Here is a 112,361-nt window from a genome sequence, read left to right as displayed (position 1 = left end):
TCGGGCAAGTACAATGGGTGACGAAATCGAGCTGGTCCTCCGGCACGCGCTTGCGGTTGAGTTCGGTGAAATAGCTGAACATGCCGCCGCCGAGCCGGATGTCCGGAAAGGCGCGCCGCGCGGCCGCGTAAACGTTCTCGAGCGGCGGACAGTCCGGCCACGTGCTGCCCGGCGGTGTCGACTGCCGGTCGACCGAAGGCGACACGGCAATGGCCGAGAGTTTTAGCCCGGCCTCGCGCACCAGGCCGGCGACACCTGACATCTCGGCGTCGAGATCGCCAGCGCAGGCAACGACGCATTCGAGGGTCGTTTCGGCTGCGTAGGCAGTTGCCAGTCGGGCGAAAGCGCGCAAGGCGTCGAGCCCGTGGCCACGCGTCGGATCGTAGTGGAAGATCAGCTGTTGCGGGCCGAGCGCCGACAGCATCGAGAGCTTCGCAAGTGCGCTCTCGACATCCTCGGGATAGATGACCACGCCGATATCGGGCAGCCTTGGCCCGGCTTCGCCGAGTTCGACGCGGACCGGTTCGCTGACCATGGCGGCAGCCGGCGCGTTGCCTTTCCCTGTGATGCGCAGGCTGATCGTTTGGCGCAAGGGCTGGCCGGCAGGCAGCACATAGGGCCATGGCAACGCGAGCGGCCGCACATAGGTCTTGTAGGAGGCGTCTGACCAGTTGCGCTGGTCTTCCATCTCGAATGTATCGCCTTCCATTAGGCATTCGGCGGTGACACCAGGCCGAACCTGATGGGTGATGGCGCGGATATCCTTGAAAGGCTGCCACGGGTCGATCAGTTCGGGCAGTTTCGTCGCCACCACGATGCCGTCCGTATGCTCGACAGTGACTGGACTGCCGGCCAGCCCTGCGATCGGATGCAGGATGCAGAAGCCGCAGCGGTTGGTCTCGAAATCGCTTTCGGGGAGGGCGCCGACGTCGAAGACCAGACGGCCATCGGCGAAGCCTTTGATGGTTGCGTGGAAGCCGAGCCGGCTTCCATCGGGTCCGATGCAGCTTGCCGAATAGCTGATCGCGAAGCTCTCCGCGTCCTGATCGATGACGAGGCCCGTCAGCACCGGCTCATAGGTGCCCCAGTCGCGGTCACGTACGATATAGGCGATGGCGCGCAGCACTTCGGTGCCGCGATGGCGGATGGTGCGCAGATTGCCGTTGACGAAGTCGGCGCTGAGCGCGCCCGCGCTCAGCCTGACTGGCTCGGCCTCGAGAGCACGCGTGCCGTAGAGCAGGAAAGTGTCGGCGGTCATTTCAGCAAGGCGTCGAGTTGCACCGGTTGCCGGCTCGCGGCACCAGCATAGGCGGCCTCGACGAGCGCGAACGTCTTAAGATTGTCCGCTCCCGAGGTCGCCGGTTCGATCCCCTTTGCCAGGCAGTCTACCCAGTGCTGCTGGATGGCGACAACGCTTTCCTGGATGTTGTGCCAGGGCCGCGACGCCCATGGCAGCAGCGGCGGCGAGACGTCGGTGACGACCGTGCCGTTCTTGCCGGTGACGGTGAGCCGGTATCCCTGCGCCAGCCGGATCGTTCCGTCGCTGCCGTCGATCTCGATCAGCGTCTCGGGAAACGGCTCGGTGGCAAGCTTCGTCGCATAGCTGCAGTCGACCACGGAGGTCGCGCCGCTCTTGTGGTCCAGAAGCATCGTCGCCACATCCTCGCCCGCGATACTAGGATTGATGCGGGCGGTTCGCGACGTGATGGTCGAGACGTCGCCGAGCAGGAAGCGGGCGATGTCGAGGACATGGATACCGAGGTCCTCGATGATGAAGCGCTTTCCCGTCGCCAGATAGGGCTGGCCGGAAAACACGTCATAGCCGGAGCGGAAGGAGATGCGCCCGAAGAAAGACGTGCCGATCTCGCCGCTGTCGAGCACGGCGCGCACCGCCTGGATCGGCGACTGCCAGCGAAAATTCTCATGCACCATCAGCGGCACGCCGGCTTCCGCGCATGCCCCGACCATTGCCTTGGCGTCGGCGAGCGTCGGCGCGAACGGCTTTTGGCAGATCACCGGAACGCGATGAGCGGCCGCCATTTCGACAAGCGGACGATGGCTGGGCGCGGTGGTGGCGATGTCGACGAAGTCCAGGCTTTCGCCGGCAAAAAGTTCCGCCGCATCGGTATAGCGCTTCGCTATGCCGAACTGGTCGCCGACGATCTTGAGCCGTTCCGGGTCACGGTCGCAGATAGCAACGATCGAAGCGCCCGCAATGCCGCGCCAGGCGTGCATCTGGTTGACGGCAAAGAAGCCGCAGCCGATCAGCGCTCCACGCAACTCCGCCATGCTCAACCCGCCTTCGCCATCTGCATCAAGGTGACGCGCTGTTGAAGCCGGCGTTGTGCCTGGTCGACGACAACGGCGACGATGATGACGAGACCCTTGATCACCATTTGCCAGAACGAACTCACACCCATCATCACCAACCCGTCCGAAAGAATGCCGATGACGAAGGCGCCGACGATGGTGCCGCCGATCGTGCCGCGCCCGCCCGACATCGAGGTACCGCCGAGCACCGCCGCCGCAATGGCGTTGAGCTCGAAACTTTCGCCTGTTGCCGGATGCGAGGCCATCAGCTCGGACGAGATGATCAGGCCGACGATCGCCGCGCAGAAACCGGAGAACATATAGACGAACATCTTCACCATGTTGACACGGACGCCCGAAATCCGCGACGCCCGTTCATTGCCGCCGACGGCGAAGATATGGCGGCCGAGCGGTGTGTATTTGGCGAGATAGGCGGCTCCCAGTGCAACGACGATCAGGATCCAGATCGCCACCGGCAGGCCAAGCAGCCGGCCTGCACCGAGGAAACCGAAACCGGTGGTGCCAAGCTCCGGCTTGCCGACGAGGTTGGGAAAGGTGCGGCCATCCGACGACAGCAGCGCCAGGCCGCGCGCGACATAGAGCACGCCAAGCGTGGCGATGAACGGCGCGACGTTCAGCCGGGTGATCAGCAAGCCGTTGACGGCGCCGATCAATATGCCGACGGCAAGCGTGATCAGCGCGATCTCGAAGACGTTGAAATAGATGGTGTAGCCGATCTGCAGGTCGATGCCATTGAGCACGAGATAGCCGGCCACCATGCCGCACAGGCCGACGATCGAGCCGACCGAAAGGTCGATGCCGCCGGTGATGATGACGAAGGTCATGCCCATCGCCAGGAACGCGTTCAGCGCCACGTGCTTCGACATCAGGATCAGATTGGCGGTCGACAGGAAATTCGGCGCCGCGATCGAGAAGAAGATCAGCACGGCGATAAGCGCGATGAAGGTCCTGAGCTTCATCAGCGTCAACAGCACGGAGCCGCTGGAAGCGGAATGAGCGGCCGCCTTGGCTGGGATGTCAGTCATGGGCGGTGCTCTCCGTGTGTGGGACCGGTCCGTGGCCAAGCGCCGAAGCAGCGACGAGTGCCGCCTCCGTCGCCTCGGCACGGTCGAACATGCCGGTCAGTTTTCCGTTGCTCATCACCGCGATGCGGTCGGACAGCGCCATCACCTCATCGAGGTCGGAGGTGGCGAACAAAATCCCCAATCCGTCGCGGGACAGTTTGCGCATGGTGCGGAAGACGTCTGCCTTGGCGCCGACATCGATGCCTCGGCTGGGTTCGTCCATTAGCAGCACCTTGGGTTCGGTGAGCAGCGCCTTGCCGATCACCACCTTCTGCTGGTTGCCGCCCGACAGCGAAGACACTTCCTGCGCCGGGTCGGCGACCTTGATCGCCAGTTCCCGCACCATCTGCGTCACCGCCTGCCTTTCGTCGGCGCCACGGATATGGAACAGGCGGGCAAATCGCGACAGGCTGGCTAGCGTCAGATTGCTGGCGACCGAGAGGATCGACACCAGCCCTTCGCGCTGGCGATCCTCGGGGATCAATGCCAGGCCACGCCGGATGCGCCGCGTCGTGTCGCGCTCCTTGACCTTTTTACCGCCAATGAAGATCGCGCCTGTCGAATGGCCGTGGCGGCCCATGATGCAGTCGAACAATTCGCTGCGACCGGCGCCCATCAGGCCGTAGATGCCGAGGATCTCGCCGGCGCGCAGCGACAGCGAGACATGGTCGACGGCAAGCCCGCCGATAGCGCGCGGCAGGCAGATGTCCTCGGCTCGAAAGATCTCCTCGCCCGGAAGATGGCCGTCAGCCTTGGCGAAATCCTTGGCGTCGGAACCGATCATCTGGCGAACGATCCATTGCGTGTCGACGTTCTTCATCTCCTCCTGGCCGGTGATGCGGCCGTCGCGCAGCACGGTGATGTAGTCGCCGATGCGGATCAGCTCTTCCAGCCGGTGCGAGATGTAGACGATGGCCACGCCGCGCGCCTTGAGGTCGGCGATCACCTTGAACAGGATCTCGACCTCCGCAGCGCTCAGCGCCGAGGTCGGCTCGTCCATGATCAGGATTCGCGCATCGAGCGAAACCGCCTTGGCGATCTCGACCAACTGCTGCTGGCCGATGCGCAAATCCTCGACCAGCATGTCGGGCCGTATGCCGGCTTGCAGGCGTTCCAGAAATTCAGCCGCACGGCGCTCCTGTTCCTTGCGGTCGATCTTGCCGAAGCGGTTGGTGATCTCCCGGGTGGCGAAAATATTCTCGGCGACGCTCATGTTGCCGAACAGGTTCAGCTCCTGGAACACCATGCCGATGCCGCGGTTCACCGCATCGCCGGATGACGAGAAGGAGACCTCTTCGCCCTCCAGCAGGATGCGGCCGGCTGTCGGCCGTTCGACACCGGCGATAATCTTCATCAGCGTCGACTTGCCGGCACCGTTTTCGCCGACCAGCACGTTGACCGCGCCCTTGCGCACCTCGAAATTGGCGCGCTTGACCGCAACGGTGCCGGAATAGACCTTGGAGACGTCTTCGAGCTTCAGGATGATTTCGCGCTCTGCTGTCGCGCTCATGGCTTCGGCCCGATCTCTGCCTCCGCCGGCGTCACCAGCGGCAGGTCCTGGCCGCTCCCCAGCGTATAGGCGCCCAGCACTTTGGTACTGCGGCCTTCCAGCGCTTCGCGCGGCAGCTTGGAGAGCACCGTCTTGTCGGTGTAGCTGTTGAACGCCTTGCCGAACTGGGCGAAGTCGATCTGGTTGGTGAAGTCGTTGAACTGGATGAAGTCCAGGCTGTCGCGCAGCGCGGTACCGCGCACCGCCGGTCCGATCTGCACTCGTGCATCGGCTTTGCCGTCGCCGTCGACATCGACGTCGACGGTTGCCGCCCGCGACTGCGTGTTGGCCGCGACGATCTTGCCTTCCAGCCGAACCGCGAAAGTCCAAGGCGAATTCGCCTGCTTGTTCGGATTGCCGTATTTGGCGCCGGCAGCCGATGGATCGGTTGTCGCCAGGGTGTGAACCTGCGCAAACGGTCCGGCTTTCTGCTGGAGATAGGGCACGACCTTTGCCGCCCATGTCTCTTCGACCATCTTGTCTGGATTGAAGGCGGGAGCGTTGTCTCCGGCTTCCGATTTCGTAGGCAGGATCTTGCAGGCGGTCAGGCTGATGCTGACCATCACGGTAAGGATCGGCCAGTTCGGCTTGGTGTTCAGCATGGCGGCCTGTCGTTCAGCATCGTGGGCGACCCACGGAAAATGGCGGCGAGGGGCGAAAACCGATTTTCGCCCCTCGCTATTGAAATCACGCTGGCTCAGTTCGTCAGCGCGAAGGTCTCCAGCTTGGCGGCATTGTCGCCATTGATCAGAACGCAGTCCATCAACTGCTTTTCCTTGGCCGGCGACTTCTTGTTCTTGATGAAGTCGTTGGCCTGCTCGACCGCCATCTGCGCCTGCGCGAAGGCCGGCTGCAGCACGGTTGCCTTGATACCGCCCGACGTGATGGAGTCCCGTACGTCGTTCGATCCGTCGAAGCCGACGACGATGACGTCCTTGCGGTTCGCCGCGGCAAGTGCCGCATAGGCGCCCATCGCCATCGTGTCGTTGCCGGAGATCACACCCTTGATGTCGGGGTTGGCCTGCAGGATCGATTCCATCTTGGAATAGGCTTCCGTCTGGCTCCAGTTGGCCGACTGCTGGGCAACCATCTTCAGGTCCGGATAGTCGTCGATGACGTCGTGATAGCCCTTGGAACGAATGCCGGCATTGGTGTCGGATTCCTTGCCGACCAGCTCGACGAAATTGCCCTTCTCGCCCATCAGCTTGACGAATTCCTGCGCGCCGAGCTGGGCGCCCTGGTAGTTGTTGGAGACGATCTGCGCCACGGCGACGCCGGTGGCGTTGATCTCGCGGTCGATCAGGAAGGACGGGATGCCTGCGTCCTTGGCCTTCTGCACGGCGGCGACAGTGGCGTCGGCGCCGGCATTGTCGAGGATGATCGCCTTGGCGCCGCGGCCGATCGCGGTGTCGATCAACTCGGACTGCTTGTTGGCGTCATCGTCATGGACGAGCACCAGCGCCTCATAGCCGAGTTCCTTGGCCTTGGCTTCGGCACCGACGGCTTCCGCCTTGAAGAACGGATTGTCGTGTGAGGGCGTGATAATGGCGATGAGATCCGCCGCGTAGGCGGGCACGGCCGTGCCAAGCGCCAGCATGCCGGCGAAAGCCGCAAGCGTCATTCTGCGTGTGAGTTTCATGAAGTCCTCCCGTTTGAAAATTGCCTTGATCGGCCAATGGCTTCGTCTGCATCCGAACTCGTCAGGCAGCGCGGGCCGCGGATCGCTTGGGTCAAAAAACCGTTGCCGGCTTACCCCAGGCGGATCGTTGCTCCCCAGCCATCCTCCACTCGCCAGGCTTCGAACTCCCTGCGAAACCCTGTCGATCCGAGCCATGAACAGCTAAGCCAACTGGTATGATGAGTCAACCACTAATTCAGGTGACATGTACCTGATGAGCTACCAAAACCGAGGGTCGGCAATGACAGGCCGGGCCCTCGAGGTGCTGCGTCAAGCACCTGTCTTCTCTCAGGTGATCCGCTGAATGCTGGCGGCGATCTCTTCCGGTTCGAACACCCGCTTCCAGTCGTCACGCATCAGCACCGGCTTGCCGAACTCGATCGCCTTGTTGCAGGCGTCCGAGAAAACGCCCTTGGTCTCGCCGAAGATGACGGCGCCGAGCACGTTCATATGGCCGAGCAGGAAGTCGAGCGCCGCCTGCTTGTCGACACCGCGCGCCACGACTTCGTCGACGGCTTCCTTCATCACCACCAACAACGAGGCGCACACCGTCTCCGAAAGGCCAGGCTCGAGCAGCGCCATCTGTTCGACGCTGACGCGGTGCGAACGCATCACCGGCGCCCATATGATCTTCGCGATCGCCTCGCCCTTGGCGTAGTCCTCTTCCGGCCCCTGCATCAGGGCGCTGACCATATGCTGCTTGGCCTTCACGCCGCCGAAATAGTCCTTCTTCGCGGCCATGTCCGTCTCGTCATTGAAGATCGGCGGATGGCAGGGGTGGGTGACGAAATAGGTGAGGTCCGGCCGCTTCGGCAGATGGCCGGCGAAGGGTGCTGCCGCGTCTAGCACCACCACCATCGTGCCTGATACCAGCTTGCTCTCGATGCTGGCCGCTACCTTGCCGATATGCGTGTCGGGAACGGCCAGGATCACCACATCGGCGTCCTTGAGCGCCTCGTCGGCACTGACCGTATCGAAACCCAGTCCGGTCTTCAGCCGTTCGCGGCCGGCATCGCTGACCTCGACATGGCGTATCGTGTAGGGCGACCCGCGAAAGTTGGTCGACAGGCGGTAGCCCATTTTTCCGCCAGCCCCGAACAGCGCAATCGTTGTCATCTGGTCACCACTCCTGTTCTTCGCCGACGGCATCGCCCGTCGTCAACTGATCAACTGGTATAATCACGCTACCAGATTTTGGCAATCTGATAATGACCATGCGATGCGTGCGCCGCGTCATCGGCTGCCGACGGCAAGCTCCAGCACGAGAACCATGGATGGCGCGCTCTGGATACGATTTCTAGATCACCAGAAGAAGCCCGCGCTTGCCCGCTGAGTGCGCATGGGCGCTGCTCTGCCATCCCTAGAAATAGGAGGCATCTGTTGGGGGTTGGAGGTGGGGCCGGGCGCTACTTCAAAAGGTCGACCAGCATGTCGAAAGCCGCATCGATATCGCCGCGAACCGCCGCCTGAACTGCCTGCTCGTCCCGGTCGCGCAGGGCCGCAAACATCTGTTGATGGTATGTGTTCGCGGTCGAGTAGGACCCATGCAGCATATTGAAATAGGGGCTGATCTGCAGCCATAGGTCCTTGATGATCTTGAGCAGGGTTTCGGATCCTGCTGCTCGGTAGATTGCGAAGTGGAAGGTGTAATTCGCCCTCAGATAGGCCTTTACGTCGTCCGCGCCATTCGCGCGTTCCAGCGAGTCCAGATCGCGCGCGAAAATCGCAAGATCCGCATCACTCCGGTTCTGTGAGGCCCAGCCGGCGGCGATGGCCTCTATCTCAAAACGTACATTGCGCAAATCGGTGAGCCGCTCGCGGCTGAGCGCCGGAATACCAATGGAGCGCCCGGATACCACGGTCAGCGCGTTGGCTGCCGTCAGGCGCCGCAGCGCTTCCCTGACCGGCATCGGGCTGACGCCAAAGGCGTCGGCGAGGCTCTGAACCGTGACCATCTCGCCCGGTACGATGCTGCCGTCGAGGATCAGTTCGGTGACCTGATTATAGACCCGGTCCTGCAGAGTTTCCTTGGACAGTGGAATGATCTCGACACCAGGCTTCCTGAACGCCGATCCAGCCATCTCCGGTCAACCTTCCCGCCCAACGGCGACACTATTGCTTGTGTCGGAATGCAAGGTTCGTGGTGCCACGTCAAGCGGCTGACATAGCCGTTTTGATATAAACGATTTCATCATTGATATTTGATCAAATCATGTTACGGTCGCTGGCATCGAATGGCAAAGGTTACGTTTTGTGCCCTTGGGAGGCATTCGGTCGTTCTGTTTGGGAGGAGTTTCACATGGGTATCGGATCGAAAGTCCGGCGGCTCGCGCTGCTGGCTGGGATGGCTGCATGCGCCTTCGGCCTGTCCGCCGCGCAGGCAGCCGAGAAGCACAAGATCTTTCTCAGCATGAGTTACATCGGCAATGATTGGCAAGCGGAGGCGGCCAACATGGTCAAGGCCATGGCCGCCCACAAGAGCCTGGCCGACAAGGTCGACCTGCAGGTCCAGGTCGCTGGCCCCAACGCGCAACGCCAGATTCAGCAGATCAACGCAATGGTGCAAAGCGGCGCCGAGGCCATCGTCGTATATCCGATCTCGCCGACCGCGCTCAACCAGGTCGTCAAGAATGCCTGCGACAAGGGCGTGAAGGTCTTTGCCTACGACGCCGAGATCACCGAGCCTTGTGCCTACAACGTCCACATCGACCAGCTGGAAGCCGGCAGGGTGACCGCCGAATGGCTGGTCAAGAAGCTCAACGGCAAGGGCAACATCATCGCCATCACGGGTGTCCCGGGAACATCCGTCGACGATCAGCGGACAAAAGCCGCCAAGGAAGTCTTCGCCAAATATCCTGATATCAAGATCGTCGGCGAGGCTGTCGGCATGTGGAGCCAGGCGGTCGCCCGCACCGAACTTTCGAAAATCCTGGCCACCCGCAATTGGGACGACATCAACGGGCTGTGGATGCAGGTCGGCTGCTTCACCGCCAACTCGATGCAGCTCGAGGCCGGCAAGAAGACAAGCGAACTCCTGCCTTGCGCCGGCGAAGGTTCCAATGGCGGCCGCATCCAGATGCTGCCGGAGGGCACCGAAGTCGAAGGTGCGGCCGCCCCTTACGCGCCGGCCGGCGCACAACGCATTTCCTACGCCTCGCCGCCTTATTCGGGTGCGCTGGCGCTGAAGCTTGCCGTCGAGGCGATCGAAGGCAAGGACGTGCCGAAGACCACCATCCTGCCGCTGCCGCTCGTCACCAATGAGACGATCAAGCTGTGCGACGAAGGCACATGGGCGGAGATGAAGGCCGGCTGCAACGCCTTCAAGCCGTCGCTGGTCTCCAATCCGGGCTGGTTTGCCTCGATCTTCTCGGACCAGACACCCGAGGTCGGCCTTAATGCTGCCCTCGTCGGACAACCGGAGAACTAAGCCTCCCAAGGCGCGTGTGACGATGCACGGACTGTTGTCCGTGCATCGTCAATCCATGCCAAGCCCGGCGATCGAGGACAATGACAGAACATTCCGAGCTCCCCGCCATCGAGATCGACGGTATCAGCAAGGCGTTCGGCCCGACCGTCGCGCTGGACGGCGTGTCGTTTGCGATCGCGCCCGGCAGCGTCCATGCCCTGCTCGGTGAAAACGGAGCGGGCAAGTCGACACTGGTGAAGCTGCTGTCCGGACTGGTCCGGCCGAGCCAAGGCCATGTCCGTGTCTTCGGCAAGGAGATCGCTTGCGGCGCACCGCGCGCAGCACATGCGCTCGGTATGCAGACAGCATTCCAGGAGATGACCCTGGTGCGTGACCTCTCCGTCCTCGACAACATGATGCTGCCTTACGCCCCCGTCGGCATCTCCGGCCTGATCCGCCGCGGTGCCGCCCGCAAGGCCGTCCGCCGCCATATCGAAGATCTCGGTTTTTCCGTCGATCTCGATGCCGAGGTGAGTGAGCTCGAGCTTTCGGTGCGCCAGAAGATCGAGATCGCGCGTGCCGTCTACCGCAAGCCGCGCATCCTTTTGCTCGACGAACCGACCTCGACGCTCGCCGGCCGCGACGTCGACTGGCTGGGCGACATCATCGCCAGGCTGAAGGCGGCCGGCACCACCATCGTTTTCATCACCCATCGCATGCGCGAGGTCCGTGCCTTCTGCGAGACGTTGACGATCCTGAGAAACGGCCGCCACGTCGTCACCGCGCCGGTTGCCGATGTCTCGGATGGCGACGTCATCGAAAAGATCATCGGCCGCAGCATCGAGCAGACCTTCCCGCCCAAGCCGGACAGCGCCCAGGCCTTCGGCCCGCCGGTTCTGGGCGTGCGCGATCTCAAGGTCGGGCGCAAGCTCGACGGCGCTGGCTTCGATCTGCGCAAGGGCGAAATCCTCGGCGTCGCGGGGTTGCAGGGCATGGGCCAGCAGGACCTATTCCTGGCCTGCTTCGGCATGGCCGAAATCACCCGCGGCCACATCCTCGTCGACGGCCGCAAGGTCTGGCTCGGTTCGCCGGCCGATGCTTTGCGCCCCAACATGGCCATCGGCCTGGTGCCGGAAGACCGCAAATCCGAAGGCCTGTTCCTGAAACTGTCGGGCAGCCAGAACGCCACTCTGCCCGTGATATCGCGCTTCACACGGCTAGGTCTTGTCGACGGGCAAGCCGAGACCCGCTCCGTCGAGGCGGCATTCGCCACTGTCGAGGTCGACCGCCGCGCGCTTTGGACGCGGGCCGGTGCGTTTTCCGGGGGCAACCAGCAGAAAATCGCCATCGCCAAATGGCTGGTGGCGCAGAGCCGCATCCTGCTGTTGTTCGATCCCACCCGAGGCATCGACGTCGGCACCAAGCACGAGCTTTATGTGATGATGCGAAACTACGTGGCTTCGGGCGGTTCGATCCTGCTGCACTCGACCGAGATTCCCGAACTCGTCCATCAATGCGACCGGGTCCTGGTTCTCTACGATGGGCGCATCGCCGCCGAACTCGAAGGCGACGCCATCACCGAACCGGCCATCATGCGCCCGGCGCTCGGGCATGCCGGGGAAGCCGCCGCATGAGCAGCGCAGCAGCCTCATCCCCCGCTACCGGCGGCGTCGGACTGCGCCGTGCGCTGATGCGCAATCGCGGCGCGCTGATCGCCGCGGCCGTCCTGGCGATCCTGCTCTTCGTTGTCGACTGGATCAGCGCCGGGCCGCTGACATATTTCGACGTGTCGTTCCTGTCGAGCGGCGGCGCCACCTCGGCGCTCGCGGCGATCGGCCAGACCATCGTCATCCTGTCGGGCGGCTTCGACCTGTCCGCCGGCGCGGTGATATCGCTGGTCAATGCCGTGCTGGCATCGAGCATGGACCCGATGGCGCCGGGCGCCAGCATCATCCTGTGGACCGCCGTCGGCATCGGCGTCGGCATGGCGGTGGGCGCCTTCAACGGCTTCTTCATTGCGGTGCTGCGCATGCAGCCGATCGTGGTGACGCTGTCGACCATGTTCATCCTGCAAGGCGTGACGCTGCTGGTGATGGACAAGCCCGGTGGCTTCGTGTCGCCCGATCTCGGTACCTTCTATCTCGGCGACGCGATCGCCGGCTGGCTGCCGATGCCGCTGGTGGTGATCGGCGTCGTCCTGCTCGCCTGGTTCTGGCTGAAGGGAACCCGCTTCGGCACAGCACTTTATGCGGTTGGCAGCGATCCGGACTCGGCCGCTTCCGTCGGCATCAATGTCGTGCTGGTGCGCTTTGCCGTCTATGTCATCGCCGGCGGCTGCTATGGCCTTGCCGGCGTGTTCATCAGCGCCCAGACCGGCAGCGGCGATCCGCTGGTCGGCAATCCGCTGCTCTTGTCGATGTTCGCGGCGGTCGTCGTCGGCGGCACGCGCCTCGGTGGCGGGCAGGGCGGCCCGGTGGGCTCTGTCTTCGGCGCCTACATCCTGATGATCGTGGTGAACATCCTGCTGGTGCTCAACGTATCGGCCTATTATTCGACCATTGCCGAAGGCACCATTCTGGTGCTGGCAGCACTTGCCGGCTCGATCTCCCATGCATCGGTGCTTGCCGTGCAATTGCGCGCCGCGCGCGCCCGGCTTGCCGCTTGGCGCGCCGGCATATTGCCCTCGCAACTCGAGCGCGTGGACCGGCGTCTCAAGATCGCCGAGCCAGCCCATGCCCAGCGCAATCCGGCATCGCCGCGCCCTGCCTTCCATCTACGCAACGCGGAAACGTTGCGCTATGCGCTGCCCGCCTATGTCTGCCTGTTGCTCATCGTGGTCGTCACGCAGGTCTGGCTCGGCCGCGCCATCCTCAATCCGGGTTACTGGAATTCGCTGCTGGTGCTGTCGTCCTTCCTCGCCGTCCTAGCGCTCGGGCAGGGAACCGTCATCCTGACCGGCGGCCTCGATCTCTCCGTGCCGTGGACGATCGGCATCTCCGGCATCATCCTGGCCGGCATGGTCAACGGCTCCGACGCGGCCCTTGTCTACGCCTTGCCGGTCGTTCTGGTGATGGCTTGCGCCATCGGCTTCGCCAATGGTTTCGGCATCGTCTATCTCGGCATATCGCCGATCGTCATGACGCTTGCCACCAACGGCATTCTGCAAGGCTGTGCGCTGCTCTATTCGCAGGGAACGCCGGCCGGGTTTTCCTCGCCGATGCTGCGCTGGGTCATGACGGCCAAGCTCGCCGGCCTGCTGACCCCAATCGTCCTGCTGATGGTCGTCTTTGTCGTCGCAGCGGTACTGCTGCTTGGCCGCACCCCGTTCGGACGACGCGTCTACGGCATCGGCAATGGGCTGCGCGCGGCGCGCTTGTCGGGCATCGGCGTCGAGCGCACGCTGATCCTGGTCTATATGCTTTCGGCCGTCTGCGCGGCTGTTGTCGGCGTCATGCTGACCGGCTTTTCGGGTCAGGCAAGCCTCGGCATGGGCGACGACTATCTGTTGCCGTCGATCGCCGTGGTGGTGGTCGGCGGCGCGCTGATCACCGGTGGGCGCGGCCACTATCTCGGCATGCTCGGCGGCGTGTTGTTGCTGACCGCGCTGCAGATGCTGCTCGCCGGCACCACGCTTCCCTATGCCACGAGGGCAATTCTTTACGGACTGGTCGTTCTGGGCGCCGTCATGGCGCTGCGCGAACGGCGGCTGCAATGAGAAGGACAGGACGATGAGCACAAGAGCCCCGGCATCTGCGGACGAATTTCTGACTGGGCTGAAAGGCCAGCGCGTGCTGGTGACGGCAGGCGCCGGCGGCATCGGTTTTGCCATAGCCGACACGCTGTCACGCCTCGGTGCCCGCATCGTCGTCTGCGACGTTTCCGACGAGGCGCTGGCCGCTGCTCCCGGCAAGATCGATCTGGTCGCCGCTGTGAAGGCGGATGTTTCGCGCGACGATGACGTCGACCGGCTGTTCGAGGCGGTCGAGAAAGAACTCGGCGGGCTCGACGCGCTGATCAACAATGCCGGCATTGCCGGGCCGACCGGCGGTGTCGACGAAATCGACCCGGCCGACTGGCGGCGCTGCATCGACATCTGCCTGACTGGCCAGTTCCTGTGCGCCCGGCGCGCCGTGCCGCTGATCAAGGCGGCGGGCGGCGGCTCGATCGTCTCGATGTCGTCGGCCGCCGGCCGCCATGGCTACGCCTTCCGCACACCCTATTCGGCGGCCAAGTTCGGTGTCATCGGTTTCACGCAGAGTCTCGCCAAGGAGCTCGGGCCGCACGCTATCAGGGTCAACGCCATCCTGCCCGGCATCATCGAAGGGCCGCGCATCGAAGGTGTTATCTCGGCGCGCGCCAAGCAGGTCGGTATCAGCCACGAGGAAATGACCGGACGCTATCTGCAGAATATCTCGCTGCGCCGCATGACTAGCCCCTATGATGTCGCATCGATGGTCGCCTTCCTGCTCTCCGATGCGGGGATCAATATTTCCGGCCAGTCGCTCGGCGTCGACGGCAATGTCGAAACACTTTGAGGAGCCGATCCATGGCCAATGTCGCAATTGTCGGAAGCGGGTTCATCGGGCGGGCCTGGGCAATCAGCTTTGCCCGTGCCGGCCATGACGTGCGGATGTGGGATCAGTCGCCCGCTGCGACCGGCGGCGCCCGCGACTACATTGCCGGCGTGCTCGGTGACCTTGCCGCAAACGACCTGCTGCGCGGTCAGTCCGTCGACACTGTGCTTGGCCGGATCACCATTGTCGCGGAGCTGGCAAAGGCGCTGGCGGGTGCGGTCCATATCCAGGAGAACACACCTGAAAACCTCGAGGTGAAGCGGGAGGTATTCTCGCTGATCGACACGCTTGCCGATCCGCGGACAGTCATCGCCAGTTCCACCTCGGCGCTGTTGCCGTCGAAATTCACCGACCATCTGCAAGGACGGCATCGCTGTCTGGTCGTGCATCCGATCAATCCGCCCTATCTCATTCCGGCGGCCGAAATCGTGCCGGCGCCATGGACGTCCGCCGAGACGGTCGAGAGAACCTGCGCCTTCCTCATCGACGCCGGTCATGCGCCCCTGGTGATGAAGCGCGAGCTCGACGGCTTCATCATGAACCGCCTGCAAGGCGCATTGCTTGAGGAGGCTTTCCGGCTTGTCGCCGACGGCTACGCCAGCGTCGAGGATGTCGATATCGGTATCCGTGACGGACTGGCGCTGCGCTGGTCGTTCATGGGTCCGTTCGAGACCATCGATCTCAATGCACCTGGCGGCGTGCGCGACTATGTCGAGCGTTATCAGTCGATCTATTCGAACATTTTCCCGCAGATGCTGCGGCGCGTCGACTGGGCGGGCGAGGTGATGAAAACCGTCGAAGCCGACCGCCGCGAGCGCCTGCCACGCGAAAACCTCGGCGAACGGCAGGTATGGCGCGATCGTCGGCTGATGGCGCTGGCGGCACACAAGAAAAAATCGGACCAGGAGTACGGACAATGATCGAAACGAGCCGCAAGCCAAGTGCTGCGCAGACCAGGGGCAAGGTCATCATCACCTGCGCGGTGACGGGCGCCATCCACACGCCGACCATGTCGCCCTATCTGCCGATCACGCCTGACCAGATCGCTTCTGAGGCGATCGCGGCTGCCGAAGCCGGTGCCGCAATCCTGCATCTGCATGCGCGAGATCCGGAAACCGGCAAGCCCGACCAGACGCCGGAGGCCTTCGCTCGCTTCCTGCCGCGCGTCAAGCAAGGCACCAACGCCGCCATCAACATCACCACCGGTGGCAGCCCGTACATGAAGGTCGAGGAGCGCGTGCGCCCGGCCGCCAAGTTCAAACCGGAAGTCGCCTCGCTCAACATGGGCTCGATCAATTTCGGGCTCTATCACCTCGCCGACAAATACGAGACCTTCAAGTTCGACTGGGAAAAGCCGCATCTGGAAGCGACCCGCGACCTCGTCTTTCGCAACTCGTTCAAGGACATCGAGTACATTCTGGCGACCTGCTACGACAACGGCACGCGCTTCGAGTTCGAGTGCTACGACATCGCCCATCTCTACAACCTCTCGCACTTCGCCGACCGCGGGCTGGTGAAGCCGCCTTTCTTCGTGCAGTCGGTGTTCGGGCTGCTTGGCGGCATCGGCACGCACCCGGAAGACGTCGCCCATATGAAGCGCACCGCCGACCGGCTGTTCGGCGACCAGTTCCGCTGGTCGGTCCTCGGCGCCGGCGCCAGCCAGCTGCGCATCGCCGCGCAATCGGCCGCACTTGGCGGCAACATCCGCGTCGGGCTGGAGGACAGTCTCTGGGCGGGCAAGGGCAAGCTTGCCAAATCGAACGCCGAACAGGTCTTGCTGGCACGCAAGATCATCGAGGGGCTCGGCATGGAGGTGGCGACGCCCGACGAGGCGCGCGAAATCCTGTCATTGAAGGGCGGCGACAAGGTCGCTTTCTAAATCGTTGCGTGGCGCCAATTCCGAGGAGGACGGCATGAAGATCGAAGTCGTGGTGGACGTGAAGACCACACTGGGCGAAGGACCGCTGTGGGACGTCGAACAGGAACGACTCTACTGGATCGACAGCTTCGACGGGCGCGTGTTTCGGGCGACCGCCGACGGACGCGAGATCCGGTCATGGGACGTGCCGATGAAGATCGGCTCAATGGCGCTACGCAAGGACGGTAGCGGCGCCGTGGTGTCGCTGCAGCGCGGTTTCCATCTGCTCGATTTCGCCTCCGGCGATGTGACGCTGATCCACGATCCCGAGCCGGACAGGCCAATGAACCGGCTCAACGACGGCAAGGTCGACCGGCGCGGCCGCTTCTTCGCCGGCTCGATGGACACGATGGAAGAGGGGCCGTCCGGCGGTCTCTACAGGCTGGATCCGGATTTCTCCGTCACCCGGATCGATTCCGGCATCATCTGTTCCAACGGTCCATGCTGGAGCCCCGACGACCGCACCTTCTATTTCGCCGACACCTGGACCGGCGAGATATGGGCCTACGACTACGACATCGCCACCGGTGCCGCCACCAACAGGCGTACCTTCGTGCGCGTCGACACCAGCCGGGGCGGTGCGGCGGACGGCTCGACCGTCGATGCCGAGGGCTATCTGTGGAATGCGCTGGTCTATGACGGAAGACTGGTGCGCTATGCGCCCGATGGCAGCATCGATCGCATCATCGACATGCCGGTCAAGAAGATCACCAGCGTCATGTTCGGCGGACCGAAGCTAGATATCCTTTACGTCACCTCGATGGCCAAGCCGCCGTTGCCGCGTTTTCCCGGCGACGGCGTTTTGCGCGGCAGCCTGTTCGCCATCACGGGCCTTGGCGTCAAAGGCGTTGCGGAGCCCCGCTTCGGCAGCTGACGCCAGACAAGCGAAGCGCCCGTAGCATACGCGGATCAGGCCTTCGCGCAGGCATCCCAATGAGCGGTCAACGGATCATTGGCCAAACAGGTCCGGGCGAGCCACGTTGAGCCGTTGCACCGTGCGCAGCACTTCGCGCAGATGCGCCGCCATACGCGCGCCTGCCTGCTTTGCCTCGCCGGTCTCCACGGCCTCGAAGATCGCCACATGCTGAGCGAGCAGCGTTTCGAGGTGACCCGGCTCGGGCAGGCTCAGATAGCGCACACGGTCCATCTGCAGCTTGACCACTTGGATCACCCGCCAGCTCTTGGGCAGGCCGGCCTCTTCGCAAAGGCTACGATGGAAGCCCTCGTCGAGCTCAAGAAACAGCTCGCGGTCGCCCTCGGCCACTGCCTTGGCCTGCTGGGCAAGATTCACCCTGCCTGCCGCGATGAAGGCGCTCGAACCGTGTCCGGCCAGCTTCTGCACGACGGAGACCTCGAGTGCCTCGCGAATGAACTGCGCTTCCTCGACGTCACTTAGCCGGATCGGCGCGACGAAGCTGCCGCGTTGCGGCAGGATGTCGATCAGCCCTTCATCGGCAAGCCGGATCAGCGCCTCGCGCACGGGTGTCCGGCTGACACCGAGCTGCTGGGCTAGGTCCTGTTCGCTGAGCGCTTCCGACGGCAACATCGCCAGCGTCGTGATGGCGCGGCGCAGGCGCTCGTAGATCTGCGGTGAGATCGGCATGCGATTGTTGACCGGCTCCAGCACCCGCGAGGGNGCGCAGGCGCTCGTAGATCTGCGGTGAGATCGGCATGCGATTGTTGACCGGCTCCAGCACCCGCGAGGGTTCGCGCTGACCGGCGGTTTTCAGCCTGGCAGCACTGCCTGAAAATCTGGTCGCCCCCGAAAGCTTGGTCCCCATGACGAATCCGTTGCTGTGAATGGCGCTGCACTGCTCCGGTCATGACACCGCGCACGTCCCAACTCAAGCGGCAAGCAGGATTGAAGCTGTGTTGACATACTACCATGGTAGTGTGTATGACGCCAGCAGGCTAGGGGAGAGGAGCCGGCATGAAGATCACGGACATCAAGGCGACCACCATCACCGTTCCGCTGGAAGCAGCATTGCGGCACAGCAACGGTACGCATTGGGGACGCTTTGTCCGCACCGTGGTCGAGGTCGAGACCGACGAAGGCATTGTTGGGCTCGGCGAGATGGGCGGTGGTGGCGCCGGCGCCGAACTCGCTTTCGCCGGCCTGAAATCCTACCTGGTCGGCCATGACCCTTTCGATCTCAACCGGATGCGCTACGCCATCTGCAATCCGACGGCGTCGCTCTACAACAACCGCACGCAGCTGCACGCAGCGCTGGAATTCGCCTGTCTCGACATCATCGGCAAGAAGCTCGGCGTGCCGGTCTACCAATTGCTTGGCGGGCGCGTGCGCGACCGGATCGGCTTCGCCTCCTATCTGTTCTTCCGTTATGCCGACCGCCGCAGCGGCAAGGGCGAAGTCCGCACCATCGATCAATTGCTCGAGCATGCCCGCGCGCTCAAGGCCGAACATGGTTTTCACGCCCACAAGCTCAAGGCCGGCGTGTTTCACCCCGACTATGAGTTGGAATGTTTCAGGGCGCTCGCCGCCGAATTTCCTGCCGATACGCTGCGCTACGATCCGAACGCAGCCCTGTCGGTCGAAGAGGCGCTGCGTTTCGGCCAAGCCATCTCCGATCTCAGGAACGACTATTTCGAGGACCCGACCTGGGGCCTGGCCGGCATGCGCCGCTTGCGCGAGAAGCTCTCCATCCCGCTGGCCACCAACACCATCGTCATCGATTTCGAACAGCTCGCCACCAATGTGCGCGACCCTGCGGTTGACGTGATCCTGCTCGACACCACCTTCTGGGGCGGCATCCGCGCCTGCGTGCGCGCGGCGCAGATCTGCGACACGTTCGGTCTCGGTATTGCGGTGCATTCCTCTGGCGAACTCGGCATCCAGCTCGCCACCATGCTGCATCTTGGCGCAGTGCTGCCCAACCTCGTCTTCACCGCCGACGCGCATTATCACCACCTTGCCGACGACATCATCGTCGGCGGCAAGATGCTCTACGAGAATGGTGCGATCGCGGTGCCGGAGGCACCGGGCCTCGGCGTCGAACTCGATCGTGACAAACTCGCCACCTATGCCGAACTCTATCGCTCGCTGGGCGGCTATGCCTACGACCGCGATCCCGGCCGTCCGGGCTGGTATCCGCTGCTGCCCAACACTAATTTCGCCGACCATTTGAACGATGCCGTGCCTGATCTCGGGCTGGGCTGACATTTTCCGTTCGAAAGGATCGTCGGGAGGACGCTATGACTTTCAACCGGAGGAGAACAACAATGAGCAAGACCACAGCCTTATTCATTGCAGCCATGCTCGGCTGCACCAGCTTTGCAGCGCTGGACGCGCGCGCCTATGAAGGCGTCGCCAAGGGCGACACTTCGGCCAAGAAGATCGCCTTCAGCAATTCCTACGCCGGCAATTCCTTCCGCCAGGTGATGATCAAGAGCTTCGAGGAAATGGGCGCCAAGGCCGTGGCCGACAAGCAGATCGCCGCAACAGCCGTCGTCAGCTCGAACAATTCGGTGACCGAACAGGCGAGCCAGATCGAGAACCTGATCCTGCAGGGCTACGATGCGATCATCGTCCTTGCCGGCTCCGACACCGCACTCAATGGCGCCATCAAGGATGCCTGCAATGCCGGTATCACGGTCGTCGCCTTCGCCAGCGGCGTCACCGAGCCTTGCGCCTATGTCGTCGACTACAACCTCGATTCCTATGCCAAGGCCGAACTGGATTTCATCTCCAGCAAGCTCGGCGACAAGCCGGCCAACATCCTCGAGATCCGCGGTATGGCCGGCGACGGTTTCGACAAGCGCCTGCATGAGGGCGTCGAGAAAGCGATGAAGGCGCACGCCAGCTACAAGGCTGTCGGCGAGGTCTATGGTCAGTGGACGGCCACCGTGGCACAAAAGGAAGTGTCGGGCATCCTGCCGTCGTTGCCTCAGGTCGATGCGGTGCTGACGCAGGGCGGCGACGGCTATGGCGCGGCGCAGGCATTCAAGGCCGCCAGCCGGCCGCTGCCGATCATCATCATGGGCAACCGCCAGGACGAATTGGCGCTGTGGAAGCAGGAGCATGATGCCGGCGGCTACGAAACCTTCTCGCTGGGCGCCACGCCCAGCGTCTCGCAGGTCGCGTTCTGGGTCGCGCAGCAGATCCTGGCCGGCAAGCAGGTGCCGAAATTCGTCGAGGTGCCGCTCCTGCAGATCAATCAGCCTGACCTCGACGCCTGGCTGAAGACGGTTCCCGCAGGCGGCGTGGTCAATGCCGAATACCCGCAGGAGCTGGTGGCCAAGATCATCGACGCCAACGTGAAGAAGGAGCCACTGCCGGGCGTTCCCGCGCCGAAATGAGCAGCATGGCCGAATGATGAACGATCCCACGTCGCCCAAAAGGGACGCAGCAGAGACGGTCAATGCCGACGGCCTCCTCATCGAGGTGCGCGATGTCCGCAAGCACTATGATGCCGTGCATGCCCTGGGCGGCGTGGATTTTCATCTCAAACCCGGCGAGGTCGTTGGCCTTGTCGGTCACAACGGCGCCGGCAAGTCGACGCTGATGAACGTGCTGGCCGGCACCATCGAGCGCAGCAGCGGCAGCTTTCGCCTCGGCGGACGTGAGATCGGTGCCTGGAGTGCGGCCAGTGCCCAGCAGGCCGGTCTGCGCTGTATCTTCCAGGAACTGTCGCTCTGCGCCAATTTGACGTCGGCGGAAAACACCCGCATCGTGCACAGGTCCTTGCGTGGGTTGGGCTGGCGGCGGCGCGCGCGCCAGGTGATTGGTCCGGTGCTGGACGAGATCTTCCCTGGCCACGGCATCGATCTCGACAGGAAGGTCGCCGACCTGCCGATCGGCGAGCGACAGATGGTCGAGATCGCCCGCGCCTTCACGCAGACCAGCATCAAATTGCGCGCCGTCATTCTCGATGAGCCGACCTCGGCGCTCGGCCATGAGGCGACGGAACAACTGCTCGCCCACATTCGTCGTGCCGCAGGGCGTGGCATCGCCTGCATCCTGATCACCCATCGCCTCAACGAGATCCTCGCCGTCTGCGACCGCACCGTCGTCATGGTCGACGGCAAGGTCGTCGCCGAGCGGCCGACCGCCGGCCTGTCACGCGCCGCGCTGGTCGAGTTGATGGGAAGCATCGAACGGCCGCGTGAGCGCACGGCCGGCAAGGTGGCCTCGGTGCAAGCTCCGGTTATCCGGCATGCGGGTCGCGACACCACAGATCTGACCATCGACGTCGGCAAGGGTGAGGTCATCGGCTTCGCCGGGCTCGACGGCCACGGCCAGCGCGAGCGGCTGCGCGCGATGTTTTATGCCTCGCGCCGGCAACGCGAGGCCTTGCCGGGTGCCTATGTCGCCGGCGACCGCGGCTCGGAAGGCGTGTTTTCGCTGTGGTCTATCGCCGACAATCTGACCATCCGCAGCCTGAATGCACTGACGCGGGGCGGCATGATTTCAGGCGCCGCCGCCCGCAAGCTGGCCGAGACCTGGTCGAACAGGCTCAACGTCAAGGCGCCTTCGATCGACACGCCGATCCTGTCGCTGTCCGGCGGCAACCAGCAGAAGGTGCTGTTCGCCCGCGCGCTGTCGTCGGACGCCGAGGTGATCTTCCTCGACGATCCGATGCGCGGCGTCGATGTCGGCACCAAGCAGGAGGTCTACCGGCTGATCCGCGCGGAAGCCGAGAACGGACGCGCCTTCGTCTGGTACACAACCGAACTCGAAGAGCTGACCAATTGCGAGCGCATCTATGTCTTCCGCGAGGGCCGCGCCGTGACCAGGTTGGAAGGCGAGGCCATCGAGACCGGCCGTATCCTGCAGGCGTCGTTCGGAGGCGACCATGTCTGACGCGCCTGCCCGAGTTCCGGCCCGTTCTCCTTCCAATCCGCGCTCGGCCTTGCTCAATGCGATGCAGGTCGGCCTGCCGGCAATCGCGCTGCTGGTCATGCTGGCCATCATCTTCAGCATCCGCCCGGCGGCGATGAGCTATTTCGGCTTCCATCTGCTGTTCAAGCTCTCGGTGCCGCTGGTCTTTGCCGCACTGGCGCAGATGATGGTGATCATGCTGGGCGACATCGACCTGTCGAACGGCGCCTTTGTCGGGCTGATCACCTGCATCACGGCGCTCTATCTCGGGGATGCGCCGGCAATTGCGGCGCTGTGCTACCTGGTCCTGATCGCCGCCTATGCCGGTTTAGGCCTGCTTATTCATGCTCGGCAATTGCCCTCGATCATCGTGACGCTGGGCATGTCCTTCATCTGGCTAGGCATCGCCGTCATCCTGTTGCCGGCACCGGGTGGCTCGGCACCCGCATGGCTTGCCGCCTTCATGAGCTGGCAGCCGCCTTTGATGCCGCTGTCGATCTGGCTGGCGGCACTGGCGGCGCTTGCCGGCCATCTCGTCATCTCACGCTCCTCCTATGGCGTGGTGTTGCGCGGCGCAGGCGGCAATCCGCGCGCCGTCCAGCGCGCCGGCTGGTCCGTTGTCGGCATCCGCGTCGCTGTCTATGCCGCCGCCGGCCTGCTCGCCTGTCTGGCCGGGCTGACGCTGACCGGCCTCACCACATCGGGCGACGCCAATGTCGCGCCGGCCTATACGCTGCTCGGCGTCGGCGCGGTGATCCTCGGCGGTGGCGCTTTCACCGGTGGCGTCGTCTCGCCGGTCGGCACGGTGGTCGGCGCTCTGACGCTGTCGCTCGCGGGCTCGCTTTTGTCTTTCCTGCAGGTGCCGCCGACATGGCAGATTGGTGCCCAGGGCGTTATCCTGTTTCTCGTGCTGGCCGGGCGCGTGCTTTTGTCGGAGCGGGCGCGATGACCCGAAGATTGAGCCTCGCGCCGTGGACCTACGGCTTCATCGTGGCGCTCGCAATGTGGGTGGTGACATCAGCCTATTCCGGTATCGACAGCGCCGGCGCCACGCTCTCGGGGGCGCTCGCCTTCGGTGCCTTCAGCGTTGTGGTGGGAACCGGGCAGATGTTCGTCGTCGCCTCCGGGCCGGGCAATATCGACCTGTCCGTGCCATCCGTGCTGACGCTGGCCGCCTATGTATCGATAACGGTCATGCAAGGGTCCGACGGCATGCTGCTGCCTGGCCTGCTTGCAGCACTTGCCGTCGGCGCCGTCGCGGGTGCCGCTAACTTCCTTGCCATCGTCGCGCTCAGGCTGCCGCCGATCATCGCAACGCTCGCCTGGAGCTTCGTCTTCCAGTCGCTTGCCTTTAATCTCGGCGGCCAGGCGACACTGAAGCCGCCGGCCGGCCTTTCCCGGTTTACCTTGATGAACCTTGGCGGTGTCCAATTCATGCCGATCGCGGTGATGGTGCTGACGCTGGTCGCCATGGTCGTCCTCAAACGCACGGTCTGGGGCCGGCAATTGCTGGCCACCGGCCAGAGCGAACCGGCGGCGCGGCTCGCCGGCATCAACGTCGCCCGGGTGCGGTTGATTGCCTATATGCTGTGCGGCACGGCGGCAGCGCTCGCCGGCTTCCTGCTTGCCGGCTTCAGCGGCGGGGCAGCACTCAACATGGGTGACGCCTATCTGATGGAATCGATCGCCGTGGTGGTGCTTGGCGGCACCAGCGTCGCCGGTGGACAGGCCAACGCGGTAGGCATATGGGGGGCTGCGCTGTTCTTCAACCTGATGTCCACCATGCTCAACACCTTTGGCATCCAGGCAGGCGTGCGCTTCCTTTTGACCGGCGTGCTGATCATCCTGATCGTCGCTCTCGTGCCGAGGCCTCGCGTCAGATGACACCCGCCACCGATACGCTCGCCGGGCTGTTCGAAACAAAGGCAGTTTCCTTCGTCGACCTGACGCATCCGATGAAGCCCGGCATGCCGGTGTGGCCGACGCACCCGCATTACTGCCAGGAGATGGTGGAATCCTATGACCGCGGCGACGTCGCCTGCAACCATGCGTTGGCTATGAGCGAGCACACCGGCACGCATTTCGACGCGCCGGTCCATTTCATCCGCGGCGGTGCTGCCATCTCGGACATTCCGGTCGAGCGTTTCTTCGGCCGCATGGTGACGATCGATGCGCGGGACTGCGCGCCCCGGCAGGCGGTCGAGCCGGATTCTATCTTCGCTTTCGAGGCCGAACAGGGCTGCGTACGGCAGGGCGACGCCGTGTTCTTCCGTTTCGGCTGGGACCGGTTCTGGGACGATCCGGCCGCGTTTCTCGCCGACTGGCCCGGCCTGTCGCGGCAAGCAAGCGAATTGCTGGTCGAGCGCGGTGCGCGCATCGTCGGTTCGGACTGCCTGTCGATCGATTGTTTCGGCAGCGAGGATTTCCCGGCGCACAATACGTTGCTTTCAGCCGGCATCCTGATCGGCGAGAATTTCGCACGGCTTGGTGACTTGCCGCCTCGGTGCTTCCTGATCAGCTTGCCGCTGGCGATCGAAGGCGGCACCGGATCACCGCTGCGCGCCATCGCGCTGGTCGAGGGCTAAACCGGCTCAAGAGAAATCCAGCTGGACCTTGAGCGTGCGCTGAGGTTCCTTCTCGATCAGGTCGAAGGCGGCGCGCGCCTCCGTCGCCGCGAAGACCTGTGTGATCATGCCTTGCGGATCGAGCCGCTTGTCGGCCAGCCATTCGACGACGCGCGGCAACAGCCGGCGGTTCAGGCGCGAGCCGACGATGGTCAGTTCCTTGCGCACCACTTCCTGCTGGCTGAGGTTGGATGGGGCGTCCGAAAAGCCGAGCAGGCCGATGCGGCCCGCCGGGCTGGCCAGCCGGCAAGCCTCGTCAAGAAGTGCGGGAATGCCGGCGCCGTCAATGACCAGCGTCGGGCCAAGACCGTCATTTTCACCGCGCACCGCGGCCGGCACGGGATCGCGCACGGAGTGAATCACCCTGTCGGCGCCGAAGCGGAGCGCTCGCTCCAGGCGGGCTTCGTCGATATCGGCAACGATGCAGCGTGCGCCCTTGAGCTTGGCGACCTGCAGGACAGTGACGCCGACCGTGCCGGCGCCATAGATCAGCGCCGTGTCCTCGGGTCCGCAACCGGTACGATCAAGCACATTGGCGGCGATGGAAAACGGCTCGGCCAGTGCCGCCAGCCCAAACGGCATATCCCTTGGAACCGGTATGACATTTGCCGCCGGCACCGCCACGAAGGCGCGAAAACCGCCGTCGCGGTGAACGCCCATCACTTCGAGGTTGGCGCAGACATTGGAGCGGCCGACCCGGCAGGGATAGCAGTGGCCGCACGACACCACGGGATCGACCACCACGCGGTCTCCCACCGCTATGCCGGTCACATTGCGTCCGAGCGCTGTTACGGTGCCGGCGAATTCATGGCCGATGATGCGCGGATAGACGGCGAACGGATTGGAGCCGTTCAATATGTGAATGTCGGAGCCGCAGATGCCGGCACGGCTGACATGAACGACGACTTCGCCAGTGCCGGGCTCTGGCATGGCGCCCTGCCGGACTTCCAGCGACTGCGGTGCGCGAACGAGAACTTCAAGCATGGCCTCACCACTTGTATACTAGTCGACAAGTGGCTCAATCTCGCTGTGCCGTCAAGACGCAAGCGCTCATGGCGGCGGTAAGACGGCCTCTTACCTGACACGTTCCTTCACGAAATCGGGACGGGCGTCCGCTGAAACGCAAATGTGCCTGGCGACGGCAGTTCGGACTCCCAATGCGCTGTCCTGCCGATCTCCTCTCGAAGGGGTCGGCAGTCAAAATTTGTTGACTTCCATCAAAGAGGAAATGACTACCGCTTGCCTGCTTGTCGGACCATAAGACAGGCCGTGTGATCGGGCCTCGGCTGGCTTGCCGCACGGAAGGCGACCTTGCCTTTGAACGCGGACGCGCCACCTGGAATAGAGCAGCCGCTTGCATGACGGAATTGGCAATAGAATTGGAACAGCCTCAATTTGCCACCGAGCGCGACCCGAGGCTGAGATTGATCATCCCAATCATCGTCGCCATCGCCTTTCTGATGGAGCAGCTCGATTCCACCATCATCACCACCGCGATCCCCGCCATCGCACGCAGTCTCGACACGACGCCCGTCAGGCTGAACCTGGCGATCACCACCTACATTCTGACGCTGGCCGTATTCATTCCCGTCAGCGGCTGGTTCGCCGACAGGTTCGGTGCGCGAAAAGTGTTCGCGCTGGCGCTTTTCACCTTCACCCTCGGCTCGGCGCTGTGCGGCATGGCCAACAGTTTCGGCATGCTGCTGGCGATGCGCGCCCTGCAGGGGCTGGGCGGCGCCATGATGACGCCGGTCGGGCGGCTGATCCTGCTGCGCAGCTTCCCACGCAGCGGGCTGATCACCGCCATGACCTACACGACCTTGCCCGCCATCATGGGGCCTGTGATCGGGCCGCTGCTCGGCGGCCTGTTGACCACTTATGCCTCATGGCGCTGGATATTCTATGTCAACGTGCCATTCGGTTGCCTCGGCATTCTGGCNTTGACCACTTATGCCTCATGGCGCTGGATATTCTATGTCAACGTGCCATTCGGTTGCCTCGGCATTCTGGCGGCGCTGCGCTTCGTCGACGATTTCCGCGAGGAAGCGGTGCAACGCTTCGACTTTGCCGGGTTCCTGATGGTCGGATGCGGAGTCGCGCTGCTGCAGTTCGGACTGGAAAGCATCGGTAGGCCAATCATCTCCGTTTCGGCGACAGCGTTGGTGTTGGCCGCGGCGATCCTGCTGCTGCTCGCCTTCGGGCGCTATGCGCGCCGCGTCGTTGCACCGGCAGTCGATCTGACACTGTTTCGATTTCGCTCGTTCTGGGTCGGTACGCTCGCAGGCGGCCTGTGCCGCGTTGGCCTCAATGGCGTGCCTTTCCTGTTGCCGCTGATGCTGCAGGTCGGCTTTGGCATGAGCCCGGTCACCTCGGGCTCGCTGACATTCGTCGGCAGCTTCGGCGCCTTGCTCATTCGGCCGCTGCTGTCGCCGCTGTTGCGGCGCTTCGGTTTCAATGTCGTGCTGATCGGCAGCGCGGTGGTTGGTTCCGCCGCTGTCGGGGGCTTCGCCTTGATCGAAGCCGATACGCCGCACTGGATGATCGGCCTTTACGCCTTTGTCTTCGGGGTCATCCGGTCGGCGCAGTTCATGACCTCCAACACGCTTTCCTACGCCGACCTGCCGGCCGACAAGCTCAGCCGCGCCACCAGTCTCGGCGGCGTCCTGCAGCAACTCAGCGTTTCCCTGGGCGTTTCGATCGCCGCCATGGTGCTGGGCCTTGTCGCAGGAGAAACCCACATCGTGACAGCGGAACGCTTCCACCAGGTGTTCCTGCTGACCGCGGTCATCCCGTTGCTGTCCGTCCCCGGCTTCCTGTACCTGCGTGCCGAGGACGGCGTGCAGGTCAGCGGTCATGTTCGATCGGGTAATTCTCGCAAATGATGCCAGATGCATTCTGCGTTCAAAAAGGATTGCCTCGCCGGATCGGTCGATTATCATGAACGGCGATACCGTATGGCTGAGGGCAGCCCCACAGCGCTCTTGGCGGCGGATAGTGGGAAATGATCGCGCTGGCGAAACGGGAAAACGCGATGGTGTGGGTTAAGAAGCCTTCGGCTGACGAGAAGCTGGCCATGGCTGCCACTTGCGAGCGTTTCATCGCCGAGGTTCTGAAGCCTCGGTTCATCCACGGCCAGCCGAATCGGCTCGACCATCCGCTAGACATTTTCGGCAAGTGGCGAGGAAGCAAATACGGTTTCTCAGCGCGCTACCGTTCGGATGACGGTGAAGAATTCAACGCTCCCTTCGCCCGGCTCGATCATGTGGAGGAGCATCTCGCCGAGACCCGGTTCGACCTCATGTGGCACAGGCACACCGGAGCATGTGGGCGGCTGCATGCGACCGTTACGTTGGACGAAGCCCTGCGTCTCATCTCGGCTGACTCGAGGCTCCAGCCGCCACTATGAACCGCAAGAACAGCCGACCCCGTTTCGATGTCGATGCCCTGCGCGATCTTGTCGGCACCAAGGTGTACTCGCGCGGCGAGGCCTACTGGCGTGACGGGCTGGTGCAACTGCTGACCGTTGGGCCCAAGCGCGTGCTGGCGCAGGTTGCCGGCACGGAGGACTACCGTGTTGAACTGACGGGGCGTGGCGAGTCGGTCGACGGTTCGTGTTCCTGCCGCGCCTTCGGCGACTGGGGCTATTGCAAGCATTTGGTGGCGACGGCGCTGGCGGCAAACGCGATGGGCAGCGACACGGAAGCGCAAAGCATCGATGTGTTCACGCGTATACGCGAACATCTGGAAGGCAAGAACAAGGCGGCGCTTGTCGATATGATCATGGATGTCGTCGAGCGCGATCCTATCCTGTTGCGTAGGCTGGAAATGGCCACGCTGACTACGCAAGACGGCGACGAGGCGGCCATCGAGGCGCGTCTCGGCAAGATGATCGACGGCGCAACCGCCACGAATGGCTTCATAGATTACCGCGAGGCGCCCGACTGGGCCCAAGGTGTGGACGAGGCGCTCGATGTGATCGCCTCGGTCTCGAGCAAGCATGCGGGCATCGTTATACGGCTCGCTATGCGAGCCATCGATCGGATCGAGGCTGCCATCGAGGTCGTGGACGATTCCGATGGCCATTGCGCCCCACTTCTCGACCGGGCATGCGAAATTCACTGCAACGCTGTCTCGGAGGCGCCTTGCGAACCCTTGTCCCTGGCGCGTGACCTGTTCGCGCGCGAGATGAATGGTGGCTACGACACCTTCGGTGGCGCGGCTGAGCGCTATGGCGATATCCTCGGCGAGGAAGGATTGGCCGAATACCGTCGCCTGGCCAACGAAGCCTGGAATGAACTGCCCGCAACCGCCGGCAAGAATCGGATAGGTCACGGACTGTCCGGCGACCATTTCAGGCTGCAGGAAATCCTCGACTTCTTTGCTGACCGCGATGGCGACCTCGAGGCACGCATCGCCCTTCGCGCCAAGCATCTGTCCTCACAGCAAGCCTATCTGCAAGTCGCCAAATTCTGCCTCTCGCACGGTCGCGCCGAAGAGGCTTTGCGCAGGGCCGAGGACGGCCTGTGGGTGTTCGAGGATGATCGACCCGACGAGCGGCTCATTTCCTTTGTAGTCGACCTGCTGACCACGGCCGGTCGCGATGCGGACGCCGAAGCGCATCTGTGGCGCGCATTCGAGAAGGCACCGAGCTTCGGACTGTATCAACGGCTGTGCAAGACGGGCACGGCGACGCGCGATCGAGTAATCGAGCGCCTCCAGTCCAGGCTAGCGCGCGAGAAGCCGTCCGCCTGGCATTATCCGGCCGATCTGCTCATCAGCATCTTGATTGAGGAGAAGCAGTTTGATCTGGCGTGGGCGAACACGCGCGCACATGGCGCTTCCGAAGGACTGAAGGAAAAGCTCGCGCAGGTCAGTGAAGCCACGCATCCGCGCGAGGCACTGAAGATCTATGCGGAACGCGTAAACCAACTGGCCCAGTTTGGCGGTAACGGCGCCTATGCAGAAGCGTCAACCCTGATCGGCCGTATGGCCGGCCTGCGCGGCGCGTCCGAACATGCCGCGTATCTGGCGGATGTGAAAGACCGCTTCGGCCGCAAGCGCAATTTCATGAAACTGTTGGCCTGACATGCGGCGCGCGGCGATTGACGAGCAAAATCGCTACATGCTGGAACGCCAGCAGCAGTTCCGCGCGGCGGCGGATGTCGTCACCGATGCTTGGACGCGTTTTCGAGAGGTGGGGGCGGTGGCCGTTATCGGCTCTGTCGCGAAGCCGCTTTGGAAAGAGGTGCCGCGCTTCAGCGAATTCCGGCGCGCTCGGATCGAGGTCTGGCATGAATGTAGCGATCTCGACCTGGCGCTTTGGCTTGACTCGCAGGCTCGTCTAGGCGAACTGCGTCGCGCCGCCGCTCTTGCCCTGCGTGAGGCGTTTGAGAAGGGAACAGGGATCAGCGTTGCCGATCACCAGCTAGACGTTTTTCTGATCGAACCCGGCAGCGACAGATATCTGGGCCGGCTCTGCAAGTTCAGTCAGTGTCCGAAGGGAAAGCTCGACTGCCTGGTTCCCGGGTGTGGCGAGATCGCCTTCAACAAGTGCGTTGCCGACTTCACGCCGCATGCTGATCTGCTCGCCCCAGCTCAAGGCGCGATGCTCTACAAGCGTGGTGTCGGGCGGATGCGCTCCGCGCTTGACCTGCCGCAGACTGGCTGAAAGCCCGCAGGGCTGGGCGAGCCGCGCCTTCAGTGCTTCAGACGATCGTCTCATATGCGCGAATCGGGACGTTGCCTTGCGGAGGCGGGTGGCGTCTTGCGGAGGAAGTCTGCTTGGCGCGGGCAGTGTGTATACGGGCATACCTATATCCGCATGGGTTTTTCAATTAGGCTCGATGCTGTGTGAAAACGGGGAGCATCGATTGCGAGGATTTGCGGAAAGCGTGATGCAGGGGCCGCGGACCGTGGCCGAACAGGTCGCCAATGTCCTGCGCGAAGCGATTGCCAGTGGAACCATCAGGGCGGGCACGCCGCTGCGCCAGGATGAATTGGCCGAGCAGTTTGGCTTCAGCCGCATGCCAATTCGTGACGCCCTTCGCCAATTGGAAGCCGAAGGTATTGTTTCCATTCATCCCACAAAAGGCGCGCAGGTCGCCCGGATGGACGGCGCCGAGATCAGTGAAATCTACGCGCTACGCGAGCTGCTCGAAAGCGAGGCGCTCCGGCTTTCGGTACCCAGCCTCTCCGGCGCGAAGTTCGACGAGGCCGAACAGGTGCTCGACCAGATCGACGCGGAGCGCAATGTCGGCCGATGGGGTGCGCTGAACCGTGCCTTTCATCTGGCTCTCTACGATGCCTGTGGCAACCATCGATTGCTCGGCCTGATCGAGGCGCACCACAATGCCGCCGATCGCTACGTCCGCATCCTGCTGTCGAACCTGGACTATCGCAGCCGCTCGCAGACGGAGCATCGCGAGCTGCTGGCCGCCTGCCGGCGGCGCGACGGCGACAGGGCCATAAGCATTCTGAGGCAGCATCTTCGCGAAGGAAGCGAGACGCTGGTCCGCGCGATCAGGGAAGATGGCCTGTCGCGAGAATCCTGACGGCGTGGCTCATGGGCATGCGATGGGCTTCAGCCCTGCGCCGGCCTGCGTTCGACGATGTAGACGTGGTCGGCCGCCAGCACCACTTCGCCGCGCTGGTTGATCACCTCGCAGCGTTCGATCACCCGTCCCGCCCCCGGCCTCTTCGGGTCGTCTTCCCTGGCCGTAATTGTCGTGCGCGTCCGGATCGTGTCGCCGATGAACACCGGCTTGATGAAGCGCAGCCGGTCATAGCCATAGGAAAAGGCAACAGGATTGATGACGGTTGCCGTCAGCCCGATGCCGACCGAGAACACCAGCGTGCCGTGCGCGATGCGCTGGCCGAATGGCGTCGTCTTCATGAACTCGGCGTCCATGTGGTGCGGGAAGAAATCGCCGGTGTGGCCGGCATGGACGATGAAGTCGGTCTCGGTGATGGTGCGGCCGCTGGTCAGGCGCGACGCGCCAATCTCATAGTCTTCGAAATACTGAATCCGTTCCATCAGGGTCTTTCCGCAATCGGCGTCGCCGGTGCCGCACTCGACTGATACGCCGCCTCGACCAGCGCCATCGTGCTCCACGCGTCCTCGACCGGGCTGATCAGCGTAGCATCTTCTCCGGTGGCAAAACGCTGGACATTGGCCATGCGGCCGACGAAGGCGTCGGGAAACCACTCGCCGGCCAAGGGCACTGCGATCCAGTCCGTCCCGCCTTTCGGATAGATTTCCAGCACATCCGGCTCACCTGTGGGATAATCGAGGTTGAGACCCAACTTGAGATAGGCTGCTCCCTCGGTGCCGCAGATGCGGAACTCGCAGGCTTGGTGCCGGCGGCCGAACTTGTGGTCGTGGTTGATCGACAGCGCGCAGCGCATGGTGTTGCCATAGTCGAGAATGGCGCTGGTGCGCGTCTGCGCCACGGCATGATTGGGATGGCCGAGCGTCTTAGCGTGCACGCCCTTGGGGTCGCCGAGCAATTGCCTGATCAGGTCGAGATAGTGGATCGAATGCATGGCGATCTCGACGCGCGGCGCCTTGAGCAGGAATTCCCAAAGCTGCCACGGTGTCGCCAGCGCCAGCCAGGCATCGAAGTCGACGATCTCGCCGAGCCAGCCCTTGCCGACGGCATCTTTGAGCGCCAGCATCATCGGCGCGAAGCGCAATTGGAAGTTCACCGCTGCGTGCAGCTTCCGGGCGCGGCAGATCTCGAGGATCGCGGTCGCCTCGGCAAGATTGCTGCCCATCGGCTTCTGGATCAGCGCCACCGCGCCATCAGGCAAGGACTTCAGCACATCGGCATGACGCGACGGCGGGGTGGCAAGGTCGAAGATCGCGCCCTCGACGGCAGCAGCTTCTTCGACCGACCCAAAGGCCGTCACGCCCCATTGGCTGGCCAGCTTTTCGGCCCTGGTATGATCAGGATCATAAAGCCCGGCAACCGGAAAGCCGGCCTTCCGGTAGGCCGGGAAATGCGCGTCGCCGACGATCGATCCGGCGCCGAAGGTGACGATCTGCCGGGGCTTGGAGGGTTTTGGCCAGGATTGAACGAGCAAGGCAGGGTCGAAACCGCCTTCAGTCATGATGGAAGACCTCATCCATCTCGGCCCACCACTCGCCCTCTTTGCGCGTCGCCAGCGGCTCCTGGCACGGCATGCAGACCGCCCACCATTCCTGCGTCTTCGGATCGGCCGCCATCTTCGCCATGTCGGCCTCGTAGTCGCTGCCGTGGTATTCGAAGGTGCTGAACAGCACGTTCTCCGGCCGCTTCAGGTAGATCGAGTAGTTCTTGATGTTGCAGGCGGAGATCATGGCCAGCACGTCGGGCCAGACGGCGGCATGGAGGCGGACATACTCCTCGACCTTTTCCGGCTTCAGCCCCAGAACCATTCCCATCCGCTGCATATCATTCTCCTATTTCGTGATCGCCGTGGTGAATTCGGCGATGCTCATGGCCTTGACCGCGTCCCAGTCCCAATCGATGCCGATGCCGGGTTCGTCGGGCGCCAGCGCCTGGCCATCCTCGATGCGGAGGCGCTTGCCGGTCAACTGGTCGAGTTGCGGAATGTACTCGACATATCGGCCGTTCTGAACAGCGCAGGTCAGGCTGACATGCAGCTCCATCAGGAAATGCGGGCAGACCGGAATGTCGAAGGCCTCCGCCGCGTGCGCGATCTTGAGCCAGGGCGTGATGCCGCCGATGCGGCCGACATCGACCTGCACGATCGAGCAGGCGCCTTTCTGCATGTACTCGCGAAAATGGCGAATGGAGTAGAGCGACTCGCCGATGGCAATCGGCGTCGGCGTCGAGTTCGACAACCGCACATGCCCGTCAATGTCGTCGGCCGGCAGTGGCTCCTCGATCCAGGCGAGGTCGAGGTCGCGTAATCTTGCCGCGCGCCGGATCGCCTCGTCGACCGAAAAGCCCTGATTGGCGTCGGTCATGATCTCGTAGCCGTCGCCGACCGCCTTGCGCACCGCCGACAGGCGCGCCAGATCTTCCGAGCCGTGCGGCCTGCCGATCTTCACCTTCGAGCCGCGAAAGCCCTTGGCCTTGGCGGCCAGCGCATCGTCGACCAGCGCCTGCGTCTCGATGTGCAGCCAGCCGCCTTCGGTCGTGTACAGCGGGCAGCGGTCCTTGGCGCCGCCGGCCAGCTTCCACAAAGGCAGGTTCTGCTTCTTTGCCCGTAGGTCCCACAGTGCTGTATCGATGGCCGCGATGGCGATGGCGGTGATGGCGCCGATGGTCGTGGCATGCGTGGCGAATTCGAGATCGTGCCAGATTGCCTCGATCATGTCGGGGTCGCGGCCGATCAGGCGCGGCACCAGATGGTCGGACAAAAGCCGCATCACCGACGAGCCGCCGGTGCCGATCGTGTAGCTGTAGCCGGTGCCGACCGCACCGTCGGAATCGGTGATGGTGACGATAGGCGTTTCCTGGCTGACGAAGCTCTGGATGGCGTCGGTGCGCTTGACCTTGGGCACAAGGTCCACCATCCGAAGGTCGACTTTCTCAATTTTGGCCATGCCGATCAGCTCCGCAATGTCTTTCCGGTCTCGGTGGCAAACAGGTGCGCCTGCGACATGTCGAGGCTCATGGCGACCCGCTCGCCCGGCCGCAGTGGCCTCGGGTTCAGCATGCGCGACACCCAGTCCGTACCGTTGAATTCGACGAACACCAGTGTCTCGTTGCCGAGCGGTTCGGTGACCGTGATCGGCAGTTCGATCTGGTGGACATCGGCCGCACCACCGGAGCTGATGCCATGGCCGGTCGGATAGATGTCGTCCGGCCGCAGCCCGAACACGACCTTGTCGCCGGTGGCGACGTTGGTCTTGAACTGGGCGGGCAGCGGCAGCTTTTCGCCGCTGGCGAAAACCATCTGGCCATCATCGATCGTGGCTTCATGCAGGTTCATCGGCGGCGAGCCGATGAAGCCTGCGACGAAGCGCGTCGCCGGCTGCCGGAACACCTCGTCGGGCGTGCCGACTTGTTCGATATGGCCGTCGCGCATGATGACGATGCGGTCGGCAAGCGTCATCGCCTCGACCTGATCATGGGTGACGTAGATCACCGTCGATTGCACCTTGGCATGAAGCTTCTTGATCTCGGTGCGCATCTGCGTGCGTAATTTGGCGTCGAGATTGGAAAGCGGCTCGTCGAACAGGAAGACGTCAGGATCGCGCACGATGGCGCGGCCCATGGCGACGCGCTGGCGCTGACCGCCGGAGAGTTGCGAGGGGCGTCGGTCCAGCAGTGTGTCGAGGCCAAGAATGGCCGAGGCCTCGGCGACACGGCGGTCCATGTCTTCCTTGGCGGCACCGGCGATCTTCAGCGAGAAGCCGAGATTCTCGCGCACCGTCATGTGCGGATAGAGCGCATAGGACTGGAACACCATCGAGATGTTGCGCGAGCGCGGCGGCAGGTCGTTGACGACGCGCCCGCCGATCTCGATCGAGCCGGCACTGATCTCTTCCAGCCCGGCGATCATGCGCAGCGTCGTCGACTTGCCGCAGCCGGACGGGCCGACCAGCGCGATGAATTCGCGGTCGGCGATGTCGAGATCGATGCCGTGCACGATCCCGATGTTGCCGTAGCGCTTGGTCAGCTTGGTGAGGGTAACGGTTGCCATGGTATCAGCCTTTCACCGCGCCGGAGGTCAGGCCGCCGACAAGGTGTTTCTGGACGACGTAGGTGAGGGTGAGCGCCGGAATGATCATCACCACGGCCAGCGCGCACATGCCACGCCAATCGATGGTGAACTCGGCCGTGTAATCGAGCAGGCCGACCGGCAGCGTCTTGGCGCTCACCGAGCGGGTCAGCTGCGAGGCCAGCGCGAACTCGTTCCAGCAGGTCAGGAAGGCGAAGATGGCGGCCGAAGCGATGCCCGGTCCGGCAAGCGGGAACTCGACCTGCCAGAACGCCTGCCAGCGCGTGCAGCCATCGATCTGCGCCGCCTCCGCGAGGTCCTTGGGCACCTGGCGGAAGAAGCCGTCGATCAGCCAGATGGTGAACGGCACGTTGAGCGCGACATAGGCAAGGATCAGCCCGAAATGCGTGTCGATGATGCCAAGCCGCACATAGAGGAAGAACAGCGGTAGCGAGAGCGCAATGCCCGGCACGGTGCGCGTCAGCATCAGGCTGAGGAAGACGCTGGATTTGCCGCGGAAGCGGTAGCGCGCGAAGGCATAGCCGCCGGCCATGCCGATGGCCACCGCAATGACTGTCGAGGTCACCGAGATGATCAGCGAGTTGCGGAAATATTCGATGACAGGGATGCCGCCCTTGCCGATGCCTGAGAACATGGCGACATAAGCGTCGAACGAGATCTCCTGAGGGATCCACACCGGTGGCTTGGCCATGATCTCGACCGCCGGCCGCAGCGACGAGATGACGATCCACAGGCCCGGCAGGCAGATGGTCAGCATCGCCAGGAACAGGCCGATGCGATAGACGACGCCCAGCAGCCGGCGCTTCAGGCGGGCGGAAGAATTCTCGTCCATCACCACTCCGCACCGATCTGCGTGCGCGCCGCGGCGAGCTTGTTGAAGAAGTAGACAGTGAAGGCGATCGACAGCAGGATCGAGAAATAGGCCATGGCGTTGGCCATGCCCATGCGCCCGTCGCTGTAGGCGGTGCGGGCCACCAGGGTCCATAGCAGTTCGGTGCGGCCCGCCGGTCCGCCATCGGTCATGATCTTGACGATGTCATAGGCGCGCGCGACGTCGAGCGAGCGAATGGTCATGGCGATGTACGCGAAAGGCATGACGAACGGCCACGTCACATAGCGGAATGTCTGCCACGGCGTGCAGCCGTCGACCCGCGCCGCCTCGATCGGCTCCTTGGGCATGGCGAGCAGGCCGGCGAGGATCAGGATGGCGAAGATCGCCGTCGACGACCAGATCTCGGCGATCGAGATGGCGATGAAGGCGAGATGGCCCTCGATCAGCCACGGTATGGCGTCTTGCGTGATGCCGAGCGACTGCAGCGCATTGTTCACCAGGCCGATATTGTCGTTGAACATAAACTTGAACTGAAAGCCGACCAGGATCGGCGAAAACATCATCGGAAACATCATCAGCGTGCGCAGGATGCGCTGGCCGCGTGTCGCTTTCTCGACCAGCATGGCAAGCCCAAGGCCAAGCAGCATTTCGAGATTGAGCGCGATGGTCAGCAGCAGCACCGTGCGACCGAACGCCCACCAGAAATCAGTGTTGGACAGGATCGAAAGATAGTTCCGGATGCCGATGAAGACGTAGAACGTTTCGGGCCGCGTCAGGCGGAACGGCGTGAAGCTGGAGTAAAGGGACAACAGCAACGGCACAACGACAACCGCCGCCAGCACGATCATGGCCGGAAGCAGCAGCAGGAATGGCGCGGATGGCTTGAAGCCCTTCATCAGAATCCTTGAGGTGTTTGCATTTGGACGGCCGTGAGTGGGCCGGGGGCGATGGGTTAGCGTAAATCGCTGGCCGCGAAACACGATCGCCTCCCCCATTTCCGATGGGGGAGGCAGCCTTGGGAGCCCGTTTCTAGAGCTTGCCGGCGTCCTGGAGGATTTGCGTCGCCTTGGCGGCCGCATCGTCCAGTGCCTGCTTGGAGGTCTTGTCACCGAGGATCGCCGCCTGCAATTCGGGATAGACGGCGTTCGAGATCTCGATCCATTCAGGCGTCTGCGGCACGGCAAACGCGTGCTTGGCCTCTTCCTGGAAGGCGGTAAGAACCTCCTTCTTGTAAGGATCGTTTTCGGCCTGCTTCAAATCCCAGTCCCACACCGCGGTGCGGGTCGGCAGCGGGCCTGCGGCGGCCTCGAGCTTCTGGCTGTCTTCGTTGGTCAGCCACCACACCAGGGAAGCCGCGGCCTCCTTGTTGGGGCAATTCTCGGTCACCGAGAAGCCATGGAAACCCGACCAGCCGGTGCGTTTGCCGGACGAGCCCTTCGGCGCGACTTTCACGCCGACATTGCCGGCGACCTTCGACGACTTCGGATCGTTGAAGAAGCCAGCCCAGCCCGGCCAGTCCAGGTTGATGGCGACGGTGCCGGACGCAAAGCCCTGGCCGAGATCGTCCCAGAGATAGTTGGTGGTTCCGGCCGGTACGGCCTTGGCCTTGTAGAGGTTGACGAACCAGTCGAGCGCCCGGATGCCGGCCTCGGAATTGAAGACCAGCTTGCCGTCCTTGTCGAGATACTCGCCGCCTTCAGCGACAACCATCTCGTAGAAGCGGCCGTTGATCGCCTCTTCCTTGCCGGCGAACTGCGTGCCGTAGAAATTGGGTGGGTTGGCGAAGAACTGGGCCTGGTCGGTCACTTCCTTCCAGGTGTCCGGCGGCACCAAATCATAGCCGTACTTCGCCTTGAACTTGGTCTTGTTGTCGGCGTTCTCGTACAGGCTCTTCTGGTAGTAGAGCGCCGAAACGTCGAACTGCGCACGCGGCAGCATCTCCAGCTTGCCGTCGATGGTTGCGGACGTGATCGTCGACGGCACGAAAGCGTCGATCTCTTCCTTGGGCAGCAATTTGCTGAGGTCGGTGTAAAGGCCCGTATATTGCGGCGCAAAGGACGAATGGTTCCAGCCGACGCACCAGTTGGTGCTGCCCGAGGCGATGTCGGACTTGAGCTCCTTGTCGATGTCGAAGCCGTTCTTCTTGGTCAGGATGTTGACCTTGGCGCCGGTCGCCTTCTCCCATTCGGGAATGCGCTCGTAGAGCTTTTCATATTGCTGGCCGCCGATCAGCTTCACGTCGACGGTCACGCCTTCGAACTTGCCGGGCAGGTCGCCGGCAAGGGCAGCGCCCGCACCTGACGCGAGCAACAATGCACCGGCGCACACGCCGGACAGCAGTCTGTTCATCGTTATCCTCCCTTGGTGCCGCCTCCGCGGCGACCGCAACTCGTCTGATGACAAGAAGTGCTACATTCATATACAAACAAAACATTCATAGACACGTCAAGGCGAAATTTGTTTCCGCCGCGCACGTTCCTGCATATATGAAGGGTGAAATTCACTGGAGGATGAGCCCATGGACGACAGCGAAGACGAGCGCTATCGCGCGCCGGCGCTCGACAAGGGGCTCGATATCCTTGAACTGCTGGCGGGCGTCGACGGCGGCCTGACCCAGGCAGAAATCGCCAAGAAACTCGACCGCAGCCCCAACGAATTCTACCGTATGCTCGACCGGCTGGTGCGGCGCGGCTATGTCACCAGGCTCGACGGCGACCGCTATTCGCTGACGCTCAAGCTGTTCGGTCTGGCACAGTTGCACGCGCCGGTTCGGCGGCTGGTCTCCTATGCGACGCCGCTGATGCGTGAGCTTGCCGAGACATCGCAGCAGGCCAACCAACTCGTTGTTTTTGATCGCGGTTCTGCCGTCGTCATCGGCCAGCAAGAAGCACCGAACTACTGGGGCATATCGATCCGGGTCGGCTCCCATATCAGTCTGTTCGACACCGGCTCGGGACATGTGCTGCTCGCTTTCCGCTCACCGGAAGAGCGCCAGATGATGATTTCCGAACACGTCCGCAGCACCGACAAGACGGCGCAATCGACCGAGTTCTTCACCCGTCTCGACCAGATCCGCGACCGTGGCTACGAGATGATGGCCTCGATGCAGACAGCCGGCGTCTTCAACCTGTCCGCCCCGGTGCGCAGTTCCGACGGCAAGGCGATCGCCGCGCTGTCGATTCCCTACATCACGGTGGTCAACGCGCCTTCCGCGCCCGACATCACCAGGACGATCGAACTGTTGCTGGCAACGTGTGAAAAGCTGTCGCACCTTGCTGGATCAGCAGTAGGCTCATCGGTGTGAATTCTTATTTGAATGAAGAATTCCCCCGTGAGATGATTTGAAAAGCCAGAGGGAGGAGCCTCACCATGATCATCGATACCCATCTGCATCTCATCGATCGCTCGGCCCTGCGCTATCCCTGGCTCGCCGGCGTGCCGGCGCTCAACCGCGATTTCTCCTATGAGGACTACGCCGTGGAGGCGCAGCGTGTCGGCGTCGAGCGCGTGCTGCATATGGAGGTCGATGTCGATGCGGCCGACATCGAGGCTGAAACCGCTCGGGTCGAAGGCCTGTCACGGCAGCCCAGCAGCATGCTGGCCGGGGTGATCGCGTCCTGCCGTCCTGAGGAAGGGGACTTCGCGGCCTATCTCGAACGGCAGCGGGCAAACCCGTTCGTAAAAGGCTTTCGCCGCGTCCTCCACGTCGTGCCCGACGAGCTCTCGGAAGGTGCGGTGTTTCGCGCCAGCATAAAGCGGCTTGGCGGCACCGGCCTGACCTTCGATCTCGTCGTGCTGCCGCACCAGATCCCCAGGGCGATCGTGCTTGCCGACCTGGCACCCGATGTGACGTTCGTCCTCGACCATTGCGGCGTCCCCGACATCAAAGGCAAGAGCGAACATCCATGGCGCGAGCATATGAGCGACATCGCCCGGCGCCCGAATGTCATGGCCAAAATCTCCGGTGTCGTCGCCTATGCCGATNCTCGCCGATCTGGCGCCGGATGTGCAGTTCGTGCTCGACCATTGCGGCGTGCCCGACATCAAGGCCAGTGCGGAACATCCGTGGCGCGAGCATATGACCGAGATCGCGCGGCGTCCCAATGTCATCGGCAAGATCTCCGGTGTCGTCGCCTATGCCGATGCCGGCAGCTGGACGGTTGAGACGTTGCGGCCGTACGTCGAGCACACCATCAATTCATTCGGCTGGGACCGTGTCGTCTGGGGCAGCGACTGGCCGGTCTGCACGCTAGGCGGCGGTCTGTCGACCTGGGTGGCGGCGACCCATGCATTGCTCTCGGGCTGCAGCATCTCCGAGCGCGACAGGCTGTTGTCCGGCAATGCCCGCAAGCTGTGGCGGCTCGACTGACTGGTCCTTTCAGATGGTTGTCGAGACGTGCCGTTCGCGGCCATAGAGCGAAACCAGCAGCACGATGACGAAGCCGAGCGCGGCCTGCACCGCTGCGGGCTGGAAGCCGAGGCCGATCAGCAGCGTGTTGATCTCGGTCAGCACCAGCACGCCGGCGATCGTGCCGAGATAGCTTCCCCGGCCGCCGACAAGTGCTGCACCTCCTACGACAACGGCTGCGATGGTCTGGAACAGATAGGGCTGGCCGACATCGCCATAGGCCGAACCGGTGAAGCCGAGCAGCAGCACTCCTGCCACGGCGGCGAAGAAAGCGCTTGCCGCATAGGTGATGACCCACATGCGAACCGGGTCAATCAGCGCCAGCGGCGCCGCGCCCGGATTGCTGCCCAGCGCGTAAAGCCGGCGGCCATAGGGCGTTCGCTCCAGCACCAGGACGACGAGTGCCGCCAGCACGACAAGGCTCGGCACCAGCCACGGCACCGGCAGCGGTCCGGCCGATCCGCCGATCGAGACGAAGCTGGATACCGCTTGCGGTGCGGAGCCTGACGGGAAACCCGCCGTCCACAACAGCACCAGCCCTTGCACGACCATGCCGATGCCGAGCGTGACGATGAGCGGCTGGATGTCGAGGCTGCGCGAGATCAGCCCGTTCAGCCCGCCGATGATGATCGCCAGTACGCCGACGAGGCCGCAGACCAGGACAAAATGCCAGCCATCGCCATAAAGCTGCGCCGCCACGACATTGGCAAAGCCAATGACGAAAGGGATCGACAGGTCGATGCCGCCCATGATGACGACCAGCGTCTGCCCGATCGAGGCCACGGCGAGCAGCGAGGCGAGCACCAGCATGGCGCGTATGGCAAACGGCGCGGAGTAGCCAGGAATGAGGATCGTGCCGGCGAGATGCAGAAGGGCGGCGACGCAGAAGGCGCCGACGACGCGAGCGTTGGTTGTGGCGAAGAGGTTTTGGCGCAAAACCATGTCAGCGTCTCCCCATAGCAAGACGTTCCTGCAGCGCTGTCAGCATCACGGCCAGCACCAGGATCGCGCCGTAGGCGATCTGCAGCACGAAGGTCGAGACGTTGAACGTCGTCAGCACGCTTTGCAGCAGGAAGATGTCGATGGCGCCGATGGCGGCACCCGCCACCCCACCACGGCCGCCTGCAAGGCTGACGCCGCCGAGCGCTACCGCGGCGATGGCGATCAGTGTGTAAGTTGGCCCGATGTTCGGATCGGCGGAGCCGATCAGCGCGGTCAGCATCAATCCGGCGCAGCCGCCAAGGATGCCGGTCATGATATAGGCGATGAAGCGCACGCGCGTGACATCGACGCCGGCGGTGTAGGCGGCACGGTCGTCGCTGCCCACCGCCATAAGCTGGTCGTAGTAAGGGGTGCGCCGCACCAGCCACCAGACGATGAACATCGCCGCCAGCGGCAGCATCGACAGCGGACCGGACAGTGCCTTGAGCCAGGCCGGTGCGGGACCGATCGGCGCCGGCAGGATTGTTAACGTCACGCCGGTGAGGATCAGATAGGTGCCGAGCGTCGCGACGATCGGCTGAATGCGCACGATTGTCGCCAGAAAGCCGTTCGCAGCACCCACCAGCGCCCCGACGAGCAATGCAGCCGGAACGAGCACCGGGGGCGATGAGATGCCGGTGCCGAGGAACAGCACCTGGATCGTCAGAGCGTTGACGAAGCCCATCAATGGCCCGACCGAGATGTCGATTCCGCCACGCCCGGCGAGGATGACAGGCGTGGACGCAATGGCCGCACCGATCAAGGGCGCCGCCAATCCGACCAGCGCGCCCCAGGAACCCGGCTGGAACCGCCCGGGGCTGAGGATAAGATTGATCGCAAGCAGCACGACCAGCAGCACCACCGCGAAGCCGAAATTTCGCCCAAGGGACAGGAGGCGCGCAACAGGGTTCATGCCGCACGTCCGAACATGGCTGATATCACGCTGTCGGTGGTGAGCGCGTCGCCAGAGATCTCGGCCGCGACTTCATTCTCACGGAACACCAGCACGCGCTGGCACAGGAGAAGAATCTCCTCGATTTCACTGGATAGGATGACGAGCCCCATGCCGTCGGACGCCAGCCCGCGAAACACGTCGTAGAGCACATGCCGCGTCGCCACGTCGACGCCACGCGTCGGATCGTTGAGGAGCAGGATCGCGGGCTCCAGCGCCAAGGCACGCGCCAACAGCACCTTCTGCTGGTTGCCGCCCGAAAGAGTGGTGATCGGCGCATCGGGCCGGGGCGCCACTATCGAGAGTTTTTCGCGATAGAAGTCGTAGCGCGCCTTGCGTGCCGACGGGCTGATTAGCCCGAGCCGCGTGTCGCGCGACAAGGTCGAGACGGCGAAATTGTCGAGCACCGACTGTGTCGGGAAAATGCCGTTGGCGCGTCGGTCGCGCGGCAAATAGGCGATGCCGCTGGCGACAGCCTTGCGAAACCCGGTAATCTTTCGGGAGGCATCCGATGAACCGAGTTCGATCGAGCCGCCATGGGGCGGTTCCAGGCCGGCAAGCATCTTGAGAAACAGCTCCTGGCCATGACCATCGAGACCGGCAAGCCCGACGATCTCACCCGGAGCGATTGCCTGCGTGATCGGGCTGGCGCCGGGCGCGATGACAAGGTCCCGAACGGCAAGACCACCAAAATCGAGGGCGGCGCGATCAGCCATGCTGCAGCTCCGCCGCCGTGCGTGGCGCCATCGCCTTGAGAAGTTCAGCCGGCGTCGAAGCGCCGCGCTCCTCGGTGCGCACGACGCTGCCGCCGCGCAGGATCGAGATGCGATCCGACAGCGACATCACCTCGTCCATGCGGTGGGTGATGAACAGGATCAGGCAGCCTTCGCCGGCCTGCGCGCGCATCAGGGAAAAGACGGATTCGCGATCGGCGAAGTCGAGCGCGGCGGTGACCTCGTCGAGGATCAGGATCTTTGGGTTGCGCACGATCGCGCGGGCGAGAACGACCAATTGCTGCGCGGCAAGCGGCAGCAGGCCGGCTGGCTTGTCGAGGGGGACGTCGGTAACCGCGAAGCGCTTCAGCGCGGCTTTCGCCCGGTCACGGCGCTCGTTGCGGGGAACAGCGCGCCGGACCAGCCCGTCGAGGCCGAGCAGGATGTTATCGATGACGCTGCAGTCCGGCGCGATCAGCACCTCCTGGAACACCGTGGCAAAACCTTGCGCCTGGAAGGCCGAGGGCTTGGCACCCGAAAACGGCTTGCCGTGCAGCAGGATCGCGCCATTGTCCGGCTGGACGATGCCGGACAGCAGCTTGACCATCGTGCTCTTGCCCGAACCGTTCTCGCCCAGGATGGTGTGGATGGTTCCCGCCCGAAACGCGATCGATGCGTCCGCGAGCGCGATCGTCTCGCCATAGCGTTTGGATATGGTTTTGATTTCAAGCATGTCGCGTTTCGATGCTGGCAGGCCGGCTCCCTGAAAGGAGCCGGCCTGCTGAGAGACTAGCAGGCGTCACTTTGCACAGGCATCGGGCACCTTCGAATAATCCCAGCCCTTGGTCGGCGCCGGGTTCGAGAAATAGGCGTCGAGCCATTCCTCCGGCATCGGATCTTTCGGCGGGATCGGGAAGATCGACACGGCATCCGTCGTCATGCAGTCCTTGTACCAGGCACCGAGATCGGCGGTGTGGACAGGCGGGATCGGGATCAGCAGCGTGTTCAGCTTCGGCTTCTGGCCGTCGAGCATGCGCTCGCCGACGCGGAACAGTGTTTGCGCGGTCCAGTGCGGCAGCACCGCATGGCCTTCGAAGCGGTACTTGTCGGGGTTGGCCTTCCAGTAGCCCAGCGCGTCCCCGGTGATCGAGCCGGTGATCAATGGCGCCGGCCGGCCGGCTTCCGCGAAGGCTTCGGCGACGACGCGGCTTTCGCTGCCTGTCGTCCACACCGCATCGATCGGCGCCGGGTTGGTGGCGATCGCCTGCAGCACCACGGTCTTGGTGACGTTGGCTGTCCAGTTGCCGTTGACGTTGCGCGAGATCTTCAGCTTCGGATTTTCCGCCAGCGCCTTGTCCGCGCCCTGGCGTTCCTGGACCACGATCGGGTGGCCGGCGATGCCTTCGACCAGAAGGATGCTGGCGCCGTCCGGCTGCGCCTTGCCGATCGCCGTCATCATGTCATAGCCCCAGCGCGCATAGTTGGAATCGACATTGATGGCGTTCGGGCTGGTCACCGAGCCGGCGGCGGTGATGAACGGAATGCCGGCCTTGGCGGCAGCGTCGATGGCATCGTCGAGCGCCGTCGCCGAGCCCGGCACCGACGTGATGATAGAGCATTTCTTGTCGATGAAGGCGCGGATCTGGTTGATCTGCTGGCTGGCATCATTGTTGGAATCCGACACCTCGAAGCTGGAGACGGTGCCGTCGGCGATCAGCCCGTCGACAAGACGCTTCAACTCCTTGGTCACCGTGACCCGCCACGGGTTGCCCTGGTAGGATTCCGAGTGGCACCATTTCCACGGCTTTGGCGGCGCGTTGAAATTCTCCCAGGCCGAAGGCAATACCTTCTGGGGCGCTCCGTCATACTGCGCCTTGAGTTCGGTCGGCAGTCCACCGATGACGCCTTGCACATCCTGTGCAAAGGCGGCCGTTGCAAGCGAGGCAAGCGCCGTTGCGGCCAGCAGGCCGCGGATCATTCCTGTCATTCTTGTTCTCCTCCGTTCGGTTTGGTTCAGGCTCCTCCACCGGCAGCGCCGGACACCTGCACCGGGGAACTCTCCCGAAACAGGCGATTGAGATCGGCAACGACCTGTCGGGCTTGATGCCGGAAGGTCATGCCGGAAAGGATGCGTTCGGACGCGGCCTGCTGGAACGCCATGTAGCCGTCATGGCGCGGCCGCACCCATGCACCCGCCAGTGTCGCGCGCGTGTCCCGGTAGAAATTGCCGGTCGCTTCATTGACGGCCTGATCTTCCCAGGCCGCTGCATGGCCGGGCTGGCCGCCGGCGGCGGCATAGGCGCCGCGCTGGACATCGCCGCTCGAGACCCAATAGGCAAAGTTGATCGCGGCATCCCTGGCTTTGGAAAAGGCTGATACGGCTATGCCGGTGCCGCCGAGCGCCGAACCGATCGGGCCGCCGGAACCGATGACCGGAACATCGGCAAAGGCCAGCCGGTTCGCCCGAAAGCCAGTCGTCGCATAGGAAACATAGCCATAGATCAGTGGCGCGCAGACGAACCTGGAACCGGCCTCCGCCATGCGCTCCGAGACGGCAATCGGATCCATCTCCAAGCAAGCCGGATCAACGAGCGCTGCAATCTCGCGCATTGCTTCAAACACTTCGCTACCGGCGTCAACATCGATGAGATCGTGGGATGGATCGGTGGTGCAAGGACGGCCGAGATTGCCTGCGAATGTGTAAAACACCATCAACACGTGAGGCGGCCGCAGCGGCAGCAGCACACGGCCTTGCCGGGCGAGATCGAGCACCTCGCTCCAGCGCGCCGGTGGCGCCTCGATCGCATCCGGCCGCCATGCCTGGACCTGGGTTGCCGCATCGATCGGGAAAGCCCATTGCCGTCCTTGCCAGTTGTAGCTCGGATAGGACTGGCCGACGCTGCCCGAGGCAAGGGCCGTGCGTTCCGCCTCGCGTCCGGCGACATCCAGCGGCTCCAGGCAGCCTTCGGCCGTGATCTGGCCGACATGCGGATGGTCGATGACGATGAGATCATAGGCGCGCGCCAGTTCCTCGACCGGGAAGGATTCGAAATCCTGCAGCGAGCGCTTGTCCCATTCGATGGCAATACCGGTCTTCTGCTGCCACAGCGCCGAGCAGGCGACCATCGGATCGTAGCCACGCGGATGGCTCCAGGTCATGCCTTTGAGCTTGGGCACGCTCACAGGCCGAACTCCGCGCGGATGGCGGCACTGTGCTCGCCGATGCGCGGCGCCGCCCGATCGACCTTGGCCCTGATGCCATCGACCCGGAGCGGCGAACTCGTCGTGAGGATCGAGACGTCATCCTCGCGCGTCACCGTCTGCAGCATATCGAGCGATTGAAACCCCTCGCTTGCCAGCATCTCGGGCCAGGTCAGTACCTTGGCGCACCAGATGTCGGCCGGCTCGAGGATATCAAGCCATTCGTCGATGGTTTTGGTGGCGATCCGCTGCGCGATGATCGCCTTGATGTCGTCGCGCGCGGTGAACCACGATGCAGGCTTGTCGCGATAGGGTGCCAACTCGCTGAGCGACAAGAGGTCGGCCAGCTTGGGGATCGGCGTCATAGCGATGGCGAGATAGCCGTCCTTGGCCGGGTAGACACCGTAAGGCGCCGACAGATAGGCATGCGCGCTGCGGAAGCTGGAGCGCCTGGGCAGCCGGCGGCCGTCATTGAGATGCGTCGTCAGCACCTCGAACTGGAAATCGACCAGCGCTTCCAGCAGGCTGGTTTCGATATGGCTGCCCTGACCGGTGATGCCGCGCCGCACCAGTGCGGCCAGAATGCCCTGCGCACAGGCGGCACCAGCCAGCATGTCGCCGATGGCGAGGCCGAACGGCACCGGTCCCTGATCCTCGTCGCCGTTCAGCCACATCACGCCGGAACGCGCCTGCGCCAAGAGATCCTGGCCGGGCCGTTTGACCCATGGCCCATCCTCGCCATAGCCGCTGATCGAAGCATAGACCAGCCGCGGGTTGATCTTGCGGACCGCTTCATAGTCCAGGCCGAGCCGTTCGATGACGCCCGGCCGGAAATTCTGGATCAGCACGTCAGCCCTGGCCAGGAGGCCGCGCAACGCTTCGAGATCGGCCTCGTTCTTGAGGTCGATGGCAAGACTTTCCTTGGCCCGGTTGATGGCGTGGAAGATGGTGGAATCGCCGCCGATCTCGGTGTCGCTGAGATAGAGCCGGCGCGACAGGTCGCCGCCATCCGGACGCTCGATCTTGATCACGCGGGCGCCGAGATCGAGCAGCCTGAGTGAGCAGTACGGGCCCGACAGGAACTGGCTCATGTCGACGACGACGAGACCGGCGAGCGGCAATTCGGCTGCTGCCGGCATGCTATTTCTCCGTCTTGCCGACGAAGTCGGCCGGGTTGCGGTACTTCACCGTCTGCAGATGCTCGCAATAGAGAACGAGCTCGCCTTCGCCCTTGAAAACCTCATAGCTGGCGCGGATCAGCCCCATCTCCTTGTAGCGGGGCTTCTTGTCGAGGTTGGAGCGGATCGAATAGATCGTGTCGCCAATGAAGACAGGCTTTATGAAACGGAGCTTGTCGTAGCCATAGGAAAAGGCGTTGACGCAATTGGTGGCGACCAGGCCGAGGCCAGCCGAGAAGACAAAGGCGCCGGCGATCAGCCGCTTGCCGAAAACGCCTTCGCTCTCGGCAAATATCTGGTCCTGCACATAGGGGTGGATGTCGAGCACCAGCGTGTTGAACAAATGGCTATCGCCTTCGGCCATGGTCCGTCGCAACGAGCGGATCTTCTGCCCGACCGGCCAATCCTCATAGAACCAGTTTTCGGCGTTCCACACCGGCAGCGCGGCGTGATCCCCAGGCATGTTCTTGGGATGCGTCGAGGCGACACCGACGGTGGGCGCGAAATCGTTCATGGCCGGCACCGCCAGCCTTGTATGGGGCACGTCACAGCTGCCGGAAAACGCATCAAGGCGTCGAAATGCAAGACGTCTCCTCCCGTCAATCTTCTTTTGTAAATAGTATTTTCACATATGGGGTTGCGTTGCAAGCGTGAACAGGCGAAATTTTGGCTGCTCCCGCGCGCCGAAGCGCAGGCGGGCAGGGGAGGAAATCATGCGCAAGGATTGTCTGGTCTTTGTCGGCAGCCTGAACCGCGAGGCGCCGTATTTTCAGGGCGCTCGGGGCGTCGGTCTCGGCGTCTACAGCTTTGACGAGACGACGCTGGAAACACGAAAACTGGCCGAGACCAACGATGTCGACAATCCGACATTCCTGTCGGTGACGCCAGACGGCTCGCACATCTATGCCAATTCGGAAGTCTTCACCTGGCGCGAGGGCACCGTCTCCGCCTACAGCTTCGATCGAGCTTCTGGTACGCTCATTTATCTGAACAAGCAGCCGTCGCTCGGCAGCATCACCGCCCACAACACCATCACCCGCGACGGGACGAGGCTGCTGGTCGCCAACTATGGCATGGGCGAGGGCGGTCCGGATTGTGCCGTGGCGGTTTATGGTTTCGAAAAGGACGGCGCGCTGTCGGCGCCGCTGGCCAGCGTATCGCATTCCGGCACCGGCCCGAATGCGGCGCGGCAGGAACGCTCGCATGCCCACAGCGTCACCGAAACCATTGCCGGTGGTGGCATGGCTATCGTCGCCGACCTCGGCATCGACCGGCTGGTGTCCTACCGCATCGGGCGAGATGGCGAGCTCAGCAAGCTCGCTGAATCCGCTCTGCCGCCGGGCGCCGGTCCGCGCCATCTTGCGTTGCATCCGAACGGACGCTTCGTCTTTGTCATGAACGAGCTGGATTCGACAATTGTCTCGATGGCGCTGGACGAGGCATCAGGCAAGCTGTCCATCATCGACGCAAAGCCGGCGGTGCCGGCCGAGGCGCGCGACAGCAACCATTGCGCCGATATCCAGATTTCGCCGGATGGCCGTTTTGTCTACGGCTCCAACCGTGGCCACGACAGCGTCGTCATCATGGCGGTCGATCAGCAGACAGGTTCGCTGGCCCTCGTCGGCTATGTCCCTTGCGGCGGTGCGACGCCGCGCAACCTGGCGCTGACGCCTTCAGGCGGCCATCTGTTCTCGGCTAACCAGAATGCCGACCGCATCTCGATTTTCGCTCGCGACGCCGAGACCGGCATGCTCAGCGACACCGGGCGCGCCATCGNGCCATCGAGATCGGCACGCCGATGTGCATCAAGATCGTGCGCTGAACGCCCACAACTGTGAAGCCCTGGACAAAATCGCCCTGGGCTCAAGCCTGTTGTATTGCCGAGAGCTTCCAGTTCGAGCCATTCTCACGCACGAATGTCCACAGCTCGGTCGTCTCTGTCGGATGATCATCGTCGCCCGCGACGACCTTGCCGCTGGCCCGTTCGCGCGTCACGTCACGAGACTCGTAGCGCAATGCGGCCGTGGCGTAGTCGCGGTCATCCTCACGCCAGCTTTCAGCGACGTCGGCCTGCAGCAACGTGACGTCCGTTACCTCGTTCCTGAGACCTTTCTGGGCATTGTCGGCCAGCTCTTCCGACAGATAGGACACCATTTCGGGGGTAACAGCCCGGCGCAGAGCGGCATGGTCTTCGCGCCCGAATGCTTCCTGGACATCGGTCAACAGCTGCTGGAATGCGTCGAGGTCGGTCTGAGCCAGCGTGATCTCATCAGAACCGATGGCCGGAGAGCTTCCGCCCGAAACACCGCCAAAGCCAGGAATTGTGAAGGAGCCTGCAGTCTGCTGCCCTGCCGTTGCGCGGTTCTCAAATCTCGAAGCCTGGGCATTGCCGACACCGGCGAGCGCTGGCGCAGGACCACGCGCCGATTGCGAGCGGAAGAAGCGGATAGCCAGCATGATCGTGCCACCGATGAGCAGGGCCTGAAGCAGGAAACCGAACATGCCGGCCAGGCCGCCGAAGCCTTGGCCGACGAGCAGGCCGATCAGGCCGCCGAGCAGCAGGCCGCGCATCATCGTTCCACCGAAACCGCTCATGAAGCCGGGCCTCTGCGGGCCGGCCTGCGGCTGCTGGGCCGCGTTGTTCGCACCGGTGTTGGGCGTCATCGAACGCTCGACTGGAGCGGTCGGGGCCGGTGCGGTCCTGGTCGGCGGTGCCGATTGGAACGTGCGCATGCCACGACTGCCGAAACTGCCGCCGCGGCGCGCCTCGGCATGGTCTATCGCAACCATCGAAAACGCCAGGAACAGTCCTGCAAAGAGGGCTGCAAATCGGCTTGTACGGGAAGTCATCGGAGATGAACCTTTGTCTCTGCGGTTTCGGAAGTTTTCAGCCGCCGCCGGGTGCCGGCGTCATGCGGTCAATCGAACAACTCTTCGAAAAATGATTTCTTCCGCTTCGGATAGCGGTGGCCGTGGGAGCGGGAATAATCGTCGTCGCGGCCCTGGCCGTGTTGCGGCTGGGAGAATGCTGCCGGCTGTGGCTGCGGCGCGGGCGCCGCTTCCCTGCCGGAACGCTCGATGATTTTGTCGAGTTCTCCCCGATCAAGCCAGACGCCGCGGCACTGCGGACAGTAGTCGATTTCGATACCCTGGCGTTCGCTCATCACGAGCGCAACGCGGCAGGAGGGGCAAGTCATGCCAAGAAGAGAAGATGTCATACGGGGCTCCAAACCGAAAAAGATTGAGCCCGCTTGACCGAAAACATGGAAACGGGCCCGTTAAAGCGGTCCGACATCACGATCGCCAAAAGCGATAGTCAGAGGGGCCCGGCCCGCGTGAGACAGTTAGGAATGCAACTCGGCGCCTTCAAGAGCGATATCGCCCCCAGGAACGATTTGTTTGTCAACTCCGCTCAAATCATCACCACGATTTTGCCGAACTGCTCGTTTGATTCCAGATACCGATGCGCTTCGACGATCTGGTCGAACGCAAAGGTCCGGTCGATGATCGGTCTTAGTGCCCCACTCTGCAGGCCTTCGACGATGAACGCCTTGGCGGCCTCCAGCTTTACCGGGTTACCGGTGATCTGGTGCACGAGGTAGCCGCGCAGTGTCAGCGTCTTGCTCAGCACCGCTGGCAGCGGGAATGGCGTCGGCGCGTGGCTCAGTCCGCCATATTCGATGAGGATGCCGCTATGCGACATGGCCGCCGTCAGCGGCTCGAAGATCGGGCCGCCGACCGCATCAAACACGACGCGCACGCCTCGCGGCCCGGCGATCTGGTTCAATCGCGCCGCCAGATCCTCCTCCGTCGAGGCCACGACGTCGGCCGCGCCGGCCTCGAGCAGCGCCCGCATCTTCGCCGATGTCCGCGTCACCGCGATCGCGGTCGCGCCGACCTTGTTGGCGATCTGGATCGCCGCAAGCCCGACACTGCTCGATGCTGCTGTGATGACGACGGCGTCTCCGCTGTGCAGCCCGGCGATGTCGATCAGCGCGCCATAAGCGGTGAGATATTGCATCCAGACCGCCGCTGCCGTTTGCCAGTCAAGCGACTGCGGATGCTTGACGACAAGTCGGGCGGGGTAGGTGGCAAGATCGCCATAGGCCGGCCAGCGGATCATCGATTGCGGCGGGATGACACTGACGCTGTCACCTGGCGCGAAATCCTTCACGCCGTCGCCAATAGTCTCGACGACACCCGCCGCTTCAAGACCAAGCCCCGAGGGGAGCGTCGGCGTCTCGATATAGGCGCCCGCGCGCAGCAGCGCTTCGGCGCGATTGAGGCCGAGTGCCTTGACCCGGATTTGAACTTCGCCCGGCCCCGGTGGGGAAAGCGCGACATCCTCGATGCGCAGAACCTCCGGGCCACCATGCTGGTGAAAGCGAACTACGCGTGTCATTCGGGATACTCCAAATCATCTGAACCGAATGAGCTATGCAGCTAGGCTTGCCGGGGATAAATGGCTGTAAGGGAAGAACAGTAGAAACCAGGAGTTTTGAATATGGATCGGCTTGAGAGCATGTCCGTGTTCGTCAGGGCCGTCGACCTCGGCTCGTTCGCAGCCGCCGCAGTCGCACTCGATCTGTCCGGACCAATGGTTGGCAAGCATGTGCGGTTCCTCGAGGAGCGGCTGGGCGTGCGGCTGCTCAACCGGACCACGCGGCGGCAGAGCCTGACCGACTTCGGGCGCGCCTACTATGAACGCTGCCGGGTGGTGCTGGCCGAGGCCGAAGCCGCCGATGCGCTCGCCGCCGACCAGTTCTCCGAACCACGTGGAAAACTGCGGGTCACCATGCCGGCGCATTTCGGCCGCCATTGCGTTGCACCCGTGCTGCTGCGGCTGGCGCGGCAATATCCGATGCTGGAGCTCGACCTGTCGCTCACCGACCGCTTCGCCGATCTTGCCGAAGACGGATACGATCTCGCCATTCGGACCGGTGCTCTGGGCGACAAGGCGGGGTTGATCGCACGCCGCGTCGCGCGCCAGGACATGGTCGTCTGCGCCGCACCCTCCTATCTCAGAATTCATGACGAGCCGCAGCGTATCGAGGATCTCGCTGATCATCAGGCGATTGTCTACCGCCGGCTCGGCCAGGTCGTTCAGCCGTGGCTGTTTGCGCGCGAGGGGCAATCCGTACAGGAGATTACGCCAACCGGGCGGCTGCGGCTCGACGATCTCGATGCCATCGCCGATGCGGCTGTTGAGAGCATGGGGCTTGCCTGGCTGCCCTGGTGGCTGGTGCGCGAGCGCATTGAAGCCGGTGCGCTGGTGGCGCTGTTGCCGGACCAGCCGCGATATCTCTACGACTGCTACGCCCTTTGGCTGCAGACACCGCATCTGCCGCTGAAGGTGCGGCTGGCCGTCGATGCGCTGGCTGCCGCCTTGCCGAGATCGATGGCCTGATTGCCAATCGCAGCCGCTTTCAGTTGAGGTCGCGCGGATACTCCTTGACCTCGCTGCGATCGACGACCACTTCATCTCCGTCATGGGCAGTGATGTGGGTCTCGATCCGCCAGACATCGCGCAGCGCGCGCACGGTCGCCTTCACCGAAAGGCGCGCCTGCCAGTCGCCGCGGCCATAGGACTTTTCCCAGGTGCAGGTGCCGACCGCCGAGTTCGGATCGTCGGGGTGGATGGTGAACCGGTCGACATGCCTCGCCGCAACGGTCATCTGCGTATGTGGATGCCGCACCGTGCCGCCATCATTGACGACCTGATAGACGGTCTCGCCGGTGACCTGGTCCGCCGACACCGAGCGCTGAAAGCCGTCGCCCTTGGCCAGAACCTCCTGCTCCATCGGCTTGGCGCTTTCAGGTCCCAGGAAGGCCCCTAGCGTGTCGTCCAGCTTCTGCGGTGGGCGTACCGGCAGGATCAGCCGGCTGTCGCCGCAATGGATCGACAGCGTCGCCTGTTCGGCGGTCGGGAAGACGATCGGCCAATGCGATGTCGCCAGTGCCAGCCGGATACGCTCGCCAACCTCGAAACGCTGCCCGCAGCAGCGCAGCTTGATGCGCACCGTTTCCGCCTGGCCCGGCACCATGGGTGCGATGTCCAGATCATCGTTGCGATGGCTCAGGTTGAGGATGCCGTAGCTGATGCGCGAGGCAGCACCTTCAGGGAACACTTGCGACAGCGTGGCGGACAGAAGGGCGACGGGCTTGTCAGAGGAGAGCCTGACCTCGAATTCGGGGAAACCAAGGATCTCGATGGCTTCGGTCAACGGCGCGGTCTCGAAGATCAGGGCATTGCCTTCCTCCGTGCGCTGGTCGACCGGCAAAGTCGGCATGACGCCATAACCGCACCAGGCGCCGGACGACAGGCCGGCCGTCTGCGGCGACGAAATCTCCAGGATCGTATCTTCGCCCCTGGCCTCGCTCAGCACATGCGGCGCAAGGTTCAGCACCTTTTCGCCAACGCCTGGTCCCGGCCACGCCGGCTCCGCCACCCAGCGGCCGGGCCGCTCGTCATAGATCGCCGCCGGCCGTGCGGGGTCCTGAATCCAGGCGCGCAGCATCGGCTCGTCGGCAATGCCGGTGTCGATGCCCTTGAGATATTGATCCCACCAGCGCAGGCACTCCTGCAGGAAGCCGATACGCGGGCCGGGCATGGCGAAGTGCGGATATTTGTGGCCCCAGGGTCCGATCAGGCCCTTGCGAGGACCGCTCAGTTTTTCCAGCATCCGGAAGATCGGATTGGGATAGCCGTCGGCCCAGCCGCCGACGGCATAGACCGGGATTTCGACATCGGAATAGTCCTCGCAGATCGAGCCGTGCTTGTAGAAATCGTCGCGGCGCTGGTGTTCGAACCAGTCCTGCATCCAGATGCCGTTGCCGTTCAGCCGTTGCTCCCAAAGATCGCGCCAGCGATCGCCGACAATGAACGGGTCGGGCGGGGTCATGGCGATGGCCCAGGCGGTGGTTCCCCACATCAGATTGTCGCACATCATGGCGCCGCCGAGATAATGCACGTCATCATTGTAGCGATCATCCGTGGAGCACAGCGAGACAACCGCTTTCAGTGCTGGCGGTCGCCGCGCGGCGACCTGAAGCCCGTTGAAGCCGCCCCAGCTGATGCCGATCATGCCGACACTACCCGAGCACCAGGATTGCCGGGCCAGCCATTCGATGACCGCCAGACAGTCATCCTGCTCCTGCTTCAGATACTCACCCTTGCACAATCCCTCGCTGTCGCCTGAGCCGCGCATGTCGACCCGCACGCCGGCATAGCCGTGACCGGCAAAATAGGGATGCGTCAGCGCATCGCGCTCCACCGTTCCGTCGCGCTTGCGGTAGGGCAAATATTCGAGGATCGCCGGCACCGGATCGGCCTCCGCGTCTTCCGGCAGCCAGACACGCGCCGCCAGCTTGACGCCGTCAGGCATCGGAATCCACAAATTCTCGATCTCGCGGATTTTGCGCGGGAAATCGGTGACGACGCGGATATCTTGCATGGCGGCTCCTCTCGACGCCCCGGCCGACAACTTGCGCCGGTGGCGATCCTTATGTGTTCAGCGGGAAATGGCAGGTCAGGCGGCCGTTTCCGACCGCGACCGGGATGGGGACATCCACCGCGCAGCAGCGCTGGGCCTGCGGACAGCGTGTGTGAAATTCGCAGCCTGAAGGGCGCGCCAGCAGGGAGGGAACGTCGGCCGGCAGCGTGATGCGCTGGTGCACCCGATCTGGGTCCGGCTCGGGATTGGCGGACAGAAGGGCCGCCGTATAGGGATGATGCGGCGCGCGGAAGATCGCTTCGGTTTCACCCTGCTCGACGAAGCGCCCGAGATACATCACCGCCATGCGGTCGGCGATCTGGCGCACGACATGCAGATTGTGGGTGATGATCAGCATCGACAGGCCCATTCGGTCGCGCAGGTCGTTGAGCAGGTTCAGCACCTCTCCCTGCACGGAGACGTCGAGGCCGGCGGTCGGCTCGTCGGCGACGACCAGCACCGGGTCCAGAGCGATCGCCCGCGCCACACCGACGCGGCGCGCTTGGCCGCCGGAAAGCTGGTGCGGGTAGCGGTCGGCGAAATCGCGCGGCAGCCCGACCAGCGCAAGAAGCCGTGTGACTTCGGCGTTGAGATCGCGATCGGACAAGCCGTGAATGACGAAAGGCTCAGACAGCAGCGAGCGCACGCTGAGCCGTGGTGACAGCGATCCCACAGGATCCTGGAACATCATCGGCATGCGCCGCCGCACCGGTTTCATGGCGGTGTTAGACAGGCCTTGCAGTTCCTGCCCTTCAAACAGGATCGTGCCCGCCTTCACCGGCTGAAGACCGTTGAGCGTGCGCGCCAGCGTCGTCTTGCCCGAGCCGGATTCGCCGACCAGCGCGAAGGTGCTGCCTCGTTGAAGCGTGAAGCTGACGCCGGAGACCGCTTCGATCTCGGTGGCCCGCCCCGCGAGCCTGGCGGACAGGCCGCCAGCGCGGAACGCGACGCGCAAATCATTGACGCTGAGCAGGTCTTCGGAGCTCATGCGTTCATCGCTCCCAAGGGAATGTCCGCATGCCAGCAGTGGGCGATGTGAGACCCACCGAGGACTGCGCTGGGAGGCGTCGTCAGGCATTGGGCGTCGGCGCGATCGCAGCGCGGCTGGAAGACGCAGCCGCTCGGCCGGCGGCGCAAATCCGGCAAGGTCCCGGCAATGGTCGGCAGGCGAGCAACCCGCTGCGACAGCCGGGCGGGATCGCAAGCCAAAAGCTTCTGCGTGTAGGGATGACGCGCATCGTGGAATATCTCGCGGGTCGTGCCGCTCTCCACTACTTCGCCGGCATACATCACGATCATCTCGTCGCAGAGTTCGGCAATCACGCCCAGATGATGCGAGATGAACAGCACCGAGCAGCCGATGTCGCGCTGCAGATCCTTGAGCAGTTCGATGGTGGCCACCTCCAGCGTCGCATCGAGTGCCGTCGTCGGCTCGTCGGCGATCAGCAGCGCCGGCTCCATCATCAGCGCCATCGCAATGGCGATGCGCTGCTTCATGCCGCCGGAGAACTCGTGTGGAAACTGCGTCAGCCGGCTTCCCGGATCGGGAATGCGAACCTTGCGCAGCATGGCGACGGAGCGTGCATCCTTGTCCCGCTTCGACAGACCCGAGCGATACTGAATGTCGCGCATCTGCCGCCCCACCGACAGCACCGGGTTGAGCGCGCCCATCGGATCCTGGAACACAGTGGCGATCCTGAGGCCACGCAGGCCGCGCATCGCGGTCGGGTCGAGCCGGGCAAGGTCCTTGTCGCCCTCGAAGATGATCTCGCCCGATGTGATTTCACCATTGTCGGCGAGCAGGCCGAGAATGGCGTTGATGAGCGTCGATTTCCCGCAGCCGGATTCGCCGACCACGCCGACGCTGCGGTTGGCCGGCACGCAAAAACTCACCTGCTTCAGCGCCTCCAGTCGCCCGGCCTCGGTGTGGAAGGCGACGCTCAGATCCTTGACCTCGAGAACCGTCATGAGCGTCCCTTCAGCCTGGGATCGAAGAGGTCGCGTAGCGTCTCGCCGAAGAAGGTGAAGCCGAGCGTGGTCAGCACGATCGGCAGGCCGCCGGCAATCACGATCCAGTAGGAATCGCGGATGTTGGCGAAGCCGTCATTGAGGATCGCACCCCAGCTCGGCGTCGGCGGCCGCACGCCGAGCCCGAGGAAGCTCATGCCCGCCTCGATCGCCACCACCACGGGAATGTCCATCGAGATCAGGATCAGGATCGGGCCGATGATGTTGGGCAGGATATGGACACGCAGGATGCGGCCGGCGCTTGCCCCCATCGAGCGCGCCGCCATGACGTGTTCGGCCGATTTGAGCACCAGCGTCTGGGTTCGGATGATGCGCGCATAACCCGGCACATTGACCAGCATCACCACCAGCACCACCGCGTAGAGCGAGGGGCCGAACAGGGTGACCAGCGTCAGCGCCAGCATAACGGTGGGAAAGCTCTTCACGGCGTCGAAGATCAGCAGCAGCACATTGTCGAGCCAGCGCGGCCCATAGCCTGCGATCAGCCCTAGCACGACGCCGACAACCAGCGACACCGCTGTCGCGCCCAGCGCGATCAAAAGCGCGACGCGTCCGCCATAGAGCACCCGGGTGAGAAGATCGCGGCCGAGATGGTCGGTGCCGAGCAGATGCAGGAGGCTCGGCGAAGCGAAGCGTTCGGCCGGCGATATCTTGCTCGGCGCATAGCTGGTCAGGAGGCTGGCGAAGACCGCCGACAGCACCACGACCGTCACCAGCGTCAGGCCGATCGCGCCGAGCGGCTCGCGCATGATGCGGCGCAAGGTGCGCCATATCATGCCGAGACGGAAGCTGCGGGATGGCAGCTCAGTTGAAACTTGATCTGACACGGGGATCCAAGATACCGACGAGGATGTCGGCTGCTACGTTGACGAGAACGAAGAAGACCGTGGTGACCAGCACGGCTCCGGAGACGATGGGATAGTTGCGCACCGAGATCGCCTCATAGACCAGCTTGCCGATGCCGGGACGGGCAAAGACGATTTCGGCGAAGACGGAAGACGACAGCATGTGGCCGATGCCGACGCCGAGCAAGGTGATCGTCGGCAGCACGGCGATGCGGAGGGCGTAGGTGTAGACGATCCTGTGCTCGGTCAGGCCGAAGGCGCGCGCCGTGCGGATATGGCTGGCTTCCAGCGTCTCCAGCATCGAGGCGCGCACCATGCGCGAGATATAGCCGATCCAGCCAAGGCCAACCGCCAGCGACGGCAAGATGAGGTGCTGGAGCCGGCTGGCGAGGTCGCCCGGTTCGCCGGCGCCGATCGCCGGCAGCCATTGCAGGGCGACCGCAAACACCAGCAGCGAATAGATGGCGACGACGAAGGACGGCACGGCGATCATCGCCACCGACAGCACCCCGATCACCTGATCGACAAAGCCGCCGCGCCGCACCGCCGCGATGCAGCCAAGCGGAATGCCGAGCGCCACCGACCACGTGATGCCGCCGACCACCAGCGCCAGCGTGAACGGAAGCTGTTCCATCACCACGTCCAGAACTGGCCGATCTGACAGCACCTCTGTGCCGAGATCGCCGCGCAGGACCGATCCGTAGAAATGTAGGAACTGCCGCCACACCGGCTGATCGAGGCCCATGCGTACGCGCAGCGCCTCCATCATCTCCGGCGTCGCGCGCGGCCCCAGCGCAACGGAGGCCGGGTCGCCGGGAATGAGGTAAACCATGGCGAACATCATCATCATGGCCACGCTGATGATGATGGCGCCAAGCCACAGACGCTTGAGGGCGTAGCGGATCATTTCCAGTACCTGTCGGACGGTCTTTGGCGGGGACGAGCCCCGCCCGCCGATATCATGCGGGTTTGAAGTCGGTGAACACGGGTTCGCCGTTCGGCTTCAGGCCGGCCACAAGCGTATCTCGATTCATGATGCCGGTGACCTCATGCGTCAGGAAAACGTAGTTGCCGTTCTCCTCCATCAGGTCCTGCAGCTTCTTGTAGATGACATCGCGTTTTGCCGGGTCGAGCTCGACCATGCCTTCGGCATTGAGCTTGTCGAATTCCTCGCTGGAAAACCGCTCCCAGTTCCAGACACCGATCTGGTCGCGGGTAAACCAGGCAGTGGCCCAGCTCGGATCCGGCTGCATGGAGAAGCGGCTGATGATCATCTGCAGCTTTTTGTAGTAGTCGCCTTCCTTGGCGCCCAGCGTCCAGAAGGTGCCGCTGTCGTTCTGCTTGATCTCCACAGTGAGGCCGACATCCTGCAGGTTCGACTGCACGACCTGCGCCGCGGTCAGGCGCTCGGTCTTGTTGAGGATGTCGAGCGTGATCGTCGCGCCGGCCAGTCCTTCCTTGGCGATCATGTCGCGGGCGCGGTCCGGATCGAAATCGAACAGGTTCTTCTCGCGATGGCCGGGCAGGCCGGGCGCGATGATGCCGGTGGCGGTGGCGGCGGCGCCGAAATAGGCGGCATCGACCACCGCCTTGCGGTCCACGGCGTACTGAACCGCGCGGCGCATGTTCGGATTGTTGAAAGGCGCGACATCCTGGTTCATGCCAAGCCAGACAAAGGCCAGCGACGGCTTCTCGACCACGGTCGTCTTTGGCGGCGGTGTCTGCTTCAGGCGCGAGATCGAGGAGACCGCGGTCCAGGTGTAATCCAGGTCGCCGGCCTCATAGCCGAGTTCGGCGGTCTTCTCATCCTCGATCGGATGGATGTGGATCTCCGCGAAGGCACCTTGCTCGTACTTCCAGTCGGGATTGCGCACCAGCACCGTGCGCTGCTTGGGCAGCCATTCCTTCAGGATGTAGGGCCCCGACTGGGCCACCGGCTTGACACCCATCTTGCCACCGAGCTCGGTGATGGCGCGCTTCGACAGGATGGTGCCGGAAGGCGTCGGCAAGGTCGACGTCCACAGCGGCGCGAAGGCCTGCTTCAGGTGGATCAGCCCCGACAGCTTGTCCTTGACTTCGACCTCTTTGAGCGTCGCCCAGTCGCCGGAGTAGGGGCTCTTGTTGGCGGGATCGGCGATGCGTTCGATCGAAAACTTGACGTCTTCGGCCGTCATCTGGCCGTAGCCATCGGTGAAGCCGATATTGTCGCGCAGCTGGAAGGCGACGGTCAGCGGATCGAGCTGCTTGATCGTCTCCGCCGCCATCGGCCGCCAGCCCCAGCTGTCGCCCGGCGTGGTGACGACGAGGCCGGCGAAGATGACGCTGGTGATGTCGCCTTCGGGTGCCGCCAGCCGGAAGCAAGGGTCGAGCGTCTGGATGTCGGCGTAGGAGCGCACCTTGAGGATCGGCCCGTCGCTCGACCAGGAAACTTTTGGATTGACCATTGAGGCGAGGCCGAAAGCGCCGGCTCCGGCGAGCAGGCTGCGGCGCGAAACCCTGGTGTCGGCTAGAATGGACATGCTCTACCCCTCTGCTGTTTTCGTTGTCTTGTTTCCGGCCGTTGGCCATTCTCCAAGCCGGGCCGAATGTGTCTGTCAGCTAAAACTGCTAATAATAGACATGTATGTCTAGCGAAAATTTTGCCGGCATGTCCGAATCTTGAATACGGACGATCTTGCGGGAAATATCGACATCTGTTCCGACCGCGCCAGCGCGTCGGCTTGGGCCCTACGCGGGCTAAATGTGATCGCCCACACGGCGCGGCTTGGCCCGCCATTCGGTGGGGCCTGGATCAAGAGCTGTAGCGGACATGCGCCTCTCCGCGGCCGATCACTTCCAGATTTCGGCCGCCAGGCGCACGAAATTGCCGCCCAGGACGTTGCGCACGGTCTGCTCGGACTGGCCGCGGCGCAGAAGCACATCGGTCAGTTCGCTCATCTGGCCGGGAGCCGCGTAGGTCGTCGCCCCTTCCGGATACTCGCTCCTGGGCCAGAATTGCGGGTTGTCGGAAATGATACGGTCGATGCCTTTGATGTCGACGGGGAAGGCGTAGTCCAGCCCGATGCCGACATGATCTGGGCCAGCCAGATCGACAAGATATTCGATGTGGTCGGCCAACCTGTCCGAGTCCGTGCGTCCCTCTCCCAGGAAACGATTGAGCCCGACGATCGCGACGATGCCGCCGGTGCGCGCGCAGGCCTTTATCTGCTCGTCGGTGATGTTGCGGCCATGGCCGCACAAGGCCTTGGCGTTGGAGTGCGAGAAGATCACCGGCCGGTTGGAATATTCCATCACCTCCATCGAGGTGCGATAGCCGGTGTGGGTGACGTCGACGAACATGCCGAGACGGTTCATCTCGTCGATGACCTGGCGGCCGAACGCCGTCAGGCTGGTCTCGACATCGTGGCAACCGCCGCCGGCGAGGTTGTTCCTGTTGTAGGCAAACAAGATCTGGCGCACACCCAGATGGTGATAGAACTCCACCATTTCGATGCGGCCGTCGAGCGCGTTCATGCCCTCGACGTCGAAGGTGATTGCCAGTTTGCCCTCAAGCTTTGCCTTGCGGATTTCCTCTACCGAGGAGACCAGCGTGTAGTGCTCGGGATTGGCAAGGATCCAGTGGCGGAAATTTGCGAGCGTCCGCACTGTCTGCTCCCAGGGCAACAGGTCGAAGCCGACATCAATCGACAGATAGTCGATGCCGGCGTCGCGCCAGATCTGCAGATTGTTCAGGTCCGCAGCCGGGTCCGGCATGAAGCCGGAATGCGCGTCCCATATGATTTCACTGTCGAAAATGGCCTTGGCGGCAGTCGAAACGCTCACTTTTTTCTCACTCTCTTGGCAACGCCAACACGACGGAAGGCCGGATCAAGCGGCGTTCCGGACGTGTGATCCAGATGCAGTACGCATCAAGTATCAGGCCACAGACACATGTGTCTATACAGCTCCGAACGGGCCTGTATGGTCGCCGTCGCTGCATGTCGCTCCGATCGGACCATCGGCAAAAGGGAGAACAAAGATGAGTTCAAACGGAAGCCATGGCGGGAGCGATAGCAGGCACATCGCGGTAATCGGCGGCGGCATCATCGGCTGCAGCGCGGCTTTCCATCTGCTGCGGTCCGGCGTGCGCCGGGTGACGGTCATCGATGCGGGTCAGCCGGGTGCCGCGACCACCAGCGCCGGCGCGGGATTTGTCTCGCATTGGTCCGCCGGCATGATTCCGCTTGGCGAAGAGGGTCTTCAGCTGCAGCAATATGGCCTCGATTTCTATCGCCGGCTGCACGAGGTCGGCGTCGAGATCGGCTATCGGCCGAACGGCACCTTGATCATGGCGCTGACCGAGGACGGGCGCGAGCGTTTTGTCCGCCCGGTGCTGGACTCTTCCTATGCCCCGACGGAAATGCAGGATCTGAACGCCGCGCAGATCGGCCAGAAGATGCAAGGTCTCATCGATCCGGCGCGGGTCCATTCGGCGGCCTACAATCCGCATGGCATCCAGCTCGACACCAAGCTGGCAATGGGTGTGCTGACCGGCCAGATCAGCGAGCTGGGCGGCGTATTCCGCAGCAACACACGCGTGACGGCCGTCCATGATGCCGACGACCGGGTGGCGATCGAGACCGATCAGGGCAGCCTTGAGGCTGACGGCGTGATCGTTGCCGCTGGCGCATGGGACAACCAGATCATATCGGGCCTCGGCTGGAAGTTGCCGCTGCTGCGGGTCGTCGCGACACGCATCGTCACCGATGATCGCGGGCTGCCGTCGACCATCCCCACCGTCCAGTGCCGCGAATTGCGGCTGTGGCTGCGCGAGACATTCGGGGCCGTCATGTGGGGAACCGGCCGGCACTACAAACCCCTGTACAAAACAAATGACAGCGAAATCGAACCCGGCCAACCGCACAATCTCGAACTGATGCAGGAGACATTCGAGCAGGAGCTTGCCGAGCTGCAGACGGTGTTCCCGCCGCTGCGCGGTTCGACGATCGCGAGTTGGGCGCAAGGTGTGCCGTGCTACACGCCCGACAACGGTCTTATCGTCGGCAAGGTCCCCGGCAGCGACAATATCGTGGTCGTCGGCGGCGATAATGAGAGCGGCGTCACCCATGGGCCGGGTCTTGGCCGGCTCTCCTGCGAACTGGTCCTCGGGCAGACCCCATTCGTTTCCGCGGAGCGGTTCCGTGTCGATCGCTACGCCTCCGATGCCTTCAAGTCGGAAGCAGAGATCGAGGCCGCCATGCCGGCCTGGGGCGCGCGTCATGAGGCGTCGCGATTTGGCCGCGAGGCTTGATGTCAGCAGTCGTCGACGCTGCCGAGCAGCGCCTGCGCCACCGCCCTGACCACCGGGCCGGCATTCTTCCTCGTGACGATGTGGAAGGAGCCGGCGTGACGACGCGAGGTCTTCGTCAGCCGGACGAGCTGGCCGCGGCGCAGATGCTCGTCGGCAAACCCGGCCCAGGCGAGCGCGGCGCCGCGCCCGGCGATGGTTTCGTGGATCATCGATATGTAGCCCGTGAACCGAGGTCCATCGAGTTTCCGGTCGGTTCCGATCCACGATTGCCAGCTGTCGATCGCGCCCGGCGGCGTCACCTGATGCAGCAGCGGCACTGCTATGAAAGCCTCTGGGTCTTCCGAGGCGAGCGCCGGATAACGCGCCAGGAACGCCGGTGCGCAGACCGGGAACCATTCACCGTCGAGCAGTTTTTCGGTCACGAATTCGGACCATTGCCCGGCTTCGCCGAAGCGGATCGACAGCGCCACTTCAGGCTGGTCGAAATCCCTGTAGTCGGTGGATGTCTGCAACAGCACCCGGCCATCGGCAACCTGCGATGTGATGAGGCCGAAGCGCGGCATCAGCCATGCCTGCGCGAAGTCGTGGCTGCAGCCGACCACGAATGTATCGCTGTCGTGCGCGGTCAAATCCTCGACCGCTTGCCTGATGGTGCCGAGACCCTCGCGGATCGCTTCGGCTAGCGTGTTGCCGGCCCCGGTGACGGCGACGCGGTTGCCTTTGCGCGCGAACAGCTCGACCGACAGCTGGCGCTCGAGATTGGCGACGTGCCTGCTGACCGCCGATTGGGCGATGTTCAGCTCCTGAGCGGCCAACGTCAGCCCGCCATGCCTGGCGGCAGCCTCGAAGACGACCATGGCGTTCAGCAGGGGAAGCGATGTCTTGAGGGTTTTCACAATCCAAACCTGCCTTCATGCCTTTTCGATATGAAGGTCTATCATTTCTGTGTTTGCCGCAAGCCTTTCCGCATCGCACATTCCTATCGAAACGTCATCCTAACGCCAGCGAGCAGAAAGGTGTTGCAGTGCAGGCCTATACACCGAACAGCCAGCCTATCGACAGAAGCGAGACCGTCAGGCTGATCGACCGGCAACGTCCGGACTGGTCGCTGGAACAGGCCTTTTATGCCGACCCTACGATCTTCGCGCTGGAACGTGACTTGTGGTTTCCGCGCCAATGGATGCTTGTCGCCCATGCCAGCGAGGTCCCTGAAAAGGGCCGCTACATCGTGCGCCAGCTGTTCGACGAAGAGATCATCGTCGTGCGCTTCGGCGATGGCGAGGAGGACATCGCGGCCTACTACAATGTCTGCACCCATCGCGGCTCGCGGCTCTGCGCCAAGGATGGTCGCGGCAAGCTTCTGGTCTGCCCATATCATGCCTGGTCGTTCAGGCTGACCGGCAAATTGCAGTCGCGGCAGGACCTTCCTACAAGCGCCGATCCGGAAACGCTCGGCCTGCACCGGGTGCCCTGCAAGAGTTTCGGCGGCCTGGTATTCTGCGGCCTCGATGCCAAGTCGTTGCCCGACATCCAGCCTGTCGCGGACGGGCTGACCGGTGGCTTGCGCGAGAACGGCCTCGACCGCGCACGCATCGTTGCGCGCAGGAATTACCTGACCAAGGCGAACTGGAAGCTGGTGCTCGAGAACTTCCTTGAATGCTATCACTGCCGTCCGGCTCACCCCGAATATTACCGCGTCAACGGTCATGTCAAAGTGACCGCGACCCGCGATGCCGACAAGGCGGTCGAGTGGCAGAACGAAATCGAGGCCTGGCACAGCGTCATCGGCGATGCCGAGTTCCACAAGGGCGCGTGGCAGGCTGGCGACCTGGACACGATGCCGTTCGCCATGCACCGCAAGCCGATCGGCTCCGGCCGTAACACGCTGTCCAATACGGGCGAGGGGGTCTCGTGCCTGATGGGTGGTCGTCGTGCCTATGATGGCGGCGAAAGCGGCTTTCGCCTCGGACGCCTGTCGTTTGCAAGTGCTGCCAATGACTATGTCACGCTGTTCCAGATGATACCGCGCAACGCCATGGAAACAGACGTCATCCTGACTTGGCTCGTCGACAAGGATGCCGATAACGACGTCGACGCCGATGCGATCAGCTGGATGTGGGACATCACCACGGTGCAGGACAAGAAGATCACCGAAGACAATGCCGACGGCATCATGTCGCGCGCCTACCGGCCGGGGCCCTATACGCCGCTGGAAAGCCAGACCTCGTTCTTCGTGCAGACCTATCTGTCGGAACTGCGCTCGCTGATCACCGGCACGCGCGGCGCGACCGTCAGCCAATGGTCTGCGCCGAAGGAACTTTTCGCTTCGCCGAAAGCGGCGAGTTGCAACACGCGCCTCTGACCCGCGGCCGAAGATGCCTCTTTGAGGCGTCGCATTCCGATGCCATATGAAGGGGGGCCGACGGAATGTTGCGGGAGAGACAGTTTATGACCAAAGGTTCGGATCTGTTCGTCGCGGCCCTCGAGAACGAAGGGGTCGAACGGATTTTCGGCATTCCGGGCGAAGAAAATCTCGATATCGTCGAATCCATCCGCCGCTCCTCGATCCAGCTGATCCTGACCCGCCACGAGCAGGCAGCGGCCTTCATGGCCGCCACCTATGGCAGGCTCACCGGCAAGCCGGGTGTGTGCATCACCACCCTTGGCCCAGGCGCGCTCAATCTTTCGACGGGTTCGGCCTATGCGCTGCTCGGCGCGATGCCGATGATCATGATCACCGGCCAGAAGGGCATCCTGTCATCCCGGCAGGCGCGCTTTCAGATCGTCGACATCGTCGCGGCGATGAAGCCGCTGACCAAGCGGCGGCGGCGTGCATCTCGTCGTTGTGCCTATCGACTATTCCGAAAACACCAGGGTGCTCGTCGACGAATTGCGCGAGCGTCTGCCTGCGCCGCAGACGCCCTGACGGCAGCGACAAAGCCGCCGTCAGGATTGCTTGGGCGGAAGACCCTACACCTTGCAGTAAGGCGTTACCGGCGCGATGGTGCCGAAATCCTTAGCGATCTCGTAGCCGATGCCGTCGGCCGCCGCCTTGCCTACATAGGAATGGCAGAGTGTGTGGTTGTTGGTGGCGTCGACGCGGATCTTGCCTTGCGGTGCGTCGAACTCGATCGACGGCAGCGCGGCCAATACATCGTCGTCCTTCAGCGATCCCGCCTTCTCCGCGGCCAGCGCGTAGAGATGCAGGCCGTTGTAGCCGGCCTCCCCGATGCCGTTGACCATCTTCTCCTGGCCGAATTTCTCACGGAAGCTGGAGATGAACTTTTTGTTGACCGGATTGTCCAGCGCCATCCAGTAGGGCTGCGGCGCATAGGTGCCGGCCGCAACGCCGGGCGGCAGCGCGTCCTTGTTGAAGACCTCGTCGAGCGGGGCGATCAGCGGCTGCTTGATGTCGAAGCTGCGATACTGCTTGAGCTGGGTGACGGCGTCGTTGCCGACCACCATCGACCAGACGACATCGGGCTTCAGCGACTTGATCTTCTGGAAGGCCGGGCCGAAATCTGTGGTCCCGAACGGATAGTAATCGGCGCCGATGATCTTGCCGCCGGCCTTCTCATAGGCCGCCGTGATCGCCTCGGTCATCTTCTGCGGCCAGGCATAGTCCGAAGCCATGACATAGATCGTCTTGCCGAGGTTCTCTGCCACCCATGGCATCATCGGGTCGACCTGCTGCATCGGGATCGGGCCGGTGGCGACGAAGTAGCGGTTGCATTCGCCGCCTTCGAAATTGGTCGGGTAGAAGAACAGCTTCTTGGCCTTCGAGGTGACCGACAGCGTGGCGCTGCGCTCAGGCGAAATGATCGTGCCCATGATCACGTCGACCTTGTCTTCGTTGATGAGCTTGCGCGCCTTGTCGATGGAGCCCTTGGTCGTGGTCTGGTTGTCCTCGATGATGAGTTCGACCTGGCGCCCGCCAATGCCGTTGGCGGCGTTGAGTTCGGCGGCGGCGAGCTTGTAGCAATTGAGCAACGTCTCGCCGAGGATCGCCTGCAGTCCGGTGATCGGGATCGACAGGCCGACCTTGACGGTGTCGGCGGCGCGCAGGATCGACGGCGCGCCGACTATGGCGAAGGCGGCGGCAGCGCCGCCCGATTTCAAGACAGTTCTTCTGCTTATCATTGTTGTGTTCCCTTCCAGTCCCAGGCGCGCCCCATGCACGCCTTACAAAGCCAACAGGTCCTTCAGCAGGGTCTCGTCGGCGAAGGTCTCAGGCGCACCTTCGTGGACGATCCTGCCCTTCTCCATCACCAGGCAGCGGTCCGATGCCTTGAGAACGAGATCGAGATTCTGCTCGACAAGAATGATCGCGATGCCGCGCTCGCGGGCGATGCGCGGCACCAGTTCGGCGATCGACTGCACGATGTTCGGCTGGATGCCTTCCGAGGGCTCGTCGAGCAGCAGCACCGAGGGCAGGCCGCAGAGCGCGCGGCCGATCGCCAGCATTTGCTGCTGGCCGCCCGAAAGCGTGCCGGCGACCTGCGCTTCGCGTTCGCGCAGGATTGGAAAATAGCCGAAGATGTCGGCCGGAATGCCGCCGTCGCCACGGTCCTTGGCAGCGCGGGTGCCGACCTCCAGGTTTTGCCGCACCGTCAGCTGGTTAAAGATCCCGCGCCCCTGCGGCACATGCGCGATGCCTGCGCGCGCACGGCGGAAAGCCGGCGCGTTGGTGAGATCCTTGTCTCCGAGAACCACCGCCCCGCCGCTTGCCCGCAAGCCGCCGGAGATGACGCGCAGCAGCGTTGTCTTGCCTGCGCCGTTACGGCCGAGCAAGCCCACGACTTCGCCCAGCGCGACGCTGAGGTCGATGCCGTTCAGCACGGGGAGCAGACCGTAGCCGGCCGACACCGCCATTGTTCGCAGCATGATCAGCGCCTCCCCAGATAGACATCGCGGACCATCTCGTCGGTCTCGATGTCATGGAAAGGACCGCTGCGCAGCCGGCGTCCCTGATGCAGCACCAACGTCTCGCAGTTCAGCGCCCGCACGAAGCGGATGTCGTGCTCGACGGCAACGATCGAGAATTCACCTTTGAGTCGCAGCAGCATCTGCGCCGTCGCCAGCGTCTCCTGCGGCGTCATGCCGGCAGTGGGTTCATCGAGCAACAGCAGGCGCGGCTCTATCGCCAACGCCATGCCGATCTCCAGCCATTGCTTCTGGCCATGCGCGAGTTCGCCGGCCAACGTGGCGGCGCGGTTGGTCAGCGCGACCAGCTCCAAGAGTTCGCCAACCGGGCGCGCAGGCGAAGGCGCCCCCCAGCGCGCGACCTTGAGATTATCCTCCACCGAGAGGCTCGGGAAGACAGAGGGGATCTGGAACTTGCGGGCAATGCCGAGCCGGGCGATGCGATGCAGCGGCAAGCCGGCTATGTCGTGGCCGAGGAAGCGCACGCTGCCGCTGGTCGGACGCAGCGTGCCGGTCAGCACGTTGAGGAAGGTGCTCTTGCCAGCGCCGTTCGGCCCGATGATGCAGCAGAGTTCCTTGTCGCGCACCGTGAGGTTCAGAGCCTCCAGCGCCTGCAGCCCGCCAAAGCGGATACCGACGTTCTCGGCCTGCAGCAGGATGTCGCTCATTGCGCGCGCCTCCCGCCCTTGAACAGGCCTTTCAGCCGCGCGTAGATCGACAGGATGCCATCCGGCAGGACGAAGACGATGATGACGAAGACACAGCCGAGCAGAAGGGGCCACAGGCTCGGGTTGAAGCTGCTGATCGTCTGCTGCGCGCGCTGAATGAAGATGGCGCCCAGTACTGGCCCAAGCAGCGTGCCGCGCCCGCCGACCGCCACCCAGACGATCACCTCCGTCGACAGGAGCAGTCCGGACAGGTCGGGCGCCACCAGTCCTGCCATGCAGACATAGAGCGCGCCGGCAAGTCCGGCGATCGCCGCCGACAAGACGAAAGTAACGAGCAGCCGCAACGGCGCATTGTGGCCGAGCGCGGCCGCCCGGACTTCATTGTCCTGGATTGCGGTCAGCACCGTGCCCCAGCGGCCGCGGCTGATCGACCACAGCGCCAGCACCGTCACGGCGACGATAGCCGAGACGAAGATATAGGAGGGCAGATCCTGGCTCAGATCGACATGCAGGCCGCCAAGATCGAACTCGATCGGCGGAATGCCGATCAGGCCGCTGTCGCCGCCGGTGACCGAACTCCAGGAAACCGCGGCCTGCTGGCAGATGACGCCCATGGCCAGCGTGACGATGGTGAAATAGCTGCCACGAATGCCGCCGAAGAACAGGAAGTAGCCGATGATGGCGGCGACGAAGGCCGCACCCGCCACCGCACCGATGATGCCAAGCAGGCTTCCGAAGGGGATGGCATCATTGAGCGTAACCAGCGCCATGATGTAGCCGCCGATGCCGAAGAAGGCGGCGTGGCCGAAACACAGGATTCCGGTGCGGCCCCAGAAGAAGTCGAGGCTCGCCGCGAACAGGCCGAAGATCAGCGCGTCGCGGATCACCGTCAACTGATAGCCGCCGGCAAAGAACGGATAGATGATCGCGAGCGCCACGCAGACGGCAAAGATCATCAGCCAGTTGCGGTCGCGGGCGATCATCGCGACGCTCCGTTGAACAGGCCGTTGGGCCGCAGACGGACAGCGACGATGGCAGCCAGCAGCACGATCGCCTGCGCCAGCGACGGCGAAATCTGATAATTGAGGATGCTGGTCAGTCCGCCGACGAAGACGCTGCCGGCGACAAGGCCGCCGATCGAGCCGACACCACCGACGATGACGACGAAGAAGGCGTTGGCGAGATAGTTCACCCCCATCTGCGGCAGCACGATTGCCAGCGGTGCGACCAGTCCGCCGGCAAGGCCGGCGATTGCCGCGCCGAAGGTGAAGGCGATGGCGTAGGTGCGCCGGGTATTGATGCCGACGCCTTCGGCCATCTCGCGGTTCTGGATGACGGTGCGGATGTCGAGACCGAAGGGCGTCCGGCTGATCAACAGGATGACGCCGAGCAAGGTCAGCATGGCAATGCCGATCAGGATCAGCCGGTAGGCCGGATAGACGGTAAAGAAAAGATCGAGCGTGCCCTCGATCGGCGGCGTCACCGGCTTGGCGCCGAGCCCGAAGATCAGTTCCAGCCCTTGCTGCAGGATCAGGCTGACGCCCCAGGTGGCAAGCACGGTCGAGACCGGCCTGGAATAGAGATGGCGGATGATGGCGAACTCGAGGATACAGCCGACCACCGCGCCGGCAACGGGCGCCGCCGCCAGGCCCAGCCAGAACGAGCCGCCCACGCTCTGGACGAAATAAACCGCGAAAGCGCCGACGGTGACGAACTCGCCATGCGCCAAATTGGTCACGTTCATCAGCCCGAAGCTGATCGCCAGCCCGAGCCCGACCAGCATCAGGATACTGATCAGCGTCAGCGCATTGAGCAGCGTGGTGATGAGAAAATCCATCGCGTCAGGCCGCACTGGCGAGACGTTGGCGCAGGCCGGCGAGCAGGCCTTCGGCGGCATCGATCGCCGCGGCCTGATGCGACTGCAGATCCTGCCCCGCCCATTCGTCGATATGCTCCGACAACGGGTCGACCACTTCGGTGCGATGGTTGGCCAGAGTCTCGATGACGGCATGGCCGCAGAACGGCACATAGCCCTCGGAGTAGCCGCCCTCATGGGTCATCATCAGGCGCCCTTGCGAAGTTTCGGCGGCCAGCGCCACCATGCGCGCGGCGAGCCGCCTGAAGCATTCGCTGTTGAGCATCATGCGGCCGAGCGGATCAAAGCCGGACGCATCGAAGCCGGACGCGACGATGACGAGGTCCGGTCTGTAGGCACGCAGCGCCGGCGCGACGACACGGTCGAAAGTCGCTTCATAGGCGCCGGTGCCGCTGCCCGCCGGCAGCGGTATGTTTATGTTGTAGCCTTCGCCGGCATCTTTGCCGTTGTCGGCCAGCGCACCGCGCCCGGTCGGGTAGAGATTGTCCTGATGCAAGGAAATGGTCAGCACCGACGGGTCGGAATAGAACACCGTCTCGGTGCCGTTGCCGTGGTGCACATCCCAGTCGACCACTGCGGCGCGGCCAAGCAGGCCTTCATGCTGCAGCCGGCGGACAGCGACGCCGATGTTGGAGAACAGGCAGTTGCCCATCGCCTGATCAGGCTCGGCATGGTGCCCCGGCGGCCGCGCCAGCGCATAGGCATTGTCGACGCGTCCGGTCAGCACGGCGCGCATCGCGGCATAGGTGGTGCCGGCAGACAGCAGCGCGATGTCGAAGCTGTTGAGGCCGATTGGCGCCTGCGGCCCGGCGAAACCGGAGCCGCGCTCGCTGAGCATCCTGATGTCGTCAACGTGACGTTGCGTGTGGACGCGCAACAGGTCCTCGACCGAGACCGGCTCGGGGATAATCGGGACGAGATGGCGCGACAGGCCGCTGACCTGGATGAGGTTGTTCAGCCGCCGCTTCGAGCCAGGGGATTCCAGATGGCGGCCGGGTTCCACGAAACGGCCGGGAGGCATCATGTCGGCGCTGGAGCCGGTGTCATGCCACATCAGCTGTTCGTGAAAAACGTAGCCTGTCGCCATTCGCAGCGTCCTCTAAAAACCAGGTGACGCTAGCAGGCTAACGATCATGTGGCCCGACCCGAAAGAGGGGCTGCGCCTGTATCTATGCCCCTCCTTTCGGAGGGGTATAGGCGCCTGCTGACCCTTGCGCGGCGCGCACCGCCTGCACCCGGTTGGATACCGCAAGCTTGCCGAAAATGTTCTTCAGGTGCCATTTCACCGTGGTTTCGCTCACCGACAGCGCCAAGGCGATATCGCGATTGGACATGCCCTCAGTGAGATAGCGCAGCAGTTCGGCCTCGCGCTGGGTGAGCTGTTCCTTCTCAGCGGCTGGTGCGGCCAGCTTGCGCGCCGCCACGGGCATCGCCTGCGCTGCATCGATGATGCGCGTGGCATAGGCTGACAGCGCGGGGTCGGTCTTCGCCTGGGCAGCACGCAGCCGCATCAACCCTTCGACGACAGACCTTCCCTCGTCGACGAAGGAACGGATGAAGCCGGAAGGTTGGGCGAGACGCAACGCATCGAGGAGATTGCGGTCTGCCTCGCGTTGGTCGTGGGCAGCGCTGGCCGCTTTGGCTCGCAGGATCAGCGCCAATATATAGCGACGCATGCGCCCGCTGGTTCTCGTGCGCTCCAGAAGCGCGTCGAAAACCCCCGCTGCATTGGCATAGGATTTTTCCGCCGTCAGCAAACGGCCCTCGGCAAAGAACTCGAACTCGTTTGCGGTGGTGATGACCGTCGAAGTCTCGGTCTCTTCGCCGCGATGCTCGGCCAGCAGCGCGCGCGCCTCGGCATTGCGGTTCTGGTCGAGCAGCACACGTACGCGGTCATGCATGATCATCGATGCCAGGCGGCGATACACCGTGCCGCGCACGCGTTGATAGACGCGCTCCAGCATGTCCAGTGCGGCTTCGGTGCGACCGGTCAGCTGCAGCACACGGGCATAGGTCGGCACGCTGGCAAGGGGATAGACGATGACCGCCGCGCCCTCGATCTGCGGGCCGAGATTCTCGACCAGGGTCAGCGCTTCGCCCGACGCATTGGTCTCGTAGGCGAGCTCGGCTAGCAGCGTTCCGGCCAAGGCCTCGGCATAGGAATTAGCACCGATCCGCGCCCTGGCCTCGATGATGGCGTTGCGCAGCAGCCGCTCGGCGGCGGGCAAGCGGCCCGCCGAACGCTCGACAACGGCCATGTAGCAATTGGCAATGGTGACGCCGAGCAGGCTGCCGCTTCGCTCATGCGCCCGTCGCGCCGCATCGATCGCGGCGCGGGCACCTTCGAGGTCACCCAGCGCATAGAGGTTGTAGCCGATGACATTGGCGGTCGCGCCTTCCATGAACCAGGCATCGGGTGAGATGACGCGCAGGGCCGCAAGTGCTGTGTCGCGCGCCTGATCGAACTGCTCCAGCGTGCTGTGGACGGCAGCGGCGAGAACCACCAGTTCGGCCTCGATCGTTGTGCCGGTCATGGTGCCTGGGTCATTGCTGTCAGTCGGTCCGGTCTCGACCAGCTTGCGCGCATTGCTCAGCGTCTGCTGGGCAATCTCGGGTTGGCTGCTGTGCACCGCCAGCCAAAGCACCACCAGTTGCAGCCGGATGCGCTGGTCGATCAGTTTCCTAGGCAGCAGCGCGAGCAGCTGGCGCACGTAGAGAAGCTGGCACTGGGCGATGAGGTCGAGCGCGTTGTTTTCGACGAATACCGCCGCGCGTGCCTGGTCGCCGGCGGCCAGCGCGTACCCGATCGCCTCGGTCAGCATCTTGCGTTCGCCGAACCATTCGGCGGCCGCCAGATGCAGCGGCGCGATCATCTCCGGTTCGCGCCGTTCCATTTCGCGGCTGAGGAAATCGCGGAACAGATGATGGTAGCGGAACCAGCGTCGCTCTTCATCGAGCGGCACCAGGAACAGGTTGCGCGTCTCGATCTCGGTAATCGCCGCCTCGGCATCCGCCGCGCGCATCACCGCCCGGCAGGCTTCGGCGCTGAAGCGTTCGAAGATCGAACTGTAGAGCAGGAATTTTGCGATTGCCGGCGGCAGCTCCAGAAACACTTCGCCCATCAGGAAGTCGGCGACGTTGCGGTTGGCGCCGGTAAAATTGCCGATGAAGGTTTCGGGTGCGTGTGCGGCACTCAGCGAGAGCGAGGCGAGCTGCAGGCCGGCGGCCCATCCTTCGGTACGCGAGCACAAGGTCTCCACTGTGCCGCTGCTGACGCTCAGGCCCAGCTTCTCGTTGAAGAAAGCCTCGGCCTCGGACGAGGCGAAACGCAGATCGTCGGGGCCGATTTCGAAGATGTCGCCCAGCACCCTGAGCTTGCCGAGTTGCAGATCGGGCAGGCTGCGCGAGCCGATGACGAAGGCGACGTTTGCCGGCGCCTGCCGGGTCAGGCGCTCCATGAACCGCTTCACCGCCGTCGCCTCGACAGCGTGGTAGTCGTCGAAGAACAGCGTGATGTCAGCTTCGCGCGCTGCAAGGCCCGTGACCAGTGCCGCGAGCATGACATCGAGCTGGGGGATCGGGCTGGACTGGAAGGCAAGGTCGAGTTCCGCTGGGCTCTGGACGAGATGGCGGAGCGCGCCCACCAGATGCGACAGGAAGGCGCCCTCGTCATTGTCGGTTGCCTCGCAGGATAGCCATGCGGTCAGCCGACCGTGGCGCGCGACCTCCGTGGCCCATTGCGCCATTGTCGTCGATTTGCCGAAGCCGGCGGGCGCGGCGAACAGCACGATCCGCGTGTCGATGTGGCGCTCCAGCGTCGACAGGATGGTCTCGCGGCGCACCCATCGGCGATGGTGCGGCGACGCTTGGCTGACGGATTGCGGAGCTGTTCTCATCTAGGTCCGTGCAACCTGCCGCTTTTCCGGGAAAGCGCGGCTCCCTTGCCATTGCTCCACTCCGTTTCGATCAGCGGAATCTGCGGTGCGGCATCGCGCGGCAAGGTTCCCTTGATCCGGGGATCGTCGATGATCTCAAATCCGGTCGCGAAGGGGACGAACCCGCAGGCACTGTAGAACCCGATGACACTGTGATGATCGAAGCTGCTTGTATGCAGCCAGATGCGGCTCGGGTTGAGACGCCATGCGAGGTCCAGTGCCCCGGCCATCAGCCGTTTGCCGAAACCCCTGCCGGTCAGGGACGGGAACAGGCCAAAATAGGTGATCTCGATCTCGCTGCTGTCGGCGACGAAGAATTCGACCATACCGAGATGCGCGCCGGTCTCGTCATGGCCGTAGTAGAGATGCTGGCGCGGGTCGGCGAAATGCTCGGTGATTTCGGCATCGGACATTTCGGAAACACGGTCCCAAAGCCAGGGCGCGCCGATCTCTAGGAAAATCGCCCGGTAGGAAGCGCAGTCGGGGGGCGTGATCCGTGTCATGGCCAAGGGGTGCGCGAGATCGGGCTGCGGCGAGCGCGCCTCCATCCACGTCACCGCATTGGCAAGCTTGCCCGCCGGCAGGCGATGGTAGCCAATGGCGAGATCGGTGATTTCGGCCGGCATCGTGTCTTCGGTGATCAACGCATTCCTCGTCATGTCTTCCAGAGATAGCAGTATCGGCTTGCTGCATCCGATGCCAACTCCCCAGACCATGGCAGCATTGAACGGCAAGTCCTGGACTGAAAGTTTGGCGCGTATGCCTCTTGCATTTCACAGAAATGGCATATGAGATATGATACACCATTCAGATGAAAGTGAAACATAATGCCTGAGCGGATTGCGGACGAGGCCATTCTCAGCGCGGTCGATGGCGGCTTCGCGCGGCAGGTAGCGTTTCTGCAAGACCTCGTGCGTTTTCCTTCGCAGCGTGGTGAGGAACATGCCGCACAATCGTACATGGCGGCTGCCTTTGAGGCTGACGGCTATGCCGTCGACATGTGGCGCGTCGATGTCGATGCGATTCGCGACCTGCCGGGTTTTTCACCCGTGGCAGTTTCTTATGACGACGCCTTCAATGTCGTTGCCACGCATACGCCGCGAAACGCGACCGGCCGCTCGCTGATCCTCAACGGCCATATCGATGTCGTGCCGACAGGGCCACTCGACCGCTGGGTGCGCGATCCCTACGATCCGGTGATCGAGGACGGCTGGATGCATGGCCGCGGCGCCGGCGACATGAAGGCCGGCCTGTCCGCCTGCCTCTATGCGCTGGCCGCATTGCGCAGCCTTGGCTATCAGCCGGCCGCGAACTTGTATCTCCAGTCGGTGGTCGAGGAAGAATGCACCGGCAATGGCGCGCTTGCCTGTCTGCAGCGCGGCTACCGCGCCGACGCCGCCTTCATTCCCGAACCGCTGGAGCCGAGGCTGATGCGGGCGCAGGTCGGGCCGATCTGGTTCCGGGTCGAGGTCGACGGCGATCCCCAGCATGCGTCGGGTGCATTTTCTGCCGGGGCCAATGCCATCGAAAAGGCATTTGTCATCATCCAGGCGCTGAAGCAGCTCGAAATCGTCTGGAACGCGCGCAAGGTCGACGACAAGCATTTCCATGATCACCCGCACCCGATCCGCTTCAATCTCGGCAAGATCGAAGGGGGCGAATGGACATCGAGCGTTCCGGCGCGCTGTGTCTTCGAGATGCGCGTCGCCACCTATCCCGGCCAGAGGCTCGAAGACGCCAGGGCCGAGCTTGAGGCCTGTATCGCCGAAGCGGCGCGTGCCGATCCGTTCCTGGCCAATCGCCCACCGATGATGACCTACAACGGCTTCATGGCCGAGGGCTATGTGCTGGAAGGCGCCGACGAGATGGAAGCGGTGCTGCGCCGCAGCCACACCGCCGTGTGGGGCGAGCCGCTGACGGAGCACGTCACCTCGGCGACCACTGATGCGCGCTTCTTCGGCCTCTATGCTGAAACGCCGGCGATCGTCTACGGCCCGATCTGCCGCATGCCGCACGGCTATGACGAGGCCGTCGATCTCGACTCGGTGCGCAAGGTCACCCAGACGATCGCGCTGTTCATCGCCGACTGGTGCGGCCTCGAACCTATTGAGGCCAAGCCATGAATGCAGCCGTCCCCGATGCTTTCGGCGAAACGCTCGCCGAGGACGCGCCCCATGTCTCGACGACCGACGCGCTTGCCATCGTGCGCCGGCACTACGGGCTGACCGGCACCGCGCGTCCATTGCCTGGCGAACGCGACCATAACTTCCACATCCAGACCGACGGCGAGGGCGAGTTCGTCCTCAAGGTTTCCCATCCGGCGGAAGAGGCCGGCTTCACCGACTTCCAGAACAAGGCGCTCGACCACATCCTTGCAGTCGACCCCACCTTGCCGGTTCCCTCGGTGCGCAAAAGCCTTGAGGGCGAAGCGCAATTTACGGCCAGTGTTGGTGGATCGGCACCGCGCATCGTCCGGCTGGTGACTTATCTGCCCGGTCAGCTGCTGTCGCGCTCGCCGACTTCCGATGCGCAGGATCGCAATCTCGGGATCTTCCTCGCCCGCCTTGGCCGGGCGCTGCGCGGTTTCTTCCACCCGGCCGCCGGCAGCGACCTGCTCTGGGATATCCGCAAGGTCGCCAAGATACGACCGATGACGGTGCACATCACTGATCCGGGCCGGAGGGCGATGGTCGAGCGCGCGATCGACTCCTTCGAGCAGCATGCGGCGCCAATCATTCCGACCCTGCGCGCCCAGATCGTCCACAACGACATGAACTCCTACAATGTGGTGATGGACGCGTCGCGGCCGGAGGTCGTCAGCGGCATCCTCGATTTCGGCGACATGATCCATTCGCCGCTGATCTGCGACCTCGCCATCGGCGCCGTCTATCGCTGGCCGGCGCAAGGCCATCCGTTGGCGCCGGCCGCGCGCTTCGTCGCCGGCTATCAATCGGTTCAGCTGCTGGAGGAGGAAGAGATCGGCATTCTCTTCGATCTGATCCGTGCCCGGCTTGCGCTCATCGTCAACATCGCCAGTTGGCAGGCCGAGCGCTTCCCGGCCAAGCGCGACTATGTGCTGCGCCTCGCCACCGAGGTCTGGGCCTCGCTCGAAAAGCTGGATGGTCTGTCATCCACCGATGCCCGCCGCTATTTTCTCGACCATTCCAATCCGGAGTAAATGCTCGTGTCCCAGTCCTCGCCATATCCTTCAAATGCCGACGCGGCTGCATCGGAGCGCGCGCTGCTTGAACGCCGCGCCAGGCTGCTTGGGCCGACCTATCGCGCCTTCTACCGCAACCCTATTCATCTGGTGCGCGGCAGCGGTGTGTGGCTCTACGATGCCCAGGGCCGTAAATTCCTCGACGCCTATAACAACGTCGCCTCGGTCGGCCACTGCCACCCGCGCGTTGTCGAGGCGCTGTCCGGACAGGCCGCCACGCTCAACACCCACACGCGCTATCTCAGCGAGATCATCCTCGATTACGCGGAAAAACTGCTCGGCACCGTTCCGGCCCATCTTGGCCACGCCATGTTCACCTGCACCGGAAGCGAGGCCAACGACCTCGCCATCCGCATCGCCCAGCATTCCAGCGGCGGCACCGGCGTGATCATCACCGACTTCGCTTATCACGGCGCCACCATCGCGACGGCGCAACTGTCGCCGGCGGCGGTCGGAGCAAAGGGCGTGCGCGCGCAGCACCGCACCGTGTCGGCGCCGGACACGTTCCGCGACCATGGCCGGGCCGCGAATGTTTTCGCAAAAAATGTCGCCGCCGCCATCGAGGACATGCGCGTAAAAGATATCAAGCCGGCCGCACTCCTTCTCGACTCGGCCTTTTCCAGCGACGGCATCTTCTTTCCCGATGCGGCGGTGATGCGCGAGGCGGTGGATCACGTCAGAAAGGCCGGCGGCATCGTCATCGCCGATGAGGTCCAGTCCGGCTTCGGCCGGCTTGGCCAAGGCATGTGGGGTTTCGCCAATTATGGCATCGAGCCCGACATCGTCACGATGGGCAAGCCGATCGGCGATGGACACCCGATGGGCGCCGTGCTCGTGCGGCCGCAGCTAGTCGCTTCGTTCGGCTCGAACACCGGTTATTTCAACACTTTCGGCGGCAATCCGGTTGCTGCCGCCGTCGGTCTCGCCGTGCTGGCGGTGATCGAGGGCGAGGGGCTGATCGAGAATGCGCGCAATGTCGGCGCGTATACGAGTGAACTGCTGCGCACCCTGCAGAGCCGGCATGGCGCGGTCGCCGATATCAGGCATAACGGCCTCTATTTCGGTGTCGAGCTGACGGCGGACGGTGACGAGGCGCTGGCCGCCACCAAGACATCGGCGGTCGTCGAAGCCATGCGCGAGGACGGCGTGCTGATCTCGTCCTGCGGTCCGCGCGGCAATGTGCTGAAGATGAGGCCGCCACTGCCGTTTGCCAGGGACAATGCCGAGCAACTGGCCGAGACGCTCGATCGCGCGCTGTCGAACTGGTGATCGGGCCGAACGCATGCTGAAGCTCGAACATCAAACCCTGAATGACCGCGCCTATGGCGCGCTCAAGCAGGAGTTGATTTCAGGCGGCTTCAGCCCGGGGCAGACGCTGGTCATCCGCAAGCTCGCCGAAACGTTCGGCATCTCGACGACGCCAATCCGCGAGGCGCTGCAGCGGCTTGTCGCCGAGCGACTGCTCGAGATGCAGAACAACCGCTCGGTCATCGTGCCGTTGCTGTCCGCGCCCGCCTTCGAGGAACTGACGCGCATCCGTATCGCCGTCGAGGGACTGGCGGGCGAGATGGCGGCGACCAGGATGAGCGAAAGCGGACTGGCTGACATACAGGCGACGCTCGCCGGCATGCAGCGTGCCATCGAGGCCGGCGACGCCAGGGCCTATCTCTCGTTGAACGAGGCGTTCCACTTCGCCATCTACCAGCATGCCGGCGCGCCGATCCTGCTCAACATGATCCGCGACCTCTGGGGGCGGGTTGGGCCTTATCTCAAGCTGCTGATGCAGGCCGATCGCTACATCCCGCAGTCCAACGACGCGCATCGCAAGATCGTCGCCGCGCTGGAGCGGCGCAGCGGTCCCACTGTGCGGACTTTCATAGAAGAGGACATCGCCGTGGCGGCCGCCGTATTATCTGCAAACCTTGACGCTGCCAGGTAGCCGTCGGCCTAGCTCGTCCCGTCCAGCCGGTCGCGCAGCATGCTCCAGCCGAGCAGCATGTTGGGCGCATGCCGCAGCAAGGCATGGAACGGGATAGGCGCCGGTGGCGCGAAGGGCAGCGGCAGGTCGCGGGCCTCGGCTCCAGCGGCCCAGTCGGCCAGCACCTTGCCCATCGCTGTGGTCATGGCGATGCCGCGGCCGTTGCAGGCGCGTCCGGCGATCAGGCCCGGACCGAGGTCGATCAGGTGCGGCAGGAAATCCGGTTCGACCGCCGCCATTCCCGACCAGCTGTAGGCAAGCGGCGGGAGATCGGGCAGACCGAGATGCCGGCCAAGCCTTCGCCAGATCGTCTGCGGTACGCGCGTATCCGCACCGGCGCCAAGGATATGCATGCCGCCGCTGATCAGCCGGTTTTCGGCGTCGAAGCGGAATGTGAACAGATTGCGCCTGGTGTCGCCGACACCTTGCCCACCGGGTAACAGGCGCGCGCGGATTTCGGGCGGCAGCGGCGCCGTGGCGATTTGGAAAACCTTGAGCGGGAAATAGGTTCGCTGCAATGACGGGTTGAGGGACCAGCCATAGGCGTTGGTGGCGATCAGCACCTTTGCGGCGCGTACCGATCCCACCGGCGTTTTCAGCACCCAGCCATCGGCTATGCGATCAACCGAGGTGACGCGCGTCTGCTCGAAGATCTTCGCGCCGGCCTTCTCCGCCGCATCGGCGAGCCCGCGCGCATAGGCGACCGGATTGAGCACGCCGCCGCAACGATCCATCCAGCCACCGACATAACCTGGCACTCCCGTCAGGGCTTCGACATCCTGCCGATCCAATGTGACAGCCGGCCGGCCACGCTGTGCCCATTGCCCGGCACGTGACTTGACCTTCTCGAAGGCGGCAGGCGAATGCGCTGGCTGGATCCATCCGTTCTGCACGGCGTCGCAGTCGATGCCGTGCTGCCGGATCAGGCGGAAGACCAGGTCGGCGCTGCCGGCGGCGAAATCGATCAGCCTTTCGCCGCGCGACGGTCCGAGATGGGCCAGTATGTCGGCCGGGTCCATCTTGGCGAAGTTCGGCACGACAAATCCCGCATTCCTGCCGGTCGCGCCCCAGGCGATGAATTCGGCTTCGAGAACGGCGACGGAAAGGCCTTTCCCGGCGGCGTGCAGCGCGGTTGAAAGGCCGGAAAAGCCGCCGCCGACAATGGCCAGGTCGACATTGAGCCCACCTTGCAGCGCCGGCCGCTCGCGGCGGCTACCGCTGACGGCATGCCAGAGCGAAGCGCCTTGTGCCTCCTGCCGGATCACGGCATTCATGAGCCGGAACTGCTCTCGCCCGCAGCGATCTTCGCCCGCTTGCTGAAGCGGCGCCGCCGCGGCCTGTCGCCGAACAGGCCGTTCGGCCGGATCAGCAGGATGACGCAGAGCATGACGCCGATGGCGGCGATCTGCAGCGCGGCGGCGCGAGCCTGCTGTTCCGGCGGGAACAGGATGCTGGTCAGCGTGCCCGATCCGGCCCATATCGCCCACACCAGGATGCTGCCGATGACGGCGCCAAGATTACTGCCCGAGCCGCCGACGATCAGCATCACCCAGACCTGGAAGGTCAGGATCGGCAAATAATTGTCCGGCGCGATGAAGCCGGTGAAATGCGCCTGCAGCGCGCCGGCCAGCGCCATGATGGCGCCGCCGACGGCAAAGGCCTGGACGCGATAGAAACGCGCGCTCTTGCCCAGTGAAATCGCCGCCCGCTCATCCTCCCGTAGCGCTTTCAAAACCCGCCCCCATGGGCTGCGCGACAAATGCTCCAAGGCGAGATAGGCGATCAGCGTGACGACCGAGACCACGGCAAGGTTCGACAGGTTGAACAGCAGCGGCGTCTCGGCAAGGCTGCCGAACGGGCGCGGGATGAAGCCGATGCCGAACGGGCCGCCCGTCAGCTTCTGCGCATTGAGCGCGACCAGTTGCACCACCACGGCGACGCCGAAGGTGGTGATCGCCAGATAGTCGGATCGCAACCGCAGCGTCGCCATGCCGGTAAGCGCTGCGGCGATGCCGCCGACGACCATGGCGCCGAGCCAGCCGACAAGGATCGGCAGGCCGAAGCCGCCGAGCCGCGCAGCATCGTCCGGCGTCGTCAGCAGCGCGGATGTGTAGGCACCGATGGCAACGAAGCCGGCGAGGCCGACATTGAACAGCCCGGTCAGGCCCCACTGCAAATTGAGCCCCAGCGTGACCAGCGAGAAGATCAGCGCGGTGGTCAGGAAGAAGGCGCCGTAGCCGAGCAGGTCCATCAGCGTTCCCTCACACCAAACAGGCCGATCGGCCGCACGAACAGCACCGCCATCAGGATGATGAAGGAGACGGCGGCGCGCCATTCGGCGCCGATCAATTGCACGGCACCGGCTTCGGCGAGCCCGATGATCAGGCCGCCGAGCACAGCGCCGGGGATGCTGCCGATGCCGCCGAGAATGGCGGCGGCGAACATCGGCAACAGCATGTCGAAGCCCATGAACGGGCGGATCTGCACCAGAATGCCGATCATCACTCCGGCGACGCAGGCGAGCGCCCCGCCGATGACCCAGGTGACGCGCACCACGCTGGCGACGTCGATGCCGACGATGCGGGCCAGTGCCGCGTTCTGGCTCAGGGCCTGCATCGAGCGGCCGGTCTGCGTGCGCGTCATCAACAGATGCACGCCGAGCACCAGCACGGCGGTCAACAGCAAAAGCGCGATCTGATCGGGTGTAATACGGATGCCGAAGCCGACCGGCATGGCGATCTGGATCGCCCGGCTGAAATAGGTCGGCCGCGAGGTGAAGGTGAATTCGAGCAGGCTTCTCAGCGCCATCGAGGCGCCGAAGCTCGCCATCACCACGATGATGGCCTGGCCTTGCGAGCGCAGCCGCGCGAACAGAACCTTGTCGAGCAGCAGTGCCAGCAAAGCGGTGAATGCCATGCCGATGACCAGTGCGACAATCAGCGGCCAGCCGAAGGATAGCGGCGCGATCGGTGCCACCTTGCCGACTGTCGCGCCGATGGCGCTGACGACGGCCAGCGTCGCATAGGTGCCCCAGGCCATGAAGTCGCCATGGGCAAAGTTCGAGAAGCGCAGGATCGAATAGGTGAGCGTCACGCCGATGGCGCCAAGGCCGATCATCGAACCCGTCAGCAGCCCGTCGACGACAAATTGCAGGCTCATGCCGCACCTCCTGTGTCGGCGCTACGGGGGCGTTGGCCAAGATAGAGTTCGGCAACCACCGGATCGTTCCACAGTTCGGAGGCGACGCCCTCGTGTCGGTCCTTGCCCTCGACCAGCACATAGGCGCGGTCGCCGATGGCGAGCGCTGCCTTGGCATTCTGCTCGACCAGCAGGATGGTGACGCCGGACTTGCGGATACCGGCCAGCATCTCGAACACCATCGAGACGAATTTAGGCGACAGGCCGGCCGACGGCTCGTCGAGCACCAGCACCTTGGGATGGACGATCAGTGCCCGTGCGACGGCCAGCATCTGCCGCTGTCCGCCCGACAAATTGCCGGCGGCGGTCCGCCGCTGGCGGACGAGGTCGGGGAAGGCCGAATACATTTCCTCGATGCGCGTAGGAATCTCGCGCCGCTCGAGGATGCCGCAGGCAACTCTGAGATTGTCCTCGACCGACATCAGCGGGAAGATGTTTTCGGTCTGCGGCACGAAGGCCAGTCCAAGCCGCACCATCGTGTGGGCAGGCGCGGCAGTGATGTCCTTGCCGTCCAGAAACACCGTGCCACCGGTGATCGGGACGAGGCCGGCGATGGCCTTGATGAAGCTTGACTTGCCGGCGCCGTTGGGGCCAAGGACGACGACGATCTCACTCTTTTTGACGGTGATCGAGGCGCCGCGCACGATCGGCACGCCGGGCTCGTAACCGGCTTCGAGGTCACGGACATCGAGGACGGTTTCGCTCATACCGCGCCTCCGAGATAGGCCTCGATGACACGCGGGTCGCGAGCGACCTCTTCGGCCGTGCCTTCGCTGAGCAGCTGGCCGCTCGCCATGACGAGGACGCGATGGCAGAGCCGCGTCACCATGTCGATATTGTGCTCGATCAGCAGGAAGGTGATGCCGCGCGCATTGATGTCGCGGATGCGGTCGATGATGACTTCGAGCAGCGTCGCGTTGACGCCGGCCGCCGGTTCGTCGAGCAGGATGATCGCCGGGTCGGCCATCATGACGCGGGCGAGTTCGAGCAGCTTGCGCTGGCCGCCGGAAAGCACACGCGCCGGCTCGTGCGCGAGGTGGGTGAGGGTGACCAGCTGCAGCAGTTCGAGCGCCTTTGCCCTGGCGGCTCTTTCCTGAGCAGCGACGCGCCATGGCGTGACGAAGTTGGCGAGCAGCTTTTCGCCGGTCTGGCCCTGTGCGGCCAGCATGATGTTTTCGATCAACGTCAGATTGGGCAGCGGGCGCGGGATCTGGAAGGTGCGGCCAAGGCCACGGCCGATGCGCAGATGCGCGGCTTCGCCCGAGACAGGCGTGCCGTTGACAAGGATCTCGCCGCTGGTTGGCAGGATGCTGCCGGCGAGCAGATCGAACATCGTTGTCTTGCCGGCGCCGTTGGGGCCGATCAGGCCGAGGATTTCTCCGGCCTTGACGTCAAACGAGACGTCGTTGACGGCGACAAGGCCGCCGAACCGCCTGACGACATTTCTTGCCGTCAGAACCGGCGCGCGGGTTTCCCGTTGCCGTTTGGTTGCCTCGCTCATCAAACCCTCTGGCCGAAGACGATCATTGCCGTCTCCTGATTATTGATTTGTGATCACACTTGCTTTGATCACGCTATTCGGCTTTAATTTCATCCGCAAGCCGAAAACCGGCCAAGAACGGAATTCCATGCAAAAGGCTGCCATCGAAAAGAACAACGAGGCGATCGCGGCCCAGCTTGCGCCGGTCGGCCGCGAGACCGTGCAGGACCGTGTCTATTCCGAACTGCGCCGCGCTTTGATCGGCGGCCTGTTCGAGCCGAGCCAGGTGCTGACCATCCGTGGCCTGGCCGATGCGCTGGTCACCTCGACCATGCCGGTGCGCGAGGCGCTCGGCCGGCTGATCACGGAAAAGGCGCTGGAGGCGCTGCCCAATCGTTCGGTGCGGGTGCCGCCGATCACACTGGAACGCCTCGACGATCTCCTGCGTGCCCGAATCCTGATCGAGGGCGAGGCGATCGCGCTGGCAGCCGCCCGCATGGGTCCGCGCCAGATCGCCACCATCGAGACCATTCTTGGCGAATGGGACGAGATGCGGGCGCTGAAACACAAGAAGGACGTCGATCGCGAAGTGACGCTCAACCAGAGCTTTCACTTCGAGATCTACCGCTCCTGCGGCTCGGCCGTGCTGATCCCGATGATCGAGAGCCTGTGGCTGCAATCGGGTCCCTGCATCCGTGTCGCCATCTACGCCTTCTCGGAAGCCGGCGAGGTCGACACCGCCCAGTATCACCGCCGCATCGTCACTGCGCTGGCCACGCAGGATGCGCAGTCGGCGCGCGAGTCGCTGGTCGCCGACATCAGCCGCCCCTTCACCTTCCTGCGTAGCAAGCTGCAGGCTGTCGCCGCGAAAGACCAGACATGACCGCCATCAGGATCACCGAGCCACGTTCGAAGCTTTCCGTCACCGCATTGTTGCTGTCCGAGAAGGCGCCGGAAAACGCTGCCTTCCTCTCGGCCTATCTCGGCACGCCACGCGTCGTCCCTGGTATCCATGCGATGTGGACAGGGCCTGAGATTTCCTGTCCAGTTCCCGCCGCCGCCCTCGAGGGCCAGGCCTATGCAAAACCGTTGCCGGCCGAGAACGCGACGCTGACGCCGCAGCCGGGCGACATCGTCCTGTCCTATGTGCCGCCACGCATGTGGGGCGGCAATCCCAATGCGATCTTCGACATCGGCCTCTATTACGGGCAGGGCGCGCGGCTGCTGTTTCCGATCGGCTGGCTGGCCGGCAGCGTGGTGGCGCAGGTACGCGTCGAAGAGCGCGATCAGTTCGCCGCCGCGTGCGGCGTCATCCGCCGCAACGGCGCCTGCGATGTCACCTTCAGCCTGGTGGAGGCTTGAAAATGGCCGACGACAGTTTCGAGCTGTTCGATCTTCGCGTCGAGGCGGTCATCCCGGAGGGCAAGCCGATCTATTGCGGCGCCAGGGCCGGTGACTATTTCGAGCTCAAGGGCGAGATGCTGTCGATGCCGGCGGGCCAGGGTTTTTCGATCTATTCGCTCGCCGCCGTCTTGCCGCTGCTGGCGGCCAAGCAGCGCCCGACCCACCCGAACGACTGGATGACATCGGACGCCGAGATCGCTTGTCCCGATCCCAATTGCGCCAGCCGGCTGCGGATCGTCAGGGTGGCCAAGCGACGGTTCAGCCACGCCGAGACCACAGCGGTGCCGCTGCCGAAGGAGGATGACCTGACATGACCGCTAAGACCTTCGAACTCGGCCCCGGCTACACCATCTCGCGCGTCATTCGCGGCGGCTGGCAGCTGGCCGGCGGCCACGGCGCCATCGACCGCAGCCAAGCGGTGGCCGATCTGATCGCCACTTTCGATGCCGGCATCTGGACCTATGATTGCGCCGACATCTACACCGGTGTCGAGGAACTCATCGGCGCCGCGCGCCTGCGGCTGGCCAGCGAGCGCGGCCTCGACGTTGCCGCCCGGATGAAGGTGCACACCAAGCTGGTGCCCGACCTCGAACGGCTGGCCACCATCAGCCGCGACTACATCAGGGGCATCGTCGACCAATCGCTGCGGCGGCTGAAGACCGAGCGGCTCGATCTCGTGCAGTTCCACTGGTGGGATTATGACCAGCCTCGCTATGTCGATGCGATGGGCTGGCTCAACGAGCTTCGGCTGGAAGGCAAGGTGCGCAATCTCGGCACCACCAATTTCGACACGCAGCGGCTCGCCGAAATCCTCGCCGCCGGCATCCCGCTGGTCAGCCAGCAACTGCAATATTCGGTGCTCGATCAGCGGCCGGGCAACAGCCTGGCGGCACTCGCAAAACAGAACGGCGTCAGCTTCCTCTGTTACGGCTCGGTTGCCGGCGGGTTTCTCAGCGACAAATGGCTCGGTGCGGCCGAGCCCGCCACGCCGCTCGAAAACCGCTCGCTGGTCAAATACAAGCTGATCATCGATGATTTCGGCGGCTGGGAGCTGTTCCAGCACCTGCTTCAAGCGTTGAAGACTGTTGGCGACCGCCACGGCGTCGACATCGCCACCATCGCCAGCGCCTGGGTGCTGGAACAGCCGCAAGTGGCGGCTGTCATCGTCGGTGCCCGCAACCAGGCGCACGCCATTGCCAATGCGAAAATCATGGACGTGGCGCTTGACGCCGAGGACCGGGCGCGGATTGCGGCCGTCATCGCGCAAGGCACGGGCCTGGAGGGCGACGTCTACACGCTGGAGCGCGACCGCCACGGACGCCACGGTTCGATCATGCACTACAACCTCAATGCGGGGAAGAAATGAGCGGCGAACCCTCCCTGTTTTCACGCGCCAGCGCCGAAATCATCGACCTGCACCGCTTCTTCGTCGACTGGTTCGTCGCCGCGCGCGCCAACACGGTGGACTTCGGCCGCTTCGAACGCGCCATGGGTAAAGACCTCAGCATGGTGGCGCCGGACGGGCAGGTCCTCGATCGCGAAGCGGTCGTCGACCATGTCCGCTCAAGCCGCGCCTCTTGCGACGACGGTTTTGCCATTTCGATCGAGGACATCCGGCCCGGCTGGCAGGACGCCGATACCATCGTCGTCCTTTATGTCGAAGCGCAGCTGCGCGCAGGCAAGCACAGCCGCCGCCAGTCGAGCGCCGTCTTCACCACCAGTTCATCGGCGCCCAATGGCGTCGAATGGCGACATCTGCATGAGACCTGGCTGCAGGTGCCGGAACGCTGAACAGGCTCCAGAATTCAAATACAGTCGAGTAACGAAAGGGGAACAACAATGACAAAGACGATACTCCAACTCACCACAGCACTGGCCCTCGTGACGATGGCGGGTGCCGCGCAAGCCGCAGATTGCAAGATCACCGTCGGCCTCGTCATGGAGCTGACCGGTCCGGCCGGCGAATATGGCCAGGCCGGCGCCAAGTCGGTCGAGATGGCCTTCCGCGACATCAACGACGCCGGCGGTGTGCGCGGCTGCGATCTCATCACCGACACGCGCGACAGCCAGAGCCAGGGCAACATCGCCGTCGACGCCGCCACCCAGTTGGTTCAGGTCAAGAAGGTGCCGGTCATCATCGGTGGCATCATCTCTTCGGTGTCGATCCCGATCCTGACCTCGGTCACGGCACCCGCCAAGATCGTCCAGGTCTCGCCGGCTTCGTCCTCGCCGACGCTGACCGCGCTCGGCCGCGACGGCAAGACCAACGGCATCTTCTTCCGCACCATCACCTCGGATGCGCTGCAGGGCGTCGCCGCCGCCAAATACGCCGTCGACAAGGGCTTCAAGAAGCTGTCGATCATCCATGTCAACAACGATTTCGGCGTCAACATGGTGGCCGAATTCTCACGCGCCTACAAAGCGCTCGGCGGCACCATCGTCTCCGACACGCCGTACAATGAAAAGCAGTCGAGCTATGCCTCGGAAGTCACAGCGGCGATGGCAGGCGAGCCGGACGGGCTCTATCTCGTCAGCACGCCGGTCGACGGCGCAACGGTCGCCCGTACCTGGATCTCGCAGGGCGGCGTGCAGAAATTCCTGCTCAATGACGGCATGAACAGCCCGGACTTCATCGAATCCGTCGGCGCCGATTATCTGAAGGAAGCCTACGGCACGTCGTCGGGCACCAGCCCGACCGCCTCGACGGAGTATTTCACCAAGAACTACAAGGAATTCTCCGGCATCGAACCGACCAATCCGGCGGCCGACCGTTCCTATGACGCCGGCGCGATTGTTGGCCTCGCCATCGCCATTGCCGGTTCGGAGGATCCGGCCAAGATCAAGGACGCGATGTACAAGGCGGTCGATCCGGCCGGCACGCCGATCTTTGCCGGCAAGGAAGAGTTCGCCAAGGCGCTTGGCCTGATCAAGGACGGCAAGCCGATCCGCTATGAAGGCGTCATCGGCCCGGTCGCCTTCGACAAATATGGCGACATCACCGGCCCGTTCCGGCTGTGGAAGATCGTCGACGGCAAGGTGGCGACGGACGGTGAAATGACCACCGACGATGTCAACGCCTTGCAAGCCAAGCTTCAGTAAGCATCATTCCGTTTTGTCCGGCATCGATTGTATCAGCATCGATGCCGGACCAAGACTATGGCTGCTTCATTGCTGCGCTCTTGCCCGGCACTCAAGTCCGTTCCGTCGCGACCTGTCTGGGGATGAGAAAACGGGCGGCGAGCACGCAGAGCAGCACGGTGAACATCAGGATCAGCGCCACCAGCGCATTGATGTCGGGTGAGAAGCCAAGCCGCATCATCGCCCACAGCCTGACCGGCAGCGTGCTCTGGGTACCTGTGACCAGGATCGTGATCATGGTCTCGTCGAACGACAGCGCGAAGGCCAGGATGGCGCCGCCGACCATGGCGCTCGACAGGTTCGGCAGGATAATGCGCCAGAACGTCTGCCAGCCCGTGGCACCGAGATCGTAGGACGCTTCGACCAGCGTGCGGCTCATCGACTGCAGCCGCATCAGCACCGTGCGGTAGACGATCGCCAGCACGAAAACCGTATGCCCGATGACGACCGTCAGCAGCGAGCGTTCGAGGCCGATTTCGCGGAAGAAGATCAGCAGCGCTAGGCCGCTGATGATCGGTGGCATCAGGAACGGCAGGAAGATGATGAACTGCAGCACCGAGCGTCCGGAACGGCGCCCATGATAATAGAGCGCCAGCAGCGTTCCGCTGACCACCGACAGGATGACGGTGCAGACGCCGACGATCAGCGTGGTGCGCAAGGCGACCAGTATGTCGTGGTTTTCAGCCAGCGCCACATAGGTCGACAGGGTCGGCGCCGACCAGTCGACGGAACCATGCGAAATGGTGAAGAACGACGACACGATCGGCACGAACAGCGGGCTGTAGAGCAGGACCGCAACCAGTGTCGTGATCGCGGCCAGAAAGATCGTGGACAGTCGGGGCAGGGCGCTCATACCGAAGTCCCCCGGTTGCGGCCAAAGCGTTCGCCGACGAGGATTGCGGCGATCACCACGACGGCCAGCGCCACCGACAGCGCCGCGCCGAACGGCCAGTTATAGGCCGTGCCGAACTGGCTGTAGAGGATGCGGCCGAAGGTGAAGCCGCTGATGCCGCCGACCATTTGCGGCGTCAGGAAATCGCCGATCGCCAGCACGAAGACGAAGCTCGCCGCCGAAGCGACGCCGGGCAGGCTGAGTGGCAAGGTGATGCGCAGGAAGGTCTGCAAGCCGCTTGCGCCGAGATCGTCGGAGGCGCGCAGCAGCACCTGCGGAATCCGCTCCAGCGACAGGAAGATCGGCAGGATGGCGAAGGGGATCAAGAGCAGCGTCAGCGTCAGCAGGATGGCGTTCATGTTGAACACGAAAAGCGTCGACGGTTCCTGCAGGATACCGAGCGCCACCAGTGCCTTGTTGAGGAAGCCGTTGAGGCCGAGGATGCTGCGGATCGCATAGATCTTGATGACGTAGCTCATCAGCAGCGGCACCAGCAGCAGCATCAGCAAGGCATAGCGCCAGCGCCCTTTCAGTGTCGTCAGGAAATAGGCGGCGGGATAGGCGAGCAGGATGCAGATGATGGCCACCGACACGCACAGCACGATGGTGTTCCAGAACACCGGCAGAAAGACTGGGTCGGTGAGGAACCTGACATAGTTGCCCAGGGATAACCCGTAGACGATGGTGCCCTGGTCGACACTGAAGAAGCTGTAGCCGAGGAAGATCGCCAGCGGCACCAGGACGAAGACCACCGGCAAGGCAAACGCCAGCACCGTGACCAGCAGCGACAGCCGTCTTTCCGCATGCTGTGTCGATCCGGCTTCGCTCATGCCAGCACCAGATGGCCTTCATGCGGCGCAAACGAAAGCGATACGGTCTCGCCGGATTTGAGCGCGCTGCCGTCGACGCGGCTCGGCACGCGCAGCCGCAAGCGTTGCGCAGCATTGTCTGGGCCTGCCGCGATGGTGGCGACGCTCGACGAGCCGGCAAAGGCCATGTCGGAGATCGTGCCGGAAAAACGGTTGTCGGTGTCCTTTGCGTCTGCAAGATGCAAGGCCTCGGGACGGAACGCAGCGTAGGCGCTGGCGCCATCCGCTGCGGCCTTCAAATGCGGCTGGTCACTGATCGAGCAGACCAGGCGGCCGAGCGTCGTTTCGATTGATCGCAGCTCGCCCTGGACGGCCCCAAGTTTTCCGGCCACCAGATTGTTCTCGCCGAAGAAACGCGCGACGAACTCGCAATTCGGCCTGTAGTAAAGGTCGTGCGGCGTGCCGAGCTGGCGGATATGACCGGCCTCCATGACGCAGATCCGATCGGCCATGCCGATGGCTTCTTCCTGGTCATGGGTGACGAACAGGAAGGTGGTCTTGATTTCGCGCTGGATGGATTTCAGGAAGATCTGCATCTGCCGGCGCAGTTCGAGGTCGAGTGCTGCGAGCGGCTCGTCGAGCAGGATCAGGCGCGGCTGGCAGATCAGAGCACGGGCGAGCGCGACGCGCTGGCGCTGGCCGCCGGAGAGCTGCGCGGGAAAGCGGCGGGCGAAACTGCCGAGCTGGACCAGGTCCAGCGCTTCCGCGACACGGCGCGCGATTTCCTTGCGCTGGATATGGCGAACCGAAAGCCCGTAGCCGACATTGCCGGAAACGGTCAGGTGCGGGAACAGCGCATAGTCCTGGAACACGGTGTTGAACGGCCGCCGGTTGATCGGCATGCGGCTGATGTCTTGCCCATCAAGGTGGATCTCGCCCGACGTCAGCGGCTCCAGCCCGCCGATCAGCCGCAGCACCGTGGTCTTGCCGGAGCCGGATGGTCCAAGAACGGTGAGGAACTCACCGTCCCGGATCGACAGGTCGATGTCGTGCAGCACGGGAACCGTGCCGTAGGATTTCGAGACGGACCGCAGCGTCAAGAGGTCGGTGTTCTGGTTCATGAAATACTCTCGCATACGCTTCGGCGGTCCAGAATTCCGGACCGCCTGGTCCTTCGAAGGCATGGTGCGGAAAGATCAGGGCGTCGCCTTGACCTCGTTCCACATGTCCGACCGCTTGAGCGGGTCCTCGACATTGTTGAGCCAGACCAGCGTGTCGTTGCCACCGGCGCTGCCGGTTTCCGTCACCGTGTTGCCGAAGCCGGTGCGCTCGGAAAGCTCGCCGCCGACCTTCTTGCTCAGCATGAAGTCGATCCATTTCTCGGCTGCCGCATTGTCACGGACACCCTTGGAAATGACCCAGTTGTCGAGCCAGGCGAGCGCGCCCTCGCTTGGGTTGACGTAGGCGACATGGGCGCCGATCTTCTGCAGCGCCTTGACCTGCTGCTGGCCGTAATTGGCCCAGATCAGGGCCACGTCATTGTTCTGGTAGATCTGCTGCGCCTCGTCGGCGGTGGTGTAGAAGCTCAGCACGTTGCGCTTGAGTTCGACCAGCTTGGCCTTGACCGCCGCCATCTGCTGTTCGTTGAGGTTGAACGGATCCTTGTAGCCGAGCGTCAGTGCGGTGAACGAGAAATTGTGCTCGCCATTGTCATAGGCCAGAACCTTGCCCTTGTAGGCCGGGTCCCACAGAACCGACATCGAGGTCGGCGCCGGCTTGACCTTGTCCGTATCGTAGATCAGGCCGATGGAGTCGAAGCAGAACGGAATGCCGTAGACCTTGCCGTCCTTGGTCACGCCGCTCACCGCGGTCAGGTCGCGGAAGCGCGGCAGCACTTCTTTCTGGTTGGCGAGCTTCGTGACGTCGATCGGCGACACCAGGTCGGCCTTGATGTAGCGCTGCAACTGGGCGGTGTTGACGGCGAAGACGTCGAAGTCCTGGCCTTCGCTTCCCTTTATCTTGGCCCAGATCTCGTCGTCGCTGCCGATGAAGACGACATCGACGCCGATGCCGGTCGCGGCGGTGAAGTCCTTGACCCAGTCGGCATCGGCGTAGCCGTCCCAGGCCAGTACCCGCAGGTTCGCGGCGAGCGCCGCCGATGTCATCAGGCCGATGCCGAGCCCGATTGTCGCTAGTCTTAGAAACGCTTTCTTCAGTCCCATTTTTAATCTCCCATTGTCGTTCTGGTGGACCGTAATTTTCGGGCCTGCGCCGTCACAGCTGGGTAACAGCGACCAGTCCCTCGTCCGGCACCGACACCATCCGGTTGCGCAGTGGCTTGCCGAATGTCTGTGCCTGGATTTCATACTCGTCGCCGGAAGCCGTCTTGACGCCGGAGGCGTAGCTCATCACCGCCGCGCCGAAGAAATAGGCATGCAGGTCGCCCGCCCTGCGGTGCATCGGGTAGCGGAAATGGAAGTGTTCGAGATTGGCGATCGAGTGCGACATGTGCGCTTCGCCCGACAGGAACTCTTGCTCCCAGATGACAGTGCCGTCGCGCAGGATGCGCGAATGGCCGCGCACTTCTTCGGGCAGGTCACCGATCAGCAGCTCGGGTCCGATGGAGCAGGAGCGAAGCTTGGAGTGGGCGAGGTAGAGGTAGTTCTCGCCCTCCGTCACATGGTCGGAATATTCGTTGCCGAGCGCATAGCCGATCCGATAGGGGCGGCCGTCCGGCCCGTTGAGATAGAGGCCGACGATCTCGGCCTCTTCGGCGCCGGCGCGCGCGAAGGCCGGCATCGGTAGCGGCGCGCCGGGCGGCACGACACAGGTGCCGACGCCCTTGAAGAACCATTCGGGCTGGATGCCGATCTGCCCGGCGGCAGGCTTGCCGCCTTCCAGGCCCATACGGAAAATCTTCAGCGAATCCGATTCCTCGGTGCCTTCGCCATGGGTCAGAACATGCATCTGGTTGCGCGCGGCGGCGCTTCCCGTGTGGGTCAGGCCGGTCCCGGTGACCAGGAAGCGCGCCGGTTCCGGATGGTCGACCGGAGCGAGCACCTGGCCATCGCGCAACAGTTGGTCGTAGTCGATTTTCGCTGTGCCCGTCTGCTTCTCGACCAGCGCTGCGATCGATATGCCCTGGGCGATCGCCGCTTCGGCGAGCTCCAGCACGCTGCCGGTCTTATCGAGAGGGTGCAGGTGATTGCCGTCGTCGGAGACGCGGCCGACCCGTCTGCTGCCGTCGGCCATTCTGAACTGAACAAGACGCATGAATACTAACCTTCTTCCCTTGGAGCCGTACGGGTCACACCCAGCCCGCATCGACGATGAACTGCTGGCTCGTGCACATGCGGCTGTCGTCTGCGGCGAGGAACAGCGCCATGCGCGCGATATCGGAGGGTTGCAGCCGGTCGGGCAGGCACTGCCTTTCCGCGATCTGGCTTTCGCCGGCCGGGTTCAGCCACAGCTGCATCTGGCGCTCTGTCATCACCCATCCCGGCACCATGCAGTTGACGCGGATGCGTTCGGGACCTAGTTCGCGAGCCAGCGCCCGGGTCATGCCGTAGACAGCCGCTTTCGCGGTGACATAGGCTGGGCAATCCGGATCGCCGACCATCCAGGTGATGGAGCCGAAATTGATGATCGAGCCGCCGCCCAGCGTGCTCATCTGCGGACGCACCGCCTGCGCCGCGAAGAACTGATGGCGCAAATTGACCGCCATGCGGTCGTCCCAGTAGGCAACCGTCACGTCCTTGGTCTGGTGGCGGTCGTCATTGCCGGCATTGTTGCACAGCGCCTGGATAGGGCCGTTGTGCTGCATCGCCTGAACGGTTGCCGCCTGCAACTCTTCGACGTTGCGCAGGTCGCAGGGAATGAACAGCGGCGCGGGATGTCCCTCGGCCGAGATCGCGTCGACCAGACGCCGGGAAGGCTCCTCGGCCATGTCGACGAAGGCGACGCGGCTGCCTTGCGCGCAGAAATGGCGCACTAGGCTTTCGCCGATGCCGCTGCCGCCACCAGTAATGAAGACGCTGCGGCCCTTGAGGCTTGGATAGATCGCATAGCCGATTTCATCCGTCATCGCGCGCCTCTCTAGTGCGAATGCCGAGGAATGCCGGCATCGCGCCGACCGACGAGAAAGTCGAAATCGCAGCCCTTGTCGGCCTGCAGCACGCGCTCGACATAAAGGCTCTGATAGCCGCCTTCCGGCGGTGCCGGCGGCTGCCAGTCACGCCGGCGGATCGCCAGCTCCTCATCCGACACCAAAAGCTCCAGCCGGCGGCCGGCGACATCGAGCTCGATGAGGTCGCCGTCGCGCACCAGAGCCAGCGCGCCACCTGCGGCTGCTTCCGGCGCCACATGCAGAACCACGGTGCCGTAGGCGGTGCCGCTCATGCGCGCGTCCGAAATGCGCACCATGTCGGAGATGCCTTGCTTCAGCAGTTTCGCCGGCAGCGGCATGTTGCCGACTTCGGCCATTCCGGGATAACCGCGCGGTCCGCAGTTCTTCAGCACCATCACCGAGGAGGCGTCGATGTCCAGCTCCGGATCGTCGATGCGGGCGTAGTAGTGCTCGATGTTCTCGAACACCACCGCCTTGCCGCGATGCTGCATCAGTTCAGGCGTTGCCGCGGACGGTTTGATGACCGCCCCGTCGGGCGCCAGATTGCCGCGCAGGATCGAGATGCCGCCTTCCTTGGTCAGCGGCTGGCTCAGCGGCCGGATCACCTCACTGTTGTAGTTGGGCGCGCCGTCGATCAATTCACCGATTGTCTTGGCGCTGACGGTCATGGCGTCGCGATGAAGAAGCCCCACTTCATCAAGCGACGCCATGACCGCAGCTAGCCCCCCGGCGTAGTAGAAATCTTCCATCAGGAACCGGCCCGACGGCATCAAATCGACAATAGTTGGAATGTCCCGGCCAAGGCGGTCCCAGTCATCGAGGCTGAGATCGACACCGATCCGGTTGGCGATGGCGATCAGATGCAGCACCGCATTGGTCGAGCCACCGATCGCGCCGTTGACTCGAATGGCGAGAATGCTTCCCGGGTGAGGATCTGCGCGATCGTCACGTCTCTGCGGACCAGATCGACGATCTGGCGTCCCGCCATCTGGGCGAGCACGCCACGGCGCGAATCCACCGCGGGGATTGCGGCATTGTCCGGCATGCCTATGCCGAGCGCCTCCACCATGCTGGCCATGGTCGAAGCCGTTCCCATCGTCATGCAGCTGCCCGCCGACCGGCTTTGGCCCTGCTCGGCGGCGAGGAAATCGGAGACCGGCATCCGGCCGGCCTTCACTTCCTCGGCGAATTTCCAGACATGGGTGCCCGAGCCGATATCCTGTCCGCGGAACTTGCCGTTGAGCATCGGCCCGCCGGAAACAGCGATGGTCGGCAGGTTGCACGACGCAGCGCCCATCAAGAGTGCCGGCGTGGTCTTGTCGCAGCCGACCAGCAGGATGACGCCGTCGATCGGATTGCTGCGGATGGACTCTTCGACATCCATGCTGACCAGATTGCGAAACAGCATGGCGGTGGGGCGCATGTTGCTCTCGCCGAGCGACATCACAGGGAATTCGAGCGGCAGGCCGCCCGCTTCATAGACGCCGCGTTTGACGTGATCGGCCAGCGCCCGCAGATGGGCATTGCATGGGGTCAGTTCCGACCAGGTGTTGCAGATGCCGATCACCGGGCGGCCATCGAAAGCGTCGGCGGGGATGCCCTGGTTCTTCATCCAACTGCGGTGCATGAAGGCGTTCTTGCCCTCACCGCCGAACCAGGCCTCGGACCGCAGCTTGCGTTTGGTGTCGGTCACGATGTCTGTTCCCGATCCTGGCGGCGCTTGTTGCGGCTTTCGACGCTGCGGCGCACGTCTTCCTCGGCATTGTCGATGAGCACCAGCAGCGCGTTTTGCGCACCAGTGGCGTCGCCGGATGCGATCTTTTCGGCCACTTCCCGATGCAGCGGCAAAGAATGACGCTGCCCGTCCGGATTGTCGTTGGAGAGGCGAAAGCTCATCACCAATGCGGTTTCGACCAGTGCCGCCAGCGAGCCGATCAGCTCATTGCCGGTCATGCGCAGGATGGTCTGATGGAACAAAAGATCGGGCTTGGCGAAGCGGTCGCCGTCGTCAACCACCGCTTCCATTTCGGCCAGCGCGGCATTGATCTCGGCAATCTGCGCCGGCGTGGCGCGTTGCGCGGCAAGTGCGGCCGACATCGGCTCGATGGCTCGGCGCAGCTCGAACAGCGCCCGGACATCGTCGGCGCTGACGCCGCCTGCGTAGCGCCATGACAGGACGTCCGGGTCGAGGAAATTCCAGTCGGCACGGGGACGCACCCTTGTGCCGGTCTTCGGCCGCGATTCGACCAGTCCCTTGCCGGCCAGCACCTTGATCGCCTCGCGCAGCACCGTGCGGCTGACCCCCAGCATCTCGCTGGAATCGTCGGCATTGGGCAGTGCCTCGCCGGGCAGGAAATCGCCTTGCACGATGCGCAATCCGATCTGCTCGACGACAGTCGCATGCAGCGCCGTCGAGCCGCTGGAGACCGCGACCGCAACCCTCGACGTGCGCGCCGTGCTGAAAGATTTCTTATTCTTCATACTATTCATATGATATGTCTTATCGGCATTGCGACTGGAGTCAAGGGAGGGGGAATGCCGGTGACAAAGAATTCCGCTGCCGTTGCCGAGCGGCATCAAGAGCTGCTCTCGATCAGCGATGGCATTGCGACTGTAGAGATTGCCCCGGCCGCCGGCGGCGCGCTGGCGTCGTATCGCTGGCGGCAAAACGGATCCGTCGTGGATTGGCTGCGTCCTGCGGATCAGGCGGCGATCGACAGCCGCGATGCCGGCGCCATGGCCTGCTTCCCGCTGGTTCCCTATTCCAATCGCATAAGGGGCGGGCGCTTCGCATTCGCGGGCCGCACCGTCGAACTGCCGACCAGCCCGGAAGATCCGCATCATGAGCATGGCCATGGCTGGCGTCGGCCATGGACAGTCGTCCGGCACGAAGCCAGCACCACCCTCCTATCTTATCGCCATGCCGCCGATTCCTGGCCGTGGAGCTATGAGGCAAGGCAAGCGATCTCGCTGGTCGATGGCGGGCTGATCATTGCCCTTTCGCTGCGCAATCTCTCGGACATGCCGATGCCGGCAGGCTTCGGCCTCCATCCCTATTTCCCGTCGACACCGTGGACACATGTCCAGGCGCAGGTATCCGGCATGTGGGAGACCGATGCGGAAATCCTGCCCACCCGGCACGTCCTGCCGCCCGCTGGCTCCAATCCTACCACCGGCTTCGACGTGTCGGAGACGGACTTCGACACGGTCTTCACCGGATGGACGCGCCGTGCCCGGATCTCCTGGCCGGAGCGTGGGCGGCAACTGGACATCGAGGCCGAGGCGCCGCTCGATTTCCTCGTCCTCTACACGCCGCCCGGCGAGCCATTCTTTTGCGCCGAGCCGGTCAGCAACATCACCGACGCCTTCAACCGCACGGGTGAAGCAGGCATCGACACCGGTTGCATCGTGCTGGCGCCTGGGCAGATGCGATCCGCAAGCGTTCGCTTCACGCCTTCGCAGGCGGCCTGATCGCCAATCTGAGCCGCATCAACTGCTTTGCTTTGCTGCTTCGCGGATGGTCTGCAGCAGGATGGAGAAGGCCGGCGAGGGCGCCGTGTCGGTGCGCATGGTCAGACCGACCGGTCCCTTGGTTTCCTCGGTGTTGACCGGCAAGGCGACGAAGGCGCCGCTGCCGAGTTCGTTGGCAACGACGCCAGCCGAAATGATCCAGACGGCATTGCTCTGCCGCAGGAAGGCTCGGCCGAAGGAGTCCGAGACGGTTTCGATCTCGGTTGCCGGCGCCGTCATGCCGTTGGTGATGAACAGGCGGTCGACGAAGGGGCGGATGACCGATTCCCGCGTCGGCATCAGCATCGGGAATTCGTCGAGCCGTGCGAACACATCCTGTCCTGGATCGAGCAGCGGATGTCCCGCCCGCACCACGAACAGCACCGGTTCGGAATAGAGGTGCTCGAAGAAGAAGCCGGTCATGTTCTCCGGCGCCGCCAGCCGTCCGACGACGAGATCCAGTGCGCCGGTTCGCAACTGTTCGAGCAGCACCGCATTCTCGCCGGTGACGATCTTGATCGCCGCACCGGCGCTCTCCTTGAGGAACAAGGTCATGGCGAGCGGCATCACCCGCGCCGAGACCGTCGGCAGCGCGCCGATGCGGATCGGGTGCCGGTTGACCGCTCCGTCCTGCCGGACGGAATCGACGCCTTGCTTGAGCGCCGTGATCGCCGTGCCGGCATGGCGAAGGAAGATTTCGCCGATGCGCGTCAGTCGGATGCCGCGGCCGTCGCGCTCCACCACCGCCACCCCCAGCGCCTCTTCCAGTTCGCGCAATGTCTTGGTCACCGCCGGCGGGCTGACATGCAGCAAGTCGGCCGCTCGCGCCACGCTTCCTTGCCGCGCAACTTCCAGGAATGCCTGCAGGTGACGGAACCGGATGCGGCTATGGGACATGGATTGATAACCCATGAGTTAATGAAACGACGCAAAATATCATTTTACCGAACCAAACGCCTTGTGCAATGTGGAGGCGGAGGACCAAAACCGTGCCATTCGTCACCATCGGCGGCATCACGCTGCACCATCGCCACACCAAGGCGGCCGGCAATGCACGCCCGATCATATTCATCAATTCGCTGGGCACCGACTTCCGGGTCTGGGACGAAATTGTCTCGGCGCTCGATGGTGAAATGCCGCTGCTGGTCTATGACAAGCGCGGCCATGGGCTGTCCGATATCGGCGACATCAGATCGATCGACGATCATGTCGACGATCTCTCGGCGCTCGTCGATCATTTCGGGTTGAGCAAGGTCGTGCTGTGCGGCCTGTCGGTCGGCGGCCTGATCGCACAAGGCTTCTATCGCCGGCGCCCAGAAATGGTCGAAGGCCTGATCCTTTGCGACACGGCCCACAAGATCGGCACGACAGACAGCTGGAACACACGCATCGCGACGGTCGAAAGCAAGGGCATCCAGGCCGTTGCGGATGGCGTGCTCAAAGTGTGGTTCACCCCCGCCTTCCACGCGGCGCGTCTGGCCGAGCTGGACGGTTATTGGAACATGATGACCAGGCAAGCGCTTGCCGGTTACGTCGGGACTTGCATGGCCGTTCGCGATGCGGATTTCACCGATGCCGCACGCCACATAGCGGTGCCGACGCTCTGCGTCGCCGGCGATCAGGATGGCTCGACGCCTCCCGATCTTGTCCGCTCCCTGGCCGAGCTGATCCCCGGCGCGCGCTTCGAAATCATCCGCGACGCCGGGCACATTCCTTGCGTCGAACAGCCAGAGGCGCTGGTCGCCCTGATCCGCGATTTTATCGCATCGCTTGCCCCTGGAGCCGAAACCCATGGATGAAGTCCCCGGCAACGAAGCCAGATATCGCACCGGCCTCGCGGTGCGGCGCTCCGTGCTTGGCGACCGGCATGTCGACCGGGCCGAGGTCGCCGCCACCGATTTCGACCAGCCTTTCCAGGAACTGATCACCGAGGCCGCCTGGGGTACCGTGTGGGCGCGGCCGGGCTTCACCAAGCGCGAGCGTTCGATCGTCACGCTGGCGCTGCTCGCCGCACTCGGCCATGATGAGGAGGTCGCCATGCATGTGCGCGCCACCGTCAACACCGGTGCTTCGCGCGACGACGTCTGCGAGGCGTTCCTGCATGTCGCCATCTATGCCGGCGTGCCGGCCGCCAACCGTGCCTTCAGAATAGCCAAGGACGTGTTTTCGGAAATGGACGGAGCCAGGAATGCCCGCTGAGTCCGGCTCGACGAGGCCCGAGACCGGCGCCTTCTTCCGGCGCGATCGGACCTGGCATCCGCCGGCTCTGACGCCGAATTATAAGACCTCGATGCTGCGCTCGCCGCAAAAAGCCCCCCTCGTCTTCGACAACACGCTGTCGGAGATTGCAGGCCCCGTTTTCGGCCACGCAATATTGGGCGAACTTGACGCCGACCTGATCCACAATTTCGCCAGGCCCGGCGAGAGCGCGCTCGGCGAGCGGATTATCGTCCATGGCCGAGTGCTCGACGAGCGAGGCGTTGGCGTGCCCGGCGCGCTGCTCGAATTCTGGCAGGCCAATGCCGGCGGCCGCTATCGCCACAAGAAGGATGGCTATCTGGCGCCGCTCGACCCGAATTTTGGCGGCTGCGGCCGAGCCCTCACCACCGAGGACGGCGGCTATGCGTTTCGCACCGTCAAGCCTGGACCCTATCCCTGGCCGAATGGGCCGAACGACTGGCGCCCCTCGCACATTCATTTCTCGGTGTTCGGCCACGGCTTTGCCCAGCGGCTGATCACGCAGATGTATTTCGAGGGCGACCCGCTGATCTGGCAGTGCCCGATCGCGCGCGGCATTCCCGACAAGGCAGCCGTTGAGACGCTGATCGCCGCGCTCGACATGCAAGCGACGATCCCCTTCGACGCGCGCGCCTACAAGTTCGACATCGTGCTGCGCGGGCGCCGCGCGTCGCTGTTCGAAAACAGGCTGGAGGGCAATTGATGGCCCAGTCGCTCGACCGGCTCAGGGAAAGCCCTTCGCAGACCGCCGGACCCTACGTTCATATCGGGCTGACACCCAATTTCTGCGGCATCGGCGGCGTCTATCCCAGTGATCTCGGCGCCACCATGGTCAACGACAAGACCAAGGGCGAGCGCATCGGCCTGCGCATCCGGGTGCTCGATGGCACCGGCACGCCGCTCAAGGACGCGCTGATCGAGATCTGGCAAGCGGATGCGGATGGGCTCTACAATTCGCCGGCCGAACTGCGTGGTGCTGCCGATCCGAATTTCTTCGGCTGGGGCCGTTGCCCGACCGATATGGACACCGGCCTCTGCACGTTCGAGACGGTCAAGCCTGGCCGCGTCCCGTTCAACGATGGTCGCCTGATGGCGCCGCATATCACGCTCTGGATCGTCGCCCGCGGCATCAATCTCGGCCTGCACACAAGGCTGTATTTTTCCGACGAGGAAAAGGCCAATGCCGGGGATGCGATCCTGGCACGCATCGAGCACCGCGTCCGCGTGCCGACGCTAATCGCCGAGCGCAAGGGCGATACCTACATCTTCGATGTCCATCTCCAGGGGGAGAAGGAAACGGTCTTCTTCGATAGCTGATGCTCAGGAGGCCTGTGACATGACTGTATCGCCTTTCGACCATCCGCTGCTCTCCGCTCTTCTCGGCGACGAAGAAGCGGCGAGGCATTTTTCCGTTGAGGCGGAAATCGAGGCCATGCTGGCCTTTGAACAGGCGCTGTCGCAAGCGGAGGCCGATAACGGGATAATCCCCAAGGATGCCGGGGCAGCGATCGTGGCGGCGCTTGGCACCTTCCGGCCGGACACGGCTCTGCTGCGAGCCGGGGTCGCCAAGGACGGCGTCATGGTGCCGGAGCTGGTGCGCCAGATCAGGGCTGCGGTCGGCGAACCGCATGGCCGGAAAGTGCATTTCGGTGCGACCAGCCAGGATGTGATCGACACCGGCCTGATGCTTCGGCTGAAATCCGTCGTCGAGCATCTCGATCTGCTGTTGACCGAAACCGTCATACGCCTCGCTTCGCTCAAAGAGCGTTTTGGCGGCAGGGCGCTGACCGGGATGACGCGCATGCAGAAGGCGCTTCCGATCAAAGTGGCCGATCGCGTCAGGGTGTGGCGGGCGCCGCTGCAACGGCATCAGGAGAGGCTATCCGAGCAGTCCAGGCGTCTGCTGGTGGTGCAATTCGGCGGTGCCGCCGGCACGCTGGAAAAGCTTGATGACAAGGGGCCGGCGGTGCGCGCGGCACTTGCCGCCAGGCTTGGTCTTGGCGACGCACCGCAGTGGCACAGCCAGCGTGACGCGCTCGCCGACTTTGCCGGCCTGATGTCATTGGTATCAGGCAGCCTCGGCAAGTTCGGCCAGGACATCGCGCTGCTGGCGCAAGGTGGAACCGAGATCGAGCTTTCCAATGGCGGCGGCTCGTCGGCCATGCCGCACAAGAAGAACCCGGTGAAGGCCGAAGCGCTGGTGGCGCTTGCCCGCTTCAACGCCACGCAGCTTGCCGGCATGCATCACGCGCTCGTGCATGAGCAGGAGCGGTCGGGTGCTGCCTGGACGCTGGAGTGGCTATTGCTGCCGCAGATGGTCGTCGCAACGGCCGCGTCGCTGCGCCTTGCCGCCGAACTGGCCGCACAGGTCGAAAGTCTCGGCCACTGATGCGCACGCAAATCGTCGTCATCGGGTCCGGGCCGTCCGGGCTGCTGCTTGGGCAACTGCTGGCCGGCATCGGCGTAGAGACGGTCATTCTGGAACGTGCGAGCCGCGAGCACGTGCTTGGCCGCGTGCGGGCAGGGGTGCTCGAACAGGGCACCGTCGAATTGCTGGAACAGGCCGGCGCGGCGGCAAGGCTGCATGCCGAAGGGCTGCCGCACACTGGCATCTCGCTCGCCTTCGACGGACGCTTGCATCGCATCGACCTCGAGGCGCTGACCGGCGGCAGGCATGTCACCGTCTATGGCCAGACCGAGGTGACGCACGATTTGATGGACAAGCGCGACGCGGCAGGGCTGACCACGATCTACGAGGCGGCAAATGTCGCTCTGCACGATTTCGACGGCACCGCGCCTTTCGCCACCTATGACAAGGACGGCGTCACGCATCGCATCGACTGCGACTTCGTTGCCGGCTGCGACGGCTATCATGGCGTCAGCCGCAAATCGGTGCCCGAGCGTGCGCTAAAAATCTTCGAGCGGCGGTATCCGTTCGGCTGGCTCGGCGTGCTGGCCGAGGTGCCGCCAGCCGACCGCGAACTGGTCTACGCCAATCACGAGCGGGGTTTTGCGCTGTGCTCGATGCGCTCGACGCATCGCAGCCGCTACTATGTGCAGTGCCCGCAGGACGATCGCGTGGAGGCGTGGTCGGATGAGCGCTTCTGGGACGAGTTGCGCCGCCGCTTGCCGGAGCAGACGGCGGCAAATGTCGTCACTGGACCGTCCTTCGAGAAATCGATCGCGCCGCTGCGCTCCTTCGTTGCCGAGCCGCTGCGCTTCGGCCGGCTCTTCCTGGTCGGTGATGCCGCCCACATCGTGCCGCCGACCGGCGCCAAGGGCCTCAACCTCGCCGCCAGCGACGTGCGCTATCTCTTTGCCGGCCTGCACGATTTCTATCGCGACAAGTCAACGGCCGGCATCGACGCCTATTCAGGCAAGGCTCTGGCACGGGTCTGGAAAGCGGTGCGTTTCTCCTGGTGGATGACGACGATGCTGCACCGCTTTCCAGACACCGGCGAGTTCGGCCAGCGCATCCAGGAGGCCGAACTCGACTACCTCGTGCAGTCACGTGCCGCATCGACCGCGCTCGCCGAGAACTATGTCGGCCTGCCGTACTGAGGGCCGCGGATCATCCGGCGCCTTGCTGCCTGGCAAAGTCCGACAGCATCGGGCGCTGCCCTTTGAGGATCTTCACCTCGGCCTCGGCCAAGGTGAACCAGCCCGCTCTGTCCACCTCCGGGAACTCCTTCAGGAATCCCGACCTTGGCGGCCATTCCATGGTAAAAATGTTGCTCGTGATGGCGGCGACATCAATGTCGGCGGTCGCCTCGACAGACCAGGCCATGACGATCTTTCCGCCTGGTTGCCTGTAGTCGCCGAGACGCGTGAAGGACCCATCGACCCTGATGCCGAGCTCTTCCTCGGTCTCGCGCTGCGCTGCCGCCAACTCGTCCTCGTTCTCGCCGATGAGGCCCTTCGGTATCGACCACGCACCGTCGTCCTTCTTCGCCCAAAACGGTCCGCCCGGATGAACCAGCAACACCCTGAGATCGCCGTCGCCGCGGCGATAGATCAGCAATCCCGCACTGCGTTTTGCCATTGTGATACGTCCGTTTGCGAAGCCGGCAGCCTGCCGATGGTCCTTGAATCGTTGACGCGAACCTTGCACCTAGGGATTGCGACGCTATGTCAGGTTCGTCTGCATTGCACCTCACCCGCGAGTCCGGCAATCTGATACCATCGCTTATTTGGCGGCTCGAAGGCTAGGTGACGATGCAACTCGGTCTTATTGGCTACTATAGCGACTTCGTCGTGTATCCGCTGGTAATCGCCGTGCTGGCAGTGGCCGGGCTGCTCGAGGCCGGCGAAGAGAGTGCACCAGGCTGGATCGGCACGGTCCTCGCCTGTCTAGGCCTCTGGACGCTGATCGAGTATGTGCTGCACAGGTTCGTTCTTCACCATATTCCCTACATCAAGGACCTGCATGATCGTCACCATGTCGAGGAGCGCAGTTCGGTGGGCACCCCGACCTGGCTCAGCCTCGGGGTGCATGCGCTGATCGCGTTTGTGCCCGTTTGGGTGGTCTCGGACTTCGCAACCGCGAGCGCGGTAAGCTGCGGGCTGATGCTGGGGTACCTCTGGTACATCAGCATCCACCACATGATCCATCACTGGCACCCCGCCCATCCGAGCTATCTCTACACGCTCAAGCGCCGACACGCCGTGCATCATCATGTCGACGAAAACGCCAATTTCGGCGTGACGTCGATATTCTGGGATCGGGTTTTCGGGACGGCGCGGCTCTAGTCCGAGGCCAGACCAACCCCAACCGTTCAACGCCTCTTCCCGCGACCGCCGGGAGACTTGGCTCCGCGGGGGCCGCTCTGAACCGGCGTGTTGTTCTGGTTCTCGTCGGACAGTTTTCGCCAGCGGGCAAGGCGCTCCGGATCGAGCGTCCCGGCCTTTAAGGCAGCCTGCACAGCGCAGCCCGGCTCATGCACATGCGTGCAGTCGCGGAACTTGCAGAGCGGCGCGAGCTCGGTGATTTCGGCAAACAGCGTGTCGATGCCGGAGGCGACGTCGCTGACCTGCAAAGTCCGCATGCCCGGCGTATCGATCACCCAGCCGCCGCCGGCAATGGCGTGCAGCGATCGCGACGTGGTGGTGTGGCGTCCCTTGGAATCGTGCTCGCGAATGCCTCCGGTCTGTTGCGGCGATTGCTGCGCCGATCCGGCCAGCGTGTTGACCAGCGTCGATTTGCCGACGCCGGAGGAGCCGATCAGCGCCACCGTCTGGCCGACACCGCACCAGGCAGCCAGGGCGGTTGCCGCATCCGATGTGCGGGGGTTCAGCATCACGACCGGCAATCCGCGCTGCAACGCGGCAGCCTGCCTTTCATAGGTCTCGGCGTCTTCAGCGGTATCGGCCTTGGTCAGCAGGATCACCGGCGTCGTTCCGGCTTCATTGGCCAGCGCCAGGTAGCGCTCGAGCCTGGCGGGATTGAAGTCGGCATTGCACGAGGTGACGATGAACAGCGTGTCGACATTGGCCGCGGCAAGCTGCGGCACCCTGCCGCCCTGGGTGCGGCGTTCCAACACCGTCTTGCGGGACAGGCGGCGCTGGACAAGGTGTTCATGCCCATCGACCAGCACCCAGTCGCCGACCGCATAGTCACCGGTGTTCGCCTGCGCCGGCAGCGTCAGATCGACCGGCCCTGCCTGCGACAGGCCGGTCAGGCGATCGCGGTGGACGGTGGCGATCCGCGTCGGCACGAGATCGGCGTCGTCGGGCTCGAGCTGATCAGCGAAAAAATCCGTCCAGCCCAGGCTGGCGAGAGATGGCATGGAAGAATCCGTCACGGCTTTGACCACGGCGTCGCAGACATCGGACAGTATCCCTGGCAGGTGGCGAACGGGCGAGGCGATTGCCCAAGCCGTGTATGGGCGGCATGGCGACATTTGGCAAGCAGGCCCGTAGCCGAGAGCGAGCGGCAAGCTTCTGCAGCCTATCCCTTGATAGTCGAACTGACGATCAAGTCGACGAAACAGCGCTGTCCGAAAGCGTTTGGCGGGAAAACGGCGGCGAGCCACGTCAGCTTTAAACGTTAACAAATAATTTGACGCATGCAATTTTTTTGCGCTCTATTGGTAACCGTGAAAATTGACTGAATAAGTTCTGTCGAGCATTGTCGCATCCGGTCAACGGCCGCATGACTGGTGGCGGGGCCGATCATGGCAGGGGATCAGGAATATATCGATGGCGGAGAAGACACACCGCACGATGGACGACTTCGCCCAGGCATGCGGCGTGTCCCGGCCGACGCTGTCCAAATATTTCGACGATCCGGCGAGCGTGAAGCCGGCGACGCGGGCGCGCATCGAAGCCGCCCTGCGCTCCTCGGACTATCAGCCCAACCTTTTCGCCCGCAACCTCAACCGCAAGCGCACCCGCAACATCGGCATCGTCGTGCCGACGATCACCGATCCGTTCTACGCCGAGATGGTCAGCCGCATCGAATTTCGCTGCCGCGACGAAGGCTACTGGCCGATCGTCATCTCCTCGCATGGTTCGCCGAAGCTGGAGGCGGAGTCGGTCAGGACGCTGCTGTCCCTGAAGGTCGCCGGCGCGATCATCGCCCCACTGGGCCTGGCTTCTGACCGCGGCGTCTTCGACAAGCTCGGGCAGGACATTCCGATCGTCTATTTCGACACCTATATCGAGGGCGATACGCCGTTCGTTGGCAACGACAACCGGCAGAGCGTCTCGACCATCGTCGACTATCTCTGCCGTTCGGGTGAGCCGCCGGTCTATCTTGACATCCCACACGTCAACCACAACTCCGGCGAACGCCAGGAAAGCTACATCGTCGCGATGGAGACCGCCGGGTTCAAGCCGGTCGTCATCGAGGCCGCCCGCGATTACACCTGGGACTTCGAACGCATCGGCTACGAGCAGACGGAAAAAATGCTGGAGGCCGGCGCCTTGCCCGGCCGCACAATCCTGTGTGCCAACGATCGTCTCGCCTTTGGCGTGATGGCGGCTGCGTTCTCGCGCGGCCTGAAGGTCGGCCGCAGGCCCGATTGCGATCTGCGCGTTGCCGCGCATGACGATCATCCGCTGAGCCGCTACACCTGCCCGGCGCTGACCACCATGGCGCAGGATTTCGCCGCCATGGCCGGGCGCAGCGTCGAGATCCTGCTGGCCTTGCTGGACGAGGCCGATCCGCCGAAGCAGGGCATGGCGCGCACCGTCAAGCTCGGCGCCACCCTGGTGATGCGTCAGTCAGCCTGAGCGACCGGCATCAGCTTTTCTCGAACTGGCGCCAGGCGGCCACCGCCTCGGCCACCGCTTGCCGGGCAGCGGGGATATGGCGTCCCATCGAGACGAAGCCGTGGATCTGGCCCGGCCATTGCCGCAGGATGAGCGGAACGCCCGCGGCTTGCAGGCGCGCCGCATAGGCTGCCCCTTCGTCGGCGAGGATGTCGCAGCCGGCAAGCGCCACAAAAGCCGGCGCCGCGCCGGCGAGGGCAGGCGCCAGCAAGGGCGAGACGCGCCAGTCCGTGATATCGTCGGGCGTTCGCAAATAATGGTCGCGGAACCAGGCCATGGTGGTTGCGGTGAGCCCGAAGCCGTCGCCGAAACGCCGGTAGCTGTCGGATGTCTGCCGCGCGTCGGTGTTGGGATAGATCAGGATCTGCGCGGCAAGGGACGGCGCCAGCCCATCGCGGGCGAGCAGCGCCAGCACGGCGGCGAGATTGCCGCCGGCGCTGTCGCCGGCCACACCGATGCGTCTGATGTCGATGCCGAGATCGGCGGCGTTCTCGGCTAGGAAACGAAGAGTTGCCAGACAATCCTCGAGCCCGGCGGGAAATTTATGGTCCGGTGCCAGGCGATAGTCAGGACAGACAATGACGGCGTTGCCGAGATTGGCCATCAGGCGACAGATCTCGTCATGCGAATCGAGGTTGCCGATGACCCAGCCGCCGCCATGCAAATAGAGCAGCGCCGGCGCCCCGCTTTGCGGTGCGCCGATGCCGCGATGGATGCGGAGCGCAATAGGCCCATTCGGCCCGTCGATCTGCCGTTCCTGGGTCGCAGCGACCGGCTCGTGCTCACCCTGTAGCGCCGGGAACGAGGCGTTGTAGGCAGTTCGCGCCGCCGCCACGCTGCCGGTCTCGAATGGCTCGCCGCCGGCTGCACGACCAATTTCGAGGACGCGCAGCGCATCCGGATCGAGCGTCATGATCATACCCTCAGGCCAGCAGGCTGCTCGCCTCTTCCTCGGTCAGCAGAGCCGGCTGCACGACATCGCCCGCGATGGCGACCGAGCCCTGTGTTTCACCGGAGCGCAGGATAGCCTCCATGACCTCCAGTACATGCAGCGCAAGGCTGCCGCAGGCCCGTGGGGTGTTGCCGGTTTGAAGCGAGCGCACCAGATCGGCGACGCCGAGCATGCGGTAATTGGCGCGATCGGGTGCCGCGTAAGGCCAGTTGCGGGCGCCGTAGAGCTCGCCCTCGCTGGCGAAATCCTGCCAGTCGGTGCCGCGTTCCGACAGCGACACCGTGCCGCCGAACGTGTCGGGGTCGGGCAGGCGCAGCGAGCCCTCCGTGCCGTGCAGTTCGATCGGATGGTTGGAGTGGCGAAAGACGTCCCACGAGGCGCCGAAGGTGACGGTCGCGCCGGAGCGGAACTCGAGCAGCGACAGCACATTGGTCGGCGTGCCGACCTTGAATGTGGTGTTCTTGAATGGCCCTTCGGCGGTGATCAGCCTTTCTTCCTGGCCGCGTGTCGCCATTGCCATGACGCGCTCGACCGGGCCGAGCAGATTGACCAGCATGGTCAGATAGTACGGACCCATGTCGAACACCGGGCCACCGCCTGGCTGGTAGTAGAATTGCGGGTTGGGGTGCCAGTGCTCCATGCCGCGGCCCATCATGAAGGCGGTGCCGGTGACCGGACGGCCAATGGCGCCCTGGTCCATCAACCGGCGCGCACGGCGCCCGGCAGCACCGAGGAACGTGTCGGGCGCCGAGCCGAGCAGCAGGCCGCGCGACCGCGCCTCATTGACCAGGCGCTGTCCATCGGCGGCCGAGGTGGCGAGCGGCTTTTCGGTGAAGACGTGCTTGCCGGCCGAAAGCGCGGCAAACGAAATATCGAAATGCGCCGCCGGAATGGTCAGGTTGAGGACAAGATCGATCTCGGGGTCGGCCAGCAGTGCATCGACGCCGAGTGCCCGTATGCCATATTCCTTCGCCCGCACTGCCGCCATGTCGGCGGAAATATCGGCGCAGGCGCGCAATTCGATGCCGCCGAAGAGGGCGGCATTGCGCAGATAGGTCATCGAGATATTGCCGCATCCGATGACGCCGATCCCGAGTTTCGTCATTGGTATCCCGTGCATTTTCGATCGTACCTCCCGATGCGCCATGCTCCGCCGGATTCGCCCAGCCGGCAACGGATCCCTTTCGCAAAGGGCTATACAACATTTTAAATATTGACGCGCGTAAAATTTTTATACAACATGCGAAAATGCTGGCGCGATATCGGGAGGCTGCCAGCCCTGGGAGGAGAAAATGACCGACATGAAAAAACGGCCGACCGCCGATGCGAATCCGGTGGGTCATGCGCGCATTGGGTATTTCCGTCGTGGCCAGGGACCGCGAGGGAGTCAGGCATAGATCACCTTGGCCCCGGTCCTATCAAGCTGGCTGCGTATCGCGCCGGACAGGCCATCGTCCGTGATCACGACATCGACGCTCGACAGCGAAAAGGCCTTTGAGGTCCCGCTGACGCCCCATTTGCTCGAATCCGCAAGGAGGACAACGCGCCGGGCCATGCGCACGAGGTTTCGCTTCGTTCGCGCCATGTCTTCGTTCACGTCGACCACATCCAGTGACGAGTCAATCGCATGCGCTCCAACAAAGACCTGATGCGCTACCAAGCCGCCGAGAGCCGTGTCGGCATCGGTGATCAGTGTGCTCACCGTGTCTGGATAGACCCGGCCGCCGATCATGTGAACGTCGAGCCCGGGCCGATGCATCAGATGCTGCACGATATTCATCGCCGTGGCCGCGACCACGACATTGCTGAGCGGCGGTAACAGCATGGCAACCTGCATCAATGTCGAGCCGCCGTCGAAGATGACCGATTGGTTGTCCTCGAACAGTTCTACCGCTGCCCGGGCGATGCGTTTCTTTGCATCGAGGTTCGTTTGCATCCGCCGGGCGAACGCGGCCGTGGTCGAATCCGTGGTCCGGGTCACTGCGCCTCCACGGGTCTTGGTCAGCAGTCCCTTACGGTCCAGTATCTCGAGGTCGGAGCGCACCGTGACTTCCGACACGCCAAAATCGTCTGACAGGTCCTTGATGCGAACCTGTCCGCTGCGTTGCACTTCACCCAGGATCGACTGGCGTCTCTGCTCTGACAACATGCCCTGTCCTTGCCTCCATGCGCCAAGCGATCGCCCTGGCTTCGGTTCACTCTACCAAAAATATGCGAATTCGAAAGCTTTCGAAAGATTGCATTTGTCTTTTCTTTCGCAAACACTGGGTCCAGGATTTTGAAATCAATCGATTGGAGAGTTTTGGACTCATGAGCCTCGGAACCAAGGTGCGCCTGGCGCGCCTCTTCTCACATCCGTCGGGGAATCTTTTTGGCGGCGCGGTCGACCACTTTGTCGGCTATGGCGACGTGCGCAAAGGAGGTCTTGCCGACCTGCCGGGCGCGCTTGCACGCGTCATGGTAGGCAAACCCGACTACGTCAGCATCCAGCCTGGCACTGCGCGCCATCTGTGGCCGCAATACGCGGGCAAGGCTTGCCTGGTGATCCAGGCCGGCTGCTTCACCCCGGACGATCGCATCAGTGAACTAATTGGAACGCCCGAGGATGCGGTGCGCGCTGGCGCCGATGCGTTGGCCGTGGCCATTCCGGTGCGCGGCGCGACCGAGGGCAAATACATACGCTGGCTGACCGATTCGGTGAATGCGGCGGCCCGTTACGGCATGCCGGTGGTGGCGCATATCTACCCTCGCGATTTCACCGACGGGGCAAAAATCGTCTTCACCCCCGACGAGATCGCCTATGCGGCACGCATCGGCTACGAGTCCGGCGTCGACGTGATCAAGATCGGTTACACGGGCGATTTCGAGTCGTTTCGAGAGACCGTTCGGACCTGCCCGGTGCCGGTTGTGATCGCCGGCGGTCCGAAGACCGACACGCTGCTCGGCGCCCTTCAGCAGACGGCGGACGCCATCCGTGCCGGCGCGCGCGGTGCCGTGGTGGGCCGCAATCTCTGGGGGCACGGCGATCCGGAAAAGGCAGCGATCGCCTTTCGAGGCGTCATCCATGACGGCCTTTCGGCGCAAGACGCCTTGGCGAAGGCGGGTGCCTGAACGATGCCCACCGTCCCTTCAATCCTCGGCTT

At 63.7% G+C, this 112,361-nt stretch carries 108 protein-coding genes and 3 pseudogenes (2 of these 111 running past the window's edge); 47 read left to right on the top strand and 64 right to left on the bottom strand.

Going from position 1 to position 112,361, the window contains the following annotated elements:
• The 8 genes from X735_RS163425 to X735_RS163460 form a co-directional block, all read right to left on the bottom strand.
• Positions 1–1,258, bottom strand: the 5' portion of a protein-coding gene (locus tag X735_RS163425; protein WP_023808898.1) for a hypothetical protein. Its footprint begins 581 nt before the window's first position; the window shows 1,258 of its 1,839 coding nt (coding positions 1–1,258); its start codon is at positions 1,256–1,258; the stop codon falls past the left edge of the window.
• Entirely contained in the window at positions 1,255–2,289 is a 1,035-nt protein-coding gene (locus X735_RS163430) for a Gfo/Idh/MocA family oxidoreductase (protein WP_023808897.1), read from the bottom strand. Before X735_RS163430 ends, X735_RS163425 begins: the two co-directional genes overlap by 4 nt.
• 2 nt (positions 2,290–2,291) lie before the next feature.
• On the bottom strand, positions 2,292–3,356 hold the full coding sequence (locus tag X735_RS163435; RefSeq protein ID WP_023808896.1) for an ABC transporter permease: 1,065 nt from the start codon (positions 3,354–3,356) through the stop codon (positions 2,292–2,294).
• Positions 3,349–4,905, bottom strand: coding sequence for a sugar ABC transporter ATP-binding protein (locus X735_RS163440; protein ID WP_023808895.1), 1,557 nt, complete (start codon positions 4,903–4,905; stop codon positions 3,349–3,351). The genes X735_RS163435 and X735_RS163440 overlap by 8 nt, the downstream gene beginning before the upstream one ends.
• On the bottom strand, positions 4,902–5,546 hold the full coding sequence (locus X735_RS163445) for a DUF2291 family protein (protein ID WP_023808894.1): 645 nt from the start codon (positions 5,544–5,546) through the stop codon (positions 4,902–4,904). The genes X735_RS163440 and X735_RS163445 overlap by 4 nt, the downstream gene beginning before the upstream one ends.
• 95 nt (positions 5,547–5,641) lie before the next feature.
• The gene (locus tag X735_RS163450; RefSeq protein WP_023808893.1) at positions 5,642–6,583 is read right to left on the bottom strand and encodes a D-ribose ABC transporter substrate-binding protein; all 942 of its coding nucleotides are present in this window, start codon (positions 6,581–6,583) and stop codon (positions 5,642–5,644) included.
• Between the two features lie 327 nt (positions 6,584–6,910).
• The gene (locus tag X735_RS163455; RefSeq protein WP_023808892.1) at positions 6,911–7,738 is read right to left on the bottom strand and encodes a phosphogluconate dehydrogenase C-terminal domain-containing protein; all 828 of its coding nucleotides are present in this window, start codon (positions 7,736–7,738) and stop codon (positions 6,911–6,913) included.
• A gap of 290 nt (positions 7,739–8,028) precedes the next feature.
• Complete coding sequence (locus tag X735_RS163460; protein WP_013533053.1) at positions 8,029–8,703, bottom strand: GntR family transcriptional regulator; 675 nt, start codon at positions 8,701–8,703, stop codon at positions 8,029–8,031.
• Between the two features lie 218 nt (positions 8,704–8,921).
• On the opposite strand from X735_RS163460, the gene X735_RS163465 reads away from it, so the two are divergent.
• The 7 genes from X735_RS163465 (at position 8,922) to X735_RS163495 (ending at position 17,394) form a co-directional block, all read left to right on the top strand.
• A complete protein-coding gene (locus tag X735_RS163465; RefSeq protein WP_023808891.1) occupies positions 8,922–10,049 on the top strand; it encodes a sugar ABC transporter substrate-binding protein in 1,128 nt (375 codons plus the stop codon).
• 80 nt (positions 10,050–10,129) lie between these two features.
• Positions 10,130–11,662: a sugar ABC transporter ATP-binding protein gene (locus X735_RS163470; protein WP_023808890.1), complete on the top strand. Its 1,533-nt coding sequence runs from the start codon at positions 10,130–10,132 to the stop codon at positions 11,660–11,662.
• Positions 11,659–13,743, top strand: coding sequence for an ABC transporter permease (locus X735_RS163475; RefSeq protein WP_023808889.1), 2,085 nt, complete (start codon positions 11,659–11,661; stop codon positions 13,741–13,743). The genes X735_RS163470 and X735_RS163475 overlap by 4 nt, the downstream gene beginning before the upstream one ends.
• Positions 13,744–13,756: 13 nt before the next feature.
• Complete coding sequence (locus X735_RS163480; RefSeq protein ID WP_023808888.1) at positions 13,757–14,563, top strand: SDR family oxidoreductase; 807 nt, start codon at positions 13,757–13,759, stop codon at positions 14,561–14,563.
• An 11-nt stretch (positions 14,564–14,574) separates the two neighbouring features.
• Positions 14,575–15,522 carry a 3-hydroxyacyl-CoA dehydrogenase gene (locus tag X735_RS163485; protein WP_023808887.1) on the top strand — a complete coding sequence of 316 codons (948 nt, stop codon included), beginning with the start codon at positions 14,575–14,577 and terminating at the stop codon, positions 15,520–15,522.
• Positions 15,519–16,481 (top strand): 3-keto-5-aminohexanoate cleavage protein, encoded by a 963-nt coding sequence (locus X735_RS163490; RefSeq protein ID WP_023808886.1) that lies wholly within the window; start codon positions 15,519–15,521, stop codon positions 16,479–16,481. The genes X735_RS163485 and X735_RS163490 overlap by 4 nt, the downstream gene beginning before the upstream one ends.
• 34 nt (positions 16,482–16,515) lie before the next feature.
• Positions 16,516–17,394, top strand: a complete 879-nt coding sequence (locus tag X735_RS163495; protein ID WP_023808885.1) for an SMP-30/gluconolactonase/LRE family protein — start codon at positions 16,516–16,518, stop codon at positions 17,392–17,394.
• A gap of 75 nt (positions 17,395–17,469) precedes the next feature.
• Here the strand turns inward: X735_RS163495 and X735_RS163500 are convergent, their stop codons facing one another.
• The gene (locus tag X735_RS163500) at positions 17,470–18,123 is read right to left on the bottom strand and encodes a GntR family transcriptional regulator (RefSeq protein WP_050580439.1); all 654 of its coding nucleotides are present in this window, start codon (positions 18,121–18,123) and stop codon (positions 17,470–17,472) included.
• A 327-nt stretch (positions 18,124–18,450) separates the two neighbouring features.
• Between X735_RS163500 and X735_RS163505 the strand changes: the two genes are divergently transcribed.
• The 6 genes from X735_RS163505 to X735_RS163530 all read left to right on the top strand — a co-directional run bounded on the left by X735_RS163505 (position 18,451) and on the right by X735_RS163530 (position 24,944).
• Entirely contained in the window at positions 18,451–19,698 is a 1,248-nt protein-coding gene (locus X735_RS163505) for an enolase C-terminal domain-like protein (protein WP_023808883.1), read from the top strand.
• A 62-nt stretch (positions 19,699–19,760) separates the two neighbouring features.
• Entirely contained in the window at positions 19,761–20,837 is a 1,077-nt protein-coding gene (locus tag X735_RS163510; protein WP_023808882.1) for an ABC transporter substrate-binding protein, read from the top strand.
• 13 nt (positions 20,838–20,850) lie between these two features.
• On the top strand, positions 20,851–22,341 hold the full coding sequence (locus tag X735_RS163515) for a sugar ABC transporter ATP-binding protein (RefSeq protein ID WP_023808881.1): 1,491 nt from the start codon (positions 20,851–20,853) through the stop codon (positions 22,339–22,341).
• A gap of 61 nt (positions 22,342–22,402) precedes the next feature.
• Positions 22,403–23,308, top strand: coding sequence for an ABC transporter permease (locus X735_RS163520; protein ID WP_031212319.1), 906 nt, complete (start codon positions 22,403–22,405; stop codon positions 23,306–23,308).
• Entirely contained in the window at positions 23,305–24,243 is a 939-nt protein-coding gene (locus tag X735_RS163525) for an ABC transporter permease (RefSeq protein WP_023808879.1), read from the top strand. The genes X735_RS163520 and X735_RS163525 overlap by 4 nt, the downstream gene beginning before the upstream one ends.
• The gene (locus tag X735_RS163530) at positions 24,240–24,944 is read left to right on the top strand and encodes a cyclase family protein (RefSeq protein WP_023808878.1); all 705 of its coding nucleotides are present in this window, start codon (positions 24,240–24,242) and stop codon (positions 24,942–24,944) included. The genes X735_RS163525 and X735_RS163530 overlap by 4 nt, the downstream gene beginning before the upstream one ends.
• Before the next feature lie 6 nt (positions 24,945–24,950).
• On the opposite strand, the gene X735_RS163535 is transcribed toward X735_RS163530, so the two are convergent.
• Entirely contained in the window at positions 24,951–25,967 is a 1,017-nt protein-coding gene (locus tag X735_RS163535) for a Zn-dependent oxidoreductase (RefSeq protein WP_023808877.1), read from the bottom strand.
• 395 nt (positions 25,968–26,362) lie between these two features.
• On the opposite strand from X735_RS163535, the gene X735_RS163540 reads away from it, so the two are divergent.
• The 5 genes from X735_RS163540 to X735_RS163560 all read left to right on the top strand — a co-directional run bounded on the left by X735_RS163540 (position 26,363) and on the right by X735_RS163560 (position 31,534).
• Positions 26,363–27,865 carry an MFS transporter gene (locus X735_RS163540; RefSeq protein ID WP_245273056.1) on the top strand — a complete coding sequence of 501 codons (1,503 nt, stop codon included), beginning with the start codon at positions 26,363–26,365 and terminating at the stop codon, positions 27,863–27,865.
• A 119-nt stretch (positions 27,866–27,984) separates the two neighbouring features.
• Positions 27,985–28,389: a hypothetical protein gene (locus X735_RS163545; RefSeq protein WP_245273055.1), complete on the top strand. Its 405-nt coding sequence runs from the start codon at positions 27,985–27,987 to the stop codon at positions 28,387–28,389.
• Entirely contained in the window at positions 28,386–30,068 is a 1,683-nt protein-coding gene (locus tag X735_RS163550; protein ID WP_023808874.1) for a DUF6880 family protein, read from the top strand. The genes X735_RS163545 and X735_RS163550 overlap by 4 nt, the downstream gene beginning before the upstream one ends.
• Before the next feature lies 1 nt (position 30,069).
• Positions 30,070–30,651 (top strand): hypothetical protein, encoded by a 582-nt coding sequence (locus X735_RS163555; protein WP_023808873.1) that lies wholly within the window; start codon positions 30,070–30,072, stop codon positions 30,649–30,651.
• Positions 30,652–30,877: 226 nt separating this feature from the next.
• Positions 30,878–31,534, top strand: coding sequence for a GntR family transcriptional regulator (locus X735_RS163560; protein WP_023808872.1), 657 nt, complete (start codon positions 30,878–30,880; stop codon positions 31,532–31,534).
• A 29-nt stretch (positions 31,535–31,563) separates the two neighbouring features.
• Here X735_RS163560 and X735_RS163565 read toward each other — a convergent pair whose 3' ends face one another.
• The 8 genes from X735_RS163565 to X735_RS163600 form a co-directional block, all read right to left on the bottom strand.
• Positions 31,564–32,019: a MaoC/PaaZ C-terminal domain-containing protein gene (locus X735_RS163565; RefSeq protein ID WP_031212310.1), complete on the bottom strand. Its 456-nt coding sequence runs from the start codon at positions 32,017–32,019 to the stop codon at positions 31,564–31,566.
• Positions 32,016–33,092 (bottom strand): Gfo/Idh/MocA family oxidoreductase, encoded by a 1,077-nt coding sequence (locus X735_RS163570; RefSeq protein WP_023808870.1) that lies wholly within the window; start codon positions 33,090–33,092, stop codon positions 32,016–32,018. Before X735_RS163570 ends, X735_RS163565 begins: the two co-directional genes overlap by 4 nt.
• Positions 33,085–33,414 carry an L-rhamnose mutarotase gene (locus tag X735_RS163575; RefSeq protein ID WP_023808869.1) on the bottom strand — a complete coding sequence of 110 codons (330 nt, stop codon included), beginning with the start codon at positions 33,412–33,414 and terminating at the stop codon, positions 33,085–33,087. The genes X735_RS163570 and X735_RS163575 overlap by 8 nt, the downstream gene beginning before the upstream one ends.
• Before the next feature lie 9 nt (positions 33,415–33,423).
• Positions 33,424–34,536, bottom strand: coding sequence for a mandelate racemase/muconate lactonizing enzyme family protein (locus X735_RS163580; protein WP_023808868.1), 1,113 nt, complete (start codon positions 34,534–34,536; stop codon positions 33,424–33,426).
• A gap of 5 nt (positions 34,537–34,541) precedes the next feature.
• Positions 34,542–35,639, bottom strand: coding sequence for a sn-glycerol-3-phosphate ABC transporter ATP-binding protein UgpC (gene ugpC / locus X735_RS163585; RefSeq protein WP_023808867.1), 1,098 nt, complete (start codon positions 35,637–35,639; stop codon positions 34,542–34,544).
• Between the two features lie 4 nt (positions 35,640–35,643).
• On the bottom strand, positions 35,644–36,510 hold the full coding sequence (locus tag X735_RS163590) for a carbohydrate ABC transporter permease (protein WP_023808866.1): 867 nt from the start codon (positions 36,508–36,510) through the stop codon (positions 35,644–35,646).
• Positions 36,510–37,406, bottom strand: coding sequence for a sugar ABC transporter permease (locus X735_RS163595; RefSeq protein ID WP_023808865.1), 897 nt, complete (start codon positions 37,404–37,406; stop codon positions 36,510–36,512). Before X735_RS163595 ends, X735_RS163590 begins: the two co-directional genes overlap by 1 nt.
• A gap of 133 nt (positions 37,407–37,539) precedes the next feature.
• Positions 37,540–38,859 (bottom strand): sugar ABC transporter substrate-binding protein, encoded by a 1,320-nt coding sequence (locus X735_RS163600; protein WP_023808864.1) that lies wholly within the window; start codon positions 38,857–38,859, stop codon positions 37,540–37,542.
• Between the two features lie 169 nt (positions 38,860–39,028).
• Here X735_RS163600 and X735_RS163605 point away from each other — a divergent pair, with 169 nt between their 5' ends.
• The 3 genes and pseudogenes from X735_RS163605 to X735_RS0133455 form a co-directional block, all read left to right on the top strand.
• Entirely contained in the window at positions 39,029–39,814 is a 786-nt protein-coding gene (locus tag X735_RS163605) for an IclR family transcriptional regulator (protein ID WP_023808863.1), read from the top strand.
• Between the two features lie 65 nt (positions 39,815–39,879).
• Positions 39,880–40,674, top strand: a complete 795-nt coding sequence (locus tag X735_RS0133460; protein ID WP_348625570.1) for an amidohydrolase — start codon at positions 39,880–39,882, stop codon at positions 40,672–40,674.
• Positions 40,556–40,879, top strand: a pseudogene (locus X735_RS0133455) (amidohydrolase family protein); the annotation flags it as partial. The gene X735_RS0133460 and the pseudogene X735_RS0133455, both read left to right, overlap by 119 nt.
• A gap of 9 nt (positions 40,880–40,888) precedes the next feature.
• On the opposite strand, the gene X735_RS163610 reads toward X735_RS0133455, so the two are convergent.
• From X735_RS163610 to X735_RS163645, 8 genes are all read right to left on the bottom strand, one after another.
• Complete coding sequence (locus X735_RS163610; protein WP_023808862.1) at positions 40,889–41,860, bottom strand: ABC transporter permease; 972 nt, start codon at positions 41,858–41,860, stop codon at positions 40,889–40,891.
• A 1-nt stretch (position 41,861) separates the two neighbouring features.
• Positions 41,862–42,812, bottom strand: coding sequence for an ABC transporter permease (locus tag X735_RS163615; RefSeq protein ID WP_023808861.1), 951 nt, complete (start codon positions 42,810–42,812; stop codon positions 41,862–41,864).
• The gene (locus X735_RS163620) at positions 42,809–43,567 is read right to left on the bottom strand and encodes an ATP-binding cassette domain-containing protein (protein WP_023808860.1); all 759 of its coding nucleotides are present in this window, start codon (positions 43,565–43,567) and stop codon (positions 42,809–42,811) included. Before X735_RS163620 ends, X735_RS163615 begins: the two co-directional genes overlap by 4 nt.
• Positions 43,560–44,297, bottom strand: coding sequence for an ATP-binding cassette domain-containing protein (locus X735_RS163625; RefSeq protein ID WP_023808859.1), 738 nt, complete (start codon positions 44,295–44,297; stop codon positions 43,560–43,562). The genes X735_RS163620 and X735_RS163625 overlap by 8 nt, the downstream gene beginning before the upstream one ends.
• A gap of 66 nt (positions 44,298–44,363) precedes the next feature.
• Entirely contained in the window at positions 44,364–45,551 is a 1,188-nt protein-coding gene (locus X735_RS163630; RefSeq protein ID WP_023808858.1) for an ABC transporter substrate-binding protein, read from the bottom strand.
• Between the two features lie 26 nt (positions 45,552–45,577).
• Positions 45,578–46,747, bottom strand: a complete 1,170-nt coding sequence (locus X735_RS163635) for an extracellular solute-binding protein (RefSeq protein WP_023808857.1) — start codon at positions 46,745–46,747, stop codon at positions 45,578–45,580.
• Positions 46,744–47,904, bottom strand: coding sequence for a CaiB/BaiF CoA-transferase family protein (locus tag X735_RS163640; RefSeq protein WP_023808856.1), 1,161 nt, complete (start codon positions 47,902–47,904; stop codon positions 46,744–46,746). Before X735_RS163640 ends, X735_RS163635 begins: the two co-directional genes overlap by 4 nt.
• A 1-nt stretch (position 47,905) precedes the next feature.
• A complete protein-coding gene (locus tag X735_RS163645) occupies positions 47,906–48,457 on the bottom strand; it encodes a MaoC family dehydratase (protein WP_023808855.1) in 552 nt (183 codons plus the stop codon).
• Between the two features lie 199 nt (positions 48,458–48,656).
• Here X735_RS163645 and X735_RS01000000165485 point away from each other — a divergent pair, with 199 nt between their 5' ends.
• A complete protein-coding gene (locus tag X735_RS01000000165485; protein WP_245273052.1) occupies positions 48,657–49,781 on the top strand; it encodes a lactonase family protein in 1,125 nt (374 codons plus the stop codon).
• A gap of 25 nt (positions 49,782–49,806) precedes the next feature.
• Here X735_RS01000000165485 and X735_RS163650 read toward each other — a convergent pair whose 3' ends face one another.
• The 3 genes from X735_RS163650 to X735_RS163660 form a co-directional block, all read right to left on the bottom strand.
• On the bottom strand, positions 49,807–50,793 hold the full coding sequence (locus tag X735_RS163650) for a Tim44 domain-containing protein (protein ID WP_023808854.1): 987 nt from the start codon (positions 50,791–50,793) through the stop codon (positions 49,807–49,809).
• A gap of 68 nt (positions 50,794–50,861) precedes the next feature.
• Positions 50,862–51,161, bottom strand: a complete 300-nt coding sequence (locus X735_RS163655) for a zf-TFIIB domain-containing protein (protein ID WP_023808853.1) — start codon at positions 51,159–51,161, stop codon at positions 50,862–50,864.
• A gap of 194 nt (positions 51,162–51,355) precedes the next feature.
• Positions 51,356–52,345, bottom strand: coding sequence for a zinc-dependent alcohol dehydrogenase family protein (locus X735_RS163660; RefSeq protein WP_023808852.1), 990 nt, complete (start codon positions 52,343–52,345; stop codon positions 51,356–51,358).
• 102 nt (positions 52,346–52,447) lie between these two features.
• Between X735_RS163660 and X735_RS163665 the strand changes: the two genes are divergently transcribed.
• Positions 52,448–53,350 (top strand): LysR family transcriptional regulator, encoded by a 903-nt coding sequence (locus X735_RS163665; RefSeq protein WP_023808851.1) that lies wholly within the window; start codon positions 52,448–52,450, stop codon positions 53,348–53,350.
• Between the two features lie 19 nt (positions 53,351–53,369).
• Here the strand turns inward: X735_RS163665 and X735_RS163670 are convergent, their stop codons facing one another.
• The 7 genes from X735_RS163670 to X735_RS0133445 all read right to left on the bottom strand — a co-directional run bounded on the left by X735_RS163670 (position 53,370) and on the right by X735_RS0133445 (position 62,131).
• Entirely contained in the window at positions 53,370–55,397 is a 2,028-nt protein-coding gene (locus X735_RS163670) for a CocE/NonD family hydrolase (RefSeq protein ID WP_031212303.1), read from the bottom strand.
• Between the two features lie 49 nt (positions 55,398–55,446).
• Positions 55,447–56,424 carry an ABC transporter ATP-binding protein gene (locus X735_RS163675; protein WP_023808849.1) on the bottom strand — a complete coding sequence of 326 codons (978 nt, stop codon included), beginning with the start codon at positions 56,422–56,424 and terminating at the stop codon, positions 55,447–55,449.
• Positions 56,421–57,404, bottom strand: a complete 984-nt coding sequence (locus X735_RS163680) for an ABC transporter ATP-binding protein (protein ID WP_023808848.1) — start codon at positions 57,402–57,404, stop codon at positions 56,421–56,423. The genes X735_RS163675 and X735_RS163680 overlap by 4 nt, the downstream gene beginning before the upstream one ends.
• On the bottom strand, positions 57,401–58,240 hold the full coding sequence (locus X735_RS163685) for an ABC transporter permease (RefSeq protein ID WP_031212293.1): 840 nt from the start codon (positions 58,238–58,240) through the stop codon (positions 57,401–57,403). Before X735_RS163685 ends, X735_RS163680 begins: the two co-directional genes overlap by 4 nt.
• A gap of 28 nt (positions 58,241–58,268) precedes the next feature.
• On the bottom strand, positions 58,269–59,216 hold the full coding sequence (locus tag X735_RS163690) for an ABC transporter permease (protein WP_023808846.1): 948 nt from the start codon (positions 59,214–59,216) through the stop codon (positions 58,269–58,271).
• A 52-nt stretch (positions 59,217–59,268) separates the two neighbouring features.
• Positions 59,269–60,828, bottom strand: a complete 1,560-nt coding sequence (locus X735_RS163695; protein WP_023808845.1) for an ABC transporter substrate-binding protein — start codon at positions 60,826–60,828, stop codon at positions 59,269–59,271.
• A 310-nt stretch (positions 60,829–61,138) separates the two neighbouring features.
• A complete protein-coding gene (locus X735_RS0133445) occupies positions 61,139–62,131 on the bottom strand; it encodes a membrane dipeptidase (protein ID WP_023808844.1) in 993 nt (330 codons plus the stop codon).
• 196 nt (positions 62,132–62,327) lie between these two features.
• On the opposite strand from X735_RS0133445, the gene X735_RS163700 reads away from it, so the two are divergent.
• Positions 62,328–63,599: an FAD-binding oxidoreductase gene (locus X735_RS163700; RefSeq protein ID WP_023808843.1), complete on the top strand. Its 1,272-nt coding sequence runs from the start codon at positions 62,328–62,330 to the stop codon at positions 63,597–63,599.
• 2 nt (positions 63,600–63,601) lie between these two features.
• Here the strand turns inward: X735_RS163700 and X735_RS163705 are convergent, their stop codons facing one another.
• Positions 63,602–64,495: a LysR family transcriptional regulator gene (locus X735_RS163705; RefSeq protein WP_023808842.1), complete on the bottom strand. Its 894-nt coding sequence runs from the start codon at positions 64,493–64,495 to the stop codon at positions 63,602–63,604.
• A 128-nt stretch (positions 64,496–64,623) separates the two neighbouring features.
• Here X735_RS163705 and X735_RS163710 point away from each other — a divergent pair, with 128 nt between their 5' ends.
• Entirely contained in the window at positions 64,624–65,961 is a 1,338-nt protein-coding gene (locus X735_RS163710) for an aromatic ring-hydroxylating dioxygenase subunit alpha (RefSeq protein ID WP_023808841.1), read from the top strand.
• 86 nt (positions 65,962–66,047) lie between these two features.
• Positions 66,048–66,419: pseudogene (locus tag X735_RS1000000167075) on the top strand (thiamine pyrophosphate-binding protein); the annotation flags it as partial.
• A 150-nt stretch (positions 66,420–66,569) separates the two neighbouring features.
• On the opposite strand, the gene X735_RS163715 reads toward X735_RS1000000167075, so the two are convergent.
• From X735_RS163715 to X735_RS163750, 8 genes are all read right to left on the bottom strand, one after another.
• Positions 66,570–67,739 carry a substrate-binding protein gene (locus X735_RS163715; protein ID WP_023808839.1) on the bottom strand — a complete coding sequence of 390 codons (1,170 nt, stop codon included), beginning with the start codon at positions 67,737–67,739 and terminating at the stop codon, positions 66,570–66,572.
• A gap of 42 nt (positions 67,740–67,781) precedes the next feature.
• Positions 67,782–68,483 carry an ABC transporter ATP-binding protein gene (locus X735_RS163720; RefSeq protein WP_023808838.1) on the bottom strand — a complete coding sequence of 234 codons (702 nt, stop codon included), beginning with the start codon at positions 68,481–68,483 and terminating at the stop codon, positions 67,782–67,784.
• A gap of 2 nt (positions 68,484–68,485) precedes the next feature.
• On the bottom strand, positions 68,486–69,190 hold the full coding sequence (locus tag X735_RS163725; protein ID WP_023808837.1) for an ATP-binding cassette domain-containing protein: 705 nt from the start codon (positions 69,188–69,190) through the stop codon (positions 68,486–68,488).
• A complete protein-coding gene (locus X735_RS163730) occupies positions 69,187–70,173 on the bottom strand; it encodes a branched-chain amino acid ABC transporter permease (protein WP_023808836.1) in 987 nt (328 codons plus the stop codon). Before X735_RS163730 ends, X735_RS163725 begins: the two co-directional genes overlap by 4 nt.
• Positions 70,170–71,027, bottom strand: coding sequence for an urea ABC transporter permease subunit UrtB (gene urtB / locus X735_RS163735; RefSeq protein WP_031212284.1), 858 nt, complete (start codon positions 71,025–71,027; stop codon positions 70,170–70,172). The genes X735_RS163730 and urtB overlap by 4 nt, the downstream gene beginning before the upstream one ends.
• 4 nt (positions 71,028–71,031) lie before the next feature.
• On the bottom strand, positions 71,032–72,153 hold the full coding sequence (locus tag X735_RS163740; RefSeq protein WP_023808834.1) for a class II histone deacetylase: 1,122 nt from the start codon (positions 72,151–72,153) through the stop codon (positions 71,032–71,034).
• Between the two features lie 82 nt (positions 72,154–72,235).
• On the bottom strand, positions 72,236–74,962 hold the full coding sequence (locus X735_RS163745; RefSeq protein WP_023808833.1) for a LuxR C-terminal-related transcriptional regulator: 2,727 nt from the start codon (positions 74,960–74,962) through the stop codon (positions 72,236–72,238).
• Positions 74,959–75,660 (bottom strand): GNAT family N-acetyltransferase, encoded by a 702-nt coding sequence (locus X735_RS163750; RefSeq protein WP_245273050.1) that lies wholly within the window; start codon positions 75,658–75,660, stop codon positions 74,959–74,961. The genes X735_RS163745 and X735_RS163750 overlap by 4 nt, the downstream gene beginning before the upstream one ends.
• 168 nt (positions 75,661–75,828) lie before the next feature.
• Between X735_RS163750 and X735_RS163755 the strand changes: the two genes are divergently transcribed.
• From X735_RS163755 to X735_RS163770, 4 genes are read left to right on the top strand one after another with little or no spacing between them, the layout of a single operon-like run.
• Positions 75,829–77,124: an ArgE/DapE family deacylase gene (locus tag X735_RS163755; protein WP_023808831.1), complete on the top strand. Its 1,296-nt coding sequence runs from the start codon at positions 75,829–75,831 to the stop codon at positions 77,122–77,124.
• The gene (locus X735_RS163760; RefSeq protein WP_023808830.1) at positions 77,121–78,179 is read left to right on the top strand and encodes a phosphotransferase; all 1,059 of its coding nucleotides are present in this window, start codon (positions 77,121–77,123) and stop codon (positions 78,177–78,179) included. Before X735_RS163755 ends, X735_RS163760 begins: the two co-directional genes overlap by 4 nt.
• A complete protein-coding gene (locus tag X735_RS163765) occupies positions 78,180–79,490 on the top strand; it encodes an aspartate aminotransferase family protein (RefSeq protein ID WP_031212279.1) in 1,311 nt (436 codons plus the stop codon). It abuts the gene before it with no gap.
• A 13-nt stretch (positions 79,491–79,503) separates the two neighbouring features.
• Complete coding sequence (locus X735_RS163770) at positions 79,504–80,160, top strand: GntR family transcriptional regulator (RefSeq protein WP_023808828.1); 657 nt, start codon at positions 79,504–79,506, stop codon at positions 80,158–80,160.
• 8 nt (positions 80,161–80,168) lie between these two features.
• On the opposite strand, the gene X735_RS163775 is transcribed toward X735_RS163770, so the two are convergent.
• From X735_RS163775 to X735_RS163795, 5 genes are read right to left on the bottom strand one after another with little or no spacing between them, the layout of a single operon-like run.
• Positions 80,169–81,473, bottom strand: a complete 1,305-nt coding sequence (locus X735_RS163775) for an FAD-dependent oxidoreductase (RefSeq protein WP_023808827.1) — start codon at positions 81,471–81,473, stop codon at positions 80,169–80,171.
• Positions 81,470–82,453, bottom strand: a complete 984-nt coding sequence (locus X735_RS163780) for a branched-chain amino acid ABC transporter permease (RefSeq protein ID WP_023808826.1) — start codon at positions 82,451–82,453, stop codon at positions 81,470–81,472. Before X735_RS163780 ends, X735_RS163775 begins: the two co-directional genes overlap by 4 nt.
• Entirely contained in the window at positions 82,450–83,358 is a 909-nt protein-coding gene (locus X735_RS163785; protein WP_023808825.1) for a branched-chain amino acid ABC transporter permease, read from the bottom strand. The genes X735_RS163780 and X735_RS163785 overlap by 4 nt, the downstream gene beginning before the upstream one ends.
• Entirely contained in the window at positions 83,355–84,104 is a 750-nt protein-coding gene (locus X735_RS163790) for an ABC transporter ATP-binding protein (protein WP_023808824.1), read from the bottom strand. Before X735_RS163790 ends, X735_RS163785 begins: the two co-directional genes overlap by 4 nt.
• Complete coding sequence (locus X735_RS163795) at positions 84,101–84,898, bottom strand: ABC transporter ATP-binding protein (RefSeq protein ID WP_023808823.1); 798 nt, start codon at positions 84,896–84,898, stop codon at positions 84,101–84,103. Before X735_RS163795 ends, X735_RS163790 begins: the two co-directional genes overlap by 4 nt.
• Positions 84,899–85,025: 127 nt before the next feature.
• On the opposite strand from X735_RS163795, the gene X735_RS163800 reads away from it, so the two are divergent.
• The 6 genes from X735_RS163800 to X735_RS163825 are packed head-to-tail and all read left to right on the top strand — an operon-like array spanning position 85,026 to position 89,380.
• A complete protein-coding gene (locus tag X735_RS163800; RefSeq protein ID WP_023808822.1) occupies positions 85,026–85,760 on the top strand; it encodes a GntR family transcriptional regulator in 735 nt (244 codons plus the stop codon).
• On the top strand, positions 85,757–86,239 hold the full coding sequence (locus X735_RS163805) for a DUF3830 family protein (protein WP_023808821.1): 483 nt from the start codon (positions 85,757–85,759) through the stop codon (positions 86,237–86,239). Before X735_RS163800 ends, X735_RS163805 begins: the two co-directional genes overlap by 4 nt.
• A gap of 2 nt (positions 86,240–86,241) precedes the next feature.
• Positions 86,242–86,595, top strand: a complete 354-nt coding sequence (locus tag X735_RS163810) for a TIGR04076 family protein (protein ID WP_023808820.1) — start codon at positions 86,242–86,244, stop codon at positions 86,593–86,595.
• The gene (locus X735_RS163815) at positions 86,592–87,647 is read left to right on the top strand and encodes an aldo/keto reductase (protein WP_023808819.1); all 1,056 of its coding nucleotides are present in this window, start codon (positions 86,592–86,594) and stop codon (positions 87,645–87,647) included. The genes X735_RS163810 and X735_RS163815 overlap by 4 nt, the downstream gene beginning before the upstream one ends.
• Positions 87,644–88,072, top strand: a complete 429-nt coding sequence (locus tag X735_RS163820) for a DUF4440 domain-containing protein (protein WP_023808818.1) — start codon at positions 87,644–87,646, stop codon at positions 88,070–88,072. The genes X735_RS163815 and X735_RS163820 overlap by 4 nt, the downstream gene beginning before the upstream one ends.
• A 48-nt stretch (positions 88,073–88,120) precedes the next feature.
• Positions 88,121–89,380 (top strand): ABC transporter substrate-binding protein, encoded by a 1,260-nt coding sequence (locus tag X735_RS163825; protein ID WP_023808817.1) that lies wholly within the window; start codon positions 88,121–88,123, stop codon positions 89,378–89,380.
• A 91-nt stretch (positions 89,381–89,471) separates the two neighbouring features.
• Here X735_RS163825 and X735_RS163830 read toward each other — a convergent pair whose 3' ends face one another.
• The 8 genes and pseudogenes from X735_RS163830 to X735_RS163860 form a co-directional block, all read right to left on the bottom strand.
• Complete coding sequence (locus X735_RS163830) at positions 89,472–90,272, bottom strand: ABC transporter permease (RefSeq protein ID WP_023808816.1); 801 nt, start codon at positions 90,270–90,272, stop codon at positions 89,472–89,474.
• Complete coding sequence (locus tag X735_RS163835; protein ID WP_023808815.1) at positions 90,269–91,141, bottom strand: ABC transporter permease; 873 nt, start codon at positions 91,139–91,141, stop codon at positions 90,269–90,271. The genes X735_RS163830 and X735_RS163835 overlap by 4 nt, the downstream gene beginning before the upstream one ends.
• A complete protein-coding gene (locus X735_RS163840) occupies positions 91,138–92,241 on the bottom strand; it encodes an ABC transporter ATP-binding protein (RefSeq protein ID WP_023808814.1) in 1,104 nt (367 codons plus the stop codon). Before X735_RS163840 ends, X735_RS163835 begins: the two co-directional genes overlap by 4 nt.
• A 75-nt stretch (positions 92,242–92,316) precedes the next feature.
• The gene (locus X735_RS163845; RefSeq protein ID WP_023808813.1) at positions 92,317–93,342 is read right to left on the bottom strand and encodes an ABC transporter substrate-binding protein; all 1,026 of its coding nucleotides are present in this window, start codon (positions 93,340–93,342) and stop codon (positions 92,317–92,319) included.
• Between the two features lie 52 nt (positions 93,343–93,394).
• On the bottom strand, positions 93,395–94,393 hold the full coding sequence (gene araD1 / locus X735_RS163850) for an AraD1 family protein (RefSeq protein WP_023808812.1): 999 nt from the start codon (positions 94,391–94,393) through the stop codon (positions 93,395–93,397).
• A gap of 34 nt (positions 94,394–94,427) precedes the next feature.
• Positions 94,428–95,204 (bottom strand): SDR family oxidoreductase, encoded by a 777-nt coding sequence (locus X735_RS163855; protein ID WP_023808811.1) that lies wholly within the window; start codon positions 95,202–95,204, stop codon positions 94,428–94,430.
• An 11-nt stretch (positions 95,205–95,215) separates the two neighbouring features.
• Positions 95,216–96,939 (bottom strand): annotated as a pseudogene (locus tag X735_RS01000000165480) (IlvD/Edd family dehydratase).
• Positions 96,936–97,727, bottom strand: coding sequence for a FadR/GntR family transcriptional regulator (locus X735_RS163860; protein WP_031212276.1), 792 nt, complete (start codon positions 97,725–97,727; stop codon positions 96,936–96,938). Before X735_RS163860 ends, X735_RS01000000165480 begins: the two are co-directional and overlap by 4 nt.
• Before the next feature lie 60 nt (positions 97,728–97,787).
• On the opposite strand from X735_RS163860, the gene X735_RS163865 reads away from it, so the two are divergent.
• Positions 97,788–98,717 (top strand): aldose 1-epimerase, encoded by a 930-nt coding sequence (locus X735_RS163865; RefSeq protein WP_023808809.1) that lies wholly within the window; start codon positions 97,788–97,790, stop codon positions 98,715–98,717.
• A gap of 18 nt (positions 98,718–98,735) precedes the next feature.
• Here X735_RS163865 and pcaQ read toward each other — a convergent pair whose 3' ends face one another.
• Entirely contained in the window at positions 98,736–99,653 is a 918-nt protein-coding gene (pcaQ, locus tag X735_RS163870; RefSeq protein ID WP_023808808.1) for a pca operon transcription factor PcaQ, read from the bottom strand.
• Positions 99,654–99,745: 92 nt separating this feature from the next.
• Between pcaQ and pcaD the strand changes: the two genes are divergently transcribed.
• The 6 genes from pcaD to pobA are packed head-to-tail and all read left to right on the top strand — an operon-like array spanning position 99,746 to position 104,555.
• On the top strand, positions 99,746–100,555 hold the full coding sequence (pcaD, locus tag X735_RS163875; protein WP_023808807.1) for a 3-oxoadipate enol-lactonase: 810 nt from the start codon (positions 99,746–99,748) through the stop codon (positions 100,553–100,555).
• The gene (gene pcaC, locus X735_RS163880) at positions 100,548–100,955 is read left to right on the top strand and encodes a 4-carboxymuconolactone decarboxylase (RefSeq protein WP_023808806.1); all 408 of its coding nucleotides are present in this window, start codon (positions 100,548–100,550) and stop codon (positions 100,953–100,955) included. Before pcaD ends, pcaC begins: the two co-directional genes overlap by 8 nt.
• Positions 100,945–101,697 carry a protocatechuate 3,4-dioxygenase subunit beta gene (gene pcaH / locus X735_RS163885; RefSeq protein WP_023808805.1) on the top strand — a complete coding sequence of 251 codons (753 nt, stop codon included), beginning with the start codon at positions 100,945–100,947 and terminating at the stop codon, positions 101,695–101,697. The genes pcaC and pcaH overlap by 11 nt, the downstream gene beginning before the upstream one ends.
• Complete coding sequence (gene pcaG, locus X735_RS163890; protein ID WP_023808804.1) at positions 101,697–102,311, top strand: protocatechuate 3,4-dioxygenase subunit alpha; 615 nt, start codon at positions 101,697–101,699, stop codon at positions 102,309–102,311. Before pcaH ends, pcaG begins: the two co-directional genes overlap by 1 nt.
• A 19-nt stretch (positions 102,312–102,330) precedes the next feature.
• Positions 102,331–103,383 (top strand): 3-carboxy-cis,cis-muconate cycloisomerase, encoded by a 1,053-nt coding sequence (locus X735_RS163895; RefSeq protein ID WP_023808803.1) that lies wholly within the window; start codon positions 102,331–102,333, stop codon positions 103,381–103,383.
• Complete coding sequence (pobA, locus tag X735_RS163900; RefSeq protein ID WP_023808802.1) at positions 103,383–104,555, top strand: 4-hydroxybenzoate 3-monooxygenase; 1,173 nt, start codon at positions 103,383–103,385, stop codon at positions 104,553–104,555. The genes X735_RS163895 and pobA overlap by 1 nt, the downstream gene beginning before the upstream one ends.
• Before the next feature lie 10 nt (positions 104,556–104,565).
• Here pobA and X735_RS163905 read toward each other — a convergent pair whose 3' ends face one another.
• On the bottom strand, positions 104,566–105,036 hold the full coding sequence (locus X735_RS163905) for an NUDIX domain-containing protein (RefSeq protein ID WP_023808801.1): 471 nt from the start codon (positions 105,034–105,036) through the stop codon (positions 104,566–104,568).
• 173 nt (positions 105,037–105,209) lie between these two features.
• Here X735_RS163905 and X735_RS163910 point away from each other — a divergent pair, with 173 nt between their 5' ends.
• Positions 105,210–105,743 carry a sterol desaturase family protein gene (locus X735_RS163910; protein ID WP_023808800.1) on the top strand — a complete coding sequence of 178 codons (534 nt, stop codon included), beginning with the start codon at positions 105,210–105,212 and terminating at the stop codon, positions 105,741–105,743.
• A 26-nt stretch (positions 105,744–105,769) separates the two neighbouring features.
• Here X735_RS163910 and rsgA read toward each other — a convergent pair whose 3' ends face one another.
• Positions 105,770–106,780, bottom strand: a complete 1,011-nt coding sequence (gene rsgA, locus X735_RS163915) for a ribosome small subunit-dependent GTPase A (protein WP_031212275.1) — start codon at positions 106,778–106,780, stop codon at positions 105,770–105,772.
• Between the two features lie 412 nt (positions 106,781–107,192).
• Here rsgA and X735_RS163920 point away from each other — a divergent pair, with 412 nt between their 5' ends.
• On the top strand, positions 107,193–108,227 hold the full coding sequence (locus X735_RS163920) for a LacI family DNA-binding transcriptional regulator (RefSeq protein ID WP_023808798.1): 1,035 nt from the start codon (positions 107,193–107,195) through the stop codon (positions 108,225–108,227).
• A 10-nt stretch (positions 108,228–108,237) separates the two neighbouring features.
• On the opposite strand, the gene X735_RS163925 is transcribed toward X735_RS163920, so the two are convergent.
• The 3 genes from X735_RS163925 to X735_RS163935 all read right to left on the bottom strand — a co-directional run bounded on the left by X735_RS163925 (position 108,238) and on the right by X735_RS163935 (position 111,367).
• On the bottom strand, positions 108,238–109,179 hold the full coding sequence (locus X735_RS163925) for an alpha/beta hydrolase (protein ID WP_023808797.1): 942 nt from the start codon (positions 109,177–109,179) through the stop codon (positions 108,238–108,240).
• A gap of 10 nt (positions 109,180–109,189) precedes the next feature.
• Positions 109,190–110,338 (bottom strand): Gfo/Idh/MocA family oxidoreductase, encoded by a 1,149-nt coding sequence (locus X735_RS163930; protein ID WP_023808796.1) that lies wholly within the window; start codon positions 110,336–110,338, stop codon positions 109,190–109,192.
• Between the two features lie 267 nt (positions 110,339–110,605).
• Positions 110,606–111,367 carry a DeoR/GlpR family DNA-binding transcription regulator gene (locus tag X735_RS163935; RefSeq protein ID WP_023808795.1) on the bottom strand — a complete coding sequence of 254 codons (762 nt, stop codon included), beginning with the start codon at positions 111,365–111,367 and terminating at the stop codon, positions 110,606–110,608.
• A gap of 161 nt (positions 111,368–111,528) precedes the next feature.
• Here X735_RS163935 and X735_RS163940 point away from each other — a divergent pair, with 161 nt between their 5' ends.
• Both X735_RS163940 and X735_RS163945 read left to right on the top strand, forming a co-directional pair.
• Complete coding sequence (locus tag X735_RS163940) at positions 111,529–112,329, top strand: class I fructose-bisphosphate aldolase (RefSeq protein ID WP_023808794.1); 801 nt, start codon at positions 111,529–111,531, stop codon at positions 112,327–112,329.
• 3 nt (positions 112,330–112,332) lie between these two features.
• Positions 112,333–112,361, top strand: the 5' portion of a protein-coding gene (locus X735_RS163945; protein ID WP_023808793.1) for a PfkB family carbohydrate kinase. The gene runs 922 nt beyond the window's last position; 29 of the gene's 951 nt are visible here — the first part of the coding sequence; it begins with the start codon at positions 112,333–112,335; the stop codon falls past the right edge of the window.

The sequence above is a fragment of the Mesorhizobium sp. L2C084A000 genome (genome assembly GCF_000502875.1).
Lineage (GTDB): Bacteria > Pseudomonadota > Alphaproteobacteria > Rhizobiales > Rhizobiaceae > Mesorhizobium.
Note: the sequence above shows the minus strand (reverse complement) of the source record. Positions and strands in the feature narration are given on the sequence as shown.

What these genes read in the sequence shown, in the direction of transcription:
- X735_RS163650 (WP_023808854.1), bottom strand. Translation starts at nt 50,793, where the DNA reads ATGACTTCCCGTACAAGCCGATTTGCAGCCCTCTTTGCAGGACTGTTC.
- X735_RS163805 (WP_023808821.1), top strand. Translation starts at nt 85,757, where the DNA reads ATGACCGCCATCAGGATCACCGAGCCACGTTCGAAGCTTTCCGTCACC.
- X735_RS163800 (WP_023808822.1), top strand. Translation starts at nt 85,026, where the DNA reads ATGCAAAAGGCTGCCATCGAAAAGAACAACGAGGCGATCGCGGCCCAG.
- X735_RS163760 (WP_023808830.1), top strand. Translation starts at nt 77,121, where the DNA reads ATGAATGCAGCCGTCCCCGATGCTTTCGGCGAAACGCTCGCCGAGGAC.
- X735_RS163755 (WP_023808831.1), top strand. Translation starts at nt 75,829, where the DNA reads ATGCCTGAGCGGATTGCGGACGAGGCCATTCTCAGCGCGGTCGATGGC.
- X735_RS163460 (WP_013533053.1), bottom strand. Translation starts at nt 8,703, where the DNA reads ATGGCTGGATCGGCGTTCAGGAAGCCTGGTGTCGAGATCATTCCACTG.
- X735_RS163470 (WP_023808890.1), top strand. Translation starts at nt 10,130, where the DNA reads ATGACAGAACATTCCGAGCTCCCCGCCATCGAGATCGACGGTATCAGC.
- X735_RS163685 (WP_031212293.1), bottom strand. Translation starts at nt 58,240, where the DNA reads ATGATATGGCGCACCTTGCGCCGCATCATGCGCGAGCCGCTCGGCGCG.
- X735_RS163545 (WP_245273055.1), top strand. Translation starts at nt 27,985, where the DNA reads ATGATCGCGCTGGCGAAACGGGAAAACGCGATGGTGTGGGTTAAGAAG.
- X735_RS163610 (WP_023808862.1), bottom strand. Translation starts at nt 41,860, where the DNA reads ATGGTTTTGCGCCAAAACCTCTTCGCCACAACCAACGCTCGCGTCGTC.
- X735_RS163520 (WP_031212319.1), top strand. Translation starts at nt 22,403, where the DNA reads ATGCAGGTCGGCCTGCCGGCAATCGCGCTGCTGGTCATGCTGGCCATC.
- pobA (WP_023808802.1), top strand. Translation starts at nt 103,383, where the DNA reads ATGCGCACGCAAATCGTCGTCATCGGGTCCGGGCCGTCCGGGCTGCTG.
- X735_RS163560 (WP_023808872.1), top strand. Translation starts at nt 30,878, where the DNA reads ATGCAGGGGCCGCGGACCGTGGCCGAACAGGTCGCCAATGTCCTGCGC.
- X735_RS163700 (WP_023808843.1), top strand. Translation starts at nt 62,328, where the DNA reads ATGAGTTCAAACGGAAGCCATGGCGGGAGCGATAGCAGGCACATCGCG.
- X735_RS163525 (WP_023808879.1), top strand. Translation starts at nt 23,305, where the DNA reads ATGACCCGAAGATTGAGCCTCGCGCCGTGGACCTACGGCTTCATCGTG.
- X735_RS163725 (WP_023808837.1), bottom strand. Translation starts at nt 69,190, where the DNA reads ATGAGCGACATCCTGCTGCAGGCCGAGAACGTCGGTATCCGCTTTGGC.
- X735_RS163665 (WP_023808851.1), top strand. Translation starts at nt 52,448, where the DNA reads ATGGATCGGCTTGAGAGCATGTCCGTGTTCGTCAGGGCCGTCGACCTC.
- X735_RS163675 (WP_023808849.1), bottom strand. Translation starts at nt 56,424, where the DNA reads ATGAGCTCCGAAGACCTGCTCAGCGTCAATGATTTGCGCGTCGCGTTC.
- X735_RS163485 (WP_023808887.1), top strand. Translation starts at nt 14,575, where the DNA reads ATGGCCAATGTCGCAATTGTCGGAAGCGGGTTCATCGGGCGGGCCTGG.
- X735_RS163775 (WP_023808827.1), bottom strand. Translation starts at nt 81,473, where the DNA reads ATGAATGCCGTGATCCGGCAGGAGGCACAAGGCGCTTCGCTCTGGCAT.
- X735_RS163625 (WP_023808859.1), bottom strand. Translation starts at nt 44,297, where the DNA reads ATGCTTGAAATCAAAACCATATCCAAACGCTATGGCGAGACGATCGCG.
- X735_RS163605 (WP_023808863.1), top strand. Translation starts at nt 39,029, where the DNA reads ATGGACGACAGCGAAGACGAGCGCTATCGCGCGCCGGCGCTCGACAAG.
- X735_RS163490 (WP_023808886.1), top strand. Translation starts at nt 15,519, where the DNA reads ATGATCGAAACGAGCCGCAAGCCAAGTGCTGCGCAGACCAGGGGCAAG.
- X735_RS163430 (WP_023808897.1), bottom strand. Translation starts at nt 2,289, where the DNA reads ATGGCGGAGTTGCGTGGAGCGCTGATCGGCTGCGGCTTCTTTGCCGTC.
- X735_RS163615 (WP_023808861.1), bottom strand. Translation starts at nt 42,812, where the DNA reads ATGAACCCTGTTGCGCGCCTCCTGTCCCTTGGGCGAAATTTCGGCTTC.
- X735_RS163500 (WP_050580439.1), bottom strand. Translation starts at nt 18,123, where the DNA reads ATGCCGATCTCACCGCAGATCTACGAGCGCCTGCGCCGCGCCATCACG.
- X735_RS163785 (WP_023808825.1), bottom strand. Translation starts at nt 83,358, where the DNA reads ATGAGCCTGCAATTTGTCGTCGACGGGCTGCTGACGGGTTCGATGATC.
- X735_RS163920 (WP_023808798.1), top strand. Translation starts at nt 107,193, where the DNA reads ATGGCGGAGAAGACACACCGCACGATGGACGACTTCGCCCAGGCATGC.
- X735_RS163740 (WP_023808834.1), bottom strand. Translation starts at nt 72,153, where the DNA reads ATGGCGACAGGCTACGTTTTTCACGAACAGCTGATGTGGCATGACACC.
- X735_RS163440 (WP_023808895.1), bottom strand. Translation starts at nt 4,905, where the DNA reads ATGAGCGCGACAGCAGAGCGCGAAATCATCCTGAAGCTCGAAGACGTC.
- X735_RS163810 (WP_023808820.1), top strand. Translation starts at nt 86,242, where the DNA reads ATGGCCGACGACAGTTTCGAGCTGTTCGATCTTCGCGTCGAGGCGGTC.
- X735_RS163465 (WP_023808891.1), top strand. Translation starts at nt 8,922, where the DNA reads ATGGGTATCGGATCGAAAGTCCGGCGGCTCGCGCTGCTGGCTGGGATG.
- X735_RS163575 (WP_023808869.1), bottom strand. Translation starts at nt 33,414, where the DNA reads ATGCAGCGGATGGGAATGGTTCTGGGGCTGAAGCCGGAAAAGGTCGAG.
- X735_RS163770 (WP_023808828.1), top strand. Translation starts at nt 79,504, where the DNA reads ATGCTGAAGCTCGAACATCAAACCCTGAATGACCGCGCCTATGGCGCG.
- X735_RS163550 (WP_023808874.1), top strand. Translation starts at nt 28,386, where the DNA reads ATGAACCGCAAGAACAGCCGACCCCGTTTCGATGTCGATGCCCTGCGC.
- X735_RS163640 (WP_023808856.1), bottom strand. Translation starts at nt 47,904, where the DNA reads ATGCCGGCAGCAGCCGAATTGCCGCTCGCCGGTCTCGTCGTCGTCGAC.
- X735_RS163620 (WP_023808860.1), bottom strand. Translation starts at nt 43,567, where the DNA reads ATGGCTGATCGCGCCGCCCTCGATTTTGGTGGTCTTGCCGTTCGGGAC.
- X735_RS163855 (WP_023808811.1), bottom strand. Translation starts at nt 95,204, where the DNA reads ATGACGGATGAAATCGGCTATGCGATCTATCCAAGCCTCAAGGGCCGC.
- rsgA (WP_031212275.1), bottom strand. Translation starts at nt 106,780, where the DNA reads ATGCCATCTCTCGCCAGCCTGGGCTGGACGGATTTTTTCGCTGATCAG.
- X735_RS163835 (WP_023808815.1), bottom strand. Translation starts at nt 91,141, where the DNA reads ATGAGCGAAGCCGGATCGACACAGCATGCGGAAAGACGGCTGTCGCTG.
- X735_RS163935 (WP_023808795.1), bottom strand. Translation starts at nt 111,367, where the DNA reads ATGTTGTCAGAGCAGAGACGCCAGTCGATCCTGGGTGAAGTGCAACGC.
- X735_RS163830 (WP_023808816.1), bottom strand. Translation starts at nt 90,272, where the DNA reads ATGAGCGCCCTGCCCCGACTGTCCACGATCTTTCTGGCCGCGATCACG.
- X735_RS163600 (WP_023808864.1), bottom strand. Translation starts at nt 38,859, where the DNA reads ATGAACAGACTGCTGTCCGGCGTGTGCGCCGGTGCATTGTTGCTCGCG.
- pcaQ (WP_023808808.1), bottom strand. Translation starts at nt 99,653, where the DNA reads ATGTCCCATAGCCGCATCCGGTTCCGTCACCTGCAGGCATTCCTGGAA.
- X735_RS163750 (WP_245273050.1), bottom strand. Translation starts at nt 75,660, where the DNA reads ATGACGAGGAATGCGTTGATCACCGAAGACACGATGCCGGCCGAAATC.
- X735_RS163495 (WP_023808885.1), top strand. Translation starts at nt 16,516, where the DNA reads ATGAAGATCGAAGTCGTGGTGGACGTGAAGACCACACTGGGCGAAGGA.
- X735_RS163555 (WP_023808873.1), top strand. Translation starts at nt 30,070, where the DNA reads ATGCGGCGCGCGGCGATTGACGAGCAAAATCGCTACATGCTGGAACGC.
- X735_RS163795 (WP_023808823.1), bottom strand. Translation starts at nt 84,898, where the DNA reads ATGAGCGAGGCAACCAAACGGCAACGGGAAACCCGCGCGCCGGTTCTG.
- X735_RS163435 (WP_023808896.1), bottom strand. Translation starts at nt 3,356, where the DNA reads ATGACTGACATCCCAGCCAAGGCGGCCGCTCATTCCGCTTCCAGCGGC.
- X735_RS163690 (WP_023808846.1), bottom strand. Translation starts at nt 59,216, where the DNA reads ATGATCCGCTACGCCCTCAAGCGTCTGTGGCTTGGCGCCATCATCATC.
- X735_RS163895 (WP_023808803.1), top strand. Translation starts at nt 102,331, where the DNA reads ATGACTGTATCGCCTTTCGACCATCCGCTGCTCTCCGCTCTTCTCGGC.
- X735_RS163510 (WP_023808882.1), top strand. Translation starts at nt 19,761, where the DNA reads ATGAGCAAGACCACAGCCTTATTCATTGCAGCCATGCTCGGCTGCACC.
- X735_RS163905 (WP_023808801.1), bottom strand. Translation starts at nt 105,036, where the DNA reads ATGGCAAAACGCAGTGCGGGATTGCTGATCTATCGCCGCGGCGACGGC.
- X735_RS163730 (WP_023808836.1), bottom strand. Translation starts at nt 70,173, where the DNA reads ATGATCGCCCGCGACCGCAACTGGCTGATGATCTTTGCCGTCTGCGTG.
- X735_RS163630 (WP_023808858.1), bottom strand. Translation starts at nt 45,551, where the DNA reads ATGACAGGAATGATCCGCGGCCTGCTGGCCGCAACGGCGCTTGCCTCG.
- X735_RS163480 (WP_023808888.1), top strand. Translation starts at nt 13,757, where the DNA reads ATGAGCACAAGAGCCCCGGCATCTGCGGACGAATTTCTGACTGGGCTG.
- X735_RS163660 (WP_023808852.1), bottom strand. Translation starts at nt 52,345, where the DNA reads ATGACACGCGTAGTTCGCTTTCACCAGCATGGTGGCCCGGAGGTTCTG.
- X735_RS163580 (WP_023808868.1), bottom strand. Translation starts at nt 34,536, where the DNA reads ATGGCCAAAATTGAGAAAGTCGACCTTCGGATGGTGGACCTTGTGCCC.
- pcaC (WP_023808806.1), top strand. Translation starts at nt 100,548, where the DNA reads ATGGATGAAGTCCCCGGCAACGAAGCCAGATATCGCACCGGCCTCGCG.
- X735_RS163455 (WP_023808892.1), bottom strand. Translation starts at nt 7,738, where the DNA reads ATGACAACGATTGCGCTGTTCGGGGCTGGCGGAAAAATGGGCTACCGC.
- X735_RS163815 (WP_023808819.1), top strand. Translation starts at nt 86,592, where the DNA reads ATGACCGCTAAGACCTTCGAACTCGGCCCCGGCTACACCATCTCGCGC.
- X735_RS163745 (WP_023808833.1), bottom strand. Translation starts at nt 74,962, where the DNA reads ATGAGAACAGCTCCGCAATCCGTCAGCCAAGCGTCGCCGCACCATCGC.
- X735_RS163840 (WP_023808814.1), bottom strand. Translation starts at nt 92,241, where the DNA reads ATGAACCAGAACACCGACCTCTTGACGCTGCGGTCCGTCTCGAAATCC.
- pcaG (WP_023808804.1), top strand. Translation starts at nt 101,697, where the DNA reads ATGGCCCAGTCGCTCGACCGGCTCAGGGAAAGCCCTTCGCAGACCGCC.
- X735_RS163645 (WP_023808855.1), bottom strand. Translation starts at nt 48,457, where the DNA reads ATGAACGATTTCGCGCCCACCGTCGGTGTCGCCTCGACGCATCCCAAG.
- X735_RS163450 (WP_023808893.1), bottom strand. Translation starts at nt 6,583, where the DNA reads ATGAAACTCACACGCAGAATGACGCTTGCGGCTTTCGCCGGCATGCTG.
- X735_RS163655 (WP_023808853.1), bottom strand. Translation starts at nt 51,161, where the DNA reads ATGACATCTTCTCTTCTTGGCATGACTTGCCCCTCCTGCCGCGTTGCG.
- X735_RS163670 (WP_031212303.1), bottom strand. Translation starts at nt 55,397, where the DNA reads ATGCAAGATATCCGCGTCGTCACCGATTTCCCGCGCAAAATCCGCGAG.
- X735_RS163515 (WP_023808881.1), top strand. Translation starts at nt 20,851, where the DNA reads ATGATGAACGATCCCACGTCGCCCAAAAGGGACGCAGCAGAGACGGTC.
- X735_RS163765 (WP_031212279.1), top strand. Translation starts at nt 78,180, where the DNA reads ATGCTCGTGTCCCAGTCCTCGCCATATCCTTCAAATGCCGACGCGGCT.
- X735_RS163825 (WP_023808817.1), top strand. Translation starts at nt 88,121, where the DNA reads ATGACAAAGACGATACTCCAACTCACCACAGCACTGGCCCTCGTGACG.
- X735_RS163530 (WP_023808878.1), top strand. Translation starts at nt 24,240, where the DNA reads ATGACACCCGCCACCGATACGCTCGCCGGGCTGTTCGAAACAAAGGCA.
- X735_RS163570 (WP_023808870.1), bottom strand. Translation starts at nt 33,092, where the DNA reads ATGACTGAAGGCGGTTTCGACCCTGCCTTGCTCGTTCAATCCTGGCCA.
- X735_RS163845 (WP_023808813.1), bottom strand. Translation starts at nt 93,342, where the DNA reads ATGGGACTGAAGAAAGCGTTTCTAAGACTAGCGACAATCGGGCTCGGC.
- X735_RS163505 (WP_023808883.1), top strand. Translation starts at nt 18,451, where the DNA reads ATGAAGATCACGGACATCAAGGCGACCACCATCACCGTTCCGCTGGAA.
- X735_RS163930 (WP_023808796.1), bottom strand. Translation starts at nt 110,338, where the DNA reads ATGCACGGGATACCAATGACGAAACTCGGGATCGGCGTCATCGGATGC.
- X735_RS163715 (WP_023808839.1), bottom strand. Translation starts at nt 67,739, where the DNA reads ATGATAAGCAGAAGAACTGTCTTGAAATCGGGCGGCGCTGCCGCCGCC.
- ugpC (WP_023808867.1), bottom strand. Translation starts at nt 35,639, where the DNA reads ATGGCAACCGTTACCCTCACCAAGCTGACCAAGCGCTACGGCAACATC.
- X735_RS163445 (WP_023808894.1), bottom strand. Translation starts at nt 5,546, where the DNA reads ATGCTGAACACCAAGCCGAACTGGCCGATCCTTACCGTGATGGTCAGC.
- X735_RS163925 (WP_023808797.1), bottom strand. Translation starts at nt 109,179, where the DNA reads ATGACGCTCGATCCGGATGCGCTGCGCGTCCTCGAAATTGGTCGTGCA.
- X735_RS163860 (WP_031212276.1), bottom strand. Translation starts at nt 97,727, where the DNA reads ATGAAGAATAAGAAATCTTTCAGCACGGCGCGCACGTCGAGGGTTGCG.
- X735_RS163820 (WP_023808818.1), top strand. Translation starts at nt 87,644, where the DNA reads ATGAGCGGCGAACCCTCCCTGTTTTCACGCGCCAGCGCCGAAATCATC.
- X735_RS163475 (WP_023808889.1), top strand. Translation starts at nt 11,659, where the DNA reads ATGAGCAGCGCAGCAGCCTCATCCCCCGCTACCGGCGGCGTCGGACTG.
- pcaH (WP_023808805.1), top strand. Translation starts at nt 100,945, where the DNA reads ATGCCCGCTGAGTCCGGCTCGACGAGGCCCGAGACCGGCGCCTTCTTC.
- X735_RS163720 (WP_023808838.1), bottom strand. Translation starts at nt 68,483, where the DNA reads ATGCTGCGAACAATGGCGGTGTCGGCCGGCTACGGTCTGCTCCCCGTG.
- araD1 (WP_023808812.1), bottom strand. Translation starts at nt 94,393, where the DNA reads ATGCGTCTTGTTCAGTTCAGAATGGCCGACGGCAGCAGACGGGTCGGC.
- X735_RS163790 (WP_023808824.1), bottom strand. Translation starts at nt 84,104, where the DNA reads ATGAGCGAAACCGTCCTCGATGTCCGTGACCTCGAAGCCGGTTACGAG.
- X735_RS163595 (WP_023808865.1), bottom strand. Translation starts at nt 37,406, where the DNA reads ATGAAGGGCTTCAAGCCATCCGCGCCATTCCTGCTGCTGCTTCCGGCC.
- X735_RS163590 (WP_023808866.1), bottom strand. Translation starts at nt 36,510, where the DNA reads ATGGACGAGAATTCTTCCGCCCGCCTGAAGCGCCGGCTGCTGGGCGTC.
- X735_RS163535 (WP_023808877.1), bottom strand. Translation starts at nt 25,967, where the DNA reads ATGCTTGAAGTTCTCGTTCGCGCACCGCAGTCGCTGGAAGTCCGGCAG.
- X735_RS163910 (WP_023808800.1), top strand. Translation starts at nt 105,210, where the DNA reads ATGCAACTCGGTCTTATTGGCTACTATAGCGACTTCGTCGTGTATCCG.
- X735_RS163680 (WP_023808848.1), bottom strand. Translation starts at nt 57,404, where the DNA reads ATGACGGTTCTCGAGGTCAAGGATCTGAGCGTCGCCTTCCACACCGAG.
- X735_RS163940 (WP_023808794.1), top strand. Translation starts at nt 111,529, where the DNA reads ATGAGCCTCGGAACCAAGGTGCGCCTGGCGCGCCTCTTCTCACATCCG.
- urtB (WP_031212284.1), bottom strand. Translation starts at nt 71,027, where the DNA reads ATGGATTTTCTCATCACCACGCTGCTCAATGCGCTGACGCTGATCAGT.
- X735_RS163695 (WP_023808845.1), bottom strand. Translation starts at nt 60,828, where the DNA reads ATGTCCATTCTAGCCGACACCAGGGTTTCGCGCCGCAGCCTGCTCGCC.